The organism is Haloferax mucosum ATCC BAA-1512 (genome assembly GCF_000337815.1).
Classification (GTDB): domain Archaea; phylum Halobacteriota; class Halobacteria; order Halobacteriales; family Haloferacaceae; genus Haloferax; species Haloferax mucosum.
This window is the reverse complement of the sequence record NZ_AOLN01000001.1, coordinates 282,806-364,210: the sequence shown is the minus strand read 5'-3', so window position 1 is coordinate 364,210 and position 81,405 is coordinate 282,806. Positions and strand designations below refer to the sequence as shown.

General features: G+C 63.1%; 82 protein-coding genes, 1 tRNA gene and 2 pseudogenes (1 of these 85 running past the window's edge). 38 read left to right on the top strand and 47 right to left on the bottom strand.

Annotated elements, in window-relative coordinates:
* Positions 1–307 precede the first annotated feature (307 nt).
* The gene (locus C440_RS01730; RefSeq protein WP_241431970.1) at positions 308–592 is read right to left on the bottom strand and encodes a hypothetical protein; all 285 of its coding nucleotides are present in this window, start codon (positions 590–592) and stop codon (positions 308–310) included.
* 278 nt (positions 593–870) lie between these two features.
* Entirely contained in the window at positions 871–2,547 is a 1,677-nt protein-coding gene (locus C440_RS01725) for an acyl-CoA mutase large subunit family protein (protein ID WP_008317662.1), read from the bottom strand.
* Positions 2,548–2,687: 140 nt separating this feature from the next.
* Between C440_RS01725 and C440_RS01720 the strand changes: the two genes are divergently transcribed.
* The 3 genes from C440_RS01720 to C440_RS01710 all read left to right on the top strand — a co-directional run bounded on the left by C440_RS01720 (position 2,688) and on the right by C440_RS01710 (position 4,634).
* A complete protein-coding gene (locus C440_RS01720) occupies positions 2,688–3,356 on the top strand; it encodes an O-methyltransferase (protein ID WP_008317661.1) in 669 nt (222 codons plus the stop codon).
* Between the two features lie 181 nt (positions 3,357–3,537).
* Positions 3,538–3,912, top strand: a complete 375-nt coding sequence (locus C440_RS01715) for a nascent polypeptide-associated complex protein (RefSeq protein WP_008317659.1) — start codon at positions 3,538–3,540, stop codon at positions 3,910–3,912.
* Positions 3,909–4,634 carry a tRNA (adenine-N1)-methyltransferase gene (locus tag C440_RS01710; RefSeq protein ID WP_008317655.1) on the top strand — a complete coding sequence of 242 codons (726 nt, stop codon included), beginning with the start codon at positions 3,909–3,911 and terminating at the stop codon, positions 4,632–4,634. Before C440_RS01715 ends, C440_RS01710 begins: the two co-directional genes overlap by 4 nt.
* 66 nt (positions 4,635–4,700) lie before the next feature.
* Here C440_RS01710 and C440_RS01705 read toward each other — a convergent pair whose 3' ends face one another.
* From C440_RS01705 to C440_RS01690, 4 genes are all read right to left on the bottom strand, one after another.
* A complete protein-coding gene (locus C440_RS01705) occupies positions 4,701–5,276 on the bottom strand; it encodes a DUF6517 family protein (RefSeq protein ID WP_008317654.1) in 576 nt (191 codons plus the stop codon).
* 40 nt (positions 5,277–5,316) lie between these two features.
* A complete protein-coding gene (locus C440_RS01700; RefSeq protein ID WP_049915113.1) occupies positions 5,317–5,637 on the bottom strand; it encodes a transcription factor S in 321 nt (106 codons plus the stop codon).
* A gap of 111 nt (positions 5,638–5,748) precedes the next feature.
* Complete coding sequence (locus C440_RS01695) at positions 5,749–6,006, bottom strand: DUF5789 family protein (protein ID WP_008317649.1); 258 nt, start codon at positions 6,004–6,006, stop codon at positions 5,749–5,751.
* A gap of 141 nt (positions 6,007–6,147) precedes the next feature.
* Positions 6,148–6,921, bottom strand: a complete 774-nt coding sequence (locus C440_RS01690) for an enoyl-CoA hydratase/isomerase family protein (RefSeq protein ID WP_008317647.1) — start codon at positions 6,919–6,921, stop codon at positions 6,148–6,150.
* 105 nt (positions 6,922–7,026) lie between these two features.
* On the opposite strand from C440_RS01690, the gene C440_RS01685 reads away from it, so the two are divergent.
* Entirely contained in the window at positions 7,027–7,527 is a 501-nt protein-coding gene (locus C440_RS01685; RefSeq protein WP_008317645.1) for a DUF5797 family protein, read from the top strand.
* A gap of 44 nt (positions 7,528–7,571) precedes the next feature.
* Here C440_RS01685 and C440_RS01680 read toward each other — a convergent pair whose 3' ends face one another.
* The 3 genes from C440_RS01680 to C440_RS01670 all read right to left on the bottom strand — a co-directional run bounded on the left by C440_RS01680 (position 7,572) and on the right by C440_RS01670 (position 9,758).
* Positions 7,572–8,171 (bottom strand): class I SAM-dependent methyltransferase, encoded by a 600-nt coding sequence (locus C440_RS01680; RefSeq protein WP_008317642.1) that lies wholly within the window; start codon positions 8,169–8,171, stop codon positions 7,572–7,574.
* 57 nt (positions 8,172–8,228) lie between these two features.
* The gene (locus tag C440_RS01675; protein ID WP_049915140.1) at positions 8,229–9,209 is read right to left on the bottom strand and encodes a DUF5787 family protein; all 981 of its coding nucleotides are present in this window, start codon (positions 9,207–9,209) and stop codon (positions 8,229–8,231) included.
* 93 nt (positions 9,210–9,302) lie between these two features.
* Positions 9,303–9,758 (bottom strand): bis(5'-nucleosyl)-tetraphosphatase, encoded by a 456-nt coding sequence (locus tag C440_RS01670; protein WP_008317638.1) that lies wholly within the window; start codon positions 9,756–9,758, stop codon positions 9,303–9,305.
* A gap of 157 nt (positions 9,759–9,915) precedes the next feature.
* Between C440_RS01670 and C440_RS01665 the strand changes: the two genes are divergently transcribed.
* The gene (locus C440_RS01665; RefSeq protein ID WP_008317636.1) at positions 9,916–10,245 is read left to right on the top strand and encodes an uS10/mL48 family ribosomal protein; all 330 of its coding nucleotides are present in this window, start codon (positions 9,916–9,918) and stop codon (positions 10,243–10,245) included.
* 66 nt (positions 10,246–10,311) lie between these two features.
* On the opposite strand, the gene C440_RS01660 is transcribed toward C440_RS01665, so the two are convergent.
* Positions 10,312–10,575: a DUF7513 family protein gene (locus C440_RS01660; RefSeq protein WP_008317634.1), complete on the bottom strand. Its 264-nt coding sequence runs from the start codon at positions 10,573–10,575 to the stop codon at positions 10,312–10,314.
* The gene (locus tag C440_RS01655) at positions 10,572–12,122 is read right to left on the bottom strand and encodes a Na+/H+ antiporter NhaC family protein (protein ID WP_008317632.1); all 1,551 of its coding nucleotides are present in this window, start codon (positions 12,120–12,122) and stop codon (positions 10,572–10,574) included. Before C440_RS01655 ends, C440_RS01660 begins: the two co-directional genes overlap by 4 nt.
* A 127-nt stretch (positions 12,123–12,249) precedes the next feature.
* Here C440_RS01655 and C440_RS01650 point away from each other — a divergent pair, with 127 nt between their 5' ends.
* Together C440_RS01650 and C440_RS01645 are read left to right on the top strand one after the other, a co-directional pair.
* The gene (locus C440_RS01650) at positions 12,250–13,533 is read left to right on the top strand and encodes an amidohydrolase (protein WP_008317630.1); all 1,284 of its coding nucleotides are present in this window, start codon (positions 12,250–12,252) and stop codon (positions 13,531–13,533) included.
* A 97-nt stretch (positions 13,534–13,630) separates the two neighbouring features.
* Positions 13,631–14,731 (top strand): sensor histidine kinase, encoded by a 1,101-nt coding sequence (locus tag C440_RS01645; RefSeq protein ID WP_008317628.1) that lies wholly within the window; start codon positions 13,631–13,633, stop codon positions 14,729–14,731.
* Here C440_RS01645 and C440_RS01640 read toward each other — a convergent pair.
* The 6 genes and pseudogenes from C440_RS01640 to C440_RS01615 all read right to left on the bottom strand — a co-directional run.
* Positions 14,706–16,082: pseudogene (locus C440_RS01640) on the bottom strand (geranylgeranyl reductase family protein); the annotation flags it as partial. The gene C440_RS01645 and the pseudogene C440_RS01640 overlap by 26 nt on opposite strands.
* A 175-nt stretch (positions 16,083–16,257) precedes the next feature.
* Positions 16,258–17,382, bottom strand: a complete 1,125-nt coding sequence (locus C440_RS01635; RefSeq protein ID WP_008317623.1) for an ABC transporter permease — start codon at positions 17,380–17,382, stop codon at positions 16,258–16,260.
* Positions 17,379–18,644 carry an ABC transporter permease gene (locus C440_RS01630; protein ID WP_008317622.1) on the bottom strand — a complete coding sequence of 422 codons (1,266 nt, stop codon included), beginning with the start codon at positions 18,642–18,644 and terminating at the stop codon, positions 17,379–17,381. The genes C440_RS01635 and C440_RS01630 overlap by 4 nt, the downstream gene beginning before the upstream one ends.
* Positions 18,641–20,197, bottom strand: a complete 1,557-nt coding sequence (locus tag C440_RS01625; RefSeq protein WP_008317620.1) for an ABC transporter ATP-binding protein — start codon at positions 20,195–20,197, stop codon at positions 18,641–18,643. Before C440_RS01625 ends, C440_RS01630 begins: the two co-directional genes overlap by 4 nt.
* 288 nt (positions 20,198–20,485) lie before the next feature.
* Positions 20,486–21,610: a BMP family lipoprotein gene (locus tag C440_RS01620; RefSeq protein ID WP_008317619.1), complete on the bottom strand. Its 1,125-nt coding sequence runs from the start codon at positions 21,608–21,610 to the stop codon at positions 20,486–20,488.
* Between the two features lie 203 nt (positions 21,611–21,813).
* The gene (locus C440_RS01615; protein ID WP_008317617.1) at positions 21,814–23,175 is read right to left on the bottom strand and encodes a phosphopentomutase/phosphoglucosamine mutase; all 1,362 of its coding nucleotides are present in this window, start codon (positions 23,173–23,175) and stop codon (positions 21,814–21,816) included.
* A 197-nt stretch (positions 23,176–23,372) separates the two neighbouring features.
* Between C440_RS01615 and C440_RS01610 the strand changes: the two genes are divergently transcribed.
* The gene (locus C440_RS01610; protein ID WP_008317613.1) at positions 23,373–23,657 is read left to right on the top strand and encodes an acylphosphatase; all 285 of its coding nucleotides are present in this window, start codon (positions 23,373–23,375) and stop codon (positions 23,655–23,657) included.
* 96 nt (positions 23,658–23,753) lie between these two features.
* Positions 23,754–23,993: a hypothetical protein gene (locus C440_RS01605; protein ID WP_008317612.1), complete on the top strand. Its 240-nt coding sequence runs from the start codon at positions 23,754–23,756 to the stop codon at positions 23,991–23,993.
* Between the two features lie 27 nt (positions 23,994–24,020).
* On the opposite strand, the gene C440_RS01600 is transcribed toward C440_RS01605, so the two are convergent.
* From C440_RS01600 to C440_RS01575, 6 genes are all read right to left on the bottom strand, one after another.
* Complete coding sequence (locus C440_RS01600; RefSeq protein ID WP_008317610.1) at positions 24,021–26,540, bottom strand: efflux RND transporter permease subunit; 2,520 nt, start codon at positions 26,538–26,540, stop codon at positions 24,021–24,023.
* A 3-nt stretch (positions 26,541–26,543) separates the two neighbouring features.
* Positions 26,544–28,163, bottom strand: coding sequence for a COG1361 S-layer family protein (locus C440_RS01595; RefSeq protein WP_008317608.1), 1,620 nt, complete (start codon positions 28,161–28,163; stop codon positions 26,544–26,546).
* Between the two features lie 168 nt (positions 28,164–28,331).
* Positions 28,332–28,775, bottom strand: a complete 444-nt coding sequence (locus C440_RS01590) for a hypothetical protein (RefSeq protein ID WP_049915110.1) — start codon at positions 28,773–28,775, stop codon at positions 28,332–28,334.
* Positions 28,776–29,119: 344 nt separating this feature from the next.
* Positions 29,120–29,854 (bottom strand): DUF429 domain-containing protein, encoded by a 735-nt coding sequence (locus C440_RS01585; RefSeq protein ID WP_008317602.1) that lies wholly within the window; start codon positions 29,852–29,854, stop codon positions 29,120–29,122.
* A 36-nt stretch (positions 29,855–29,890) separates the two neighbouring features.
* Entirely contained in the window at positions 29,891–30,568 is a 678-nt protein-coding gene (locus tag C440_RS01580) for a winged helix-turn-helix domain-containing protein (RefSeq protein WP_008317600.1), read from the bottom strand.
* Positions 30,569–30,889: 321 nt separating this feature from the next.
* On the bottom strand, positions 30,890–31,276 hold the full coding sequence (locus C440_RS01575) for a MaoC/PaaZ C-terminal domain-containing protein (RefSeq protein ID WP_008317598.1): 387 nt from the start codon (positions 31,274–31,276) through the stop codon (positions 30,890–30,892).
* 191 nt (positions 31,277–31,467) lie between these two features.
* On the opposite strand from C440_RS01575, the gene C440_RS01570 reads away from it, so the two are divergent.
* Positions 31,468–32,115, top strand: coding sequence for a hypothetical protein (locus C440_RS01570; protein WP_049915138.1), 648 nt, complete (start codon positions 31,468–31,470; stop codon positions 32,113–32,115).
* A 59-nt stretch (positions 32,116–32,174) separates the two neighbouring features.
* Here the strand turns inward: C440_RS01570 and C440_RS01565 are convergent, their stop codons facing one another.
* Complete coding sequence (locus C440_RS01565; protein ID WP_008317594.1) at positions 32,175–32,600, bottom strand: SRPBCC family protein; 426 nt, start codon at positions 32,598–32,600, stop codon at positions 32,175–32,177.
* An 81-nt stretch (positions 32,601–32,681) separates the two neighbouring features.
* On the opposite strand from C440_RS01565, the gene C440_RS18110 reads away from it, so the two are divergent.
* The 11 genes from C440_RS18110 to C440_RS01515 all read left to right on the top strand — a co-directional run bounded on the left by C440_RS18110 (position 32,682) and on the right by C440_RS01515 (position 42,030).
* Positions 32,682–32,804 (top strand): hypothetical protein, encoded by a 123-nt coding sequence (locus C440_RS18110; RefSeq protein ID WP_008317586.1) that lies wholly within the window; start codon positions 32,682–32,684, stop codon positions 32,802–32,804.
* Between the two features lie 270 nt (positions 32,805–33,074).
* On the top strand, positions 33,075–34,049 hold the full coding sequence (gene mvaD / locus C440_RS01560; protein WP_008317584.1) for a phosphomevalonate decarboxylase MvaD: 975 nt from the start codon (positions 33,075–33,077) through the stop codon (positions 34,047–34,049).
* A 48-nt stretch (positions 34,050–34,097) separates the two neighbouring features.
* Positions 34,098–35,231 carry an NAD(P)/FAD-dependent oxidoreductase gene (locus C440_RS01555; protein ID WP_008317583.1) on the top strand — a complete coding sequence of 378 codons (1,134 nt, stop codon included), beginning with the start codon at positions 34,098–34,100 and terminating at the stop codon, positions 35,229–35,231.
* Positions 35,232–35,370: 139 nt separating this feature from the next.
* The gene (locus tag C440_RS01550) at positions 35,371–36,525 is read left to right on the top strand and encodes an acyl-CoA dehydrogenase family protein (protein WP_008317582.1); all 1,155 of its coding nucleotides are present in this window, start codon (positions 35,371–35,373) and stop codon (positions 36,523–36,525) included.
* Positions 36,526–36,642: 117 nt separating this feature from the next.
* Positions 36,643–37,335, top strand: a complete 693-nt coding sequence (locus C440_RS01545; RefSeq protein ID WP_008317581.1) for an HAD family hydrolase — start codon at positions 36,643–36,645, stop codon at positions 37,333–37,335.
* Positions 37,336–37,482: 147 nt separating this feature from the next.
* On the top strand, positions 37,483–38,466 hold the full coding sequence (locus tag C440_RS01540; protein WP_008317580.1) for a phosphotransferase family protein: 984 nt from the start codon (positions 37,483–37,485) through the stop codon (positions 38,464–38,466).
* Positions 38,467–38,491: 25 nt separating this feature from the next.
* The gene (locus C440_RS01535) at positions 38,492–38,803 is read left to right on the top strand and encodes a non-histone chromosomal MC1 family protein (RefSeq protein WP_008317579.1); all 312 of its coding nucleotides are present in this window, start codon (positions 38,492–38,494) and stop codon (positions 38,801–38,803) included.
* Between the two features lie 196 nt (positions 38,804–38,999).
* A complete protein-coding gene (locus C440_RS01530; RefSeq protein WP_008317575.1) occupies positions 39,000–39,845 on the top strand; it encodes a spondin domain-containing protein in 846 nt (281 codons plus the stop codon).
* Between the two features lie 35 nt (positions 39,846–39,880).
* Complete coding sequence (locus C440_RS01525; protein WP_008317574.1) at positions 39,881–41,398, top strand: molybdopterin-dependent oxidoreductase; 1,518 nt, start codon at positions 39,881–39,883, stop codon at positions 41,396–41,398.
* 57 nt (positions 41,399–41,455) lie between these two features.
* The gene (locus C440_RS01520; protein WP_008317572.1) at positions 41,456–41,731 is read left to right on the top strand and encodes a winged helix-turn-helix domain-containing protein; all 276 of its coding nucleotides are present in this window, start codon (positions 41,456–41,458) and stop codon (positions 41,729–41,731) included.
* Positions 41,732–41,733: 2 nt separating this feature from the next.
* Entirely contained in the window at positions 41,734–42,030 is a 297-nt protein-coding gene (locus C440_RS01515) for a hypothetical protein (protein ID WP_008317570.1), read from the top strand.
* Positions 42,031–42,088: 58 nt separating this feature from the next.
* On the opposite strand, the gene C440_RS01510 is transcribed toward C440_RS01515, so the two are convergent.
* The 4 genes from C440_RS01510 to C440_RS01495 all read right to left on the bottom strand — a co-directional run bounded on the left by C440_RS01510 (position 42,089) and on the right by C440_RS01495 (position 45,884).
* Entirely contained in the window at positions 42,089–42,949 is an 861-nt protein-coding gene (locus tag C440_RS01510) for a helix-turn-helix transcriptional regulator (RefSeq protein WP_008317569.1), read from the bottom strand.
* 131 nt (positions 42,950–43,080) lie between these two features.
* Positions 43,081–43,902 (bottom strand): hypothetical protein, encoded by an 822-nt coding sequence (locus tag C440_RS17890; protein WP_008317567.1) that lies wholly within the window; start codon positions 43,900–43,902, stop codon positions 43,081–43,083.
* Between the two features lie 138 nt (positions 43,903–44,040).
* On the bottom strand, positions 44,041–44,886 hold the full coding sequence (locus tag C440_RS17950; protein WP_008317566.1) for a hypothetical protein: 846 nt from the start codon (positions 44,884–44,886) through the stop codon (positions 44,041–44,043).
* Between the two features lie 200 nt (positions 44,887–45,086).
* Positions 45,087–45,884, bottom strand: a complete 798-nt coding sequence (locus C440_RS01495) for a hypothetical protein (RefSeq protein ID WP_008317565.1) — start codon at positions 45,882–45,884, stop codon at positions 45,087–45,089.
* A gap of 1,450 nt (positions 45,885–47,334) precedes the next feature.
* On the opposite strand from C440_RS01495, the gene C440_RS17215 reads away from it, so the two are divergent.
* Positions 47,335–48,480, top strand: a complete 1,146-nt coding sequence (locus C440_RS17215; protein ID WP_152417812.1) for a hypothetical protein — start codon at positions 47,335–47,337, stop codon at positions 48,478–48,480.
* Positions 48,481–48,844: 364 nt separating this feature from the next.
* Here the strand turns inward: C440_RS17215 and C440_RS01485 are convergent.
* Positions 48,845–48,919: transfer RNA gene (locus C440_RS01485), tRNA-Arg, on the bottom strand.
* A 94-nt stretch (positions 48,920–49,013) separates the two neighbouring features.
* Between C440_RS01485 and C440_RS01480 the strand changes: the two genes are divergently transcribed.
* The 3 genes from C440_RS01480 (at position 49,014) to C440_RS01470 (ending at position 51,252) form a co-directional block, all read left to right on the top strand.
* Positions 49,014–49,865, top strand: coding sequence for a geranylgeranylglycerol-phosphate geranylgeranyltransferase (locus tag C440_RS01480; protein WP_008317563.1), 852 nt, complete (start codon positions 49,014–49,016; stop codon positions 49,863–49,865).
* A 186-nt stretch (positions 49,866–50,051) separates the two neighbouring features.
* Positions 50,052–50,663: an RAD55 family ATPase gene (locus tag C440_RS01475; RefSeq protein WP_008317562.1), complete on the top strand. Its 612-nt coding sequence runs from the start codon at positions 50,052–50,054 to the stop codon at positions 50,661–50,663.
* A 166-nt stretch (positions 50,664–50,829) separates the two neighbouring features.
* On the top strand, positions 50,830–51,252 hold the full coding sequence (locus tag C440_RS01470; protein WP_008317561.1) for a CoA-binding protein: 423 nt from the start codon (positions 50,830–50,832) through the stop codon (positions 51,250–51,252).
* Positions 51,253–51,282: 30 nt separating this feature from the next.
* Here C440_RS01470 and C440_RS01465 read toward each other — a convergent pair whose 3' ends face one another.
* The 5 genes from C440_RS01465 to C440_RS01445 all read right to left on the bottom strand — a co-directional run bounded on the left by C440_RS01465 (position 51,283) and on the right by C440_RS01445 (position 56,713).
* A complete protein-coding gene (locus tag C440_RS01465) occupies positions 51,283–52,263 on the bottom strand; it encodes a PLP-dependent cysteine synthase family protein (protein WP_008317560.1) in 981 nt (326 codons plus the stop codon).
* A gap of 95 nt (positions 52,264–52,358) precedes the next feature.
* A complete protein-coding gene (locus tag C440_RS01460) occupies positions 52,359–52,697 on the bottom strand; it encodes a DUF5798 family protein (RefSeq protein WP_008317559.1) in 339 nt (112 codons plus the stop codon).
* A gap of 122 nt (positions 52,698–52,819) precedes the next feature.
* Positions 52,820–53,878 (bottom strand): ABC transporter permease, encoded by a 1,059-nt coding sequence (locus C440_RS01455; RefSeq protein ID WP_008317557.1) that lies wholly within the window; start codon positions 53,876–53,878, stop codon positions 52,820–52,822.
* Complete coding sequence (locus tag C440_RS01450) at positions 53,871–55,748, bottom strand: ABC transporter permease family protein (protein ID WP_394324851.1); 1,878 nt, start codon at positions 55,746–55,748, stop codon at positions 53,871–53,873. The genes C440_RS01455 and C440_RS01450 overlap by 8 nt, the downstream gene beginning before the upstream one ends.
* A 47-nt stretch (positions 55,749–55,795) precedes the next feature.
* Positions 55,796–56,713 (bottom strand): ABC transporter ATP-binding protein, encoded by a 918-nt coding sequence (locus C440_RS01445; protein ID WP_008317554.1) that lies wholly within the window; start codon positions 56,711–56,713, stop codon positions 55,796–55,798.
* 111 nt (positions 56,714–56,824) lie between these two features.
* Here C440_RS01445 and C440_RS01440 point away from each other — a divergent pair, with 111 nt between their 5' ends.
* Entirely contained in the window at positions 56,825–57,055 is a 231-nt protein-coding gene (locus C440_RS01440) for a hypothetical protein (protein WP_008317553.1), read from the top strand.
* Between the two features lie 45 nt (positions 57,056–57,100).
* On the opposite strand, the gene C440_RS01435 is transcribed toward C440_RS01440, so the two are convergent.
* Positions 57,101–57,961, bottom strand: coding sequence for a 3-hydroxyacyl-CoA dehydrogenase family protein (locus tag C440_RS01435; protein WP_008317551.1), 861 nt, complete (start codon positions 57,959–57,961; stop codon positions 57,101–57,103).
* Between the two features lie 115 nt (positions 57,962–58,076).
* On the opposite strand from C440_RS01435, the gene C440_RS01430 reads away from it, so the two are divergent.
* The 4 genes from C440_RS01430 to C440_RS01415 all read left to right on the top strand — a co-directional run bounded on the left by C440_RS01430 (position 58,077) and on the right by C440_RS01415 (position 63,081).
* Positions 58,077–59,225, top strand: a complete 1,149-nt coding sequence (locus C440_RS01430) for a DUF7409 domain-containing protein (protein WP_008317549.1) — start codon at positions 58,077–58,079, stop codon at positions 59,223–59,225.
* Between the two features lie 471 nt (positions 59,226–59,696).
* Positions 59,697–60,590: a class 1 fructose-bisphosphatase gene (locus tag C440_RS01425; protein ID WP_008317547.1), complete on the top strand. Its 894-nt coding sequence runs from the start codon at positions 59,697–59,699 to the stop codon at positions 60,588–60,590.
* Between the two features lie 116 nt (positions 60,591–60,706).
* Positions 60,707–62,455 (top strand): acyl-CoA carboxylase subunit beta, encoded by a 1,749-nt coding sequence (locus C440_RS01420; RefSeq protein WP_008317544.1) that lies wholly within the window; start codon positions 60,707–60,709, stop codon positions 62,453–62,455.
* Positions 62,456–62,721: 266 nt separating this feature from the next.
* Positions 62,722–63,081 carry a DUF5658 family protein gene (locus C440_RS01415; protein ID WP_008317542.1) on the top strand — a complete coding sequence of 120 codons (360 nt, stop codon included), beginning with the start codon at positions 62,722–62,724 and terminating at the stop codon, positions 63,079–63,081.
* A gap of 16 nt (positions 63,082–63,097) precedes the next feature.
* Here the strand turns inward: C440_RS01415 and C440_RS01410 are convergent, their stop codons facing one another.
* The 3 genes from C440_RS01410 to C440_RS01400 form a co-directional block, all read right to left on the bottom strand.
* Positions 63,098–63,595 (bottom strand): hypothetical protein, encoded by a 498-nt coding sequence (locus C440_RS01410; protein ID WP_008317540.1) that lies wholly within the window; start codon positions 63,593–63,595, stop codon positions 63,098–63,100.
* A gap of 25 nt (positions 63,596–63,620) precedes the next feature.
* Positions 63,621–64,052, bottom strand: coding sequence for a DoxX family membrane protein (locus tag C440_RS01405; protein ID WP_008317538.1), 432 nt, complete (start codon positions 64,050–64,052; stop codon positions 63,621–63,623).
* An 83-nt stretch (positions 64,053–64,135) separates the two neighbouring features.
* Positions 64,136–64,627, bottom strand: coding sequence for a MaoC family dehydratase (locus C440_RS01400; protein WP_338035384.1), 492 nt, complete (start codon positions 64,625–64,627; stop codon positions 64,136–64,138).
* A 196-nt stretch (positions 64,628–64,823) separates the two neighbouring features.
* Here C440_RS01400 and gdhB point away from each other — a divergent pair, with 196 nt between their 5' ends.
* The 5 genes from gdhB (at position 64,824) to pyrI (ending at position 70,057) form a co-directional block, all read left to right on the top strand.
* Positions 64,824–66,110 carry a glutamate dehydrogenase GdhB gene (gdhB, locus tag C440_RS01395; protein ID WP_008317535.1) on the top strand — a complete coding sequence of 429 codons (1,287 nt, stop codon included), beginning with the start codon at positions 64,824–64,826 and terminating at the stop codon, positions 66,108–66,110.
* 115 nt (positions 66,111–66,225) lie between these two features.
* Positions 66,226–67,065, top strand: a complete 840-nt coding sequence (locus tag C440_RS01390) for an HpcH/HpaI aldolase/citrate lyase family protein (protein ID WP_008317534.1) — start codon at positions 66,226–66,228, stop codon at positions 67,063–67,065.
* 112 nt (positions 67,066–67,177) lie between these two features.
* On the top strand, positions 67,178–68,431 hold the full coding sequence (locus tag C440_RS01385) for a Glu/Leu/Phe/Val family dehydrogenase (RefSeq protein WP_008317533.1): 1,254 nt from the start codon (positions 67,178–67,180) through the stop codon (positions 68,429–68,431).
* Positions 68,432–68,679: 248 nt separating this feature from the next.
* Positions 68,680–69,597: an aspartate carbamoyltransferase gene (pyrB, locus tag C440_RS01380; RefSeq protein ID WP_008317531.1), complete on the top strand. Its 918-nt coding sequence runs from the start codon at positions 68,680–68,682 to the stop codon at positions 69,595–69,597.
* Positions 69,590–70,057 carry an aspartate carbamoyltransferase regulatory subunit gene (gene pyrI / locus C440_RS01375; protein ID WP_008317530.1) on the top strand — a complete coding sequence of 156 codons (468 nt, stop codon included), beginning with the start codon at positions 69,590–69,592 and terminating at the stop codon, positions 70,055–70,057. Before pyrB ends, pyrI begins: the two co-directional genes overlap by 8 nt.
* Positions 70,058–70,064: 7 nt before the next feature.
* On the opposite strand, the gene C440_RS01370 is transcribed toward pyrI, so the two are convergent.
* Positions 70,065–71,645 carry a response regulator gene (locus C440_RS01370; RefSeq protein ID WP_008317528.1) on the bottom strand — a complete coding sequence of 527 codons (1,581 nt, stop codon included), beginning with the start codon at positions 71,643–71,645 and terminating at the stop codon, positions 70,065–70,067.
* A 459-nt stretch (positions 71,646–72,104) separates the two neighbouring features.
* On the opposite strand from C440_RS01370, the gene C440_RS01365 reads away from it, so the two are divergent.
* On the top strand, positions 72,105–72,980 hold the full coding sequence (locus tag C440_RS01365; RefSeq protein ID WP_008317527.1) for a hypothetical protein: 876 nt from the start codon (positions 72,105–72,107) through the stop codon (positions 72,978–72,980).
* 297 nt (positions 72,981–73,277) lie between these two features.
* Here the strand turns inward: C440_RS01365 and C440_RS01360 are convergent.
* The 8 genes and pseudogenes from C440_RS01360 to C440_RS01325 all read right to left on the bottom strand — a co-directional run.
* Positions 73,278–73,568 (bottom strand): annotated as a pseudogene (locus tag C440_RS01360) (SDR family oxidoreductase); the annotation flags it as partial.
* Positions 73,569–73,597: 29 nt separating this feature from the next.
* Complete coding sequence (locus tag C440_RS01355; RefSeq protein ID WP_008317522.1) at positions 73,598–74,323, bottom strand: ThuA domain-containing protein; 726 nt, start codon at positions 74,321–74,323, stop codon at positions 73,598–73,600.
* Positions 74,324–74,428: 105 nt separating this feature from the next.
* A complete protein-coding gene (locus C440_RS01350; RefSeq protein ID WP_008317520.1) occupies positions 74,429–75,232 on the bottom strand; it encodes an enoyl-CoA hydratase/isomerase family protein in 804 nt (267 codons plus the stop codon).
* Between the two features lie 71 nt (positions 75,233–75,303).
* On the bottom strand, positions 75,304–76,332 hold the full coding sequence (locus C440_RS01345) for a mandelate racemase/muconate lactonizing enzyme family protein (RefSeq protein ID WP_008317517.1): 1,029 nt from the start codon (positions 76,330–76,332) through the stop codon (positions 75,304–75,306).
* Positions 76,332–77,270, bottom strand: coding sequence for a 1,4-dihydroxy-2-naphthoate polyprenyltransferase (locus C440_RS01340; RefSeq protein ID WP_049915126.1), 939 nt, complete (start codon positions 77,268–77,270; stop codon positions 76,332–76,334). The genes C440_RS01345 and C440_RS01340 overlap by 1 nt, the downstream gene beginning before the upstream one ends.
* Positions 77,271–77,436: 166 nt before the next feature.
* Positions 77,437–78,336 (bottom strand): NAD(P)/FAD-dependent oxidoreductase, encoded by a 900-nt coding sequence (locus tag C440_RS01335; protein WP_008317514.1) that lies wholly within the window; start codon positions 78,334–78,336, stop codon positions 77,437–77,439.
* A 2-nt stretch (positions 78,337–78,338) separates the two neighbouring features.
* Positions 78,339–79,553, bottom strand: a complete 1,215-nt coding sequence (locus C440_RS01330) for an ABC transporter substrate-binding protein (protein ID WP_008317512.1) — start codon at positions 79,551–79,553, stop codon at positions 78,339–78,341.
* Positions 79,554–79,632: 79 nt separating this feature from the next.
* Positions 79,633–80,550, bottom strand: coding sequence for a 1,4-dihydroxy-2-naphthoyl-CoA synthase (locus C440_RS01325; RefSeq protein WP_008317510.1), 918 nt, complete (start codon positions 80,548–80,550; stop codon positions 79,633–79,635).
* Between the two features lie 136 nt (positions 80,551–80,686).
* Between C440_RS01325 and C440_RS01320 the strand changes: the two genes are divergently transcribed.
* Both C440_RS01320 and C440_RS01315 read left to right on the top strand, forming a co-directional pair.
* Positions 80,687–81,121 carry a CopD family protein gene (locus C440_RS01320; RefSeq protein ID WP_008317507.1) on the top strand — a complete coding sequence of 145 codons (435 nt, stop codon included), beginning with the start codon at positions 80,687–80,689 and terminating at the stop codon, positions 81,119–81,121.
* On the top strand, positions 81,114–81,405 hold the 5' portion of the coding sequence (locus C440_RS01315) for a hypothetical protein (RefSeq protein WP_008317504.1). It continues 272 nt past the right edge of the window; only the first 292 of its 564 coding nucleotides appear in the window; it begins with the start codon at positions 81,114–81,116; the stop codon falls past the right edge of the window. Before C440_RS01320 ends, C440_RS01315 begins: the two co-directional genes overlap by 8 nt.

Sequence of the window (81,405 nt, the reverse complement as noted above, 5' to 3'; positions counted from 1 at the left end):
GTTCCACGAAATTCCCGCTGAGCCGACAGCTTCCGCGGTGCGGTCGGGAAACGACAGTTCGAGCGCCGACGCAATTCGGTCGTCCATCAGTGGAACCATCACGTAGTGCAGTATCAAATTGCCGGGTATCTGTCAGTAACCGAGCGGCAGGCCGAATCTCGGAAGAAGAGCGCAGAGCGGGGGAACTACTCGGAAACTAGGGGTGGAAATGCGGTGTCAGCGGGTGGGGAGCGGACGCGACGGTGACGGAACTAAACCGGCGTCAGACGGCACCAAGTAGGCTGTCGAAGCCGGAGCGTGGTCGGATTTAATCGCCGGCGGTTCGAGCGACCGTCACTTCGAGTTGCGAACCGGGAACGCGAACGTTCACCGGGCCGCGCTCGATGCGGGCGACAGCGATTCTGGCGGCCAGCGTGACGGCGACGAACACCGTCGCCGCGACCAGCGAGACCACGGGATAGCTGGCGACGACGACCGCGCCGATGGTCAGCGCGATCATGATGGCCTGCACCGCGAACGGCGGGGCAGGGCTGTGGTGACGCGGAGGGTAATCAGATGCGGTACGAGTGTCTTGGGGATGTCTTCGTGACATTCGTTGAGTCGAATTGACAGTCGGATACGATACCGGGGGCTGAACGGGTAAAAAGCCCCACGACGAGACGGTCGCCTCCGAAGAGACGGCTAACTGGTGGTGCGGTGTCCGCACCGACGAAGGAGCGACCGACCGTGTGACGAGTTTAGAATCCAGTAAGAGGCATCGTAAATCCTCGTTAACGGCTACTTGGGGGAATATAATAAGTTTTCTCAGCCGGGTGAAAGTGTAGAACTAGTGACTGATTAGTAGAGACCAAATAGCTAAAAACGCCCGGGTCAGGCCATTCCGGGTTCGTACTCGCCGAACTCCTCGCGGAGGACGCCGCAAATTTCGCCAATCGTCGCGTAGGCTTTGACGGCATCGACGATGTAGGGCATCAGGTTCTCGTCCGAGTTCGCGGCGGAGCGAATCGCTTCGAGGGTGGTCTCGACGGCCTCGTCGTCGCGGGCGTCTTTCCGCGCCTCCAGCGATTCCACTTGCTTTTGCTCTTCTCTCTCCGAGACTTCCTGCACTTCGACGGTCGGCTCTTCGTCGACTTGGTACTTGTTGACGCCGACGATGGTTCGTTCGCCCGTTTCGATCTCGCGCTGGCGCTCGTAGGCGACGTCCTGAATCTCTCCTTGGACCCACTGGTTTTTCACCGCGTCGAGCATGCCGCCGCGTTCGTCCACTTCGTCGAGTAGTTCGAACGCTTCGTCTTCGATGTCGTCTGTCAGGGCTTCGACGTAGTAACTCCCCGCGAGCGGGTCGATAGTGTCGGCCGCGCCCGACTCGTGGGCGAGAATCTGCTGGGTTCGAAGCGCCGTCCGAACCGACTTTTCGGTCGGGAGCGACAGCGCCTCGTCTTTCCCGTTCGTGTGGAGCGACTGCGTCCCGCCGAGAACCGCCGCGAGCGCCTGATACGCGACGCGGACGACGTTGTTTTCGACCTGCTGGGCGGTGAGCGTCGAGCCGCCGGTCTGCGTGTGGAACTTCAGTTGCATCGACTTCGGGTTCTCCGCGCCGAAGCGCTCTTCCATGATTTTCGCCCACATGCGCCGGGCGGCGCGGAACTTCGACACCTCTTCGAGGATGTTGTTGTGCGCGTTGAAGAAAAACGAGAGTTGCGGCGCGAAGTCGTCAACGTCGAGACCAGCGTCAACCGCGGCTTGGACGTACTGGATGCCGTTGCCGAGCGTGAACGCGACTTCCTGTGCGGCCGTCGAACCGGCCTCGCGGATGTGGTAGCCGGAGATAGAAATCGTGTTGAACTTCGGCGTCTCCTCGGCACAGAACTCGAAGATATCAGTGATGAGTCGCATCGACGGCTCTGGCGGGAAGATGTAGAGGTTCCGCGCGATGTACTCTTTCATGATGTCGTTTTGGATGGTCCCGCGGAGTTGCTCGCGGGGGACGCCCTGTTTGTCGCCGAGCGCGACGTACATCGCCAAGAGCACCGCCGCGGGCGCGTTGATGGTCATCGACGTGGAGACCTCTCCGAGGTCGATGCCGTCGAAGACCGTCTCCATGTCGTGGAGGCTGTCGATGGCGACGCCGGATTTACCGACCTCGCCGGCGGCCATCATCGCGTCCGAGTCGTAGCCCATCTGCGTGGGCAGGTCGAACGCGAGCGAGAGTCCCGACGACCCGTTGTCGATGAGATACCGGAACCGTTCGTTCGTCTCGGCGGCCGTCCCGAACCCCGCGTACTGCCGCATCGTCCAGAGGCGACCGCGGTGCATCGTCGGGTAGACGCCGCGCGTGTACGGTTTCTCGCCGGGGAACCCGATATCCTCGTCGTAGTCGAGGTCCGTATCGGCCGGCGTGTAGAGTCGTTCGACGACGTTCCCGCCCGTATCCGTCGTGAACTCGTCTTTGCGCTCCCCGAAGCGGTCCAATGTCGGAGACAACGTCTCCTCCTCCCACTCGGCTTTCGCCTCCCGAATCGCTTCGAGTTCGTCGGGGTCAAACATGGTCGAAGATGTGATTTGTCTCCACTTAAGCGTACGCGGGTTACGGATGCGGTCGAAATTGCCGCCGGCGGCGCGGGCGCAACTTCGACAGAAGACGGGGCGGCGACGGAGTTTATCACGCTGGCGAACGCGCGGGACGTATGGATATTGTAAGCGACGAGACACGGCGGTTCCTCGCGGCGACCGCACCCGAACACGACGCGGTACAAGACGAGATGGCGGCGTACGCCTCCGAACACGGCTTTCCGATTATTGGTCCCGAGGCGGGTGGCGTCCTCCGATTTCTCGCCACCCTCGCGGGCGCGAAACGACTGTTCGAATTCGGGTCGGGATTCGGCTACTCGGCGACGTGGTTCGCCGGCGGGATGGCCGACGACGCCGAACTATTCCTGACCGAACACGACCCCGACGAACTCGACATGGCGCGCGAGTTCCTCGAACGAGCGGGTCTCGCCGACCGGAGCACCTTCCTCGAAGGCGACGCCCTCGAACTCGTCGAGACGATCGATGGGGAGTTCGACCTCGTCCTGTTCGACCACCAGAAACACCGCTACGCCGAGGCGTTTGACCTCGTCCGCGACCGCGTCGAAGTCGGCGGCGTCGTCGTCGCCGACAACGTGATGCGCGGGCCGATAGACTTCGGCGCGCTAACCGACTGGAGCGAGGGGACGGTACAGGCGCTCGACGGGGCGAACGCCGACACGCGCGGTATCGGTGCCTATCTCGACGCGGTTCGTTCCGACCCGCGGTACGAGACGATTGTGCTCCCCGTTGGCAACGGTCTCGCGGTCAGCACGCGAGTCGAATAGGTTACTCGGGACAAATCGGGGTCTGCTGGAGGTCGCTCCGGTAAGAGACGGGTGGGTCAAAAAGAGACGGCCGAACCGGCCGCTGACAGGGCGAATCGGCTCGGAGACCGCCGCAGGGCGGTAGAGGGCAGACGCAACGACGTTCGCCACGCTTTTGAGAGCCGACCCCGACCCTTCTGGTATGTTTGGAGGCGGCGGGATGAACCCGCGAAAGATGAAGCAGATGATGAAGCAGATGGGTATCGACGTCACCGAGCTCGACGCCGAGGAAGTCGTCATCAAGACGGCCGACGAGGAACTCGTCTTCTCGGACGCGCAGGTCACGCGCATGGACGCCCAAGGCCAAGAGACCTACCAAGTCGTCGGCGAACCCGAGACGCGCGAACTCGGTGCCAGTGACGACGCCGACGAGGCTGACGACGGGTCCGACGGTGGTATTCCGGACTCCGATATCGAGATCGTCGCACAGCGTGCCGGCGTCTCGAAAGACGAGGCGCGCGAAGCGCTGGAGGCCGAAGGTGGCGACCTCGCCGCGGCCATCGCAAATCTGGAGTGATACTCCTCGTCCACGGCGACCGGGAGTATCTCCGCGGTCCCGGTGAGGAACTCCACACTGACCTCGGAATGCTGACCGTCCCCGAAGACGTGGAACCGGGCCAGACGCTGGAGACGCACATCGGCGAGCCATTCCTCGTCCGTGAGCCTCGCGGTCCCGACCTGTTCAACCACTTCGAGCGCACTGGCGCGCCGATGATGCCGCGCGACATCGGCCTCATCGTAGGCCATACGGGCATCGCGGCGGGCGAACACGTCCTCGACGCCGGAACCGGAACGGGCGTCCTCTCGGCGTATCTCGGTCGTCTCGGCGTCGAAGTGACGACGTTCGAACGAAACGCCGACTTCGCCGACGTGGCGCGCGAGAACATGCGACTCGCGGGCGTCGAAGACCGCGTCGATGTCCGAACCGGCGACATCACCGACGAACTCGACGACCTCCGCGAGGCGGACTTCGACGTGCTCACGCTCGACACCGAGAACGCACCCGAAGTCGTCCGCGAAGCGCCGGATCTCCTCGTGACTGGCGGCTACGTCGCCGTTTACTCGCCGTTCGTCGAAGGGACGCGCGACACCGTCGAGGCCGCCCGCGAAGCGGGACTCTCCGACGTGGAGACCTTCGAGACGATTCAACGACACATGGACTTCGGCGAACGTGGCTCGCGCCCGTCTACCGCCGGCGTCGGCCACACCGGCTACCTCGTCTTCGCGCGCAACGAGTGAGCGACACCGGCGGCGAGATCGACCAGCGCAAACGGAACCACCGACCCGCCACCGCGGGACCGGATTTTATTTGATGCCCCGGACGATCTCGACGAACTCGTCTCTGAATCGCTCTGGGTCGAGACACTCGCGGAGTGCGGCGGCCGTCTCCTCGTCGCCGCCGACGATTTCTCGCGGATACGCGCTTCCGACTAACAGGAACTCGCCGTCGGCCGGAACCACCGCGAGGGAGGCGTCGGCCGTGAGTTCGACACCGCTGACCGTGATGGTCGCGGCGTATCGAACGATATCCGCCGTCTCGTTTCGGACGCCAAGCGTTCGGGAGTCGAGTCGGCGAATATCGGTGAATCCGCGGTTGCGGAGGCGGGACGTAAACTCGGTGGTCGCGCCGTTTCGGACGAGTCGAGTGAGCGCGACCGACGACGGCGTCCGCGGGCGGATGACGAGGCGACTGGCAAAGAGGAAGCGCCACGGATTGTCGTCGGGTGTGGGGACCTGCGCTCGGATGGCTTCGTCCTCGTAGACGACGGTTCGGGCGGTGACTCGGACCAGTCCGAATTGGTACAGTCGGTCGGTCGATTCATCGACGCGGGTCCACCCTTCGAGGGGCGGAAGTGTCGGCGGGGCTAGGGAATCGGCCATGCCACGGCGTACGGCGGGGACAGAGAAAAAAGCGAACCGCTCAGTGGTCGTCTTCGCGCCACTTGTGGTCGCACTCGACGCAGGTGAAAAAGCGCGTCTCGGACTCGTCGGCCGAGCGAATCTGCTTCATCTCGTAGCGCGCCACGTCGTGTTCACACTTCGGGCAGATCGCCTTCGTCGTCGGGCCGATTTCGGCGTTATCGACGTCGGACATATCGACGACTTCGCTCGATTCTTGGCCCTCGGTCGTGACCATCGCCTTTTCTTTTTCGCTGTCTCGTGCTTTCTCGTGGCCGTTCGGGCAGACCCAGACACCGTCCTGCGGCGTCATCAGGGACCCGCATTCGTCGCAGAACTCCATGATAGTACGACCTACCGCTTGAAGGACTTAAACGCCGGGGTTCCGCCGTGGTGTTTCGGGGCATGCTCGAAGGTCACGCGGAACGCGAAATCAGCCGCGACAGACACTCACTCAGGCGTCGCCGTCGGACTGCCCCGGTTCGCCGACCGCCTCGATAGGCATCACGTTGTTGAGTTCGTAGTAGAGGTCCGTCGCGCTGGCGAACTCGTCGGGGAGACACTGCCGTATCATCTCACCGAGGTCGGCGTTCCCGTCCGCCATGAGAACCGTCACGCCGTCGAACGCGGCCGCGGCGTCGCGCCGCGCGACCGGATATGAAAGCGAGTCGAGCACGGATTCGAGGCGACTCAGTTTGATCTCTTCTTGCATGATTAATAATCAACTTTAGATTACTTAGCCGTTGCAGGACGCGTGCTAACACGGAGAATCACGATGTGTCGTTCGTGGAGTCGAGACGCGAAGTCCGCCGCAGTGGGCAGAGAATCGAAGTTCTCGGGTCGGTCAGCGTCGTTATTCGAAGTTGGGGTCGCGCTTCTCCACGAAGGCGCTCATGCCCTCGCGTTGGTCGTGTGTCCCGAACAGGCCGCTCCAGACGCAGGCTTCGTAGTCGAGCGCGGCGTCTCGGGTCGCTTCGTGGGACATGTTGATGGCCGCTTTCGCTCCCGCGAGGGCGTGTCGCGGCTTCGACGCGAGGTCGGCAGTGAGTTCGTCGATGTGCGAGTCGAGTTGGTCGTGCGCGACGACTTCACCGACGATACCGTACTCGTGGGCGTCGCTGGCGTCGATACGCTCGCCGAAGAAGATGAGTCGCCGGGCGACTTCGTCGCCGACGAGTGCAGGCAGTCGGACGCTCCCGCCCCAACCGGGCATGATTCCGAGGTCGATTTCGGTCTGGCCGAGAAGCGCGCGCTCCGAGGCCACCCGGAGGTCACAGGCGAGCGCGAACTCCAAGCCGCCGCCGAAGGCGTAGCCGTTGATAGCCGCGATGGTCGGCGCGGGGAACTGTTCGAGGCGCGAGGCGATGCGGTGGCCCTGTTCTGCGTACTTCTGGGCCGCAGGCGTGCCGATATCCTGCATGTAACTGATGTCGGCACCCGCGATGAACGACTTGTCGCCGGCCCCGGTGAGAACGAGGACGCGCGCCTCCTCGGCTTCGGCCTCGTCGAGGGCTTCCTCGAACGCGTCGAGCGTGTCTTTGTTCATCGCGTTCATGTGGTCCGGTCGGTCGATGGTAATCGTCGCTACGTCGCCGTCCCAATCGAGTCGGAGCGTCTCCCAGCTCATAGCCGAGCCGACGGTTGGCATAGGGATAATGATTAACGTTCTGCGGCCGCGCTGAAGAATCCAATCCAGAACAACGTTATACCACCTCCCTCGAATCGTCCGAGTATGACGCTCTCCGACGAGGCGAAAGACCGACTCGCCGACATCGTCCGGCTTCAGCCGACGAAGAACAAAGAGCTACAGAACCGCTGGGACCTCGAAAGCGGGAGCGAGGTCCACCAATACCTCGAATCAGAGCTGAAAGACCACTACTACCGCGACGACAACAGCCTCATTCGCGCGACCGCCGAGGCGGCCGAACTCGTCGGCGTCGAACCCGGCGTCGAAAGCGACGGCGAAGAGGAGTCCGTTCCGAGCGTGATTCGTGTGCCAGCGCTCGAAGCCCGCGCCTTCGAGGTCGTCGCCGGTCCCGACGAGCGCTCCGAGAGCGTCGTCAGCGTCCTCAACAAACTCCGCGAGGCGTTCGATATCGACCCCGACGTGGACGACGTTCGGCGCGCGCTCCAGAGCCTCCGGCGAAAAGGCGTCGTCGAAGTCGTCTACAGAACCGTCCCGACGTTCCATCTCGCGGTCGAACGCGACGAAGTGGACGTCGAAGTCGTCTAACGTGGTGTGACCATCGCCCGACTGGACATGACAGTCGTCTTCCTCTACCGCGACGGTTCGAAAACCAGCCCGTAGTGGTACGGCGGGAGGTCGAACTGTGTGCACTCTGTCGCACCGATTGCGCTTTCGACCGCCGCGTTTGTCTCCGCGGGAGTGAGACGCAGGTCGGTCGGCGGCCCGCGGGGTTCGCCGTCGATTGCCGTCGCTTCTCGCGGAATGGCTCGCCAGTTGACGACGACGAGTCGCCCGCCGTCCGCGAGGACCGAAGCGGCTTCGGTCACGAATGCCTCGCGGTCTTCGATGCCGTGAAAAGCGTTTGCGATGAGCGCCACATCGACAGGCTCGGGGACGTGCTCGGAGAGCGACCGAGCGTCGCCGTGTTTCGTGACGACGTTACCGAGTTCCTGTTGGTCGGCGAGCTGTTCGAGGTCCGCGAGAAGCGACGCGTCGAGGTCGAGCGCGTACACCGGCGCAGGTGCGACGATGCGCGCGGCGGGGAGCGCAAAGTACCCGTCTCCGCTTCCGATTTCGACGAGACGGTCGCCCGCGGCGACGCCGAGTTCACGAAGTGTCTCACCGGGTGCGGGCCAAAGCTTGCCCCACCAGTCCCAGTCCGGAAGGTTCGTATTCTGAAACCGTTCCATAGAAGAGACGCGGGTCAGGGCGGCCTTAGCAGTTCTCACTCCGCACACACTCGCCGGTTATGGGTCGCGCTGTGGGTCGCCGATTCGCTCCCTGACGCGGTCGCGGCGGGCGGCCAGTATCCGTCGCACGCCCGCTCCCGGCCCGCCATCGATGGGCCAGCCGTTCATCCGCCACGCGGGTGGTTCCGGTTCGAACGCCGAACACGAGTGGGCGCACTCGCGTTGGCTCTGATAACAGCCCTTAGCGGCGCACTTCGGGACGAGCGCCCGCCCGCGGCGGTCGAGTTCGAAGTACCGACAGTCGGGCCGCATCGTCTCGACGTAGCTTCGCCACCCGCGGTCGTAGGCTCGCTCTGCGAGGACGAGTCGTCGCCGGGCGTCAGTCGGGTCCGGTGTGAGCGTACTCGGATGCCACAGCACCTCGGTCGAATCTTCGCCGACGGCGAGGATGCCGACCTCGACCGGTAAGTCCTCCAGTAAGGCGGGCTCGACCCGGTCGCCGGTCGCCTCGGTTGCGACCCACACTTCGTCCGCGAGCGCCCGCGACACGTCGTGTTCTAACTGGTCGGCGAGAGCGCGTGCGGCGCTCGCGTCGAGATTCGGTTTATTCTCGATGGCGACGATTCGCTCGACCCACTCCGGATACGGCACCGTCTGTCGGTACTCGACGCGGTTTCGCGTCCCGCGGCGCTTCTCGACCACCCCGCGGCCCGCCGCGCGATGGACCGCGGGAACGACGTGTCGCCACGGGAAGTCCGGTTCGGGGATGGCGTCGCGGTACCACGCCCAGTCGGCGGGTGCGTGCCGGACGACGCGGAGGAGGTCGGAGTCGAACCCGTCGGTCGAAAGCGCGCGGCGGGCGGCGAACGCCTCGGGGTCAACTTCGACGACGACCGTGTCCCACCGACGCTCGCGGGTCCCGAGCTGTCGGGCGACTATCGCGGGCCGTAGGCCGTCTGGATGCCACGCGCGTTCCGCCCAGCGGCAGACGCGCAGTTCGAAGGCGAACTCCGGGTCGCGGTCGGTGGCGTCACTCACGGCCGGGAGTCCGCGCGGGAACGGGAAGGCGTTTCGGTCGGCTGGCATCGCTCCACCTAACAGAAAAGACGGCGCGGTCGAAATCAACCGCCGCTACTTCAGATACTTGTGGTCGCCTTCGTTCTTCGCGGCGAGTTCGTCGAGAAACTGGTGTGCGCGCTCGAAAATCTCGCGCGGCCCGTCTTGTGTGATGGTGTTGATCGCCTGTTCGTAGTCGCGCCACTGAAGGTCGCGGTGCTCGGTCGAAAGCTCCGCTGACGCCTCGAAAGAGCGTGCGATAAACAGGTGTACCGTCTTGTGAATCGTCGTGCCGTTCGCCTCGAAGACGTAATCGTAGTCCTTGCGGAAGCCGTCGATGAGGCGAAAATCCGAGATTCCGGCCTCCTCTTTGACTTCTCTGATTGCCGTTTGCTGAAGCTCCTCGTCCCCTTCGACCCCGCCTTTCGGGAACTCCCAGTCCCCGGGACGGCTCTTCAGGAGCAGATACTCCCTCCGGCCGCGGGTGTCGCGGAAGAGAATGGCTCCAGCACTGACCGCTTCGACTGCCATTACCCGAAATAAATGTGCCGCCCTTTAAGAGGGTATCGGAGGCTGAACTGTGTTGACACGGTTATTCATCCGGGTTCGCCCGCGACGAGGCGTCACTCCCGAGTTCGTGTAGATGCGCTTTTACCGTCGGAGCATCCAACACTGGGTAGTACCCAGCATGCCCTTCGTCACAAAACTCACCTTCCAAAGCGGTGATAAGGCGGTGCTCGACAGAGTCGTCGGGGACCTCAAAGAGTACGTCGAACGAAAAGGAGCCGAGTGCCGCGGCCCGCACGCCGACCAGCCGAAACAGGTGAGCGTCCCGCAGTACCGGACGCTCCAACCCGGTGACCAGTTCTCGTCGTGGTCGTATCCGGTCTACACGCGCCGTATCGAGATTCACGGTGCGGACCACATCGCCCGTGAGGTCGGCCACAAGGAGTTCCCCGACAGCGTCCACATCGAAATCGAAGTCGAACAGAAGAAACCGCTCGGGCACCGTCGCTGACGCGATAGTCGAGTTAAAAAAATAGACGTCGGTCGTTTTCCGGTTCGACGTCGCCGACGATGCGGCTTAGCCGTCGGGACCGAGCACTTCGACGAGTTCGCCGGTACCGACGTGCGAGTCCGAGTCGAACGACGTGACTTTCAGACGAACTTTATCTTCGACAGCGGCGTCCTGTCCGTCCGCGACGCGAATAACCGAGTCGCCGACGCGAATCGAGAGACCGCTTCCGTTGTGTTCGCTGACGTACGCGGTGATGGTTTCGCCGGGTTCGAACTCGGGGGTCGCAGTGCGGAACGTCCAGCCTGCGAAGATTTTGTCGAGACGGCTCATACGCGACTCACCTCCTCACTGGTACGGTCGGAGACGTACTCGCGGCCGTAGCCGGTCCACGCGGCGAGCAGGAACACGCCGACGAGGAACCAGCCGTGGAACACGTACGGGAAGACGGACGCGGGGTTCACGAGCATCTGCTGGGTGAACCACGGCGTCGCTTCGCCGCCGACGAGTCCCTGCATGGCCCCGTAGCCGGCGAGGAGTCCACCGCCCCACGGGAAGATGTACCCGAGCGCCGAGGTGTTGGCGTCGAGGATGTTGGCGCGGCGGTAGCCGTTGATATTGAAGCGCTTGCCGAGCGTGGCGACGTAGGGCGCGATGGCGATTTCGGCCGCCGTGTTGATGGTGACCGTCGCGTTCACGAGCGCCGTGCCGAGAACCATCGTGGTCTCCGCGCGGCGAACGGTCGTTGCGACGGTGTCGATGATGAGTTCCTGAATCGCGTCGAACCCGCCGCCGGCGCGCATGACTTCAGCGCCCGCGACGAGGAGCAACGTCAGGACGATGAGCGGGAAGAACCCGACTGCACCGGAGTAGATGCTCCCGCCGACGCCGGCCTGTGCGCCGGGGACGGTTTCGACAACTGCGCCGATGATGGGGAGCGCGTCGATCATCTGCGTGAAGCCGTTCTGCGGCGCGCTAAACAGAAGCATGCTTCCAGCGGAGACGTCGATGAGGCCTGCCGCGCCGAATGCGACGTTGAACACTGCGGCGAGGATGAGACCCCACGAGACGGCCTCGATGATGTGCCGACCGCGGATGGCGAGCGCGATGACCACGGCGATGTCGAGCAGGTGAACGAGACCCCACGGCGACACCGACGCGGAGACTTGCCCGGTCACGTCCGCGTGCGGCATACCGCTCCACACGCCAGGGATACCGAATCCGGCGACGAGGTACGCCGCGATTGCGAACGCCGCCGCGACGACGGCGTATTTCACGCGAGACGCGACGACGCCGCCGATGTCGGCGTCTTGGGTCACCGCGGAGACGATAGTCGTGTCACTGACGGGTGCAAGGTTGTCCCCGAAGACAGCCCCGGAGAGAATCGCACCGAACAGCAGTACTGGGTTTGCGCCGAGGAGGAGTCCCGCCGGGAAGACGAGGCTCGTGAAGGCGATTGCGGTGCCGTAGCCGGTACCGATGCCCGTCGCAAGGAGCGCCGCGAGCAGGAACGTCGCCGCCGGGAACAACCCGGGACCGACGTTCAGTACCGTTGCGGCCCAAACGAGACCATCGACGAAGCCGCCGACCTGGATGGTCTCAGCGAACATGCCCGCCCAGAGCCACGCAACCACGGCGGTCGCGGCGACCCGGCGAGTCATGCCGGCAAAGATGACATCCGCATACTCCTTCCAGTCCCCCCGGACAAACAGCATTCCCACGATGAGTCCTGTCAGCATCCCCGCGACGAGTCCGGTCGTATCGCCGATACCGAGGAAACCACTTTGGAATATCGCCCACGCGATGAACAGGGCGATGGGGAGCGCACTGACGAGGCGCCCACCACGGAAACTAAGCTCGATGTCCGGTTCTTCTGGCATCGTCTGTCACACTTTCGGTCTGGTATATAATAGGCACGAATTTCCTCCAATTAGTTAGTCAAGAATTCGAGTTTACTTCTACATCGTCACAAGAGTTTATCATGATTCGCGGGAAAACGGACGCACGATGAGCCAACAAGCGTCGATAGAGGAACTCGTGTCGTTCCGGCGCGACCTTCACCGACACCCCGAACCGGCGTGGCGCGAGTTCTACACCACCGCCCGCATCGTGGACGAACTGGAAACGCGCGACCTCGATGCGCTCTACGTCGGCCCCGAGATACTCGACGCCGACGAGCGGATGGCCGTCCCCGACGACGACGAACTCTCCACGTGGTTCGAACGAGCGCGTGAGGCTGGCGCGCGGGCGGACATCCTCGACCGACTCGCCGGCGGCTACACGGGCGCGCTCGCCGTCCTCGAACGCGGCGAGGGACCGACTGTCGCTCTCCGCGTGGATATCGACGCACTCCCGATTACCGAGTCCGACGACGACGACCACGTTCCCGCGGCGGAGGGATTCCGCTCCGAAACGGAGGGGTTCATGCACGCCTGCGGGCACGACGCCCACGCGACTATCGGTCTCGGCGTGCTCGACGCCGTCGCCAACTCCGACTTTCAGGGGACATTCAAGGTGTTTTTCCAACCCAGCGAGGAACTCGTCGCCGGCGCAAAAGCCGTCGCCGAGAGCGGCCACCTCGACGACGTGGACTACTTGCTCGCGGTGCACGTTGGTCTCGACCACCCGACCGGCGAAGTCGTCTGCGGCGTCGATGGTTTCCTCGCCGTCTCGCACTTCCGCGCGGAGTTCGCCGGTGCGCCGGCCCACGCAGGAGCCAAACCCGAAGCGGGGAACAACGCGAACCTCGCGGCCGCCGCGGCCACCCAGAACCTCTACGGTATCTCCCGGCACTCGGACGGCGCGACCCGCGTCAACGTCGGCTTGATGGGCGGCGGCACCGCCACGAACATCATCGCAGAAGAGTCGTTCATCGAAGGCGAGGTTCGCGGTGAGACGACCGAACTCATGGAGTACATGGAAGACCGCGCCCACACCGTCATCGAGTCGGCCGCCGCGATGTACGACTGCGATGTCGAAATCACAGTCGAGGGGAAAGCCCCGAGCGCTCGGAGCGACGACGCGCTCGCAACTATCGTCGGAGATGTGAGCGACCGCGTTGACGACGTCAGTCCGGTCCTCCGAAGCGACGAACTCGGTGGGAGCGAGGACGCGACGTATCTCATGCAACGCGTCCAAGACAACGGCGGGTTGGCTTCGTACGTCGTCGTCGGCACCGACCACCCCGGCGGCCACCACACCCGGACCTTCGATGTCGATGAAGAGACGATCCGTCTCGCCATCGACGTGCTCTCGGGAAGCGTCAACCGCATCGCCGCAGACAAGCCCTGAAGCGGGCCGCTTCGTCACGTTTCGATAGAGACGGTGACGACCGACAGAAATCGATACGCCAGCGCTTATTTGTCCCCCCCGTGCATAGCCGCCAGCGATGGGGCCGTTACGAGGTGAATCGACCGAGGACGCCGACTTTCGGCCGAGTTTGGCCCTTATCGGCGTCGTTGCCGGTGTCTCCGGCGTGCAGGTCGCCCTCTTTTCGGACGTCCCGGACGTCTCGTTGCTCCGGTTCGTCGTCGAACTGCTCTTAGTTCCGCTTCCCCTCCTCGGCTCGTTCGCCCTCGTCGCGGTTCGTGACGCACAGACCGTCTGGCGGCCGCTCTACGCCGGTACCCTCCTCGTCGGCGTCTACGCCGTGACCGACGCACTCGGCGAGGTTGTCGTCCAACCCGACGCGTTCGCTATCGTCTTCGAAGACGGCGCGTTGCTGGCCGGGGCGCTCGCGCTCGCCGTCGGCGCGAAGCGATGGTCGTCCCGACGCGACGCGCGAGAAGCTGACCTCCGCCGACGAAACGACCGACTCGACCAGTTCGCACAGGTCGTCACTCACGACCTGCGAAACCCGCTGAACGTCGCGCAGATGCGTCTCGAACTCGCACGCGAGGGTCACGGCACCGAGCACCTCGGAACGGTCGCAGACGCCCACGACCGCATGGAGGCGCTCATTCAGGACGTGTTGGAACTCGCTCGGAGCGGTGAGACCGTCGGCGAGACCGAACCCGTCGGCCTTGCGAGCGTCGCCGCGAGCGCGGTTGCGAACTCCAGTCTCGACGCCGCCAGTCTGACCGTCGAAGCCGACGCCGAGTTACAGGCGAACCCCGAGCGACTCACTGCCGTCTTCGAGAATCTCTTTCGAAACGCCGTCGAACACGGCGCCGACGGCGGTCACGCGTCCGGTCGAGACGGGTCGAATCCGGCGTCCGACGTCCACGTCCGAGTCGGCCCGCTCGAAGACGGCTTTTTCGTGGAAGACGACGGGTCGGGAATCCCGCCGGAAGAACACGACCGCATCTTCGAGTCCGGTTACACGACAGACCCGGACGGGACGGGTCTCGGTCTCGCCATCGTCTCCGGCGTCGCCGACGCGCACGGCTGGTCGGTTCGCGCGACGACCGGAAAATCGGGGGGTGCCCGGTTCGAGTTTCGGGACGTGACGTTCGCCGACGAAGTTAGTACTTCGGCGACGCGCCAGTGACTTCGTAGATATCGTCCATGATGCGGTCGCGTTCGACCTTCCAGCCGTCGAGCGCGCTCGGTCTGCTCGGGTAGCGGCCGTAGTGAGCCATCAGTTCGTCGGCGAGGCGCTTTACCTTGAAGAAGTTGTAAATCTGACCCCAGTGGCCGTAGCTCGACGCGGCGGTCCGTGCGAGAAGCGTCGGGCCGAACGAGGTCGTTCCGGAGTAGAGCGCTTCGGCGAGTTTCTCGCCGGGGATGGAGGCGATAAGCCCCATGAGGTCGTCCACGTCAACGGCCGTCGAGAGGATGTTGTACACGTCGAGGCTGGCATAGCGGCCGCCGAAGTGGTCCATGACGCGCTGGTTGTACCGCCAGAGCGTCTCCTCGCTCACGTCGCCCGCTTCGAGCGCGATGGTGGCCTGCTCGCCGGCGTAAGAGCCGGCGTAGGCGGCCCCGGCGATGCCGCCGCCGGTCGTCGGGTTGACGTGGGCCGCGGCGTCGCCGACGGCCATGTAACCGGGGGCGGTCGCCGAGTCGTACGGGCGGCGCGTCGGCAACGCGGCACCGAGTTTGTCGATGACTTCCGCGTCGTCGAACTCGGGGCGGGCGCGGAGGTCCTTTTTCAGGTCGTCAACGAGTTCCATCGGCTCTTCTGTCATCTGGAAGCCAAGCCCGGCGTTGATTTCCGTCTCGGTTCGCGGGAAATACCAGACGTAGCCCGCGGCGACTTCGGCGGGCTTGAACACGAGCGCATCAGACCACTCGACGGGTTCGGGAACCTCGACGACTTCGCGGTAGGCCGACGAGAAGTGCTGGTACGAGACGTTCGTGTCGAACGTCGCGTCGGAGAAATCGACTTTGTCCTGGAGAAGCGACAGCGAGCCAGCACCGTCGATGACGATGTCTGCGTCGAACTCGACGGCCTCGCCGTCGTGTTTCGCGCGGATGCCGGTGACGCGGCCGTCGTCGTCCTGTTTCACGTCTTGGACGACGGTGTCGTAATGGAATTCCGCGCCGGCTTCGTCGGCACCTTCGATGATGAGACGGCCGTACTCCCAGCGGTCGATAACGGCGAGTTCGCCGGGTACGGGGATGTCGAGAACGGTATCTTCTTGCGGGATTTCGAAGCGACCGTGGTCAACCTCGGTGTTCGTGAACGCGGGTTCGATTTTCGACTTCGGAATCACGTCGGGGAACGCGTCCGCACCCTTCAGCGCGTCGCCGCACGCGATGTGTCCGGCTTCCTCCGCGGACTTTCGCTCGACGATTGTCACGTCGTAGCCCGCTCGTGCGATAGTCGCGGCGGCGTAGCACCCGGAGGTGCCTGCACCGACGACCACCACGTCGTACTCGTGTGTGGACATGGTATCACCTCCATATCGCGGGCTGAAAACTCTTTACTCCCGCATCGGTCGTTCGACCGACGACGACGCAACCGCTGGGAATCGGCGTCGAAAGAATTGGCGTCGAAAGAATTGGCGTCGAAAGAATCGGGGAAGAACCGGGGAAGAATCGAGGGAAATCGAGAGGCCGAGCGACGGTTCGTTACCGGTTGTCGTCGCCGCTGTCGTAGTGTTCGCCCGCCGCAGACGGGATGTACGTCCGGCCGACGAACGCGAGGATGACGATGACCATGATGTACGGAATCGTCTGGATGATCGAATCCGGGAGCGTGTAGCCCTGTACCTGCTGGAGGCGAATCTGGACGGCGTCCAGCCCCGCAAAGAGGAACGACGCGCCGAACGCACCGACCGGGTTGTAGTTCCCGAAGAGGTACGCGACGATGGCGATGAAGCCCTTGCCGTTGACCATCGTCTGGTTGTTACCGATGAACTGGCCGAGACCGAGCGACAGCGCGGCACCGCCGATGCCGGAGAGGAAACCCGAAAGGAGCACGCCAGCGTAGCGGACGCGACTCACGTTGACGCCGACGGTGTCGAGCGCCTTCGGGTTCTCACCGGATGCGCGGATGTGGCGGCCGAACGCCGTCCGGTTCAGGACATACCACGACGCGGGGACGGCGACGAGCATCATGTACACCGCCGGGCTGGCGTCGAAGAACGCACCGAAGAACCCGAGGTCCGAAAGGTACGGAATCGTCCACGTCCCAAGCGACGTGCCGAGGTTGTCGGTGTTGACGCCGCCGTAGTAGACGGTGGCGACGAACGGCGCCAGCCCGAGCGCGATGAGCCAGACGGCGAGTCCGGCGATGATTTGGTCGGCCTTGTAGCGGATACAGACCACGGCGAAGATAGCCGAGAAAAGCACCGACGCGAGAATACCCGCGAAGAAGCCGATCCAAATCGCGGTGAGGCTGACATCGACGATGGGGATGGTGAGAAGGACGGTCCCGGGGCCGATGACGGCCGTCGTGATGACCGCCGTAAACGCCGAGATGATGAGTAGCCCTTCGAGACCGATGTTGATGACGCCCGATTTCTCCGCGAAGATACCGCCGAGCGCGGCGAACGTAATCGGAACCGAGAGCCGAAGTGCCGATTCGAGGGTACTGCGACTCGTGACGATGCCGAGGAGACTCGCCCAGATACTCTCCGGGAAGACGAGTCCGAGGAGCGCGATGAGAACGAACACCCCCACTGCGCCGCCGACGAGCGTCGCTCTGTAGGACAGGTCAGTCTCGCGGAGTTGACTCAGTGTAGACGTGCTCATTCGTCGTCACCTCCCGAGAGAGGTTCGCCGCCGTCGGTCGCAACGGCCTCGCGGCCCTGTGTCGTCGTGAATCTGGTTCCAAGCATGCGGAAGAACTCGGGCATGGCGACGAACAAGATGATGAGACCGCGGAGGACGCCGACGAGTTGTTTCGGGACGCCCGTCTGGAACTGCACTGCGAGCGACCCGGATTTGAGCGTCCCGAACAGGAGCGCCGCCGGGACGATACCGAACGGGTTGTTCCCCGCGAGGATGGAGACGGTGATGCCGTCGAATCCGAGCGACGGCACGTCAGTCAGCCAGTTTCCGATAACCATGAGCACCCAGATAGCCCCGCCGATGCCGCCGAGAGCACCGGAGAGGAACATACTGACGACAGTCGTTCGTTTGGCATCGACACCGCCGTACTCGGCGGCTTCGGGCTGTTCGCCGCTCGTCCTGAGGTCGTAGCCGAGCGAGGTACGTTCGAGGAGGTACCAGACGCCGACGACGAGTGCGAGACCGAAGCCGAGCGCGAGAATCGAAAAGTCACTCCCCTTCGGGAACGCGATGGGGAGAATCGTCCCCCAGTCCGGAATCGGAGCCGTCTCGATGACCTGCGAGTCGGGGTTGCGGAAGAACTCGCTGACGAGTACCTTTGCGATGCCCGCCGCGATGAAATTCAACATGATCGTCGTGATGACCTCGTTCGCATCCGAGTAGGCCTTGAGTGCGCCCGGAATCGCGCCGTAGAGACCGCCGACTACCGCGCCGACGAGGACGGCGAGCGGAATCAAGATGAGACCGCCGACGACGCCACCCGGAAGGAGCGGCGCGACGAAGACCGCAAAAAGCGCCGTCGCAAGGCCGCCGAGGACGAGTTGACCCTGCGTTCCGATGTTGAACAGGCCCGCACGGAAGGCGACGGCCACCGAGAGACCGGTGAAGATGAGCAGTGTCGTCTCCTTGAGGGTAAAGGCGAGTCCGAAGCTAAGTGGGTTCCAGTCGGGATTGAACAGACCAGGACTGTCGAGAAGGAAGGGTTGACCGAGCGCACCGTTGAACAAGACGAGATACACGTCGAGCGGGTCGTAACAGAACCCGACGCCGAACAGTGTTGTTGCCGCCGTTTGACAGGTGGCGACGCGTCCAGAGACGAGGACGATGACTGCTCCGATGAGCGTCGCCAAGACGAGCGCGGCGAAACTGATGAGAATCCGCTCCATCGCCGACGCGCTGGCGAGACGGCGGAGGACGGCTTTCCCGCGGCCGTCGGCGCTCATTGGGCGTCACCCACGGGCGATTCCGCACTCGTATTCGTGGGTGTTCGTTCGCCGGCCATGAGCAGGCCAATCTCTTCTTCGGTGGTGTTGCGTGGGTCTACGATGTCCATGAGTTCGCCGTCGTGCATGACGCCGAGGCGGTCCGAGAGTCCCTGTACCTCGTCGAGTTTCGAAGAGACGAGAAGCACGGCCTTCCCCTGTCGCCGGAGGTCCAAGAGCCGTTCGTGGATGAACTCCATCGCGCCGATGTCAACGCCGCGTGTCGGGTGGGTGGCGACGACGAAATCCGGTTCGCGCTCGAACTCCCGGCCGACGATGAACTTCTGTTGGTTACCGCCGGAGAAGGATTCGGCGTCGGCGGTGGCGTGAGGTGGCCGCACGTCGTACTCGTCGATGATTCGCTCGGTGTGGTCTCGCGCGCCGGGCCAGTCGATCTGCCCCCCCGAGGAGAATTTCGGGCTGTGTTGACTACCGAGGATGCTGTTCTGTACGAGGTCGAAATCCATCACGAGACCGCGTTCGTGACGGTCCTCGGGGATGTAGGCCATCCCGTCGTCGATGCGTGACCGGCGTGACGCGCGGGTGATGTTCCGTCCCTTGTAGGAAATCGTCCCGTCAGTCGGGGTTCGAAGGCCGGTGATAGCTTCGACGAGTTGCGACTGTCCGTTGCCGTCAACGCCGGCGATACCGAACACCTCGCCTTCTCGAATATCGAACGAAACGTCGGTTACCGCCGGAATTCCGCGATTGTCGTCCACGTGGAGTCCATCGACGGAGAGAATCCGGTCGCCCGGCGCTTGCGGTTCGGCCTTCGGGTCGAGAAGGACCTCACGACCGACCATCAGTTCGGCGAGTTCCTCGCTCGTGGTCTCGTCCGTTTTTACCGTGCCGACGTTTTTCCCGTCGCGGAGGACGGTGATATCGTCGGCGGCGTGCATGGCCTCACCGAGCTTGTGGCTGATGAAAATAATCGTCTTGCCTTGCTCTGTGAGTTCCTCGAAGACGTAAAACAGCTCTTCGACCTCCTGCGGTGTGAGAACCGCAGTCGGCTCGTCCAGAATGAGGATGTCCGCACCGCGATAGAGTGCTTTCAGAATCTCGACGCGCTGTTGAACGCCGACACTCACGTCCTCGATAGTGTCGTCGGGGTTCACGTCGAATCCGTATCGGTTCGAGAGGTCGATGACCTCTTGGCGCGCGCGCTTCCGGTCGATGGTCGTTCCGAGCCACTTTCGCGGTTCGTTACCGAGGACGATGTTCTCGGCGACCGTCATGGGGTCAACCAGCATGAAGTGCTGGTGAATCATACCGATTCCGGCGTCGATTGCGTCCGCAGGGGAGTCGAAATCCTGCGGCTCGTCGTCAATGTATACGGTTCCCTCTGTGGGTTCATAGAGCCCGTAGAGGATGTTCATCAACGTCGTCTTACCGGCCCCGTTTTCTCCCAGAAGTGCGTGCACCGTGCCTCGCTCGACGGTCAGGTCCACCTCGTCGTTGGCTACGACGCCGGGGAACCGTTTGGTGATTTCGTCGAGATGAACAGCGGTGCTCATCTTAACCCATTTTTCGGGGGGGTTTGCTTAAACTCGTGGTATTCGAGTCGCCGCGGGATTCGTCCACACGGTGTGTCGAGCCAATTTACGGGCGATTCGAATTGCTCACCACAGTATCACGTTCTGCGGTCGAAAACGGCGTTTCCCTCCCCGATAATACGGGGACTGCTCCGTGTCGTCCCGAGAACTCACTGGCTTGTTGGTCGCTTCGGTCAGCCATCGCGGGAGGCAACGTGCTGTCGGTTGTTGTGTGAGTCGTGAAAAAGATTCGAACGTCCGGGGACGAACTTATTCGGTCGTCGTCGGGACTTCGATGTCGCCGGCGATGATGGACTCGCGCGACGTTTCGAGTTTGTCCTTGACGTCCTGCGGAATCTCGGAGCCGAGTTCGTCACCGTAAACGGCGGCGACACCGTCTTCTTCGAGACCGAGCGTCGTGCTGGTACCGCCGTTGAAATCGTCGTCCACGACGTTTTCGACGGACGTGAAGACAGCCGTTTCGACGCGCTTGACCATGGACGCGAGGATGACGTCGGCGTATTTCGGCTCGGTCTTCGACTGGTCAGAGTCAACACCGACGGCGAACTTACCGTTGTCGCTCGCGGCTTGGAAGACGCCGAGACCGGTCGCACCGGCCGCGTGGTAGATGATGTCCGCGCCTTTGTCGTACATCGACGTGGCGATTTCCTTCCCTTTCGCGGAGTCAGAGAACGAACCGGAGTACGCGACATCAACCGTGATTTCCTCGTCAGCGTGCTTCACACCGGCTTCGAAGCCGGCCTGGAACTTCCGGATGAGCGGCGCATCGACACCGCCGACGAAGCCAACGCGCTTTTCGTCGGGCGTCGTCTCGGCGGCACCGGCCGCGAACTCCTGTGTCGTGAGCAGACCGGCCAGGTGGCCGATTTGGAACGAACCCTGTTCCTCGCGGAACAGATAGCTCGCAACGTTGTCGAGTTCCGGAAGCTCGTCGTCAACGAGCATGAAATTCTGGTCCGGGAAGTTCGGTGCCGTCTCCTTCAGCGCGGACTTCTGTGCGAAGCCGATACACGAGACGAGGTCGTAGTTCGGGTTCGTGGACTGCGCGAAGCGACGCTGGAACTGCGGGAACTCTTCGGAGGCGGACGGCTGTGCCTCTTCGTACGTGATGCCGAATTCCGTCTTCGCCTGTTCGATACCGCGCTTTGCGGCGTCGTTGAAGGACTTGTCGCCGAGACCGCCGAGCGCGTAGACCATTCCGATATTGGCCGCCGCGTCGGAGCCACCCGTCGTCTGTTCGGTCGTCGTGGTTTCTTCGCCACCACTTTCTTCTGTCGTCGTGGCTTCGCCGCCCTCGCTCGGGCCGCCAGTACATCCTGCAAGTCCCGCAATGCCCGCAACCCCTGCCGCTTTGACAAACGAACGTCTGTCCATATCTATGGTCACCTATTGAGACAGGGGCCTCGAAAATTGCATAAAGGTGTCGTTTCGGGGGCAAACGTCTCAAATTTTCAAGATTAACTGCCAGAATGTCAACATCTTATAATTTGTGTGTCTGTGTCTCGGCATCGTCGTGAGCGGGAATCGTCTCTGGAGTCGAGACCACTCAGAAGTGCCGCGAGAAGCGGTGTTGCGGCTTACGCGTCCGCGATCTCTGCTTCGACGACGCCCGTCACGTCATCGACGAGGGCGTCCACGTCGTCCGCCTCGGCGTAGACGCGGATGTACGGTTCCGTTCCCGACGGGCGGACGAGCGTCCACGACGCGTCGGCGAACTCTAGTCTGACACCGTACTCGGTATCGACCGATTCGGGGTCCATCGCCTCCGGAAGCGACGTTTCGAGCGCCGCCATCGCAACGGCCTTCTTCTCGTCTGGACACGAGACGCTGACCTTCCGGTAGGGTCGCTCCGTGACCGGTTCACGAAGGCTGTCCATGCCGGACTCGGCGGCGAGGCGGGCGACGAGCGCCGCGGATGCGACGCCGTCGATCCAACCGCCGAGCGACGGGTGGATGTGTTTCCACGGTTCGGCCGCGAACACGACGTCACCGCCGTCCGCGCGGGCACTTGCGATACCCTCGTGGAGCGCGCCGAGACGAACGCGTTCGACGCGGCCGCCTGCTTCGCGGACGCGCTCGTCGATGCGACCCGATGCGTTCGGCGTCGTGACGATGACGGGGTCAGAAACGTCCGAGACGCGAACGTAATGCTCGGCGACGATTGCGATAACCGTGTCCTCGTGGACGACATCGCCGTCGGCGTCGATGATGACGATGCGGTCCGAGTCGCCGTCGTGGCCGATACCGAAGTCGAAGTCGCCGTCGGCGACGAACGCCCGGAGGTCGGCAAGCGTCTCGGGTGTCGGCTTGGACTCGCGGCCGGGGAAGTGACCGTCGATTTGGGCGTTCAGCGTGACGACGTGTGCGCCGAGGTCGCGGAGCACCTGCGGCGTTCCGAGTGCGGACATCCCGTTGCCACAGTCAATGGCGACGCGGAGACCGTCAAGGTCGGACCCGTGGGCCGACGCGAACTCGACAATTGCGTCGCGGTAGTCGTCGAGGACGCCGCTCGTTCCGCTTGCGCCCCAGCGGTCCCACGCGACGGCGCTCGGCTCGGACTCGACGCGGGCTTCGATGTCGCGTTCGAGGTCGCGGTCGTACTCCTCGCCGTCTACGAACATCTTGATACCGTTGTCCGTCGGCGGGTTGTGCGAGGCGGTGAGCATGATGCCGCGGCGGCCCTTCGAGGCGAACGCGAGCGCCGGAGTCGGGACGACGCCCACGCGAATCACGTCTGCGCCCGCAGAGAGCAGTCCGGCCTCGACCGCGGCGGCGAGTCCCTGCCCGCTCGTTCGCCCGTCGCGGCCGACGACGAACTCGGCCGAACCGTCCGATTCGAGTGCGGCAAGCCCGGCGGCGCGGCCGACGTCGAGGGCGAGTTCCGGCGTCACTCGCTCCGTCACGTCCCCGCGAATACCGGCGGTGCCGAAGAGTTCCATGGTCCAGCGTTGGCAGGGTCGCACTTAGATGCTGACGGTTCGTGGGATGCGTGCGAAACCGGCGCACGGCCGACTCGACGGCCAGGTGTGCAGTTTCGAGACGAGAGGAGCGTCGCCGGACGCAACGCCGGTTCCCGGTCGCCGGACCGCGCCGCCAGACGCCACGCCTTTGCCGTCGGCTGACGAATCGTCGGCGTATGAGCGATAGTACGCGAACACGTGCGCACGTGTACGTGTCCGGTCAGGTACAGGGCGTCTACTACCGCGCGACGACCCGTGACACCGCCCGCGACCTCGGCGTCGATGGCTGGGTCAAGAACCTCTCCGACGGCCGCGTCGAAGCCGTCTTCGAGGGGCCGCGCGACGACGTAGAGTCGATGGTCGAGTGGTGCCACGACGGAAGCCCGATGGCGAGCGTCTCCGACGTGACGGTTACCTACGAGTCGCCCGAGGGCGAAACCGGATTCCGAATCGAACGGTAACATCCGCGTCGCGGCCGCTTCGTCTCGTGTCGTGCGAGCGGTAACATCAGCCAGACGGCCAAATCGTTCAAGCAGTGCTCTGTGGGATGTAGCCGCATGGACTTCCGGAGCGACACGCGCGGTGTCGGCGTCGCAAAACTGTTTTTCACGCTCATCACGAGCGTCGGTCTCGGACTCTCGATGGGCACCTCGTTTCTCATCGTCCGCGGGCCGTTTCTCGGTGGGCCGACGCTCGACCCGTTCCCGATGATGGGCGCGTTAGCCGCCTTCATCGTCGGTATCGTCGTGCTGACGTGGGGAACGACGCGACTGTTCGGCGTGGGAAGCGCCGTGTGACCGGCGGCCAGAAACGGAACGCGCCGGTTAGTCGGCCGCCGAGACGGCTGGGGTGTCAGCGTCATCGACATCGACGCCGCCGAGCGGGACGAGCGGGTCGTTGCCGCTGAAGCGGTCCCAAAGCACCAACGCGGAGGGTAACACCAGCAACGAGGCGAGGAACGAATAGACGATGCTCGCGGCAGTGAGCAGGCCGAACTGCCCGAGAATCGAGAGCACCGCGAGCACGAGCACGCCGAGACCGAAGACGGTCGTGAGCATGCTTCCGGCGAGTGCGCCGCCCGTGCCGCGAACCGTTCTGTCGAGCGCGGTTTCGAGGTCGTGTTCGGTGCGCTCGTCGATAAATCGGTGGACGATGTGGACCGAGTAGTCCACGCCGAGCCCGATTGTCAACGCGAGCACCGTCGCGGTGAAGGCGTTAAAGGGGATTCCAGACAGGCGCATCGTGCCCGCGACGAAGGTGACGGCGACGAGGATAGGAACGAGGTTTGCGAGCGCGAGCGAGGGACGGCGTTCGAGCCACCAGTAGATGAACAACAGGAACAGACCGGTCCCGGCCATAGAGAGAGCGAGACTCTGGACGGCCGAATCGAGGATGAGGTCCGAGATGGCCGAGAAGACGACGACGGTTCCCGTGGCGGTTCCCGCGGTCCGGAATCGCTCGGCGACGTCGCTGGCATCGGCGACGACGGCGTCGTCGTCGGCGTCGGCGCGGACGCGGTAGTCAACCCGCGAACTCCGGTAGTCGTCGGCGAGATACTGCGCGGCGCGGTCGGCCGATTCGGTGGCGAACAACGCATCGTACACTTCGACCACGTCGCGGTCGGGCACGCCGTTGCCGTTTCGGTCGTGTCGGGCGACGACGGCGGCGAACTCGGGATTGCTGTCGGCCTCGGATTCGATGACGGTGAGGATGCTCGTCGAGTCGGCGCGGCGGTCGGTGGCGAGGAACGTGTCCGGTGGGTCCTGTGCGACTCGGTCGAGTTCTTCGAGGAAGGCGTCGTCTGTCACGCGGCCGTCGAGAAAGACCGTGACGACCCCACTTTGTGACGACGTAAAGCGGGCTTCGAGGAACTCGATGTCGGCGACGACGCTGTAGTCGCCCGGTGCGAACGGTTCGGGAAGCGCCTTCAGATATGCGGGCGCTTCGGCGGGTGGCAGGAAGTCCTCTTGGCCGAATTCAGTATCGACGCCGGTCGCATACCACATCATGCCACCCGAACAGAGGAGTGCAACGACGAGCACGACGACGGGCGCTCGGAGTGCGGGTCCGACACCGAGACGAAGTGCTGATCCGAGCGAACTCCCCTCGCGGCCGAGCGGTGACTGGCTGAACGTCGGAATGGGATAGCGCTCACGGAGACGGTCGATCTCGACTTTCGCCGCCGGGAGGAAGACGCCGAAGACGAGGAACGTAAACACGATGCCGATGGCGGCGACGACGCCGAAGTCCCGAATCGGCGTGAGGTTGCTCACGAGATTCGACAGGAAGCCGATGGCCGTCGTACCGGTGACGATGAAAAACGCCACGAGGAGTTGGTCCGTCGCTTTTCGCATCGCCTCGCCGACACCGAGACCGTCGATGCGGTCCTCGCGGTAGCGGTTCACCGCGTGGATGCCGAAGTCGATGCCGACCGCGAGGAGAAGCGGCGGGATGGCAATCATGACCTGATTGAACGGGATGCCCGCGAGACCGAGGAACCCGAACGTCCAGACGAGCGCCATCACGAGCGCCACGGTCCCCAACAGGAGGTCCACGAGGTCGCGGTACGCGATGACGAGAAAGAGGACGATAAACACGACCGCGGCGGGGACGACGATGATAAGCGAGTCGGTGATGACAGTGCCGAATTCGTCGGCGATGACGCCCGACCCGAACACGGAGATATCGCCGCTGACGGTGGCGACGACCCGGGCGGCTTTACGCTGAATCGGGGTAAGCGGGCTTTCGCCACCCTGCCCGGCCGTCGCCTCGTCGGCGAACGGAACCGAGTGCGTGATGACGGCGATGGTCGCCGTCGAACGCGCGGTCGTCGGGTTGAAATCGTCCGAGAGCAGACCGGTGAATCGCTCGTTTTCGGCGTTGTCTCTGACCGCCTCGGCGACCTCGCGCTCGGTCGCGCGTTCGACTGCCCTCACCTGCGCTTCGAGTGTGTCGGCGTCGGGGTCGAGCGACAGGGCGACGACCGACGCGGCGCTCGCGGTTTGAACGACGCGGAGGTCGTCGCGGTCAGACAGGCGCTTTTGGGCCTCCAGCATCCGCAGGAGTTCGCGTCTCGTCAACACGTTCGGCGCGCGCTGGATGAGTTGGGTGCTCCCCGTTCCCTCCTCGAACGACGGCGAGAACTCCTCAGAGATGCGCGAAAACGCCTCTTCCGCCGGGACCTCCTCGGCGAACTGTTCGGTCCCGGATTCGGTCTCGACCGCGCTCAGCCCGCCCCCGAATACCAGTGTGAGGACGAGAAAGACGGCGATGACGCGGCGCGAGCGGTTGACGATGCGGTGGTCCACCCAATCGACGAACCGCTGGAAGTCGAGTCTGGCCACGGCTCAGTTCCGTCCCCGGCGACGGACGACGAGTACTCCCGCGCCGCCGACTGCGGCGAAGACGACTGCCGCACCGAGGATGGGCGCGGAGAGTCCGAACGGAAGCCCCCCGCCGCCGTCGGGCGTTTCGACGCGAACTGGAATCCGGTACGCGTCGGAGATAGTCGTCTCGCCCGCCTCGTTTTCGTACCGGAAGTCGAGGTCGACCGGATAATCTTTCTCCAGTGTCCCACCGGCGGCCGCCACGTCGAAGACGAGCGTCGTCGATTCACCGGGCGCGAGTTCGTCCACGAACGCCTCCGAGTCGGCCGACGAGAGCGGGCCGTCGAGGTATATCTTGGCCGAGATATCGGACAGCAGTTCGTCGCGGTCGTTGACGATGGTCACGCGGAGTTCGCCGCTTCGACCCGGTGCGATGGTCCCCTCGGTGACGGTCACGCCGAACTCGGGCATCTTGGTGCCGACGGACACGCGGAGGTCGATGTCGTCGCTGGTCCGGCGGTCGTCGTCGGTGTCTCTGTAGGAGACACTCGCAGTGAACTGTCGCGGCCCGGCGTCCGCGCTCTCGGAGATTTGCACGTCGAACGCGAAGGGGGCGCTCTCGCCGGGTTCGAGGTCGCCGACGGCGTACTCGGTCTCGGTCGTCGTCGCGGTCCCCTCGGGAACCGAGAGACGGACCACGGCGTTTCGCGCGAGGGTACTGCCGTCGTTTCGCACGACACCTTCGAGTCTGCCTTCCTCGCCGACGCGGAGCGTGCTCGTCACGTCGGTGACGCCGAACGACTGTTCGGCGACGGGAACGAACCCCGCGGCGAGGTCGGGATACTGCAAGCGCGCGCCGTCGGGGTTTTCGTACCCGATGGTGACGCCGAGGGCGTATCCGCGGGTCGATGCGTCGGAATCGAGCGTCGTGTCGTAGACGAACGTCCGGTTTTCGCCCGCAGGCCACGAGTCGGTGAAACTACTCGCGGTCTGCGTGCTGTCGAACGTCACGTCCGGCGACTGCGAGGTCACGCTAACGACGGCGTTTCGTGCCTCCAGTTCGCCGGTGTTCTGAACCGTCAGCGCGACGGTCCCACTGCCGCCGACCGGAACCGTCGAGTCGGCACCGACGACCCCGAATCTGACGCGCTCTTCGATTTGGACCGGGACTTTGAGTCGGTAGACGCGGCGGTGGGCGTTGTCGAACTCGTAGAAGACGTTGAGGCGAAGCGTGTACTCGCCGGCCGCGATGTTCTCGGGCGCTTCGACGCGGAATCCGACCTCGCGGGTGTCGCTGTCGTTCATCGTCCCGACGAACACGTCGCCGGTTTTGACGGTAAAGGGCGTGTTTCGCGGGTCGAGTCGGACGCGGACGTTCTCGGCGGGCTTTGCGACATCTTCGGTATCGACCGGGTCGTTCGCAAAGAGAACTCGCACGGTCGTCTCGACGCCGGGTTCGACCACCGGGTCAACCACGTACGCGCGGAACACGGGGACGTTGTTCGGGTCCTGCTGTGCGACTCCGGGGGCCGGAACGGTAGCGAGGACGAGCAGTACAGTAACCAAGAGCGTGAGGTGGCGCTTCATCATGACCTCCCGGAGTGACGCGCCGATGGCGTCCGGGACCGCGAGTATCGGCACGGGGGTGACCGCGAGGCCAACCCAACTGACAGTTGATACGTCGTCTGAGGAGAAATACAGTTCCCCTCGAAACAGGACATTCAGGCAGGTAGGAACGGCGATTAGAAGTGAACGTGACTGGTCAGCATCGCTCGTCGAGACGGGGCGACTCCCGCCTTTCGAAGTCACTCAGGCGCGCCGGTGGGTACCGAGTTCGGCCAGCGAGCGGATGACGACGTGCGCCTCTACGAGGTCGCGTCGTTCGACCATCGGGTCGTCCGCGTCGGCGACGACCTCGCGTGCCTCGGCGAGCAGTCGCTGTTCTTGTGCTGTCTGGTCCGGTTCCTCGCGGGTGCTGTTCAACAGCGCTTCGAAGTCCTCGCGGAGGCTGAAATCCGCGCGGGCGACGTTACAGCGCGAAAGCGGGTGCGTGTCGAGGTCGAGGACCAACTCCGAGACGAGTTCCCAGTCGCTCTCGCAGAACTGGAGCGTCACGTCGCCGACGATATCTTGCCACGCGATGGGACTGGCGTTCTGCATCAGTGTCACCGCCCGCGGAGGGACAGCGATTCGGGCGACCGTCTTGGGGTCGTCGCAGAGACAGCACGGTTGGTCCGTCCTGCCGGAGTACATACTCGGCGTTAGGAGTAGGTTGACATGTACCTTCGGGCTGTGCGACTCGACGGTGACGGCCGAGAGTCCGTCGGCTCTCCGGGGCAAAACGATGGGTTCGAAATCCGGGGCAAGGATGTCGAACCCGAGGCGGGAGCGGGAGGCGCGACCGACTGGCAGGCTGACACTGAATCACGTGTTGGGCTGGCTGGCTATGCCGTGGCTGTGACAGCGGCCACGCCACCCATTAAATTGGGAACCACAAATAAAAATCTTCGTTCTAGCACCGTATTGAGAACTATTGTGGGACATATACTGGTGTGTTTCAATATCTTTTGGGAACAATGGCTAGAATGTCAATCACTCTACTCGGGCGTGCTTTCGGAACGGGGGACGTGAATCGCCATCGTGAGTCCGACGGCGTCCCGCGGCGGATTCGCGGGGAGCGTTTCGAGGGGGTATCGTGCCGCCACCGCGAGGGCGAGGGCGTCCAAAATATCGTCGCGGGCGACGTCGCGTCGGAGCGTCCGCGACAGCGTCTTTCGGTACACCGTTTCGGGGTCGCCGTCGGGAAACGCGGTCCGAAGCAGGTCGAGTCGGCGGACACGACCGACCTGCGTAGACTTCGACTCGGCGAGCGGTTCGCCCGCGAACGCGGCGAACACGAGTTCCGGGTGCGCCTCGAACACGCGGTCTCGCACGTCGGGTCTCGCTCTGAGAACCGAATCGACGTCCCGGATTTTCGGCACTAACTGCCACGCCTGAATGGAGAGTCCGGAACCGCACCGCGCTCGGTTTCGAGCGTTTGCGTCCGCGTGAGAGTCGGCGTCGAGGACGGCCCGGACGGGGGCGAAAAAGACCGTCGAAGCCCGCGACCCGAGACGGTGTCGCGCCTCCCTGTCGCAGTCTCGACGGTCGGTCGCCGAGAGACCGATTGGGATGTCCACGAGGACGCGTTCGGCCTCGTGTGCGACGGCGAAGTCACAGACGGCTTCGAAATCGGGAACGACCTCGATAGCGACGCCGTCCGGCGACGCGCGAGCGCAGACCCACCCAGCTGAACAGCCATCGACACCGACGACCGGCTTCGGTAGTGACACGGCTACGCACTACGGAGCCGAGGTTGAAAACAGAACTTACGAGTCGAGTGCCGCGGCCGTCAACTGCTGGCAGGCGTCTTGCAGGTCGTTAAGTACGGTGTCGAACGTCGCGTCGAGAGACACGAGAAGTGTTGCGTCGGTGCCGAGCGGAACGCGAACGACGAGGACGTCGTCGATTGTGAACGCGACGAGGTCGGGACTGCCAATCGACGACTCCGCCAACGGGTCGTCGATTGCGTCTTCGTTCGTGAGCGTCGAGACGAGCGTCTTCATCGTCTCCTCGTCGTATCGGTCGGCGAGAGACGGTGAAAAGAACCGAACCCACGTCTTGTTGGACTCGCACCAAGCGGCCGCGCGGAGCGAATCCTCGTACATCGAGACCAACTTGTCGATGAGTTCGGGAGCGGGAAAGTCGCCGGGGTCAACGACGGTAATCTCAGCCTCTCGGTCGAGCGCGACGCGTTCGTACGCGAGTTCGCCGAGGTCGGTGAGTCCGTACAACCGACCTTTTTGTTGCGATTCGGGAACAAGTAGCTCGACGATGTCTCGCTCTCGGAGTTCCGATAGCGCGCGAGACACGTGCGGTTGTGCGAGGTCGGTCTCCGCGGCGATTCGTGACGGAAGCCCAGAGCCGTGCTCCGAGAGATACCGACACACTGACAGCCGGTATCGGGAGCTTGCGATGTAGCCTGCGGAATCCCAGGCGTCGGTCATAGCCGAGGATCACCGCCGCTCGTTTTCACAATCATTGACACGTTCTAGAATGATACACAGTGCCTAACTGGGTATATCTTTCGAGCATTACCAATATTCTCGGACTGTTGTTGTGTTTAAATTTCAACATCAACTCCGGAATGACGGCACAGACGCACGCCGAAGTCGTGAAGAAAACAGAAGTGATGAACCGACACCAATTGTGTTTCTCCCGCCGGGGACCGTTGGTACTCTCTGGAGAGTCGCAGTTCCCGAACGAGTGAGAAAAAGTATGGACAGCAACAGCACGTCCGGAAACGAGGCGCGTTGTCGCGCGTGGAACTAGTCGTCCTTCCAGACAATCCCGTCAACGGTCGCACGCAACACGGCGTCGTCGTCCGCGTTCTCGCAGACGACATCTGAAGTGAACTCGTATCGGTCGTCGTGTTCGGTGACCGTCTCGTACGTCGATGTGCAGGTGATACGCTGACCGGTGTAGACGGGACGGAGGAACTCGAACTCCATCGTTCGGGCTAACACCTCGTTGTCGCCGCCCAACTTCGTCGGCAACGTCGCCGTCAGCAATCCCTGTACCATCACTCGTCCGTCTTCGTCAGGTTCGGTGTGTCGCGGTTGTGCGTCCCCCGAGAGGTCCGCGAACATTTGGACATCCTCGACGGTGAACACCCGCTCGTACGTCTGTACGTCGCCTTCGACTGGTCGGTTCATGTGATACTGTACCGCTAGACGTGTCGTCCTATAGTAAAATGCGGAGATTGTATGAATTATAAATTACAACTCAGTTGTTAGTATCTGACAGACATATCAAGACTGGCCGTACGGCCACTGTCAACCCGCTTATCTTCATCTGCCGGGCATAGCGGGAAGCTTTATCCCGAGGTCGTTTGTCTGTCCGGATGATGAGCGACGCGTCGTTGTCGAACGTACTCTCGTTTCTCGATATCGAGGATTTAGTGAGCGTCGTCGAACAGGTCCGGGCAGAGCGCGGGACGCGGACCAAGCGGAGCGAGCGCGACGGCCAGATGTTTCTCTTTGCGGCCCCGGAAGGCGAACCACAACCGACCGAAGTCATCTGGCTCGATATCGCGGCCGACTTCGACCCGCAGTCCGTGGAGGTCTTCGCGGACCGCTGTGAGGACCGCGGTCTCGACGGAACGATACTGACCACCGGCGACGAAGTGCGCGCCAGAGAGACGCTCGCGTTGGCGTTCGCAACCGACGAACAACTCGAAGAACAGGACTACGGACGGGAAGAACTCGAACTCATCGTAGACCCCAGCGAAGTTGAAGTGCCGCTCTCGTTGGAGACGATGGACGACCTCGAAGCGGCATTGTTGGCGACCGGTCTCGACGACGAGGTCATCGACGAACATTACGAATCGCACGAACCCGATTTCGAAGAGGTACTGCGGGAAATCGACGAGGAGGAAGCGATGCAGGAGGTCGACGACGAACAGGAGTCAAGTTCCGGGTTGGGACTGCTCGTCTTACTTCTCGTGTTCGTTCTCGCCGTCGCCGTCGGGTTGTTCCTGTTCGGCCCGTTTTAACTGGGCTTCGACCGATTCTATCTAGGACTCGACCCGTTCACGCACCGGTTTTACGGAGGCTATCCAGTCGTCGCAAGGCGCTCTATCCGGCGGAGCGCGACCGCACAGACCACGACGTAGGGACCGGCGAGAGGCGGAATCTCGAACGCGACGACCGACCGGCCCACGCCGGCCGTCTCGACTCGGTGTCCCGTCGCCGGAATACCGGCGACTCGCCACGTCCAGCGCCGGTCGGCACACGAGTCGATAGTGAACGGAATCCAGACGCCGCCGACGCGAACGTCGCCGCGACTTCCCGCCTCGATGACGCCGTCGATACCGCGGACGGCCGAGACGCTCGGTCCCCAGTCGGGCCACCGTTCGACCGAGATTAAAATATCCCACACCGCTTCGGCGGGTGCTGAAACGTCCCGCGAGACGACGAGCCGCCGTCCGTCTGGCGTTCGTTCGAGACGCGTCCGGGATGCGCGGTTAGTCACCACCATACACCCTAATATGCTAATAAGTGGTAATATAACATCGCCGAAAGCCTTATGTTCAAATCGTGGTAGGAGGTAGCAAGGACAATGAAACACACAGACACCCGAGCGAAACCGACGATGCGAGACGTGAGCCACACCCCACCGGCCGGAGAGAGCGTCACAAACGTCTGGGAGCGCGGCAACGAATCCGAAGCAAGCGGCGAGTAGAATAACAAGACACGAGCGAACACGACGACCTAACAATCGGCGAGTAACGAACGACGAACGTGCGGTATCGAGTACGAGCCACACCACCATCTCATCCCCATCGGAGGCGAGACGGCGGTGCTCGTCCTGCCATAGTACATCCGCGCCGGCCAGGTTGTCGGCTGGCGCGTTCACTTACCACGACGCGCCGAGCGGCGCGCCCGCCCCGTCGCGTCGGCGGAGCCGTCACCTATCGGGACGTTTAACCCCCAGTCTGACGGCCGTTCGTACATGAAGGCGACCGCCAAGGCCCACCCCATTCAGGGCCTCGTGAAGTACCACGGGATGCGAGACCCTGAGATTCGACTGCCGTATCACGACAGCATCAGCGTCTGTACGGCGCCGAGCCACACGAAGACGACCGTCGAGTTCCTCCCCGACGCCGACGAGGACGTCTACGTCATCGGCGGTGAGGAAGTCGATGGCCGCGGGGCAGAACGCATCCGCGACGTGGTCGAACACGTCCGCGACCTCGCCGACTTCGACCACCGCGTCCGCCTCGAAAGCGAGAACTCCTTCCCCTCGAACATCGGCTTCGGGTCGTCCTCGTCGGGCTTCGCCGCCGCCGCGGTGGCGCTCGCAGAGGCCGCCGGTCTCGACATGACGCGTCCCGAAATCTCGACGATTGCCCGTCGCGGCTCCTCGTCGGCCGCGCGCGCCGTCACGGGCGCGTTCTCGCACCTCTACTCGGGGATGAACGACACCGACTGTCGCTCCGAGCGCATCGAGACCGACCTCGAAGACGACCTGCGGGTCGTCGCCGCGCACGTGCCCGCCTACAAGGAAACCGAGCAGGCTCACGCCGAGGCCGCAGACAGCCATATGTTCCAAGCTCGGATGGCGCACATGCACAAGCAAATCGACGACATGCGCGATGCGCTCTACGAAGCCGACTTCGAGGCCGCCTTCGAACTCGCCGAACACGACTCGCTGTCGCTCGCGGCGACGACGATGACCGGTCCCGCCGGCTGGGTCTACTGGCAACCGCGAACCATCGCCGTGTTCAATGCGATTCGAAAACTGCGCACGGAAGCGGGCGTTCCGGCGTACTTCTCGACCGACACCGGCGCGAGCGTCTACGTCAACACGACCGCCGAACACGTCGAACGCGTCGAGGAAGTCGTCGCCGACTGCGACGTCGAAACCGACGTGTGGGAAGTCGGCGGTCCCGCCGAGATTCTCGACGAATCGGACGCCCTGTTCTAAAGGACCAACCGCCGTCACGCTCTTTTCTGTCGCGTCCAAGGTACAGCCATGCGTGTCTTGGTTCTCGGTGCCGGGTACGCGGGACTCACGCTCGCCCGCGACCTCGAACGCCGACTTCCTGCCGACGCCGACTTGACCGTGGTGAACGACGCTCCGCACCACCTCGTCCAACACGAAGTTCACCGCGCGATTCGGCGTCCCGCCGTCGCCGACGCGATTCAGGTCCCGCTCGACGACGCCCTCCAGCGCGCCGAAGTCGTCGTTGAACGAGTCGAAGACATCGACCGCGACGCTCGCACCGTCAGCCTCGCCGACGGCGACGCGCTCGACTACGACTACTGCGCCGTCTGTCTCGGCGCGGAGACCGCCTACTACGACATCCCCGGACTCGAAGCGCACTCGGTGCCGCTCAAACGCCTCGACCACGCCGCGGACATCCGCGCCCGCTTTTTCGACGACTGCGACGAAGGCGGCACCATCGTCGTCGGCGGGGCCGGACTCTCGGGTGTCCAAGTCGCCGGCGAACTCGCCGCGCTCCGCGACGAAGAAGACGCCAACACCGATATCGTCCTCGTCGAGCAGTTGGAGACGGTCGCGCCGTCGTTCCCCGAAAACTTCCAGCGAGCGGTCCGCGACGAACTCCTCGACCGAGGTGTCGAACTCCGGACCGAAACGGCAGTGCAGTCGGTCACGGAGACGACCGTCGAGACCGACACCGGCCGGTTCAACTACGACATGCTCGTCTGGACCGGCGGCATCGCGGGCAACGGCGCGATGGCCGGCGAGCGCCCGCCCGTCCGTGCCGACCTCCGAATCGACCCTCGAACCTTCGTCGTCGGTGATGCCGCCCGCGTCGTTGACGCCGACGGCGAACCAGTCCCCGCGAGCGCGTCGGCGGCGCTCCGAGAGGCAAAGACCGCCGCAAAGAGCATCGCCGCGCAGGTCGAACACGACGAGTACGGCGACGAAAACGACTTCCCGCCGCGACCCAATTCGTACCGCTTCGAAGTCCCCGGCTGGATTGTCTCTGTCGGCGACGGCGCGGTCGCACAGGTCGGCCCGAGCATCTTCCGCGGGAGCGCCGCGAAGGCGATGAAAGCGACGGTCGGCGCGGGCCATCTCACGTCCGTCGGGGCCGTCTCGCACGCGGTCTCCCTCGTCGAAGAGGAGTTGAACACCTGAAACGAAGCGGGCGATAAAAAAAATCCCAAAAACTGAGGGAGCGGTTTCAAACGTCCCGGTATCGGCCATTTTGTATAAACGGAGAGTTCGTTGTTTGTAGTGTCACAAACATTATTGAATAGGTTTGTGATTAACAATCATGGAATACAACCTCACAGACGAACAGCGAGCCATCCGAGACGAGGTTCGGCGGTTCGCCGAAAACGAGATTGCGCCCGTCGCAAGCGAGTACGACGAGTCCGAGACGTACCCCTACGAAATCGTTCAGAAGGCGGCCGAGATGGGACTGACGGGGGCGCACTTCCCCGTCGAATACGGCGGCGTCGGCTACACGTCGCTCGAAAACGCGCTCGTCACAGAGGAGTTGTTCGCGGTTGACCCCGGTATCGGGCTCTGTATCACGAGCGCCGGGTTCGGCGCGGAGGCCATCATCAACTTCGGGACCGACGAGCAAAAAGAGCGCTTTCTGCCGCCCATCGTTGACGGCGAGTCGGTCATGGGTGCGGCAATCAGCGAACCGCAGGCCGGGTCGGACGTAACGTCGGTCCGGACGTCCGCCGAGAAAGACGGCGACGAGTGGGTCATCAACGGCAACAAGATGTGGATTACGAACGGAAGCGTCGGCGACTACTTCGTCGTGCTGTGCCAGACCGACCCCGACGCGGACGACCGCTACTCGGGCTTCTCGCAGATTATCGTCGAGGCCGACCGCGACGGCTTCTCGGCCGAGAAAATCACCGGTAAGATGGGCATCCGCGCCAGCGACACCGCCGAACTCATCTTCGACGACGTACGCGTCCCCGAATCGAACCTCGTCGGCACCCGCGGCATGGGGTTCCTTCAACTCATGCAGTTTTTCGACGAGACGCGAACCTCGGTCGCCGCCCAAGCCGTCGGCATCGCCAAAGGTGCCTGCGAGCAGGCGCTCGAATACGCCGAAGAACGCGAGCAATTCGGTCGCTCTATCGGCGAGTTTCAAGCGATTCAGCACAAACTCGCCGAGATGCACACCGCGACCGAAGCGGCCCGGCAACTCACGTACAAATCCGCGTGGAGCGTCGATAACGACGAGGGGCAGTTGACCGCGTTGGCGTCGATGGCAAAGGAGTTCGCGTCCGACGTTGCGACCGACGTCACAGACGAGGCCGTCCAGATTCACGGCGGAGCCGGCTTCGTCAACGACCACGACGTAGAGCGCCTCTACCGCGACGCGAAAATTACGCAGATATACGAAGGGACCTCGGAGATTCAAAAGAACGTCATCGCCCGCGAACTGCTCGACAAGGGCATCTGACGACCCGAATCGTTCGAATCGTTTCGCTTCGGGGTCCGAAGCCACAGCCGCAGTGCCCACGCCGATTGACTCCCGTGTGAGGACGAGCGTTTTATTCCTCGCCGTCGTAACTCGACGGTGGCATCTTTCGACGCGATACTCTTCGACCTCGACGGGACACTCTGTACGAACGACCAGAGCGGCGAGACGATATACGACGGCTCGTTCGCCGCCGCCGGTATCGAGCGATTCGGCGAGCCGACCGACCTCTGGGCCGCCCTCGACGACCCACCGGACCCCGACGACCCCGAAGGACACCTCGCGTCGGGGTTCGAACGCGTGGCCGCGAAGTACGGCCGCGACTCGGTCGATACGACGGCGTTAGCCCGTGGATTCATCGAGACGGTTGACCACACCGCCGTCTCGTTTCTCCCCGGTGCGGAGGCGGCGCTGTCGACGGCCCGCACCCGCTCTCACATCGGTCTCGTCACGAACGGCCCGGAGCGCAGACAGTCGGTCAAACTCGATTCGCTCGGTCTCGACGGCGCGTTCGACGTGGTCGTCTTCGCCGGTGACATGCCGCGTCGAAAGCCGCATCCGGACCCCTTCGACCGGGCGCTCGACGCACTCGGCGTCGCCCCCGATTCGAGCCTGTACGTCGGCAACTCGTTGGAGTTCGACGTCGGCGGCGCACAACGCGCCGGTCTCGACGCCGCGTGGTGTCCGGAGGATAACACGGAAGCAAACGACCTCGACCCGGGCGCGTACACGCCTGAGTACGTCCTTCGGTCGCTTCACGAGTTTGGCGAGATATTCGACGCGCGGCCGTAACCGTCGATAGGGTTGTCCACCGAGCCGATGGTCCCGTCCACCCGACACCACTACTGATTGACACCGTCGACGACGTGATTTTGTGTCGCTCGTGACCCACGAATCCAGCCGGTGCATATTTGTTGTTGTCATCCTTACAATACCTCCATGAACTACGTCGCGGCCGCGGTCGAACGCGAGTTTCCGACGAAACGCATCGGAGCGGTCTCCCCGATGCGAAGCGGGAACCACAAGCGGACAACGCTCGTGACGTTCGCAGACGGCGAGACGGTCGTCGTGCAACTCGTCTCTGACCCCGAGTCGCTCCGCCTCGAAGTCCGTCTCGCGCGAGCGGTTCGGAAGCGAACGTCGCTTCCGGTTCCCCGCGTCCTTGCGACGGGAACAGTGGCGGGCCACGGATACGCCATCGTCGAGCGCGCAGTCGGCGACGAACTCCACGAACGGTTCGTCTCGCTCGATACGGCGACCCAGATGCAGGTCGCACGCACGTTCGGCCGCGGGTTGGGCCAACTCCACGACGCGTTTTCGTTCGACGGCTACGGCGCGCTCGACACGTTCGGAGACGACTCGATAGCCGAGTTTTACGCCGACGGCGCGACCGACTGGCGCTCGTGGTTTGCTACGTACGCGCGCGACGGCATCGACGCACTGCCGCCGACGTTCGATTCACTTCGGCAGAGGTTGTACGACGCCGTCGAAACCGCGTCGCTCCCGGCGTCTCCCCCGGCGGTGCTGTATCCGTGGGACCTCAGGCCCGGGAACGCGCTGGTCGCAGACGACGCCGTCTCTGCCGTCCTCGACTGGGGGAACCCGCTCGCGGCCACCCCCGGACTCGGCGTTGCGAAGGTCGAACACCTCGTCGCCGACTGGTACGTTGCAGACGGGTCCGCGCTTCGGCGCGCGTTCCGCGAGGGCTACGAAGGCGTCCGACCGTATCCGACGGTCGAACGAATCTACCGGGTCGTCGCGGTCGTTCGGTCGGCGGTCGATTCGGCGGGCGACGTAACCCGTCCCGGCTATCCCGAACGAACCGGGTCGGCGGCGGTTGCATTCCACCGCGTGCGACTCGCGTCGCTCGTGAATTCACCGTCCGAATCGCCGCCGAACCCCCAAATTGACACGAACTACTAATTCGACGTGCGTGCTACAGATGTTCATGGTTCGAGAAGATGGCAAACGCAACTTCGTCCTCGTGGAGGACGACGGCGAAGAGACGAGCGTATTCAGCGGCAAGTACCCTCGGCAGGCGGCGTTGAAGGCCGCCCGGCGACTCCATCCCGCGCCAAGCCTCGACGACGTGGACGGGAAGGCGACACTGAAACTCCGGGAGCGAGGCACCGATAAGGTGCACATCTACGAAGGCTGGGCGTGGGTCGAAGATAAAGACGACGACGCCCCCGAGTGGATGGACGACGAAGTCACGCGCGCGAACGTCTCGAAACAGGGTATCGAACACCTCGACACGTAGCCGACAGCGCGCGAGAACCGCCGACGCGGACGTTTTTGAAGACGAAAACACGAGACCGCATCCGGAGCCGAGCGGCTGAGACGAATTCTAGAACGATTCGAGAAAGAGTTGCGACGAAGTTTTGTCTGAATTCACACTAACCTTGATGTGACTTTGAAAAATCAATAATCCCACCCCCGTTCCTTGTCTATTCGTCATGAAGCAAGACGCGACACGACGGCAGTTCCTCGTTGGCGTTGGTGTGGTCGGAACGGCGGCACTCGCAGGATGCACCGACGCCGGCAACACGGGCGGCAGTCAGCCCACGACGGACGAGGAGATGACCGAGGGAACCGAGGCGGGGATGGACGACGGAAGTATGGATAACGAGTCCATGGACGACTCGGACGGCACGATGGCAACCACGCTCACCGTCCGCGTCGAAAACGTCTCGACGGCCGAGACGCTCCAGACCTCCGACGGGTCGAAACCCGGCGTGCTCGCGCCGGTCGCCTACGCGGTCCACGGCGAAGACGCCTCGCTGTTTACCGAAGGCGAGGCGGCAAGCCCCGGTCTGGAGACCCTCGCCGAAGACGGCGGTCCCGATGGCTTGGTCGAAGAAGCGTCGATGAGCGTCGAGTCGGCGGGCGCGGCGGCGGTCCCGGAGGGCGGCGACGAACCCGGCCCGATTACGCCGGGGGGAGCCTACACGTTCTCCGTCGAGGCGCACGCCGGCCAACGACTCTCGCTGGCGACGATGTTCGTCCAGTCGAACGACCTGTTCTACGCGCCCGAGACGAGTGGTATCCCGCTTTTCGACGGCGACCAACCCGTCGAAGGCGACCTGACAGACCGTCTCATCCTGTGGGACGCCGGCACCGAAGTCAACGAAGAACCCGGCGTCGGAGCGAATCAGGCACCCCGCCAGTCCGGCCCGGACACGGGACCGGCCGAGGACGGCGTGGTCCGCCGCATCGACGACGTTGACGACGGCTTCGACTACCCCGACACCGCCTCGGTGATCAAGCTCACCGTCTCGACGGGCGAGATGATGGACGGCTAACGTCCGCACGCCAAGTGAGTCCGCCCAACATTCCAATGTCTCGACACGCACGTTCCATCGTCGGTTACCCCGCGGACGAATCGCTCGCCGTCGCGCTCCTCGCGGGTGTTGCAGGGGTCGCCGGCTCTTTCGCCGTCGCCTCGTTCACGCCCGCGTTTATCGCCGGCCCGATTGCGGGCTTCATGGCGCGGACGCTTCCCGGCCAGGTCATCACGTTCAGTATCGTCGTACTCGGCGACCTCGGCAGTCAGCTCAACGTCGCTCTCGCAGTGGGGATTTCGGCCGTGCTCTTCGCCGGAGCCGCACTGCTCGGCTCGGCGGTTGGGAACCGCACGGCGTCCCCTGCGGCCGGATTCGTCGCGGGGGCGGTCACCGCGCTCATCTCGTTCGGTATCACCGCGGCGTTTTTCGCCTCGGTCGTTGCGGGCGCCTCGACCGGTCTCGTCGTGCTCGCCGCCGACTTCATCACCAGTCAGCGAGGCACGGCTCTCGCCGCCCGTATCGGCGAGCCAGTTGCGAGCCGTCGCCGCCTTCTCGCCGCGATTGCGAGTTCCGTCCCGCTCGTCGCGGGCGGCTACGCGCTCGGCGCGTCACAATCAACGCAGGTCCCAGCGGAGACAGTGCTCGACGGGACCCCGCCGTGGGTGGACCCGGAAGTCGAGACGCTCCTCGCGGGGGCGGCCGAGAACTCCCTCGACGTTCCGGGACTCGAACCGCTCGTGAGCGACGAGTTCTATGAGGTCGATATCAACTCGACCAACCCGACAATCGACGCCGACGAGTGGTCGCTGACGGTCACCGGCGCGGTTGACAACGCGGTTTCCTACTCGTACGCGAACATCGCCGAGATGGAAGTCGAGCACAGATTCGTCTCGCTTCGGTGCGTCGGCGAAGCGCTCAACGGCAAAAAGATGGACAACGCGCTGTGGACCGGCGTTCCGATTATGGACCTCGTCGAGCCCGCCGGGCCGGCCGACGAGTGTTGTGTGATGCTCCGCGCCGCCGACGGCTTCTACGAATCGTTCCCGCGTTCGGCCCTCGAAGACGGCTTTTTAGCCGTCGGCATGAACGGCGAGCCGCTTCCCCGCGGGCACGGCTATCCCGCTCGGGCGCTCATCCCCGGCCACTGGGGTGAAATCAACGTCAAGTGGCTCACCGAAATCGAACTGCTCGAACAGGACGTAGACGGCTACTGGGAGGAACGCGGCTGGCACGGCACCGGCCCGGTCAACACGGTCGCCAAACTCCACGTCGTTTCCGACCTCGACGACGGCCGCAAGCAGGTCGGTGGCCACGCCTACGCCGGCGTCCGCGGCATCGAGCGCGTCGAGGTTTCGACCGACGGCGGCGAAACGTGGGCCGAGGCGACGCTTTCCGAGGACCTCCCCGGAACCGACGTGTGGCGACAGTGGACGTACAGCTACGACCCGCCCGGAGGCGAACACGAAGTCGTCGTTCGGGCGACCGACGGAACGGGCACACTCCAGTCCGAAACAGAGGCATCACCCTTCCCGAGTGGTCCGTCGGGGTGGGTGACGCGAACGGTCCGATGACCGACGGGTGATGACTACGTATTTACGACTCCTCTCAGAACGTTGGAGTGAACTCGGATGGAGAAGGCGCTCTGGTACTTATTTGCCGGGTCGCGCGGCGGCACGACTCGGGCGAAGCTTATTCGCGCGCTCTCGGAGCGACCACGAAACGCCAACCAGTTGTCCGACGTGCTCGGGATGGACTACAACACCGTCCGCTACCATCTCGACCTGCTCGTCGAACACGATATTCTCGAAACCGGCGACGAAACGTACGGCACGATGTACTTTTTCACGGACCGATTCGAGCAACACCGCGACCAGTTCGAGACCATCGTCTCCAAAATAGAGTAATCATGGCAATGACCCCAACCCTCACGATTGCAACGGTACTCTCCGGCGTTAGCATCCTGTTGTTACTCCTGCTGACGGCCGTCTGGGTCCGCAACTACCGGACTTTCGAGTCCACACTGACGCTCGGGTTGATCGCCTTCGGCGCGACGTTGTTGCTTGAGAACGCCCTTGCGATGTATTTCTTCTTCAGCACGCAGATGCTGTACTCCGGCGACCCGGTCGTCCAGCAGGCGATTTTGGCGCTTCGAGCGTTGCAGTTGGTGGCGATTGGGTTCCTGACGTACGTTACATTGAAGTGAAAGATAGATTCGGGCCGAGTTGCCGCCGAGACCCACCGCCCGAAACGGCCCACCTGACTCAGTTCGTGACGACCGATGCCCGTTGCCGACGGTCCCGGTACTGGTCGCGCACCCACTCGCGTACGGGCGACCTGTCGGTCGGAACTTCCACGACGGCCTGAACGTGCTTGTTGTCGTCGTATACGACGATTACCGGTCGCTCGTCCACGTGGCCGACACCGACGGCGATGTCTGTCAGTTCGTCGGCACCGTAGACCGTCATGCTCGCAACCACGCGCTCTACGAGCGACGGTCGAACCGTCTTCAGGTAGTCAACGACCGGAGCGGGGATGACGAGTTCGCACGCGGCAGTGTCTTCGGTTCGGCTAGTCAGTATTTCGAGATAGTGTGGCGGGAACTGAGGTGCGAACAGGCGGACCGACCCACTTTTGATGAGGAGTCGCTGTAGGCGCTCTTGCGGCGCGTGAGGGTTATACGGAGCGGCGGTCGTGATGCGGCAGTCCCGCAGGTACGCGACGTCTCCCGGTAACTCCTCGGGAAACCCGGAGCGAACGGTCGCAAGTCTGTCGGCGTCCCGTGCGGTCTCTACTACCTCCTCAAGCCCCCGAAGATACAGACGGCCCACGGACGTTATCCTGTGGCCGCGCTCGATAGGGTTGCTCCGGACGCATTCGCGCTCTCGCAGACGTTCGAGATTCCGTTTGAGTGTCGTCCGGTGGACGTCGAGCGCGTCGTCCAACTGCGTCGTCGTGCGGGGCGATTCGTCCAGACAGTCGAGGATTCGGAGGGGAACCGGTGACCGCGTGAACAGCGCAAGGTCCGCGAGCGTGTCCTCCAACGGCGACTCGCCGTCCGTGGCTTGGGCGGCCGCGTCGTCCGGGTCGGGCTTACGTCCGTCCGTGGTACGTCCACTAGTCATGGAAGCACGAAGATATGTATCTCGTCATATACAAGATTGTTTATGTTCAGGTTCTTTTATATTAAAATGGAATATAAATATGTTTTAAATACTCGCGTGGCAAGGACCCGAGCCGTTGGGCGACAAACTCACTACAGGGAGTACCAAATAGCCACTATCGTGGCCGAGAGCGCAACGACGCCGAATCCGTGTTTGAGGAGCCGTCGCCGCAGGTATCGACGGAATTCGTCGAGGCCTTGGTCGGAAATTGCCAGTGGGGCGCCGTCGCCGCCGCGGATGACGCGCTCGCCGTTTTCGACGGTGTATTGACCACATACCGTTATTGTCTCGCCGTCTCGAACCGGGATGGAATGAAGTTGATAGTCTTCGAGCGGTTCAGCATCGATATTCTCGAATAGGTCCGGTACTTGGTCAAACGTTCGTATTGTCTCGTCGGTAGTCAGATGGACTGCGGGGGATTTCCACAGGCTATGTCTGAACGTGATCCAGTTGCTCCAGCCGGGAGATAGCTCACGGAGTCGGGCGGTATCGTACTGTTCTTGGAGCCACGACGGGTCCACACGGAGCGAGTCGGTGCCGGTAGCGACGCTGAACTGACCCGACTCTAGCCCGGTGTCGCGGTTGCGTCTCGCCGGTTGTACAGACCACGTGTCGAAGTCGATGGTATTTCCCTCTTTGGACGGCGCTGTCGTGCGCCAGAGATAGGCACCAACGCCCCGGTCGAACTCGTCAACGACGCGGTCGGCCGCCCAAGCGGGGTCGGTGACGACGACCTCGCCCACGATCGTTACTGGTTCGCTATCGAGCGTCCCCCCTTCGTCAGGTCCGTCAGCGGACACCGACCGAAGCACGATTGCAGTGTCGAGCAGGTGCCCGGCGCTGTCGAATATACGCGTCCCAAACACCCAGAGAATAATCCCGCACACAAACCACAGGCCGAGCCGGTCGATCATCGATTGGAGTCGTTTATTTTCATCGGTTATCCATTATGGACGGTAGCTAACTTGTGAGTGTACAGTTGCTCTCAGAGTGCAGACTGTGGGCGAAGACGCTGGGTCGGGGATTCGAGACAATTAATTTCATTAAATTTTCTAGAATAAAATGAAGAGTGCAAACGGGATCGTGACGGCTATCACACCGCTGAGTCCATGTTTGAGGAGTCGTCGCCGAAGGTATCGGCGGTATTCGTCGAGGCCTTGGTCGGAAATTGCCAGTGGGGCGCCGTCGCCGCCGCGGATGACGCGCTCGCCGTTTTCGACGGTATAGCGGCCGAGTACGGTCACCGTATCGCCGTCCCGAACAGGACGCGAATTGAGGTGGTAGTCGTCATACTTCGTCGCGTCGATATTCTCGAATAGATCAGGTATCTGGTCGAACGTTCGCGTCGTCTCGTCGCCAGTCAACCGAAGGGCGGGCGACGACCAGACCCAGTGTCTAAACCGTGCTGATTCGATTCCGACCCAGCCACCCATCTCGATAGGGAACGAGACGGTGTTGTACTGCTCTCGGAGCCACGTAGGGTCCACGTAGAGTGATTCGTCACTGTTGTGGACACTAAACTGTCCCCACTCCACCCCACTGTCGAGTGGCCGTCTCGTCTCCCGGAGCGACCACGAGTCGAGGTTCGTCCACGACCCGACGTCGATAGTGTTGTTCATATCCGGCTTCACAGTCCGCCAAACGTAGAGACCAACCGTCTCGTCGGTCTGGTCTACGAGACGGTCGGCTTCTCCAGCGGGTTCGTTGACGACGACTTCACCTTCGATTGCTACCGCGTCGCCGTCAGTCGCTTCCGCCACTTCGGAAACAGCGTTGGAGGGGAGCGCCCGGAGCACGATTGCGGTATCGAGCAGATGGCCGGCGCTGTTGAATGCTGGCACTCCAAACAGCCACACGATGAGCAACCCCGCGAGCAACGAGCCGAGATAGTCCAGCATCGATGGTGGTTTGTTTCTTTGTTTAACTATTGATTTCGAATCACGGACGGTCCCGACCGGTGACGTGTCGTCGACGGGGTATACTTTAGGCGTGATGGCCTTTCTCCCGTCACACCGTCAATCACGCTGACATGCATCTGTACGCGTTTGAGCGGACCAGTCAGCGGTTATAGAAGTACTCCCCCGGCGGTCACGCCGGATTACGGCAGGGGGACGTGTTTGGAGAAGTCCAGATAGACCTTCTGGCAGTACTTGCAGTTGAGCGGTCCACACGGCGGTGCGGCACAGACTTTCAGCCGCCCACCGACCTTGAACTCCGATCCCTTGAACGAGATGACCGGGCACACGTCGAAGTCGATGTCGATCATGTTCCACTTCGTCGAGGGCGAAAAGCAGAACATGCTTCCTTCTTTGCCGTACCCGATACCGAAACTCGAAAGTGAGACCGTCGCCCCGCCGACGTGCAGGTCAACAGACGCTTCAGCCTCAAACCCCTTGGGACTCGCGTTGATATCGACGCCCATCCCGAAGCCGACCTTGAACGAATACTCACCAAACGAGAGCTCTCCGAAATTCTCTCTGAGATAGAACGACGGGAGGCTGGCGGTTGAGACGCTGTCCGCCGTCACCGCGTCGTCATCGAAGTAGTGTTTTGGGAAGCCCGGCGGTGCCTCACGCGTCAGTGACTCCTCGTAAGTCTCGACCGCGAAGGGTTTGCCCATCGGCGTTCGCGCGTTCTTGTTCTCTCCGACGTAGATATCTGCGTCTTCGAGAGAACTTGGCGACGAAGACAGCGTGCCAACGGCACTGCGGGCACCTGCGGACTGCTTCGTTGGTTGCATGTCCATCTCGGCAAGCGCCTGCTGAACTTCTGCCTTCGTCGGTTTGTGCGTGTCGTCGGACTCTGCCGCCGCGACAGACGGGACGAGCGCCGTACTGCCGAGTCCGCCAGCGGTCAACAGTAGCTTCCGTCGGGAAACGTCTTGATCGTCAGACATCAAATCAGAAACCGAAGTGGCAGGTACTCAATGTATCCCGTGCACATGTGCACGGTGTGCACGAGATGTCTCGGTGAGATGGTACTCCGGGAGACGATTCCGGACTGACGGCTGAATGCTGTCGAAGTTGTGCTTTCCGGTTTTGGTCGTGGATGTTAGCACGTTACCGAAGAACTCACCCGTGAAACACCCCCGGCGATGTTTGGTCACTGTATGGAAATCGTGTTTAAAAGGAAATGGAAGTGTAGCCCGTCACGAAGTACCCCATCAAAACACTCGGTAGATAGAATCCACAAACATGCCAGTCTGAGCACCAGAAGAGAGGGATGAGACCATGAGTTCGAGCAGTGTCTGAGACCGTATCGAAGCCGCGATAGATAGGTCGAAAACGATGTGCGGTGGAAATCACTCGTTCTTCAGGAGGAATAAAACAAGAGAGTCGAGACCAAACGAAGCTGTTTGCTATATCGAACTGCGTTTATAAACACACTCATATAGACAGTTAGAAAATAAGTGGGGAAGATTGATATTTTGGCCCTTGGCAACTTTTTCTATGGTGAACAACCATCAACAGAACGACAATTCGAAGCGGCGTTTCATTTCACGGCGTACATATCTGCGAGCGGGACTCGCTACGGTTGGGATCGCTACCGTCCCAGCGACGTTCGGTGATAGTGACGGGGTTGCCCGGGCAGCACCGTCACCGGTCCCCGACCCCGCACCGGCCGATTCTCGCATTGGCGGAGGCAACCAATACGAGCGGAAGGTCTCCGGTGGAAACTACACTGCCACCACGAAAAACGAGCTTCTCGATAGGCTCGACCATGCATCGAACGGCGACACGGTCTATATTCCGAACGACGTCTCGATCGACCTCGACTCCACGAAAAACATTGGAATTAGCTCCGGGGTGACACTCGCCAGCGGTCGGGGAATAAACGGTGCCCCGGGTGGACGCCTGTACACGGAAGATATCGCAGAAAACGACGAACCCGTCTTTGAAGTTCGAGGTGACGGGGTGCGAATCACCGGCCTTCGAATGCAAGGACCACGGGCGGACTATTTCAACCCCGGCGACTGCCAAGGGCAGAACGGCCTCGACTGCCGGGATTCGGACGCGATGAGCAAGAATGCAACATTAGGATTTTTCATCCTCGGTTCGAACGTGGAGATCGATAACTGTCAGCTGTACGGCTGGCCGCGAGCACCGATCATGTCCGGCGCCGTTGGAGGCTATGCCGTCGATACTCACATTCACCACAATAGCCTCCACAACAACCAGATGGAAGGATTCGGATATGGCGTGGTAGTTACAGTTGGCAACCCGACGATCGAATGGAACTATTTCGATAAAAACCGCCATTCAATCGCAGGAACTGGTGAGCCAGACTGTAGCTACGAAGCGCGGTATAATCTAGTTGGTCCCAATACGGTGAGCCATGCGTTCGATATGCACGGCGAAGAAACGGGGAACGTTACGGATGGTAAACAAGCAGGGAAAACCATCTCTATTCACCACAACACGTTCCAGTTCTCGGAGAGTTACGTCTACGATGTTGGGCAGGAAGCTGTGACAATCCGCGGTGTCCCGTCCGATAAAGCCGTGCTAGAAAACAACTGGTTCTATCACACACTTCCCGACGGCCAGACCCAACCCGACGACACCAACGTTGACGAAAACGGACAACCGTGCCGTCAGTACAACATCCCGCAGGACGACTGGACGAACGTCGAGTTCACCAACAACCACTACGGTACCGACGAACCCGTCTCGGACATCGGCCATCCACGGTCTGACGATGGGGCGCTCACCGCCGAGGTCGGAACGGTCTCACAGGACGCAGACACGTGGCAGCACGTCACCTTAAACAACGAGTATTCTAACCCGGTCGTCGTGATGAAGCCGGTTTCACAGAAGAACGGCGAGAACCCCTGTCATACCCGTGTCAAGAACGTGACTAGCAGCGGCTTCGAGTACAAAACCGAGGAGTGGGAGTATACTCCTGCTGACCACCAGCCGGAAACTATCTCCTATCTCGTGGTTGAGCAGGGGAGTGGATCGACGGATGATGGGACCGTCTTCGAAACTGGCACGGTCACGACTGACGAAGCACTCACCGAACACACGTTCGAATCGACGTTCGATACGAAACCAGTCGTCTTCACGCAGACGCAAACGGTGAACGAGTCGGACGCGGTCGTGACGCGCAACACTCACGTCGGCACCGGTGACTTCGAGGTCCGACTGCAGGAACAGGCCGCCAATCCAAACGCGCACAGCGACGAGATTACCGCCTACATCGCCATCGAACCCGGTCGGACGACGCTCAGTGGGACCGAGGTTGAAGTGGGTCACCACGAAAACGTGACCGACGACTGGACGCAACTCGGCTTCGACGGGAGTTATTCCTCACCGGCCTTCGTTGCGGACATGCAAACGATCAACGACGGCGACACGGCCACCCTCCGGTACAAAGATCTCGACGCGAATGGCGTCACCGTTCAAGTCGAAGAAGAACAAAGTGGTGACGACGAAACCGACCACCACGGTGAAACAGTCGGGTATTTCGTGACGAGTAAGAACGGGGCGCTGTGACAACCGGGTCGGAGCAACCAAGACATCCCGATCGCCGTCTTCTTCGTTTTTGAGCGCGGTTCTAGTTTCTTCTCGGTGGCGGATTTTGAGGGCGGGTTGGTCTTCATCGACGCCTCGTAGCTCAAAGACGCAGTGGCCGCTGATTCGCATCTCCGCCTTCCGGAAGATGAGGACGGAACTGTTCACGAGTGTAAGTGCTTCTGGGGGTTCAATACATCACGCACGAACGGCTCTAGCGAATCGCAAGACGTAGTGGAGGCGCATGGTGTGACGTGTTCAAATCGACCTGAGAAACGATGTGTGAGGGTGATGAATCCAGCTTGTGCGGCGATTTTACTGGGCTTCACAACATGACGGAGAATCATGGGCGCTGCAGGATTTGAACCCACGGCAACTTGGTCCGAAGCCAAGCACTCTGTCCAGACTGAGCTAAGCGCCCTACACAACTTCGTCTGTTGCGGATTGTTTTAAATGGATTGATTCGCGGCGGCGACTCCGCGCCTTTTATACCTACCCTCAATACAGTACCCGGTATGTCTCTCGGAGCGCGGGCGCGTGGGTTCGTCGAACTCACCCGACCGGGAAACGCCGTCGCCGCGGGCGTCCTCACCTTTACGGGGGCGTTCGTCGCCGGGGCGTCACTCGGTGATACGCTCGTCGTCGTCGCCGCGGTCCTCGCAACCGTGTTCGCTACGGGCGCGGGCAATGTGGTCAACGATTACTTCGACCGCGATATCGACCGTGTCAACCGGCCGGATAGACCGATTCCCCGCGGAGCAGTCACGCCCGCGGGGGCCAAGTGGTTCAGCGTCGCGCTGTTCGGCGGGGCCATCGTCTCGGCGCTCATCTTACCGCTCACTGCGATTGCCATCGCGGTAGTAAACCTCGTCGCACTGCTCGCCTACACGGAGTTTTTCAAAGGGCTACCGGGTGTCGGAAACGTGGTCGTCGCCGCACTTACGGGCTCGACGTTCCTCTTTGGCGGAGCCGCCATCGGCAACCCGCTCGGCGCGCTCGTGTTGTGTCTGCTCGCCGCGCTGGCGACGCTCACCCGCGAAATCGTCAAAGACGTAGAGGACATCGCCGGCGACAAAAAAGAGGGGCTTCGAACGCTTCCAATCGTCGTCGGCGAGCAGACGTCGCTGTTTCTCGGCGGCGCTGTGCTCCTCGTTGCCGTCGCCGCGAGCGCGGTGCCGTTTCTCAACGGCGCGTTCGGAGTGGCGTATCTCGGATTGGTCGTCCCAGCCGATATCGTGATGCTCGTGGCTATCGCGCAGTCGTTCGACGACCCACCCCTCGCACAGCGCCGACTCAAACACGGCATGTTTCTGGCCGCGTTCGCGTTTATCGTCGGCCGAGCCGCATCTTTGGGGGTCGCCCCATGACGAGCGAATCTAGCGAGACCGTAACACTCTCAGGAGAACGTCCCGACAGTGAGAACATCCGACTCTCCAATCAAAAAGAATATTACCAGTTCACCGTATGGTCGTACTATCCGATGACTCCCGGCGAGCGGAAGCGTCATGCGATTGTGCCCCTCGGAGTCGGCGACACTGAGCCGAGGTACTCGCATGTATAAGCTTGGCGCGGACCTTGACACCGAGGTCGAACCGGGAACGAACCTGCTTATCAGTGGCCCGCCGCTGACTGGCAAGCGGTCGCTGGCGCTCGATATTCTTGCGGAGGGGACACGAAGCGAGGACGGCGCAATTATCGTCACGACGAAAGACGGCGCAGACCGCATCCTCAAGGACTTCGGCAAGCGCGTCGAGTACGAAAAGCACCCCGTCTCGGTCATCGATTGTGTGACCAAACAGCAAGGCGTCGGCGAGGTCCGCGACGACGAGCGCATCAGATACACGTCGTCTCCGGTTGACATGACCGGTATCGGAATCAAGCTTTCCGAGGTCCTCCAGGAGTTCTATCAAGAACGCGGGTTAGAGCAGAACCGAATCGTACTGCACTCGCTTTCGACACTCCTGATGTACGCCGACCTCCAGACGGTGTTCCGATTCCTCCACGTCTTTACCGGACGCATTCAGAGCGTCGGTGGACTCGGACTGTTCGTTATCGACGCCGAAGCCCACGACGACCGGACGATGAATACCATCAAACAGCTGTTCGACGGCATTATTACGACCCACGAGGACGCCGCACCCGACATCCGCCTCGCCGACCACTAACGAATCTTCTGTTTCGACGCCGCTCGTCGTAGAGTTCCATCTCCGTAGCGTGTTGTTTTGTATTCTTCAGTGCACCATACGGTGTCGCCCAGCATCCGACAGAGCGACTGCACCTGGAACGCACGCTCGCCTTGATTTTTTATCCGCTGGCCGTCATCACACGACTATGCCCATCACGAGTGACGAGGCGTTGCGCGCGCTCTTCGACCACGAAACAATCGCCGTCGTCGGCTGTTCTGCGACCGAAGGAAAGGCGGCACACGATATTCCCGCGTACATGCAACGACACGGCTACCGAGTGATTCCGGTCAATCCATTCCACGACGAAATCCTCGGAGAGACCGCGTACGACTCGCTCGAAGACGTCGAAGCGGATATCGACCTCGTAGACGTGTTCCGGCCGTCTGCCGAAGCGGGAGACATCGTAGACGACGCCATCGACCGTGCCGAGTCCCGCGGCGACATCGAAGCCGTCTGGCTCCAACTCGGTATCCGAGACGACGAGGCTGGTGCACGTGCCGAAGCGGCCGGTCTCGACTACGTTCAGGACACGTGTTTCAAAGTCGAACACTCGCGGCTCGTCGGATAAAATCGAGTCAGAACGAGCGGAAGCTTCCTGTTATCCTTCCCACGACTCGAAGTCGCCGTAGATACCCTTCGAAAGGTAGCGCTCCGAGGAGTCGGGGAAGACGGTGACGACAGAATCGTACGGGAGGTCGATTTCACCGGTGGCGGCGCGTTCGGCCACGTCGAGCGCGGCGAGAGAGTTCGCGGCCGCACTCGACGCGACGAGATGCCCCTCTTCTGCGGCGAGTCGTTGCATCTCCGCGTGGCTGTCGCGGTCAGAAATCTGGACGATTTCGTTGACTAACTCGGGGTCGAATAGTTCGTTCGTATCGGTGTCGTGTGTGCCGATACCTTCGGTCTTGTAGGGTGCTTCCTCCACGTCGCGGTCGTGAAGCGTCGAGTAGAGCGACCCCGTAGGCTCGACGGCGGTGACGAAGGTGTCTTCGTGGTGTTCGCGGCCGTATCGTGCCATTCCCATGAGCGTGCCAGCGGTTCCGCATCCGGCGACGAGCGCACCGACTTCGTCGTCGAGCGCGTCGTAAACTTCCGGGGCGGTCGTCTCGTAGTGCGCCTCGGGGTTCAGCGGGTTCGAGAACTGTTGTGGGACGACCGCGTCGTCGAGTTCGTCGGCGAGTTGGTGAGCGCGTTCGATAGCGCCAGCCATGTCGTCTTCGGTAGGCGTGTTCACCACGTCGGCGCCGAGCGCGCGCATGAGCGTCTGTTTTTCGACGCTGAAACGCTCGGGAACGACGAAGACGGCGCGGATACCGAGTTGTCCGGCGGCGACGGCGAGTCCGATACCGGTGTTACCGGCGGTCGGCTCGATAACGGTCCCGCCTTCGGGGAGTTCGCCCGATTCGAGCATCTGTTCGAGCATATACTTCCCGATGCGGTCTTTGATGCTCGCGCCGGGATTGAACGACTCGAGTTTGGCGTAGACGGGCACCTCGTCGGGTGATTCTTGCACCCGAACGAGCGGCGTCTCACCGATGGTGTCGAGCACCGAGTCGAACGGTTCGCGGTGCGTGGTCATACGGGGGCAAATGTTGCCCCCGTTCCTGAACGTTTCCATCCGCTCGTCGCGGGAGCCGTCGTTCGAAATTCGCGGAGAAATCGAGGCTCCGAACGCTACTGGTCGGCCGATGTGGATTCGTCGCGGGTCCCGGTCGTCACGTCGTCAGAAGACTCGTCACCGGTCGCGTCGGCTTCGGACTCGTCCTCCGCTTGGGTGATGTGCGCCTGTGCGACGGCCGCGTCGAGGTCGATGCCCTGGTCCTCGGCAATCGCTTCGAGAATCGCCCGCTGTTCGGCGTTTTCGGATTCGAGACGGTCAACTCGCGCTTTCGTCTCTGTGACCGTCTCGCGGACCTCGACGATTTGCTCGCGCAACTCGTTGAGCTTCTTGTATACGTCTTCGGCCATCTCTGCGACCTTCTGGAGCTTCTTTGCGGTTCCTCCGAGTGCCATATGTCGCCCCTCGGACTCCGGACATGTACGCGTTCCGGTGGCAAGCGGCCTCAGTTGCCTGCGCGAAAGCAATCGAGAACGTGGGTCGGAACCACGAAGCTATCTCCGCCCGCAGAGTGCCGTTATCCGAGTTCGTTCGGGTCAACCCGGGAGACGACGACTCGCAACCCGACGAGTCCGACGAGACCGACTCCGACGAGACCAAGAACGGCCGCCCGCGGGCCGACGCCTGCGGTTCCGAGTGCCAACTTCGCCGCCGAGTTCGCAGGGTTGAGCGGTAGGAGCGACGTTCCGGCGAAGACGAGCAACACGCCGAGCGAGTAGAGCAGTTGCGACGTGCGGCGGTCGGGTGCCGTGATTGCGACGGTCGCGCCGAGCGTGACGACCACAGCCGAGAGCCCGGCGACCATTCCGAACAGCCACGGCAGGTTGGCGATGGCGGTCCCATTCAGTTGGAGCAAGAACATCCACGCGACCGCCTGAATCGGGGCTAACCCGCCCGCGGCGAGGAGTTTTCCATCGACGACGGTCGAGAAACTCACTGGTGCAACCCGAAGCAGTTCGAGCGTCCCGCGGGCGACCTCTTCGGTCAGCGAGTCTACGACGAGCGACCCGGAGATGAACACGGGCAAGAACAACAAAAGCGGGACGAGCACCGTGTAGGTAAAGCCGAAATACGGACTCGACTCGATTGCTGTCGGCACGGGAAGCGGCGTGGTGGAGAGGAACGGACTCCGCTCGGCGCGCTCGGTTCGTTCCAGTTCGCGGAGCGCGCCACGGAGTCTAACGACGACTGCGGTCGTCTCCACGCCGGTATCAGGCGCGACCGCGGCGACCTGTATGCGCCCGTCTTCGCCCGTCGATGCCCGTAAGACGGCATCGACCTGCCGTTCTTCGAAGGCCGTCATCGCGGTGGATTGAGACGTGTAGATGCGTCCGTTGAGTCCGGATTCGGAGCCGACGGCGCGTAATAAGTCGTCAACAGCGTCTTCGTCGCCGGCGATGGCGACATCGACCTGATAGCTCGCCGCGCCGGGGTCGTACAGGGAGACGAGACCGACGACGAGGAACGATGAAAACGCCGCCACGAAGAGCTGAATCGCCAGCGCCAACACGATGGTTTTCTCCTTTCGTAAACTGTCGAGTTCGCGCCGAGCGATGGTGAATCGCGGACTACCCAAGGAACGACACCACCTGAAGGTTGTAGACGAGGTGAATCGCAATCGCGCCGACGAGCGAGAGGGCGTAGGCGGATTTACTTCGGCTTGCGCCCAGCGCGGTGACGCTCGCCGTTACGGCGTGAAGCACGAGCGGTGCGAGGAGCAAGCCGACCGCGACGAGCGGGACCACCCCTGCGGAGTCGGCGAGGCCGATACCGGCGGGCGCGAACGCGGTCTGTCCGAGCGTCAGCGATTGCAGTCCGGCGATTTGTGCGATGGCGGTGAACTTCTCGCCCACGAAGAAGCCGAGACCCGACAGTCCGCCGAGGACGAGCGACGTTCGAATCGTCCGCGCGAATCGGCCCTTCTCGAAGGCCGCGTAGACGTGAAGGCTCTTTGCGAATTCTTCGACGACCGCGACCGCGACGAGGACGAGCGGGACGGTCACGTCGATTGGGAGGATGAACAACACGGCGATAGCGAGGAGTTCGGCGATGAAGACGAACGGAATCGACAGCGCCGACAGCGACGCGACGGAACGCGGGCGCGAGATGCGACTGTCGAGCGCGTCGAGGAACTTGAGCGGGACCGACCGCTGGGTGAACATGTCTTCTTCGCGGTAGACGCCGGTGCCGAGGAGGAACAACACGACCGCGGCGAGGAGAATCGGAGCGACCGAGAAGGCGAACTCACCGAGTGGGATTGACCCGCCGCCCAAGTCGCGGACGACGAGCGTCAGCGGCGAGATGAGCGCGATTGGCGTGACGTTCGTGAAGATGGCCGGAACGAACGTGTAGGTCGTCAAGAAGACCGAGACAGTCACCGTGACGAACGTGAGTTCTTTGAACGAGCGGGCGAACATCGCGCCGACGAACGTCGCGGAGAGAAACAGGAGTCCGACCGGGACGACGGCCGCGATGGAGACGAGACCACCGCCGACGGCCGCCGCGATGACGGTGGTGATTGCGACCGTGCCGAGCAGATACGGGAGCGTCTTTCCGGCGACGATATCACCCGGCGAGACGGGTGCGACCAACAGAAGTTCGCCGCGCCGATTAATTCGCTCGTTGAGGATGCTCGACCCGTAGGCCTGAATCACGAAGTTCATCGGCACGAGAAAGGCGAACGCGAGGACGAGCGACGCGAAGGGAAACGGCGGGTTGATGTTCGCGGGCGAACCGCTCGTGTCGCCGCCGAAGAGACTTGCCGCGCCGCCGAGCGGGGGTGCGCCGACTTCGCCGTCGTCTGCGGCCGCCGCATCGGACGCGCTCGGACCGGTTCCGACCGAACCGTCGCCGGTCGTCGTGTCGGCTGGCGAATCGCTCTCGCCCGCTCCGTCAGTACCCGACGGGCCGGCGGAGTCACCTGCAGTGCCCGCGCCTCCCGACCCGCCATCGACGCGACTCCCTGCGGGAACGAGTGCACCGCGCTCTCGGTACTGGAGCGTGACGACGACGGGGAACGCCGCGGATTCGTTCTCCTCGGCGAGCATCTGTCGTTCGTTGTACGATTCGACCGCGTCGCGGAACGCCCCGTAGGCCGCGTCACCGGTCCGCGTGTCGGCGACTGAGACGTGTCGTTCGGTGACGATGAGTTCGACGTTCGCGTCGGAGATCGGTCGCGGGTCGAGCGTCGGCGACTGCTCGACTGCGTCGTAATACGGGCTATCGGCGGCGATGCCGACTCGGTAGAGGTCGCGGTCGAGGGCGACGCCGCCGCCCGCCGCTCCAGCGGCGATTCCACCGGCGACGACGAGAGCGACGAGTCCGAGAACGGCGGTGCGGCGGTCAACCGTCCCGGCCGAGCGCGACACCTCCCAGCGGGCGATTCTGGTTACGGCGCGGGCGTGTGCGACGAGTTGCGTCCAGAGATGGGCCAGTCGCGCCCGAATTCCGTCGCGGTCGCTGGACGAGTCGCCGTCGGTAGAGGGTTCGTCGGTCACGAGCGCCCGCGACCTCCTTCAACGGTGCTCTTCGTCGGCGCGTCGGCGGCGAGTCGGAGGAAGATGTCTTCTAGCGACGCCTCGTCGGTTCGGATGTCGGCGACGCGGCCACCCGCCGCTTCGGCCGTTTCGCGGAGCGATTCGACGGCCGCCATGTCATCGACGACCGCGACGTGGCGCTCGCCGTCGGGACCGGTTTCGGTTTCGGTCTGCGGGAGCGAGACGGTCGTGTAGACGCGGTAGGTCGTCTCGCCGTGTTTCGCACGTATCTCGGGGACCGTCCCGCGGGCGATGATTTCGCCGCGGTTCATGATGACCACACGGTCGCAGATGGATTCGACGTGAAACAAGTTGTGAGCGCTGAACACGACGGTCTTGTCCTCGTCGCGGAGTTCTTGAACGAAGTCGAGCACGACGTTCGTCGTCAGCGGGTCGAGACCGCTCGCGGGTTCGTCGTAGATGAGCAAATCGGGGTCGTTGACGAGCGAGCGGGCGATTGCGACCTTGCGTTTCATCCCCTTGGACATGTCGCCGATGCGTCTGTCTCGGTATTCGAGGTCGAGGCGGTCGAGCACTCGGCTGGTTCGCTCGTCGGCCACATCGCGGGGTACGTCGTACAGGTCCGCGAAGAAACGAAGATACGACCGCGGCGTCATGTCCTCGTAGAGCGGCGATTCCTCCGGGAGGAAGCCGAGTTTGCGTCGCATCTCGGGGTCCTCGGGGTCGAAGCCGAGGACCGACGCCGTGCCGGCGGTCGGTTCGACGAGACCGGCGAGCATCTTCAGCGTCGTCGTCTTTCCCGCACCGTTTGGGCCGACGATGCCGAACACCTCGCCCGACTCGACCGCGAAGTCGCTTCCCACGACGGCGGGAAAGTCGCCGTAGGCTTTTCGCAAGTTCTCGACCGTTATCATTGCCAGACCTTCACGCGGGACGGCATAAAAGGGTTCGCGCGGGGTTTCAGAACTGATAGGCGTTCGAGTCGCGGGCAAACAGTTTGGTATTTCGGCGGTGAAAGAACCGGTGTGCCCGCAGACGACTACCTCTCGCCGACCTTCGTGCTCTTCGTCGGCGGCTTCGTCGCCGCCATCTTCCTGTTCGGCGCGCTCCTCACCGCCGCCGCGGGCGCTGGCACCGGCAGTTCCGAGGTGGTGGCCGGGCTGGCGGCCGCACTAGCCGGGGTGGGCGGTCTGTTCTTCCTTGTTAGCGTGGTCGTCGCCGGCGTGATGCGCGCCCGAGAGAAATCGAAGTCGTAAGCGTCGAAAATTGAACTGGTCGCGTGTCGCCTCGCCGCGACCGGATTAGTCGTACTCGTAGAAGCCCTTCCCGGTCTTCTTACCGAGGTCGCCGGCGGCGACTTTGCGCTTGAGCAGGTACGCGGGCTTGTATCGATCGCCGAGTTCCTCGAAGAGCGTCTCGGAGGCGTCCAGACAGATGTCGAGACCGATGTGGTCGGCGAGCGTGAGCGGTCCCATCGGGACGTTCGTGCCGAGGGTCATCCCGCGGTCGATGTCCTCTTTCGAGGCGACACCCTCGTCGTAGGCGCGAATGCCCTCGTTGAGCCACGGCATCAGGATGCGGTTGGTGACGAATCCGGGCTTGTCGTCGGACTCCCACGTCTCCTTGCCGAGGTCCTCGGAGAACTCGTGGGCGAACTCGACCACTTCGGGGTCGGTCTTCTCGCCGCGGACGACTTCGACGCCCTTCATGATGGGGACGGGGTTCATGAAGTGCAGGCCGACGACCAGTTCGGGCCGCTCCGTCGCGGCCGCGATTGTCGTAATCGAGAGCGTACTCGTGTTCGTCGCAAGGACGACGCCCTCGGGGACGATATCGTCGAGGTCGGCGAAGATGTCGCGCTTGATGTCCATGTTTTCGACGGCCGCCTCGACGACGAGGTCGCAGTCGGCGAGGTCGTCCAGTTCGGTCGTGCCTGTGATGCGGTCTTTCGTCGCCTCGGCTTCGCTCTCGCTGAGTTTGTCTTTCGAGACGAACCGCGAGAGACTGTCCGCGATGGATTCGAGTCCGTTTTCGACGTACTCGGCTTGGAGGTCGCGCATGACCACGTCGTAGCCTGCCATCGCCGCGACCTGTGCGATTCCGTTACCCATCGTTCCAGCACCGACAACGCCCACCGTGTCAATCTCGTTCGTACCGTGCATGTGGGCCACTGCGCAAGGTGGTGAGGTAAAACTTGCCGAAGCGACGAGAATCGTGACAAACTCGTGACTATCACGGAAACGCTCAAGTTCGGGGCCGAAATGGAGATATGCAACGGTGACTGGCACGAATGAGACGGGCAAACGAGACGAAGGCGGCGCTGAAGGGGGAACGGGGGACGTGCAGGATCACCTAACCGACGCCGACGAGGAGTCGAACCCGACCGACGCGCGGCTATCCGAGGGGGACGACAGTGCGCCGGACGGAGACGATGGCGACGACAGTGCGCCGGACGGAGACGATGGCGACGACAGTGCGCCGGACGGAGACGATGGCGACGACAGTGCGCCAACGAATGGCGACGACGCCACCGGTGGCTCCGAACTACGGCTCCCCGTATCGAGCTATCAAGCGTACATCACCGAACACGACGACCTCCCGACGGACACCGACGAGGCAATCGAACACCTCCTCAGTCCGCGGCCGTACGACGCGCCCGACGCGGTACCGACCGCGTTGGAGGACCTGAAGTACATCGGCCCGGCGACGGCCGAGTCGCTGTCCGCGTCGAACATCGATGCGGGCGCAATCGTCGATGGGGACGTGTGCTACCGCGACCTCGTCGAGGCGGACGTCAATCCCGGCGTCGCGGCGAAGATTCGGCGCTGGCACTCGCTTTCGTGGTCGTTCGGCTCTGGTGAGGACTTAGACCGCCGGTCCTCGCAGGTCCGCGGCTTGGGCGACGACGAACGAGAGTGGGTCGCCGCGAGTTCCGGCGACTGGGGAACCGACGACGAGGACGACACCTCGGGCGATTGGACACCGACCGGGCAGGCTTCGGTGTCGCGCGGTCCGGACCGCGAGGGCGACTGGGAACCCTCGGGAGCGGACGCGACAAACGACGATTCACCGACGCAATCGGGCGATTGGACGCCGAGCGGACCCGACGAATCGCGGGGCAACAGTCCGAATCGAGGGGGCGACTGGACGCCGCGCGGGGGGGCTGAAACTCAATCGGGCGCGTCCGCCGACGGCTCTGGAGACGCGCTCGCCGCCGAGGCCGCGTGGCGCGAGCGGTCGAAACCGGAACCGGTGACGACGCTCGACGGAATCGACGCCGACGACGCCGACCTCCTCGCCGAGGCGGGCGTCCGATCGGTCCGACGACTCGCCACCGCGGACCCGGAACACGTCGCCGACGCGCTCCAAATCGACCCGACAGTCGTGAACGCGTGGAAATCGCAGGCGCTCGACGCGATGGAGTGAAGCGGTCAACGGGCGGAATCAGCGGGGAAAGTCAGCGGGCAGAAGCGAGGCAAAAACGAGACCTCGAATCCGAGCAAGCGCGAATAACGGGTTGGGACAGGGAAGATGGAACGCGGCACGACGTAATCGACGTGAAAGACTGCGCACTCGGAAAGCGGGGGACTCGCCGAAGTGCGTTCATAGGACCCGAAGATTTACTATATGTGTAGTAAGTTCTATTCATTGCATAAATTGCCGTAATATTTGGTTAGGGACTCCATAAACGCAAAATCCGGCACAATCACTCGTTCCCGATAGACGTAGTTTTTATATATTGGGTTACACCATCATGAACCAGATGATGTCCGGCTTCGACACGTCCGTCACATCCCCGCAAACGGACTCTCCGCCTTCGACAGCCCTCGGTCTCGGTTCCTACCTCGGTGGGACCGTGGCGCGCACCTCCCGCGGACCCGACGAGAGGTGTCTGTGATGGCAACCAAAGACATCAACACCGCCGACACGGCGCGCGAAATTCGGACCATCGACGAGGTCGTCGATGTCATTGCGAGCACCGCACCCGAGATTCGGACGGGACTGCCGGGCCGCCGCGTCGCGGCCGAAGAGGAGAACCCAAGCGGCGAGACGCAGATGGCCGCAGACGTGTTCGCCGACGACCTACTGTGTGAACGTATCGGCGCGCTCGAAGGCGTCGGCGAGTACGCGAGCGAGGAACGAGCCGAGTCCATCGACGTGGGGAACGGGTCGCTTTCTGTCGCACTCGACCCGCTCGACGGCTCGTCAAACCTCAAACCGAACAACACCATGGGGACCATCTTCGCCGTCTACGACGGGCCGCTTCCGGCGCACGGCCGCGACCTCGTCGCCGCCGGCTACGTCCTCTACGGGCCTGTCATGACGATGATTGTCGCCCGCGACGGCACCGTCAACGAGTACGTCGTCTACGACGATTCGAGCTACGAACTCGTCCGCGAGGACATCACACTCCCCGAAGACGGAACTGTCTACGGGTTCGGTGGCCGCGTTCCCGACTGGACCGACGATTTCGAAGCGTTCGCCCGCGAGGTCGAACAAGACGCGTCCCGAAAACTCCGCTACGGCGGGTCGATGATCGGCGACGTAAATCAGATTCTCACCTACGGCGGCATCTTCAGTTACCCGACGCTTCAGTCGGCTCCGGAGGGCAAACTCCGCGTACAGTTCGAAGGCTACCCAATCGGCTACGTTATCGAGACGGCTGGCGGGGCCACCTCCGACGGCACGAAGTCGCTTCTGGACGTTGACAAGGACGAACTCCACGCGCGCACGCCGCTCTACATCGGCAACACCGACCTCGTGACGAAACTCGAAGCGGCACTCGACTGAACTCCGAGACGGCTCTTTTCGACGGTCGAACGTGGTCTGTAGAGACCCGTACGCTCGGTTCGTTCGCCGAAACATACATGGAAAACCATTTTGAATCCGGTGATACATCCCAGTGTATGAAGGTCAGAATCGGCGACGGCGCGACCGGTGACGAGGCCGAAGCCATCGCAAGCGCGCTGGCTCGGCACCTCGGAACCGACGTGAACGTCTTCGTCGGCGACGGCGACGAGTCCGTGGCGAACGCCGAACCGCCCGCAGACGCCTTCCCACTCGACGACGACGAGGTGAGTCCGACAGAACGGGAAGCAAAGCTCCGCGAGGAAATCGCCGACATCCTCAGCGGTGGCCCGCAGAAGTACAAAGACCGCCTTCCCGAGTCGGGGAAGTTGTTCGTCCGCGACCGCCTCGACCACTGGTTCCCCGAGGGCCTGAAGTTCGAAGACGGCAAGTTCGCCAACTTCGACTCGTGGCACGAGGACTCGCCCGAGGTTGACGAAGCGGACCCGAACAACCGTCTGCCGGGCGACGGACTTCTTACCGGTGCCGCGGAGTTCGAGGGCCGCGACCTGCACTTCATGGCCAACGACTTCACCGTCAAGGCCGGGTCGATGGCCCGCCGCGGCGTCGAGAAGTTCCTGCGCATGCAACAGCGGGCGCTCAAGACCGGCAAGCCGGTGTTGTACCTGATGGACTCCTCCGGCGGCCGCATCGACCAACAAACCGGCTTCTTCGCCAACCGCGAAGGTATCGGGAAGTACTACTACAACCACTCGATGCTCTCGGGCTACGTACCGCAGATTTGCGTCCTCTACGGGCCGTGTATCGCAGGTGCCGCCTACACCCCGGTCTTCGCAGACTTCACCATAATGGTCGAAGGCATGTCCGCGATGGCCATCGCCTCGCCGCGTATGGTGAAGATGGTGACCGGCGAGGAGATTTCCATGCAGGACCTCGGCGGCGCACAGATGCACGCCCAAGAGTCCGGTAGCGCCGACCTCGTCGCCCGCGACGAAGAACACGCCCGCGAACTCGTCTCGCAACTCATCACGTATCTGCCCGATAAGGCGGGCGAGAAGCCGCCGCGGTCCGACCCGAAACCGCCGCGGCTCTCTCCCGGCGGCATCGACGAACTCATTCCCGAGTCGCCGAACCGCCCCTACGACGCCCACGACCTCATCGAGCGCGTCGTAGACGCCGAATCGGTGTTCGAACTGAAACCCGACTACGGGAAAGAAATCGTCACCGCGTTCGCCCGCATCGACGGTCGGCCGGTCGGTATCGTCGCCAACCAGCCGACAGAGCGCTCGGGCGCGATCTTCCCCGACGCCGCCGAGAAGGCCGCAGAGTTCATCTGGACCTGCGACGCCTACGAGATTCCACTGCTCTACCTCTGTGACACGCCGGGCTTTATGGCCGGGTCGCAAGTCGAAAAAGACGCGATTCTCGAAAAGGGCAAGAAGTTCATCTACGCCACGTCGTCGGCGACGGTCCCCAAACAGACCGTCATCGTCCGCAAGGCCTACGGCGCGGGTATCTACGCGATGGGTGGTCCCGCCTACGACCCCGACAGCGTCATCGCGCTTCCGTCGGGCGAAATCGGTATCATGGGTCCCGAAGCGGCTATCAACGCCGTCTACGCGAACAAACTCGACGCAATCGACGACCCCGAAGCGCGCAAACAGCGCGAAGCCGAACTCCGCGAGGAGTACCGCGAGGACATCGACGCCCACCGGATGGCGAGCGAAGTCGTCATCGACGAAATCGTCCCGCCGTCGAGTCTCCGCGACGAACTCGTCAACCGCTTCGAGTTCTACGCCGACGTGGACAAGTCGCTCCCGGACAAGAAACACGGCACTGTCCTCTGAACGGGACCTGACGGACCGGCCGAGTTCCCACCGACGGAATCGTACCGGTCCGGACCCGTCTCGAAGCCCAAATGTCTCGCACTTTTGAATAGTTCGGATTCGTGTCTTTCTGGACGACTGGACGTTAATTCTCAGTTTTTCGGCCGGATAATGTCTCGATAAGTGACCTAAGCAGTTCGTACTGAGGAGTGTCCCGACTCAATGGCTCGTATCGAGGGCCGAGACGTTCCCGGTCGGCGGGACCGCTCGTTCGTCGGTGTCCTATCATGAGCCACGAGATTCCCCGGTTCCGGGGGTTCCAAGCGACGCTGTCGAATGCGGTGAGCGGTGACCACGCCCTCTGGGGCGTGACCATGTTGGCGTTCGCGCTCGACGTGTTGACCACGCTGTACGGACTCGGACAGGGGTTGACGGAGCTGAATCCGGTCGTTCTCGCACTGATGCCGACCCTCGGTGCGGTCGGGTCGTTGCTCTTTTTGAAACTCGTCGTCGTCGCGGTCGCCGTCGGTGCGTGGACGACCCTGCCGGCGCGATATCGCGCGTCGATTCCAATCGGCGTCGCCGTGCCGTGGGGCGTCGCGGGGCTGATGAACGTCCAACTCATCCTTGCGACGACAGTCAGGTAGTTCGGGACGGTGGCGCTTACGACTGGGAATCCGGGCACTTGTCGTCCCCACGGGACGAAAAGAAGTTGAGCGTGCCCGACTGATATTCGACGACGACGCTGTAGCACGCCTCGTCTTCGTACGTGACCGACTCGTGTTCGCCTTCTCCCACGACTTCGACGGAGACGGTTTGCCGCCCGCGCTCGGCCGGGAGTCCGTCAGAGACGACGGGAACTGGCTCAGCCGTCACCGAGTCGTTCGTGGAACTGTCGCCCGATGTCACGGTCTCGTCGGTGCCGACTTTCCTCGCTGGAGCGACGACGTGCGTCCGTTCGTACGTCACGGTCTCGTCCGTCTCGATTCGGAGTCCGAACCGGTGGACTGCGGCGTCGGTATTGAGGAGTTGAACTTCTGCGATACGCGCCGACGGCGCTTGGAAGGGGTTGGGTGCACCAGTACATCCGCAAAGCGCCATCGTGGCGACTCCGCCGAGCGTCTGCAGTGCGCGCCGTCGAGACCGAGAGAGAAACGACATGGACCTCTCACCGTATCGTGTCTATTCACCTATAATTTCTGCCTCGAAGCGAATCGACGAGCACGGCCCACGCGAGTCCGGCGAGACCGACGTCGCGGGCGAGCACGTCGCCGAACAGACCGCCTTCGACGACGAAGACGACCGCGAGATAGAGACACGTCACCGTGAGCGAGACGGCCGCGACGGCGCTCGCAACACTGGTGTATCGGTCCGCGACGATGGCCGCGCCGAAGCCGACTTCGAGGACGCCGTTGACGAGCATGAACGCGACGGGCGAGACGACGAGAAACGGCGCGAGCCAGTCTGTGACGTAGGCCGACCACGCGAGCGGGTCGAGAAGTTTGTGAACGCCAGCGGCGAACACCATCGCTCCGAGACCGACTCGCGCGACGGCCGTCGGCGCGGGTGCGCGAGCGGCGAACTCGGAGAGACGAGACGCAAACCCGTCGAAGTCCATAGCCGACGTAGCGACGCGAGAAAGAAAGCGGTACGGGTAGCGAGGGTGGGACGAGCGGGCGTCCGGGTTGGAGGCGACGGTGCCTACGCTACGTCAGCGTGCGCTTTCTTCAGCGACAGGGCCGTGCGCTCGAACTCACAGACGAGGTCGTCGTCCTGATTGAACACTTCGACGTGCATCGTCACGACGCCGCGGTCGCCGTCTGAGGTCTCGCGCTTGTCGAGGACGGTCGTCTGCGCGCGGAGCGTGTCGCCGTGAAACACCGGGTTCGGATGCGACACGTCGTCGTAGCTCAGATTCGCCACGATGGTTCCGTCGGTCGTGTCGGGAATCGAGAGACCGACGGCGAGACTCATCGTGTACAGCCCGTTGACTAACCGCTCGCCGAACTGCGTCTCGGACGCGAACTCGGCGTCGAGGTGGAGCGGTTGCTGGTTCATCGTCATGTCGCAGAACTGCTGGTTGTCCGACTCGGAGACGGTGCGACGCTTTTCGTGTTCGATGGTCTGGCCGACCTCGAACTCCTCGTAGTACAGACCGGTCATAGTCGAGAATGTGTAAGACCGTGATAAAATCGTGCCGGTCGAACCCGGACTTACGCGGTGTGACAACTATTGCCCCGAGCGAAACCAGATAACAACCATTATAATTACCGACAGTCGAGGCATGCGAAAGCGCACTCTGACAGCCCCCGATGGCGGTCGGAGGTCGCGCGAGGCAGTACCCCCTGTCAAACCGGCTCCGCCGGCACGTGGCCGGCACGAATGCACTATGGCATCCGCAGCACCATCCACCGAGACGGACGACGAACCGACGGAAGAGACAGCCCTCGAAACGGCCCGCCGACAGCTCGAACGCGCGGCGGAACACCTCGACGTGGACCCCGGCGTCATCGAGCGCCTGCGCCACCCAAACCAGGTTCACCGTGTTTCGGTCCCGCTCGAACGTGACGACGGCTCGACCGCCGTGTACACCGGCTACCGCGCCCAGCACGACAGCGTGCGCGGCCCTTACAAGGGCGGCCTCCGGTTCCACCCCGACGTGACCGAAGACGAGTGTATCGGTCTCTCGATGTGGATGACGTGGAAGTGCGCCGTGATGGACATCCCCTTCGGCGGCGGCAAAGGCGGCATCGTCGTCAACCCCAAGGACCTCTCGACCGACGAGAAAGAGCGTCTCACCCGACGCTTCGCCGAAGAACTCCGTCCGTTCATCGGTCCCACGAAGGACATCCCCGCGCCCGACATGGGTACGGACGCACAGACGATGGCGTGGTTCATGGACGCCTACTCGATGCAGGAAGGCGAGACGCAGGCTGGCGTCGTGACGGGCAAGCCGCCGGTCGTCGGCGGAAGCAAGGGTCGTGACACCGCGCCCGGCCGCTCTGTCGCCATCATCGCCCGCGAGGCAATCGACTACCACGGCTGGGACATCGAAGACACCACCGTCGCCGTGCAAGGATTCGGTTCCGTCGGTGCGCCCGCCGCGCGCCTCCTCGACGATTACGGCGCGACGGTCGTCGCCGTCTCCGACGTGAACGGAGCCATCTACGACCCCGACGGTCTCGACACGCACGACGTGCCGACCCACGAAGAAGAGCCTGAGGCCGTCATGAAGTACGACGCACCGCAGAAGCTCTCCAACGAGGAACTCCTCGAACTCGACGTTGACGTGCTCATCCCTGCGGCCATCGGCAACGTCCTGACCGCCGAAAACGCAAACGACGTGCAGGCGAGCCTCATCGTCGAGGGTGCCAACGGCCCGACCACCTCGGCCGCTGGCGAAGTCTTCGAACAGCGCGACATCCCGGTCGTCCCCGACATCCTCGCCAACGCCGGCGGCGTCACCGTGAGCTACTTCGAGTGGCTCCAGGACCTCAACCACCGCTCGTGGTCGCTCGAACGCGTCCACGACGAACTCGAATCCGAGATGCTCAGCGCGTGGGACGCAGTCCGCGAGCAGGTCGAAGAAAACGACGTGACGTGGCGCGACGCCGCCTACATGGTCGCGCTCAAGCGCGTCGCGGCCGCTCACGAACACCGCGGTCTCTGGCCCTGAGACAGCCGTTCGAGCCGTAGCCGGCGACGACGCGGTTCAGCCACAGGCGTTCGCTTTTTCGTCAGACATCCGAACGGTATCATTCTTGACAGTGCCGAACGAAACGCTATCTACGATGCCACGACGCAGTGTGTTGTTTTCCCCCGGCGACAGACCGGAACTGATGCGAAAAGCGCCCGAATCGGGTGCCGACGTGCTCGTGTTCGACCTCGAAGACGCCGTTGCGCCCGAGCGAAAAGCCGAGGCGAGAGCGGCCGTCGTCGAAGTGCTCGCGGACCCCGAGTTCGACCCCGACGCCGAAGTCACGGTTCGAGTGAATCCGGGCGAGACCGGACTTGACGATATCACGGCCGTCTGCGAACGCCAGCCACCGGACGCGCTCGTCGTCCCGAAAGCGACGGGTTCGACGGACGTGACGCGCGTCGCCAGCGCCGCGAGAGAAGTCGGTGCCGACTGTCCCGTCATCGCAATCATCGAGAGCGCCGCGGGCGTGCTCGCCGCCCCCGACGTTGCCGCCGCGGCCGACACCGCGGCCGTCATCTTCGGCGCAGAGGACTTCGCGGCCGACGTGGGCGCGACGCGGACCGAGGACGGAACCGAGGTGCTCTACGCCCGTGAGCGCGTCGTCGTCGCGGCCGCCGCCGCCGACGTCGATGCCATCGACACGCTCCACGTCGATTATCAGGACGAAACCGGACTCCGCGCAGACGCCCGGTTCGGTCGGGAACTCGGCTACGACGGGAAACTCGCAATCCACCCCGCACAAGTGCCCATCATCAACGACGCCTTTTCGCCCGACACCGAGGACGTGACGTGGGCGAGGAAGGTGCTTCGCGCCCGCGACGAAGCGGCCGCCGAGGGCCGCGGTGTCTTCGGCGTTGACGGCGAGATGATAGACGCGCCGCTCGTCAAACAAGCCGAAAATATCCTCGACCGAGCGGACGAATCGTACTAACGCCCCTCCGTCGTCTGTTTAAGGTTGTCGCGTGAGGTACAAATGCGTATTACTGTCATGATATGCTAAAATCCCCGCTACGCTTAAACGGGTGCCTACAGGCTATTAGGTCATGTCACAAGAGGCGAATCCATTCGAGAGTTTGCAGGAGCAAATCGACGACGCGGCGGCCTACCTCGACGTGCGCGGCGACGTAATCGAGCGACTGAAAAACCCCGAACGAGTCCTCGAAACGAATCTCTCCGTCGAGATGGACGACGGCGATATCGGCGTGTTCCGTGCCTACCGGTCGCAGTTCAACGGCGACCGCGGCCCGTACAAAGGCGGCATTCGCTATCACCCGGGCGTCACCCGCGACGAGGTGAAGGCGCTTTCCGGCTGGATGGTCTACAAGTGCGCCGTCGTTGACATTCCCTACGGCGGCGGCAAGGGCGGCATCGTCATCGACCCGTCCGACTACAGCGAGACCGAACTCGAACGCGTCTCGCGGGCGTTCGCAAAGGAACTCCGCCCGCTCATCGGCGAAGACCGCGACATTCCCGCGCCGGACGTAAACACCGGCCAGCGCGAGATGAACTGGATCAAAGACACCTACGAGACCCTCGAAAACACCACCGCGCCGGGCGTCATCACGGGGAAGGCGCTCTCGAACGGTGGGAGCGAGGGCCGCGTCGAAGCGACCGGTCGCTCGACGATGCTCACGGCGCGCGAGGCGTTCGACTACCTCGACCGCGACATCGAGGGCGCGACGGTCGCCGTACAGGGTTACGGGAACGCTGGCTCCGTCGCCGCGAAACTCATCGAAGACCTCGGCGCGACGGTCGTCGCCGTCTCCGACTCCTCCGGTGCAGTCTACAACCCCGACGGTATCGACGCCCGCGACGTCAAGCAGTTCAAAAACGAGACCGGAAGTGTCTCCGGTTACCGCGACACCGAGGCGCTAACGAACGACGAACTGCTCACGCTCGACGTTGACCTGCTCGTCCCCGCGGCGCTCGAAAACGCCATCGACGGTGAACTCGCCCGTGAGGTACAGGCGGACATGATCGTCGAGGCCGCGAACGGCCCGCTCACACCCGAGGCCGACGAGGTACTCACCGGACGCGACGTACACGTCCTGCCCGACATTCTCGCCAACGCGGGCGGCGTCACCGTGAGTTACTTCGAGTGGGTCCAGAACCGCCAGCGCTTCTACTGGACCGAAGAGCGCGTCAACGACGAACTCGAACGCATCATCGTCGATGCCTTCGACAACCTCGTCGAAGCCTACGAGACACACGACCTCCCGAACTTCCGGACCGCGGCGTACGTCGTCGCTATCCGACGCGTCGTCGATGCGTACGACTCCAGCGGCAACTGGCCCTGAGCGCACCGGCGACGAGCGGTATCGACACCGAGACCGCGCGTGAACTGCGTCCTGCGAACTGAGGGCCATTCGACCGCCCGCGGGTTGGTATCTCCCGTTCGTTCGCCGATTACCTACGATTCGGTTGCGGTTCGTCGTCTCTCGTCCACAGTTCGTCCACAGCCGGATTGCTTGTGCATGGTTTTGTATATCACACGCGTCGGCCGATGCCGAGGGATTCAAGTCGATATAGGTCGCCTGATTCACCGATGCGTCAGGACCACCTCATCTCCGCGGCACACCTCTCGCGGGAGGACATCGAGGCGGTGCTCGACCGCGCGGCCGAAATCGACGACGATACGGCCGCATTCCGGCAACGGCACGCCGGAAAGGTTCTTGGGCTCTGTTTTTTCGAGCCGAGCACGCGAACTCGAATGAGCTTCGACACCGCGATGAAACGCCTCGGCGGCCAGACAGTCGATATGGGACCCGTCGAGTCCTCGTCGGTCAAGAAAGGCGAGACGCTCGCCGACACCGTTCGCGTGGTCGAAGGCTACGCGGACGCGCTCGTGCTCCGTCACCCGAGCGAGGGCGCGGCCACGATGGCCGCCGAGTTCGTTGACATCCCGCTCGTCAACGCCGGTGACGGCGCGGGCCAACACCCGAGTCAGACGCTCCTCGACCTCTATACGATTCGAGAGAACGCCGGACTCGACGACCTCACTATCGGTATCATGGGCGACCTGAAGTACGGGCGGACGGTGCACTCTCTCGCGGGGGCGCTGACGAACTTCGACGTCAGCCAGCACTTCATCAGCCCCGAGAGCCTTCGTCTCCCGCGAAACGTTCGGTACGACCTCCACGCCGCTGGCGCGCAGGTCAAAGAGCACACGCAACTCGACGACGTGCTTCCCGAACTCGACGTGCTCTACGTGACGCGCATCCAGCGCGAGCGTTTCCCCGACGAAAACGAGTACCGAAAGGTCGCGGGGCAGTACCAAATCGACGCCGAGACGCTGGAGGCCGCCACCGACGACCTCACCGTCATGCACCCGCTTCCGCGCGTGGACGAGATTTCGCCCGATATCGACGACACCGACCACGCGACGTACTTCGAACAGGCTCACAACGGCATCCCGGTCCGGATGGCGCTTCTGGACATCCTCCTCTCCCAAGCCGATGACTGACGACCACCAACTCCGCGTCTCGAAGATTCAAAACGGAACCGTCATCGACCACGTCGCCGCCGGACAGGCACTCAACGTCCTCGCCATTCTCGGCATCGACGCCACGAGTGGCGAAGCGGTCTCGGTCGGGATGAACGTCCCGTCGGACCGCCTCGGCCGCAAAGACATCGTCAAGGTCGAAGGCCGCGAACTGAGCCAGTCCGAAGTGGACGTACTTTCGCTCATCGCGCCCGCGGCGAGCATCAACATCGTCCGCGATTACGACGTGGTCGAAAAGAACCGCGTCGTGCGTCCCGACATCGTCACGGGCATTATTTCCTGTCCGAACCGCAACTGCATCACCAACGCCGACGAGCCGATTACCTCCCGCTTTACGGTCCTCTCAGACGGCGTTCGCTGTGATTACTGCGAGTCCATCGTTCGAGAAGACGAAGTCGCCGCCAACCTCGACGTCAACTAACCGCCGCTTACAGTTTGTACGGCTCTGGTTCGTCAGAGTCGCCGTCTGCGTTTTCACCCTCCGTCAGCCCGTCTGTCCGTGCTGTGTCTCTCAGGGACTCTCCATTTTCTACGCCGTTCAGGTCGCCCACGCCATCGACACCCGACCCGTCGAGTTCGGGTTCCGAATCGGTGAACGAGACCCCGGTGAACTCGAAGCGAGCGCCGCTGGACGAACAGTCAACGACCGAAACCGACCATCCGTGCGCCTCGGCCAGCGACCGAACGATGTCGAGACCGAATCCCGTGCCGTTCGGCGCGGTCGTGAATCCAGGCTCGAACACCTGTCCCGCGATATCCGAGTCGATGCCGTTGCCGTCGTCTTCGACCACGAACCCGGTGTCGCCGTCCAGCACCTCGACTGTCACCGTCGGCGTCGGCCCAGCGTGGTCGGCGACGTTCCGAAAGAGGTTCTCGAACAGTCGTTGGAGACGCGCGGAGTCGGCGTGGATGACCTTCTCGGTGTCGATGTCGAGGGTTGCGTTGCCGGTGTCGGCGGTGTCCCACGCCTGTTCGACGAGCGATTCGAAGGCGATAGGCGAGAACTCGACGACGGTCCGCTCCCGCCGCGCCGCCTTCAGGACGTTGCTGACGATTTCGCTCATCCGGTCGAGCGAGGTGGCGACGCGTTCGAGGTACTCGGAGTCGTTTTCCTGTCGTTCGAGGTTGAGGAACCCGGTCGAGATAGAAAGCGGATTTCGAAGGTCGTGCGAGAGGACGCGCGCGAACTCGTCGAGTCGTTCGTTCTGCCGAGCGAGCCGTTCTTCGTGTTGTCTGAGAACGGTAATGTCGCGGCCGACGCCACAAAATCCGACGACGGTTCCGTCAGGCGCGACGAGACGGTGGCCGGTGAGTTGGAACAGAATCGTCCCTCTCGTCGTCGGGAGCCGCGCCTCGAAGACCGTCTCCCCGTTTTCCATCACCTGTTCGACGGCGCGTCTGACCACCTCGCTGTCGCCGTCTGCGAAGAACGACTCGGCGTGCGTGCCGAACAGTTCCTCGTCGGATTTGTTCGTGAGTTCGCTGAACCGACTGTTCCACGAGACGAGGCGGCCCTCCTGGTCGTAGACGTAAAACACGTCGTCGAGGGCGTCGAGAGCGTCTTCGACGACCCATCCACGGTCACCGTCCTGCCCGGATTCCGTGACCGAAACGCGCGTCGATTGTTCGACTCGGTGGCGACGGGCGAGACGGCCGACTCGCGGGGCGAGCGCCTCGTCCGGGTCGAAGGAGTCGCCCGTGAGGTATCCCGAGATGCCGAGGTCAACAAGCTCGGTCAACGACTGGGACGTGGGGTCGTCGGCCAAAAATACGACGGGGAACTCCAACTCGGCCGCGCGGGCCTCCCGGAGCACCGTCGTACCATCGCCATCAGGAAGCGTTTCAGCGAGAATCAGACAGTCGAACGAGCCGTCTTCGAGCGCCGAGCGCGCGGCGTCGAGCGTCTCGACGTGCTCGACCGTCATCCGCGATACGGCCTGCTCTACGGCCCGAGAAATGGCTCGGTCGCCGCCGACCGAGAGAACGCGGAGTTGCGGGTCGATGGACATCCGAAATCAGGCACGACTTGTGCGTGTTAGTGATTATCTTCCATAGTGATAATGCTTCTGTGAACGAGTACCCGAATTCGAAACACAATCAATCGTGTCGCGTGTCAGAAACAGCACTCCTCGTGTCGTCATCATGTCGTAATCAATTAGTGTCGTGCCGTCGTAGGCGTCAGTATGTCCAAAAAGGCGAAACTCGTCTTGGTACTGGCACTCGTCGCACTCGTTTACACCGTCTTCTCCGGCGACGGAGAGACCGTCGAAGTCGAGATCGAAGAGTAACTTCCCGTCTGTAACTCGGTCTCCTCCGACCGGGTTGGTTTCTATTTGCCGCGTGAGTACGGCGTGTCGCTGTGAGCTGTGTGTCCGTCTCTGGCCGAGTCAGACCGAAACCGCCGGCCGTCGCGTCCCGTGAGCGCCGAGAACGAACCACTTACCCGGCGTCCGCGCGAACCCGCGGATATGTACGGGGTCGTCACGCGCAACGCAGAGGAAATCGACTGGCCCGAGTTCGACCGCGGCTTCTACGAGGTCAAAGACGTGACCGGCCGGGCGGCCGCACCGCTTCCGAACGCCGTGAACATGATTTCGTGTTTCGGCGACACCGCCGCCGCGAACGAGGACCCGACTCTCGTCCCGGTCGATGACGAAGGCAACCTGGCGACGCGGGACCGAACCTACTTTGATTGGGCCTACATCTGCCCGACGAACGAGAAGTACCGCGCGGGCCTGCTCGAAATCATCGACGATGCGGCCGCCGAAAACGGCGACGTTCGACTCGACGACGTTGGTTTCCCCCGCGACGAATACTGCCGGTGTGAGCGTTGTACGACCCAGTTCGAGGCGTGGGCGGACGAACACGACCGCGACACCGACGACGAAGACGCGTGGTTCGAGTGGCGCGCGGCAGTCATCACCGACTTCGTGGCCGAGGCCGCAGAGCACATCCCCGGGCGCGTCTCTCTCACGCTCTATCCCGACCCGTATCCGGGCCACCTCTATCGACGCGCCGGTCTCGACATCGAAGCGCTCTCGGCGCACGTCGATGAGTTCGTCGTCCCGCTGTACGACACCCACTACGGAACGACCTACTGGTTGGAAACCATCGCACGAGGCTTCGTCTCCCTGTTAGCCCCCTACGACGTCTCGCTGTCGCTCGAACTGTACGCCGTGAACGTCGATGTAGACGACCTCATTCACGCGGTTGAGGTCGCAGACGAGTACGCCGAAGACGTGCTGTTCGGCTACGATGCGAGCAACGCGGCGGCGACGCTCCGCCGCATGACCGCCGACAGCAAGCGCGGAAAGACGTTCCGCCCGGACGACGCGACTCGCTAATCGTTCGACAGCCGAGAGACCAAACGAGACGTTAAATCGCGCCCGAGAGGTATCCGATAACGACGATTCCGAGGAGGAAGACCAGCGTTGCAACCGCGAACAGGACGAACATGAGTCGCCGCTGTCCACTCGTCGGTTGTGCCATGTTAGAACACTGAGAACTGTGGGTACTTATTGCACTCGGCGTTTCTCGGCGACGCGCTCACGCCGACGACTCACGCCGATTCGCAGTGGTTAGGAGCGCAAAAGATGAGGCGTTCAGAGCGTTCTCGGATGGTCACGGCCGTTACGGAACGCTCACGGGACGACGTAGCCGCCATCGACGACCATCGGGTGGCCGGTGACGAACGACGCGTCGTCAGAGCAGAGGTAGACGACGGTGCTTGCGATTTCCTCGGGTTTCCCGATGCGCCCGATTGGCTCGGCGGCGAGGAGTCCCTCCTGCACCGCTTCGTCATCGCCGACGACGCGCTCGACCATCGGCGTCTCGATGACGCCCGGACAGACGGCGTTGACGCGAACGTTCTCGGTTGCTACTTCGAGCGCGGCCGAGCGAGTCAGTCCGATAACGCCGTGTTTCGCCGCGTAGAGCTCGATTCGAGGCGGCTCGCGCGTCCCTATTCGAGGTCTTCGAGCGGGTCCGAGTTTCCGAAGTACGGGTCCGGTCCGTCTCCGGGTGCCGCCCAATCGACGGCGTTTACGAGGACGGTCCGAATCTCTGGTTGCTCGTAGATAGGGTACGTCTCGTGACCCGGCCGGAAGTAGAAGATTCGGCCCTTTCCACGCGTGTAGCAACAGCCGCTTCGGAACACTTCGCCGCCTTCGAACCACGAGAGGAACACGAGTTCGTCCGGCGCGGGAACGTCGAACCGCTCGCCGTACATCTCGGCTCTGGGCACCTCGAACGATTCGGGAAGTCCATCGGCGATAGGGTGGCCGGGTTCGACGGTCCAGACGCGTTCTGTTTCGCCCGCTTCGCGCCACTTGAGCGAACACGTCGTGCCCATCAGGCGCTTGAAGGGCTTGGAGTAGTGGCCCGAATGGAGGACGACGAAGCCCATCCCGTCGCGGACGCGCCCGGCGACGCGCTCGACAATCTCGTCATCGACTTCGTCGTGGGCTTTGTGTCCCCACCACGCTAGCACGTCCGTCTCGTCGAGGACCGACTCGGTGAGTCCGTGTTCGGGTTCGTCGAGCGTCGCAGTGTGCACGTCGTAGCCCACATCGCGGAGACCATCGGCGATGGTCTCGTGGATGCCGTCGGGGTAGATTACGGCGACGTCGTCGTTTTCTTTCTCGTGTCGGAACTCGTTCCAGACCGTGACGGTGGGGACCGTACTCATGTCAGCTTCAACTCGGGAGTCGGCCAAGTAGTCTGCGCTCACGGAAACCAGAGTGACTAATTGGCCGCTGACGCGTTGAGTGCAACGCACTGGACGGGAGCGTTCTTAACGGCCTTCGAACTCCGGTTCGCGCCGAGCCATGAACGATTCGACGCCCTCGGCGTGGTCTTCCGTCTCGAAGATGACGGCTTGTGCCGCCGCCTCGTGTTCGATAGCCGCCTCGATAGAGTCGTCGGGTCGGCGAAGCAGACGCTTGGAGGCGGTGAGCGCCTTCGTCGGCCCGCTCGTGATTCGCGCCGTCAACTCGTCCAGTTCGGCTTCGAACTCGTCGGCCGGGGCGACGCGGTTCACGACGCCGAGTTCGAGCGCCCGGTCGGGACCGAGCAGTTCGCCGGTATAGACGAGTTCCATCGCCACATTTCGCCCGACGAGTCGAGGAAGCAGGTACGACAGTCCCGAATCGACTGCGAGACCGACACGACGGAAGCCGAATCCGATGTGGGAATCCTCGCTGAGCAGTTGGAGGTCGCAAGCGATTGCGAGCGAGGCTCCCGCGCCGACGGCCGCGCCGTCGATAGCCGCGACAGTCGGGAGGTCGCACTCGTACACGCGACGGACGCAGTCGGCGGTGTCGTGGACGATGTGGTCCACAGCGTCGGGAAGCGACATCGCGTCGGCCTGAAGTTCCATCATGGCGTTCACGTCGCCGCCGGCGCAGAACACACCCTCGCTCCCGCGGAACACGACGCATCTGGCGTCGTCCGGGAGCGACGACAGCGCCTCGCGCACCCCGGCCGTCACGTCAACGGTCAGTGCATTTCGCGTCTCCGGGGCGTCGAGCGTCACCGTGGCGACGCCGGCGTCGATATCGAGTCGTACTGCATCGGAATCGAGTTCGACCTCGGTCATCCTCGACGTGGACGTGCAGAATCGTGAAAAACGTTTGGTCAGTGGAGAGTTGAACCGGCCGAGAAGACACCTCAGTCGAAGCAGTCGGCCACGTCGATGCCGAGACCGGGAGCCTCGGGGACGCGCATCGTCCCGTCCCGAACTGGCGCGGGGTCAGCCGCGAGGTCGCCATCGAGAAACGAGGCGGTGGCTAGCCCGTGGGCGCGGTCGCCGGGGAGCGATGCGGCGACGTGGAGTGCGCCGAGTCGGCCGACGACGGCGTCGATGGTCGTCGTCACGACGACACCGACGGCCGCGTCTCGGGCGCGCGTGGCCACGTCGCGGACGCGGTCGGGACCGCCGAGCGCCATCGGCTTGCAGACGAGCACGTCGGCCGCGTTCGACGCGATGGCGCGCGCCGGTGAGACCGCGGCGAGCGACTCGTCGAGCGCGATAGGCGTATCGTGGAGGCGTCTGAGGACCGCGTGGCCGTCGAGTTCCTCGGCCGCAAGCGGTTGTTCGAGGTATTCGAGACCGATGTCGGCGACGGCGTCGAGAAATCGGTCTGCGGTCCAGCGGTCCCACGAGGCGTTCGCGTCGGCCCGAATCGACACGTCGGGACCGACGGCGTCACGAACCGCTCGGATTCGAGCCGCGTCTGCCGCCGGATTCCGCGCCCCGACCTTCAGCTTGATGCACTCGTATCCCTCCGAGACGGCCGTTTTCGCCGCTTCGACGGTCTCGTCGGCTCCGGCGTCTCCGACCGTCGCATTCACCGGAAGCGAGGTGTGCGAACTGGTGTCTAGTGTCGCCGCGAGCGGGCGGTCCGCGGCGCGGGCGCGGGCATCGGCGAGGGCGAGCGAGACGGCGTGTCTGGCGGCCGGTGTGTCGTCAAGGTCGCCGGATTCGAGCGCGAGCGCCGGGTCCGAAACCGCGTCGAGAGCGTCTCGGCACTCGGCGCGTGATTCGGTCCAGCCCGGAAGCGGTGTCGCCTCACCGATACCCGTCGTCCCTGCGATATCGACCGCGACGAGAAATCCCTCGCGGCGCTCGATGTCGCCCGTTGCGGTGGCGAGCGGGTGTCGGAGTTCGACCGCGAACGGGCGGATTCGAACGTCCATTATGCGAGGACGACTCCGACCGAAAAGAGGACGGCGTAGAGCGCGAGGAGCTTTCCGGTGTCTTCGAGCGCCGGGTTGAGCTTCGCGCCCTTCGTTTCTGTCACGACGGTCTGTGCGATACGAGCCGCGACGGGCATCGAGAGGAGCGGCAGGAGGACGAACCACTCGAACCCAGCGCGCGTCCAGAGATAGAACGGTACCGCGTAGGCGAGCGCGAGCATCGCAAGATACTCACCGCGAGCGACGCCGTAGCCGAATCGGACCGCGAGCGTTCGCTTTCCCGTCGTCGCGTCTTCTTCCTTGTCTCGGATGTTGTTGACGACGAGGATGTTGGTCGAAAGCGCCGCAATCGGGAGGCTGGCGAGGACGGCGACGAGAGTGATGGTTCCCTCCGGAATCCCGACCGTGAACGGCTCGGCGACGATGTGTGCGGCCTGCACGTAGAACGTCCCGACGACGGCGACGAGTCCAAAGAAGACGAAGACGAACAGATCGCCGAGACCGTGGTAGCCGAGCGGGTACGGACCCCCGGTGTAGGCGATGCCGGAAGCGACCGACAGCAGTCCGATAACGAGGATGGGCACGCCGCCGACGTAGACGAGATACGTGCCGAGGAGGATGGCGGCGGCGAACGTGAGGTACATGGCGCGTTTGACCGCTGACGGCGGGATGAGTCCGCCCGCCGTGACGCGCGTGAAGCCCTCTCTGGCCTCGGTGTCAGCGCCCTGAACCGCGTCGTAGTAGTCGTTGGCGAAGTTGGTCCCGATTTGGATGAGAAGCGCCCCGACGAGGGCCGCAAACGCGGGGAGCGCGGCGAACTTGTCGGCAGACACCGCGACGGCGGTGCCGACGAGAACGGGGGCGGCCGCCGCGGGGAGCGTCTGCGGCCGCGACGCCATCACCCACGCCTTCGTGCGAGAGATGTCCTGCGTGCTCATTATCTGCATACGAGGGCCGGAGCAGTGAGTAAGTTCCTATCGAAAATCGTTCGACGCCGAGACGGCGGGAAGCGTACGGCAGTTTGGCGTCGGAGTCAGAGTCGGTGTCGGTGCCGGCGTCGAGGCAGTCGTCGGCGTCGGCGTCTGAATCCGTGACCCGACGAAGTCAGTCGTCTGAATCGGAGTCGGATGCCCCGTCGGAGTCGGTTCTGGCGTCGATATCGAGGTGTTCGGCGAGTCGTTCGTGGCCGCGTTCGGTTCGCGCTTCGACGTCCGCTTCGGAGAGATACGTCGAGAGTCGCCGGTCGATGGCGGCCTCGCGGAGGTCGCGGCGTTCGCCGTCGTCGAGGGCAACGTCGTCGGGGACACGCTCGTCGAACCACTCGCGCCAGTCGTCGCGGTCACCTTCGAGTTCCGCTTCGCGCCGCATCCAGTCCCAGTGGTCCGCGATTTCCTCGGGGTAGCCCTGTGTGTGGCGGTAGTCGGCGATGACGGTTCGAGCGACTCGCGCGCCGTGACCGGCGGAGATAATCGCCTGCGCGTTGATGCCGGTCACCGGTGCCGCGACGTACAGACCGTCGAACGGCGTGGCTCCGTCTTCGCCGGGGTAGTCGCGGTTGAATCGCTCGCGTTCTTCACCCTCGTACTCGTACTGGATGAACATCTCGTCGTCGCCGAGCGGTTTGAGGAAGTCACCGCCGTATCTGGCCGCCGCGACGACCTGTCCGGCGGTGACGGTCCGGCCTTCCTGCGTCGTGACGGTATATCCCGTCTCGGCCTGCCTGACTGCTTCGACGAGGTCGGGGACGATTTCGCACCCGGCTTCTTCGGCGTGGTCGTGCATCAACTCATAGAGCGTGTCGATGTCGATTCCCGCCGGGAACCCGAGGTAGTTTTCGAGGTACGCACACCGTCGAAGCGAGGAGCGGCCGCGGTCGAAGATGACCGTATCGAGACCGTACCGGCCGGTGAACACACCCGCCGAACAACCCGCGGGACCGCCGCCGACGATGACTACGTCGTAGTCGTACTCGTCCGCCGTGGACTGGTTCTCGTTTGCAGTCATTCTCAGGAGGACCCGGTGACGATGTCTGCGACCCGCTGTCTGTCGAACAGTTCGGTGTCGCCGGTCACTTCGCCGAACACGCCGGGGAAAAGTTGCTGTGCGCCGCGCTCGGTCAAGAACAGGTTCTGAATCGGTCCCTGATAGAGGTAGCCACCGCGGTAGACGCGCTCGTTTTGGACCGCGGTGAGTTCGCTCGCAACCGGATGCGACTGCATGAAGTCGAGGACGGTGTCGCGGAACTCGGTCGCCGACTTGCGTTCGTGAGCGCGCAGGAGAATCACGTCGGGGTCGATTTCGAGCATGGTCTCGTAGTCGATTTTTCCGCGGTCCGTGGTGCTCAGGCCTTTCACGCCGGTTCCGGCGAGCGCGTCGCTGACGCCGAGGTCGTGCCACTGTTTCTTGCTCGTTCCCTTGTCGTTGAGGCGGTACGGCGAGAACGCTTCGGGTTGGTCGCTTCCCGCGTAGACGAGAAGGACGTTAGGGCGCTCGTCGGCCGGCGGGAGTTTCGTCTGGATGTCGGCGATGAACTCGTCGTGAAGTTCCTTGAACGCCTCGTACCGCTCTCGTTCTTGGAAGACTTCGGCCATCTTTTCGAAGGCCTCGTAGAGCGTGTAGTACCGGTAGTCGTGCCACTCGTCTTCGCGGCGGAAGTTGAGGTTGCCTACGAACGGAGCGACGTTCTTGGAAATCTCGTCAACGTCCTCCTGTTTCCACCCGAACCAGTTGACGAGCATCTCGGGGTCCATCAGATGCACATCGTTGTCCAGCTCGTAGAACATCTCCTTGGACATGTCGCCGTCCGAGAGTTGGTTCTGCTCGATTTGCTCGCGGTCGATGCTCACGCCCGGGAGTTCGTCGTAGACGTAGCTGTAATATCGGCCTGCACCGCCGATACCGGTCATCCTGTCGCCGACGCCGAGTGCGACGCCCATGTCGGCGTAGCCGCCGTCGTAGGCGACCCACGACTCGGGAACCGATTCGAAAGTGACCTCGCCTGCCGGTGCCATCGTCACGGTGTACGACTCGTCCGCCTCCGCGGTCGTCGTCGTGTCCGTCTCTGTCTCTGTCTCTGTCGTCGTGGCCGTCTCGGTCGCGTCGTCGCTTCCCGAGGAATCGGACGTACAGCCGGCGAGCAAGCCAGCGCCGATGACCGCCCCGCCATATCGCATACAGTTGCGCCGTGTCAGTGTTTTCCGCCCCGATGAACGTTTGTCCATAGTTTTAGGCCCACCTAAACACATAAGTCGTTTTCTAATCTTTGGTCAGCCTAAAAATACGCTGACACGCCGGGTGTTCTCAGTAGTGCCACGGATAGTCGCGGAATCGTGGCTCGCGCTTTTCGAGGAACGCGTCGCGGCCTTCCTGTGCCTCCTCGGTCATGTAAGCGAGTCGGGTCGCTTCGCCGGCGAACACTTGCTGGCCGACCATGCCGTCATCGGTCATGTTGAAGGCGTACTTGAGCATCCGCATCGCCGTCGGCGACTTCTTCGTCATCTCGTCGGCCCACTCCAGTGCGACGTCCTCTAGCTCCTCGTGCGGAATCGCCTCGTTCGCCATCCCCATGTCTACGGCTTCCTCGGCGGAGTACGTCTTGCCCATGAAGAACACTTCGCGGGCCTTCTTCTGACCGACCTGTTTAGCGAGGTAGGCCGAGCCGAAGCCGCCGTCGAAGGAGGCCACGTCGGGGTCGGTCTGGAGGAACTTCGCGTGCTCCGCCGATGCGAGTGTCATGTCGCAGACGACGTGCAGGGAGTGGCCGCCGCCGACGGCCCACCCCGGCACCACGGCGACGACGGGTTTCGGCATGAATCGGATGAGTCGCTGGACTTCGAGAATGTGCAGGCGACCGGCTTTCGCCTCGCGGACGAGCGGGTCGTCGGACACGTCCGCTTCGTCGTCGTCGCGGTACTCGTAGCCAGAGCCGCCGCGAACCGACTGGTCGCCGCCGGAACAGAACGCCCAGCCGCCGTCTTTCTCCGAGGGACCGTTGCCGGTCAGAAGAACACAGCCCACGTCGGCCCGCTTTCTGGCGTCGTCGAGCGCCGCATAGAGTTCGTCAACCGTCCCCGGTCGGAAGGCGTTTCGAACGTCCGGGCGGTCGAAAGCGATTCGAACTGCCGGAACATCGACGGCGCGGTGGTAGGTGATGTCGTCGAACGCCTCGGAACCATCGACCGGTTCCCAGCGGTCGGGGTCAAAAATCTCAGAGACCATATCGAGTGGCGGCGCGGGCGGCGCAAAAAGATTCGCTTGCGACGCGACTGCGACGAGCGGTTCGACGGTGACCCCAGCGCCAGCGGCCATCCCACACCCACCTATATTTACTCCGAAAAATGATAGTTACCACGACATGTCTCTGGTCTCGTCGCTTCTCGTGCGCTTCGTCCACGTCTCGGGGATGGCGCTCATCTTCGGTGGGGCGGTGTTCGCGTGGGCCGCGTTCCGTACGTCCGAGAGTTCGCGTCCGCAGAATCGGTCGCTCGCAACCACCTATGAGTGGGTATTCTGGGGAACGATGGGTCTGCTACTCGTCACCGGCGTCGGCAATCTCGGGACGCTCGGCCCGCCGGGACCGACGACGCGCTGGGGGACCATCCTGACGACGAAACTCGCGGCCGTCATCGGCTTCGTCTTCGGGTCGTTCGTGCGGACGCTCGTCGTCCTTCGACTTCGAGACCGAGCGCCGACGGCCGCCGGACGTGCGCTTCTCAGTCGGAGTTACGGCGCGACCGCCGGTGCGATTCTCGTCCTCGTCGCACTCGCCGAGGTGCTCGCACATGGGTGACGCCGACTGGTTCGAGGTGTGGGTCGTCTCGACGTTCAACCTCGTGATTCTCAGTCTCGTGGCTCTCTTTATCGCCCACACGAGCGGCGGACTTGCCGGCTCGCTTTCCGGATTCGGAACGGTTCCGGGCGTACTCGTCTTCGGTTACCTCTGGGCGCTGACCGTGGCTTCGACCCGCCGAGCGCTTCGTGTCGGCGGGCTCGATGACCGGCCCGAGGGTGGACTGCGGTCGCTCGTCTGGTACGGGTTCGTCGGCGGCGCGCGCATCGGGTCGGCGTTCGTGC

Coding starts and splice junctions, on each gene's coding strand:
- gdhB (WP_008317535.1), top strand. CDS start 64,824: ATGGCATCCGCAGCACCATCCACCGAGACGGACGACGAACCGACGGAA.
- C440_RS01550 (WP_008317582.1), top strand. CDS start 35,371: ATGGAATACAACCTCACAGACGAACAGCGAGCCATCCGAGACGAGGTT.
- C440_RS01390 (WP_008317534.1), top strand. CDS start 66,226: ATGCCACGACGCAGTGTGTTGTTTTCCCCCGGCGACAGACCGGAACTG.
- C440_RS01620 (WP_008317619.1), bottom strand. CDS start 21,610: ATGGACAGACGTTCGTTTGTCAAAGCGGCAGGGGTTGCGGGCATTGCG.
- C440_RS01520 (WP_008317572.1), top strand. CDS start 41,456: ATGGAGAAGGCGCTCTGGTACTTATTTGCCGGGTCGCGCGGCGGCACG.
- C440_RS01495 (WP_008317565.1), bottom strand. CDS start 45,884: ATGTCTGACGATCAAGACGTTTCCCGACGGAAGCTACTGTTGACCGCT.
- C440_RS17890 (WP_008317567.1), bottom strand. CDS start 43,902: ATGATCGACCGGCTCGGCCTGTGGTTTGTGTGCGGGATTATTCTCTGG.
- C440_RS01320 (WP_008317507.1), top strand. CDS start 80,687: ATGTCTCTGGTCTCGTCGCTTCTCGTGCGCTTCGTCCACGTCTCGGGG.
- C440_RS01695 (WP_008317649.1), bottom strand. CDS start 6,006: ATGCAAGAAGAGATCAAACTGAGTCGCCTCGAATCCGTGCTCGACTCG.
- C440_RS01725 (WP_008317662.1), bottom strand. CDS start 2,547: ATGTTTGACCCCGACGAACTCGAAGCGATTCGGGAGGCGAAAGCCGAG.
- C440_RS01690 (WP_008317647.1), bottom strand. CDS start 6,921: ATGAGCTGGGAGACGCTCCGACTCGATTGGGACGGCGACGTAGCGACG.
- C440_RS01605 (WP_008317612.1), top strand. CDS start 23,754: ATGGACTTCCGGAGCGACACGCGCGGTGTCGGCGTCGCAAAACTGTTT.
- C440_RS01385 (WP_008317533.1), top strand. CDS start 67,178: ATGTCACAAGAGGCGAATCCATTCGAGAGTTTGCAGGAGCAAATCGAC.
- C440_RS01460 (WP_008317559.1), bottom strand. CDS start 52,697: ATGGCACTCGGAGGAACCGCAAAGAAGCTCCAGAAGGTCGCAGAGATG.
- C440_RS01590 (WP_049915110.1), bottom strand. CDS start 28,775: ATGTACTCCGGCAGGACGGACCAACCGTGCTGTCTCTGCGACGACCCC.
- C440_RS01335 (WP_008317514.1), bottom strand. CDS start 78,336: ATGACTGCAAACGAGAACCAGTCCACGGCGGACGAGTACGACTACGAC.
- C440_RS01470 (WP_008317561.1), top strand. CDS start 50,830: ATGCCCATCACGAGTGACGAGGCGTTGCGCGCGCTCTTCGACCACGAA.
- C440_RS01415 (WP_008317542.1), top strand. CDS start 62,722: ATGAGCCACGAGATTCCCCGGTTCCGGGGGTTCCAAGCGACGCTGTCG.
- C440_RS01575 (WP_008317598.1), bottom strand. CDS start 31,276: ATGAACCGACCAGTCGAAGGCGACGTACAGACGTACGAGCGGGTGTTC.
- C440_RS01670 (WP_008317638.1), bottom strand. CDS start 9,758: ATGGCAGTCGAAGCGGTCAGTGCTGGAGCCATTCTCTTCCGCGACACC.
- C440_RS01715 (WP_008317659.1), top strand. CDS start 3,538: ATGTTTGGAGGCGGCGGGATGAACCCGCGAAAGATGAAGCAGATGATG.
- pyrI (WP_008317530.1), top strand. CDS start 69,590: ATGACTGACGACCACCAACTCCGCGTCTCGAAGATTCAAAACGGAACC.
- C440_RS01405 (WP_008317538.1), bottom strand. CDS start 64,052: ATGGACTTCGACGGGTTTGCGTCTCGTCTCTCCGAGTTCGCCGCTCGC.
- C440_RS01610 (WP_008317613.1), top strand. CDS start 23,373: ATGAGCGATAGTACGCGAACACGTGCGCACGTGTACGTGTCCGGTCAG.
- C440_RS01475 (WP_008317562.1), top strand. CDS start 50,052: ATGTATAAGCTTGGCGCGGACCTTGACACCGAGGTCGAACCGGGAACG.
- C440_RS17950 (WP_008317566.1), bottom strand. CDS start 44,886: ATGCTGGACTATCTCGGCTCGTTGCTCGCGGGGTTGCTCATCGTGTGG.
- pyrB (WP_008317531.1), top strand. CDS start 68,680: ATGCGTCAGGACCACCTCATCTCCGCGGCACACCTCTCGCGGGAGGAC.
- C440_RS17215 (WP_152417812.1), top strand. CDS start 47,335: ATGCACGGCGAAGAAACGGGGAACGTTACGGATGGTAAACAAGCAGGG.
- C440_RS01650 (WP_008317630.1), top strand. CDS start 12,250: ATGAGCCAACAAGCGTCGATAGAGGAACTCGTGTCGTTCCGGCGCGAC.
- C440_RS01580 (WP_008317600.1), bottom strand. CDS start 30,568: ATGACCGACGCCTGGGATTCCGCAGGCTACATCGCAAGCTCCCGATAC.
- C440_RS01355 (WP_008317522.1), bottom strand. CDS start 74,323: ATGAGTACGGTCCCCACCGTCACGGTCTGGAACGAGTTCCGACACGAG.
- C440_RS01555 (WP_008317583.1), top strand. CDS start 34,098: ATGCGTGTCTTGGTTCTCGGTGCCGGGTACGCGGGACTCACGCTCGCC.
- mvaD (WP_008317584.1), top strand. CDS start 33,075: ATGAAGGCGACCGCCAAGGCCCACCCCATTCAGGGCCTCGTGAAGTAC.
- C440_RS01570 (WP_049915138.1), top strand. CDS start 31,468: ATGAGCGACGCGTCGTTGTCGAACGTACTCTCGTTTCTCGATATCGAG.
- C440_RS01425 (WP_008317547.1), top strand. CDS start 59,697: ATGGCAACCAAAGACATCAACACCGCCGACACGGCGCGCGAAATTCGG.
- C440_RS01325 (WP_008317510.1), bottom strand. CDS start 80,550: ATGGTCTCTGAGATTTTTGACCCCGACCGCTGGGAACCGGTCGATGGT.
- C440_RS01480 (WP_008317563.1), top strand. CDS start 49,014: ATGTCTCTCGGAGCGCGGGCGCGTGGGTTCGTCGAACTCACCCGACCG.
- C440_RS01665 (WP_008317636.1), top strand. CDS start 9,916: ATGCCCTTCGTCACAAAACTCACCTTCCAAAGCGGTGATAAGGCGGTG.
- C440_RS01365 (WP_008317527.1), top strand. CDS start 72,105: ATGTACGGGGTCGTCACGCGCAACGCAGAGGAAATCGACTGGCCCGAG.
- C440_RS01350 (WP_008317520.1), bottom strand. CDS start 75,232: ATGACCGAGGTCGAACTCGATTCCGATGCAGTACGACTCGATATCGAC.
- C440_RS01535 (WP_008317579.1), top strand. CDS start 38,492: ATGGTTCGAGAAGATGGCAAACGCAACTTCGTCCTCGTGGAGGACGAC.
- C440_RS01625 (WP_008317620.1), bottom strand. CDS start 20,197: ATGAGCACCGCTGTTCATCTCGACGAAATCACCAAACGGTTCCCCGGC.
- C440_RS18110 (WP_008317586.1), top strand. CDS start 32,682: ATGAAACACACAGACACCCGAGCGAAACCGACGATGCGAGACGTGAGC.
- C440_RS01685 (WP_008317645.1), top strand. CDS start 7,027: ATGACGCTCTCCGACGAGGCGAAAGACCGACTCGCCGACATCGTCCGG.
- C440_RS01465 (WP_008317560.1), bottom strand. CDS start 52,263: ATGACCACGCACCGCGAACCGTTCGACTCGGTGCTCGACACCATCGGT.
- C440_RS01645 (WP_008317628.1), top strand. CDS start 13,631: ATGGGGCCGTTACGAGGTGAATCGACCGAGGACGCCGACTTTCGGCCG.
- C440_RS01655 (WP_008317632.1), bottom strand. CDS start 12,122: ATGCCAGAAGAACCGGACATCGAGCTTAGTTTCCGTGGTGGGCGCCTC.
- C440_RS01340 (WP_049915126.1), bottom strand. CDS start 77,270: ATGAGCACGCAGGACATCTCTCGCACGAAGGCGTGGGTGATGGCGTCG.
- C440_RS01445 (WP_008317554.1), bottom strand. CDS start 56,713: ATGATAACGGTCGAGAACTTGCGAAAAGCCTACGGCGACTTTCCCGCC.
- C440_RS01635 (WP_008317623.1), bottom strand. CDS start 17,382: ATGAGCACGTCTACACTGAGTCAACTCCGCGAGACTGACCTGTCCTAC.
- C440_RS01615 (WP_008317617.1), bottom strand. CDS start 23,175: ATGGAACTCTTCGGCACCGCCGGTATTCGCGGGGACGTGACGGAGCGA.
- C440_RS01410 (WP_008317540.1), bottom strand. CDS start 63,595: ATGTCGTTTCTCTCTCGGTCTCGACGGCGCGCACTGCAGACGCTCGGC.
- C440_RS01530 (WP_008317575.1), top strand. CDS start 39,000: ATGAAGCAAGACGCGACACGACGGCAGTTCCTCGTTGGCGTTGGTGTG.
- C440_RS01420 (WP_008317544.1), top strand. CDS start 60,707: ATGAAGGTCAGAATCGGCGACGGCGCGACCGGTGACGAGGCCGAAGCC.
- C440_RS01630 (WP_008317622.1), bottom strand. CDS start 18,644: ATGAGCGCCGACGGCCGCGGGAAAGCCGTCCTCCGCCGTCTCGCCAGC.
- C440_RS01720 (WP_008317661.1), top strand. CDS start 2,688: ATGGATATTGTAAGCGACGAGACACGGCGGTTCCTCGCGGCGACCGCA.
- C440_RS01510 (WP_008317569.1), bottom strand. CDS start 42,949: ATGACTAGTGGACGTACCACGGACGGACGTAAGCCCGACCCGGACGAC.
- C440_RS01525 (WP_008317574.1), top strand. CDS start 39,881: ATGTCTCGACACGCACGTTCCATCGTCGGTTACCCCGCGGACGAATCG.
- C440_RS01370 (WP_008317528.1), bottom strand. CDS start 71,645: ATGTCCATCGACCCGCAACTCCGCGTTCTCTCGGTCGGCGGCGACCGA.
- C440_RS01565 (WP_008317594.1), bottom strand. CDS start 32,600: ATGGTGGTGACTAACCGCGCATCCCGGACGCGTCTCGAACGAACGCCA.
- C440_RS01705 (WP_008317654.1), bottom strand. CDS start 5,276: ATGGCCGATTCCCTAGCCCCGCCGACACTTCCGCCCCTCGAAGGGTGG.
- C440_RS01700 (WP_049915113.1), bottom strand. CDS start 5,637: ATGGAGTTCTGCGACGAATGCGGGTCCCTGATGACGCCGCAGGACGGT.
- C440_RS01730 (WP_241431970.1), bottom strand. CDS start 592: ATGTCACGAAGACATCCCCAAGACACTCGTACCGCATCTGATTACCCT.
- C440_RS01660 (WP_008317634.1), bottom strand. CDS start 10,575: ATGAGCCGTCTCGACAAAATCTTCGCAGGCTGGACGTTCCGCACTGCG.
- C440_RS01540 (WP_008317580.1), top strand. CDS start 37,483: ATGAACTACGTCGCGGCCGCGGTCGAACGCGAGTTTCCGACGAAACGC.
- C440_RS01515 (WP_008317570.1), top strand. CDS start 41,734: ATGGCAATGACCCCAACCCTCACGATTGCAACGGTACTCTCCGGCGTT.
- C440_RS01345 (WP_008317517.1), bottom strand. CDS start 76,332: ATGGACGTTCGAATCCGCCCGTTCGCGGTCGAACTCCGACACCCGCTC.
- C440_RS01435 (WP_008317551.1), bottom strand. CDS start 57,961: ATGCACGGTACGAACGAGATTGACACGGTGGGCGTTGTCGGTGCTGGA.
- C440_RS01330 (WP_008317512.1), bottom strand. CDS start 79,553: ATGGACAAACGTTCATCGGGGCGGAAAACACTGACACGGCGCAACTGT.
- C440_RS01680 (WP_008317642.1), bottom strand. CDS start 8,171: ATGGAACGGTTTCAGAATACGAACCTTCCGGACTGGGACTGGTGGGGC.